At 44.7% G+C, this 115,343-nt stretch carries 100 protein-coding genes (2 of these 100 only partly in view); 62 read left to right on the top strand and 38 right to left on the bottom strand.

Features of this window, described 5'->3' with window-relative positions:
- Positions 1-142, top strand: partial view of a DMT family transporter gene (locus R7Q11_RS06705; protein ID WP_005375761.1) — the end only. 737 nt of this gene lie to the left of the window's left edge; 142 of the gene's 879 nt are visible here — the last part of the coding sequence; its start codon lies beyond the left edge, outside the window; it ends in the stop codon at positions 140-142.
- A 46-nt stretch (positions 143-188) separates the two neighbouring features.
- On the opposite strand, the gene R7Q11_RS06700 is transcribed toward R7Q11_RS06705, so the two are convergent.
- The 5 genes from R7Q11_RS06700 to R7Q11_RS06680 form a co-directional block, all read right to left on the bottom strand.
- The gene (locus tag R7Q11_RS06700) at positions 189-1,097 is read right to left on the bottom strand and encodes a hydroxymethylglutaryl-CoA lyase (RefSeq protein WP_025767658.1); all 909 of its coding nucleotides are present in this window, start codon (positions 1,095-1,097) and stop codon (positions 189-191) included.
- Positions 1,097-1,936: an enoyl-CoA hydratase-related protein gene (locus R7Q11_RS06695; RefSeq protein WP_017821060.1), complete on the bottom strand. Its 840-nt coding sequence runs from the start codon at positions 1,934-1,936 to the stop codon at positions 1,097-1,099. The genes R7Q11_RS06700 and R7Q11_RS06695 overlap by 1 nt, the downstream gene beginning before the upstream one ends.
- A gap of 29 nt (positions 1,937-1,965) precedes the next feature.
- On the bottom strand, positions 1,966-3,570 hold the full coding sequence (locus R7Q11_RS06690; protein WP_225466313.1) for a carboxyl transferase domain-containing protein: 1,605 nt from the start codon (positions 3,568-3,570) through the stop codon (positions 1,966-1,968).
- 25 nt (positions 3,571-3,595) lie between these two features.
- The gene (locus tag R7Q11_RS06685; protein WP_225466312.1) at positions 3,596-4,765 is read right to left on the bottom strand and encodes an isovaleryl-CoA dehydrogenase; all 1,170 of its coding nucleotides are present in this window, start codon (positions 4,763-4,765) and stop codon (positions 3,596-3,598) included.
- A gap of 66 nt (positions 4,766-4,831) precedes the next feature.
- Entirely contained in the window at positions 4,832-5,206 is a 375-nt protein-coding gene (locus R7Q11_RS06680; RefSeq protein ID WP_017821195.1) for a MerR family transcriptional regulator, read from the bottom strand.
- 275 nt (positions 5,207-5,481) lie between these two features.
- Between R7Q11_RS06680 and R7Q11_RS06675 the strand changes: the two genes are divergently transcribed.
- The 13 genes from R7Q11_RS06675 to R7Q11_RS06615 all read left to right on the top strand — a co-directional run bounded on the left by R7Q11_RS06675 (position 5,482) and on the right by R7Q11_RS06615 (position 20,419).
- The gene (locus R7Q11_RS06675; RefSeq protein ID WP_225466311.1) at positions 5,482-6,693 is read left to right on the top strand and encodes an acetyl-CoA C-acyltransferase; all 1,212 of its coding nucleotides are present in this window, start codon (positions 5,482-5,484) and stop codon (positions 6,691-6,693) included.
- A gap of 23 nt (positions 6,694-6,716) precedes the next feature.
- Positions 6,717-8,210, top strand: coding sequence for a CoA-acylating methylmalonate-semialdehyde dehydrogenase (locus R7Q11_RS06670; protein WP_191115844.1), 1,494 nt, complete (start codon positions 6,717-6,719; stop codon positions 8,208-8,210).
- Positions 8,211-8,229: 19 nt separating this feature from the next.
- Entirely contained in the window at positions 8,230-9,384 is a 1,155-nt protein-coding gene (locus R7Q11_RS06665; RefSeq protein WP_158155285.1) for an acyl-CoA dehydrogenase family protein, read from the top strand.
- Positions 9,385-9,422: 38 nt separating this feature from the next.
- Positions 9,423-10,208, top strand: coding sequence for an enoyl-CoA hydratase (locus tag R7Q11_RS06660; RefSeq protein ID WP_191115842.1), 786 nt, complete (start codon positions 9,423-9,425; stop codon positions 10,206-10,208).
- Between the two features lie 8 nt (positions 10,209-10,216).
- A complete protein-coding gene (locus R7Q11_RS06655; protein ID WP_191115841.1) occupies positions 10,217-11,356 on the top strand; it encodes an enoyl-CoA hydratase/isomerase family protein in 1,140 nt (379 codons plus the stop codon).
- Between the two features lie 11 nt (positions 11,357-11,367).
- Positions 11,368-12,273, top strand: a complete 906-nt coding sequence (gene mmsB, locus R7Q11_RS06650) for a 3-hydroxyisobutyrate dehydrogenase (RefSeq protein ID WP_005375775.1) — start codon at positions 11,368-11,370, stop codon at positions 12,271-12,273.
- 110 nt (positions 12,274-12,383) lie between these two features.
- A complete protein-coding gene (locus R7Q11_RS06645; RefSeq protein ID WP_005375778.1) occupies positions 12,384-13,142 on the top strand; it encodes an SDR family oxidoreductase in 759 nt (252 codons plus the stop codon).
- Between the two features lie 798 nt (positions 13,143-13,940).
- Positions 13,941-14,822 carry a ubiquinol oxidase subunit II gene (cyoA, locus tag R7Q11_RS06640; protein ID WP_005388604.1) on the top strand — a complete coding sequence of 294 codons (882 nt, stop codon included), beginning with the start codon at positions 13,941-13,943 and terminating at the stop codon, positions 14,820-14,822.
- A 5-nt stretch (positions 14,823-14,827) separates the two neighbouring features.
- Positions 14,828-16,864, top strand: a complete 2,037-nt coding sequence (gene cyoB / locus R7Q11_RS06635; protein WP_225466310.1) for a cytochrome o ubiquinol oxidase subunit I — start codon at positions 14,828-14,830, stop codon at positions 16,862-16,864.
- Positions 16,854-17,456 (top strand): cytochrome o ubiquinol oxidase subunit III, encoded by a 603-nt coding sequence (gene cyoC / locus R7Q11_RS06630; RefSeq protein ID WP_005375782.1) that lies wholly within the window; start codon positions 16,854-16,856, stop codon positions 17,454-17,456. The genes cyoB and cyoC overlap by 11 nt, the downstream gene beginning before the upstream one ends.
- Positions 17,456-17,767 carry a cytochrome o ubiquinol oxidase subunit IV gene (gene cyoD, locus R7Q11_RS06625; RefSeq protein ID WP_012842490.1) on the top strand — a complete coding sequence of 104 codons (312 nt, stop codon included), beginning with the start codon at positions 17,456-17,458 and terminating at the stop codon, positions 17,765-17,767. The genes cyoC and cyoD overlap by 1 nt, the downstream gene beginning before the upstream one ends.
- Positions 17,728-18,642 carry a heme o synthase gene (cyoE, locus tag R7Q11_RS06620; protein ID WP_225466309.1) on the top strand — a complete coding sequence of 305 codons (915 nt, stop codon included), beginning with the start codon at positions 17,728-17,730 and terminating at the stop codon, positions 18,640-18,642. Before cyoD ends, cyoE begins: the two co-directional genes overlap by 40 nt.
- Before the next feature lie 670 nt (positions 18,643-19,312).
- The gene (locus R7Q11_RS06615; RefSeq protein WP_225466308.1) at positions 19,313-20,419 is read left to right on the top strand and encodes an NADH:flavin oxidoreductase; all 1,107 of its coding nucleotides are present in this window, start codon (positions 19,313-19,315) and stop codon (positions 20,417-20,419) included.
- Between the two features lie 80 nt (positions 20,420-20,499).
- Here the strand turns inward: R7Q11_RS06615 and R7Q11_RS06610 are convergent, their stop codons facing one another.
- Positions 20,500-21,390, bottom strand: a complete 891-nt coding sequence (locus tag R7Q11_RS06610; RefSeq protein ID WP_104970091.1) for a LysR family transcriptional regulator — start codon at positions 21,388-21,390, stop codon at positions 20,500-20,502.
- A gap of 155 nt (positions 21,391-21,545) precedes the next feature.
- Here R7Q11_RS06610 and R7Q11_RS06605 point away from each other — a divergent pair, with 155 nt between their 5' ends.
- The 7 genes from R7Q11_RS06605 (at position 21,546) to R7Q11_RS06575 (ending at position 29,333) form a co-directional block, all read left to right on the top strand.
- On the top strand, positions 21,546-21,944 hold the full coding sequence (locus tag R7Q11_RS06605; protein ID WP_005375789.1) for a RidA family protein: 399 nt from the start codon (positions 21,546-21,548) through the stop codon (positions 21,942-21,944).
- A gap of 73 nt (positions 21,945-22,017) precedes the next feature.
- Entirely contained in the window at positions 22,018-23,478 is a 1,461-nt protein-coding gene (locus R7Q11_RS06600; protein ID WP_137282552.1) for an aldehyde dehydrogenase family protein, read from the top strand.
- Positions 23,479-23,547: 69 nt separating this feature from the next.
- A complete protein-coding gene (locus tag R7Q11_RS06595; protein WP_005388594.1) occupies positions 23,548-24,537 on the top strand; it encodes a membrane dipeptidase in 990 nt (329 codons plus the stop codon).
- Between the two features lie 109 nt (positions 24,538-24,646).
- Entirely contained in the window at positions 24,647-26,248 is a 1,602-nt protein-coding gene (locus R7Q11_RS06590) for a BCCT family transporter (protein ID WP_206969255.1), read from the top strand.
- Between the two features lie 100 nt (positions 26,249-26,348).
- A complete protein-coding gene (locus tag R7Q11_RS06585) occupies positions 26,349-28,085 on the top strand; it encodes a hypothetical protein (RefSeq protein WP_225466307.1) in 1,737 nt (578 codons plus the stop codon).
- A complete protein-coding gene (locus R7Q11_RS06580) occupies positions 28,082-28,813 on the top strand; it encodes a DUF3726 domain-containing protein (RefSeq protein WP_025767672.1) in 732 nt (243 codons plus the stop codon). The genes R7Q11_RS06585 and R7Q11_RS06580 overlap by 4 nt, the downstream gene beginning before the upstream one ends.
- Before the next feature lie 142 nt (positions 28,814-28,955).
- A complete protein-coding gene (locus tag R7Q11_RS06575; protein WP_031777276.1) occupies positions 28,956-29,333 on the top strand; it encodes a nuclear transport factor 2 family protein in 378 nt (125 codons plus the stop codon).
- An 82-nt stretch (positions 29,334-29,415) separates the two neighbouring features.
- Here the strand turns inward: R7Q11_RS06575 and R7Q11_RS06570 are convergent, their stop codons facing one another.
- Together R7Q11_RS06570 and R7Q11_RS06565 are read right to left on the bottom strand one after the other, a co-directional pair.
- Complete coding sequence (locus tag R7Q11_RS06570; protein ID WP_225466306.1) at positions 29,416-30,411, bottom strand: ABC transporter substrate-binding protein; 996 nt, start codon at positions 30,409-30,411, stop codon at positions 29,416-29,418.
- Positions 30,412-30,552: 141 nt separating this feature from the next.
- The gene (locus tag R7Q11_RS06565) at positions 30,553-32,787 is read right to left on the bottom strand and encodes a hypothetical protein (RefSeq protein WP_225466305.1); all 2,235 of its coding nucleotides are present in this window, start codon (positions 32,785-32,787) and stop codon (positions 30,553-30,555) included.
- Between the two features lie 422 nt (positions 32,788-33,209).
- On the opposite strand from R7Q11_RS06565, the gene artP reads away from it, so the two are divergent.
- The 5 genes from artP to R7Q11_RS06540 all read left to right on the top strand — a co-directional run bounded on the left by artP (position 33,210) and on the right by R7Q11_RS06540 (position 36,845).
- A complete protein-coding gene (gene artP / locus R7Q11_RS06560) occupies positions 33,210-33,938 on the top strand; it encodes an arginine ABC transporter ATP-binding protein ArtP (protein WP_086013014.1) in 729 nt (242 codons plus the stop codon).
- A gap of 96 nt (positions 33,939-34,034) precedes the next feature.
- Positions 34,035-34,778 carry an arginine ABC transporter substrate-binding protein gene (locus R7Q11_RS06555; protein ID WP_005390934.1) on the top strand — a complete coding sequence of 248 codons (744 nt, stop codon included), beginning with the start codon at positions 34,035-34,037 and terminating at the stop codon, positions 34,776-34,778.
- Between the two features lies 1 nt (position 34,779).
- A complete protein-coding gene (gene artQ / locus R7Q11_RS06550; RefSeq protein ID WP_005388570.1) occupies positions 34,780-35,469 on the top strand; it encodes an arginine ABC transporter permease ArtQ in 690 nt (229 codons plus the stop codon).
- Positions 35,466-36,134 carry an arginine ABC transporter permease ArtM gene (artM, locus tag R7Q11_RS06545; RefSeq protein WP_225466304.1) on the top strand — a complete coding sequence of 223 codons (669 nt, stop codon included), beginning with the start codon at positions 35,466-35,468 and terminating at the stop codon, positions 36,132-36,134. The genes artQ and artM overlap by 4 nt, the downstream gene beginning before the upstream one ends.
- Before the next feature lie 138 nt (positions 36,135-36,272).
- Positions 36,273-36,845 carry a protocatechuate 3,4-dioxygenase gene (locus tag R7Q11_RS06540; RefSeq protein ID WP_041053310.1) on the top strand — a complete coding sequence of 191 codons (573 nt, stop codon included), beginning with the start codon at positions 36,273-36,275 and terminating at the stop codon, positions 36,843-36,845.
- Between the two features lie 9 nt (positions 36,846-36,854).
- On the opposite strand, the gene R7Q11_RS06535 is transcribed toward R7Q11_RS06540, so the two are convergent.
- Positions 36,855-37,685 carry a LysR family transcriptional regulator gene (locus R7Q11_RS06535; RefSeq protein ID WP_225466303.1) on the bottom strand — a complete coding sequence of 277 codons (831 nt, stop codon included), beginning with the start codon at positions 37,683-37,685 and terminating at the stop codon, positions 36,855-36,857.
- Positions 37,686-37,803: 118 nt separating this feature from the next.
- Here R7Q11_RS06535 and R7Q11_RS06530 point away from each other — a divergent pair, with 118 nt between their 5' ends.
- Positions 37,804-38,451: a glutathione S-transferase family protein gene (locus R7Q11_RS06530; RefSeq protein WP_225466302.1), complete on the top strand. Its 648-nt coding sequence runs from the start codon at positions 37,804-37,806 to the stop codon at positions 38,449-38,451.
- Between the two features lie 84 nt (positions 38,452-38,535).
- On the opposite strand, the gene R7Q11_RS06525 is transcribed toward R7Q11_RS06530, so the two are convergent.
- Positions 38,536-39,207: a type 1 glutamine amidotransferase domain-containing protein gene (locus tag R7Q11_RS06525; RefSeq protein WP_054576772.1), complete on the bottom strand. Its 672-nt coding sequence runs from the start codon at positions 39,205-39,207 to the stop codon at positions 38,536-38,538.
- A gap of 117 nt (positions 39,208-39,324) precedes the next feature.
- Between R7Q11_RS06525 and R7Q11_RS06520 the strand changes: the two genes are divergently transcribed.
- Positions 39,325-40,209 carry a LysR family transcriptional regulator gene (locus R7Q11_RS06520; RefSeq protein ID WP_042521059.1) on the top strand — a complete coding sequence of 295 codons (885 nt, stop codon included), beginning with the start codon at positions 39,325-39,327 and terminating at the stop codon, positions 40,207-40,209.
- Positions 40,210-40,268: 59 nt separating this feature from the next.
- Here R7Q11_RS06520 and R7Q11_RS06515 read toward each other — a convergent pair whose 3' ends face one another.
- Positions 40,269-41,930: an electron transfer flavoprotein-ubiquinone oxidoreductase gene (locus R7Q11_RS06515; protein WP_225466301.1), complete on the bottom strand. Its 1,662-nt coding sequence runs from the start codon at positions 41,928-41,930 to the stop codon at positions 40,269-40,271.
- Between the two features lie 138 nt (positions 41,931-42,068).
- Between R7Q11_RS06515 and R7Q11_RS06510 the strand changes: the two genes are divergently transcribed.
- A complete protein-coding gene (locus R7Q11_RS06510) occupies positions 42,069-43,034 on the top strand; it encodes an electron transfer flavoprotein subunit alpha/FixB family protein (protein ID WP_225466300.1) in 966 nt (321 codons plus the stop codon).
- Between the two features lie 67 nt (positions 43,035-43,101).
- Here the strand turns inward: R7Q11_RS06510 and R7Q11_RS06505 are convergent, their stop codons facing one another.
- From R7Q11_RS06505 to pdhA, 3 genes are read right to left on the bottom strand one after another with little or no spacing between them, the layout of a single operon-like run.
- Positions 43,102-44,250 carry a dihydrolipoamide acetyltransferase family protein gene (locus tag R7Q11_RS06505; RefSeq protein ID WP_005375831.1) on the bottom strand — a complete coding sequence of 383 codons (1,149 nt, stop codon included), beginning with the start codon at positions 44,248-44,250 and terminating at the stop codon, positions 43,102-43,104.
- Entirely contained in the window at positions 44,247-45,230 is a 984-nt protein-coding gene (locus R7Q11_RS06500; RefSeq protein ID WP_017634235.1) for an alpha-ketoacid dehydrogenase subunit beta, read from the bottom strand. Before R7Q11_RS06500 ends, R7Q11_RS06505 begins: the two co-directional genes overlap by 4 nt.
- Positions 45,223-46,317: a pyruvate dehydrogenase (acetyl-transferring) E1 component subunit alpha gene (gene pdhA / locus R7Q11_RS06495; protein ID WP_225466299.1), complete on the bottom strand. Its 1,095-nt coding sequence runs from the start codon at positions 46,315-46,317 to the stop codon at positions 45,223-45,225. Before pdhA ends, R7Q11_RS06500 begins: the two co-directional genes overlap by 8 nt.
- A gap of 65 nt (positions 46,318-46,382) precedes the next feature.
- Between pdhA and R7Q11_RS06490 the strand changes: the two genes are divergently transcribed.
- The 3 genes from R7Q11_RS06490 (at position 46,383) to R7Q11_RS06480 (ending at position 48,247) form a co-directional block, all read left to right on the top strand.
- Entirely contained in the window at positions 46,383-46,577 is a 195-nt protein-coding gene (locus tag R7Q11_RS06490) for a hypothetical protein (protein WP_127891143.1), read from the top strand.
- A gap of 396 nt (positions 46,578-46,973) precedes the next feature.
- The gene (locus R7Q11_RS06485) at positions 46,974-47,294 is read left to right on the top strand and encodes a DOPA 4,5-dioxygenase family protein (RefSeq protein ID WP_005375836.1); all 321 of its coding nucleotides are present in this window, start codon (positions 46,974-46,976) and stop codon (positions 47,292-47,294) included.
- Between the two features lie 326 nt (positions 47,295-47,620).
- Positions 47,621-48,247 carry a hypothetical protein gene (locus R7Q11_RS06480; RefSeq protein ID WP_154203902.1) on the top strand — a complete coding sequence of 209 codons (627 nt, stop codon included), beginning with the start codon at positions 47,621-47,623 and terminating at the stop codon, positions 48,245-48,247.
- 350 nt (positions 48,248-48,597) lie between these two features.
- Here R7Q11_RS06480 and R7Q11_RS06475 read toward each other — a convergent pair whose 3' ends face one another.
- From R7Q11_RS06475 to R7Q11_RS06460, 4 genes are all read right to left on the bottom strand, one after another.
- Positions 48,598-50,379, bottom strand: coding sequence for a sodium:solute symporter family transporter (locus tag R7Q11_RS06475; RefSeq protein WP_191115835.1), 1,782 nt, complete (start codon positions 50,377-50,379; stop codon positions 48,598-48,600).
- A gap of 686 nt (positions 50,380-51,065) precedes the next feature.
- The gene (locus R7Q11_RS06470) at positions 51,066-51,782 is read right to left on the bottom strand and encodes a 3'-5' exonuclease (protein WP_005388533.1); all 717 of its coding nucleotides are present in this window, start codon (positions 51,780-51,782) and stop codon (positions 51,066-51,068) included.
- Positions 51,782-53,644, bottom strand: coding sequence for a putative nucleotidyltransferase substrate binding domain-containing protein (locus R7Q11_RS06465; RefSeq protein ID WP_053307762.1), 1,863 nt, complete (start codon positions 53,642-53,644; stop codon positions 51,782-51,784). The genes R7Q11_RS06470 and R7Q11_RS06465 overlap by 1 nt, the downstream gene beginning before the upstream one ends.
- Before the next feature lie 142 nt (positions 53,645-53,786).
- The gene (locus tag R7Q11_RS06460; protein WP_005388529.1) at positions 53,787-54,506 is read right to left on the bottom strand and encodes a FadR/GntR family transcriptional regulator; all 720 of its coding nucleotides are present in this window, start codon (positions 54,504-54,506) and stop codon (positions 53,787-53,789) included.
- Positions 54,507-55,066: 560 nt separating this feature from the next.
- On the opposite strand from R7Q11_RS06460, the gene R7Q11_RS06455 reads away from it, so the two are divergent.
- The 3 genes from R7Q11_RS06455 (at position 55,067) to R7Q11_RS06445 (ending at position 58,503) form a co-directional block, all read left to right on the top strand.
- Positions 55,067-55,783: a FadR/GntR family transcriptional regulator gene (locus R7Q11_RS06455; RefSeq protein ID WP_225466298.1), complete on the top strand. Its 717-nt coding sequence runs from the start codon at positions 55,067-55,069 to the stop codon at positions 55,781-55,783.
- A 189-nt stretch (positions 55,784-55,972) separates the two neighbouring features.
- Positions 55,973-57,262 (top strand): MATE family efflux transporter, encoded by a 1,290-nt coding sequence (locus tag R7Q11_RS06450; RefSeq protein ID WP_025998585.1) that lies wholly within the window; start codon positions 55,973-55,975, stop codon positions 57,260-57,262.
- Between the two features lie 197 nt (positions 57,263-57,459).
- The gene (locus tag R7Q11_RS06445; protein WP_054578992.1) at positions 57,460-58,503 is read left to right on the top strand and encodes a polysaccharide lyase family 7 protein; all 1,044 of its coding nucleotides are present in this window, start codon (positions 57,460-57,462) and stop codon (positions 58,501-58,503) included.
- Positions 58,504-58,731: 228 nt separating this feature from the next.
- Here the strand turns inward: R7Q11_RS06445 and R7Q11_RS06440 are convergent, their stop codons facing one another.
- Complete coding sequence (locus R7Q11_RS06440) at positions 58,732-60,477, bottom strand: hypothetical protein (RefSeq protein ID WP_033906977.1); 1,746 nt, start codon at positions 60,475-60,477, stop codon at positions 58,732-58,734.
- A 570-nt stretch (positions 60,478-61,047) separates the two neighbouring features.
- Here R7Q11_RS06440 and R7Q11_RS06435 point away from each other — a divergent pair.
- Both R7Q11_RS06435 and R7Q11_RS06430 read left to right on the top strand, forming a co-directional pair.
- Positions 61,048-61,821: an oligogalacturonate-specific porin KdgM family protein gene (locus R7Q11_RS06435; protein WP_017634227.1), complete on the top strand. Its 774-nt coding sequence runs from the start codon at positions 61,048-61,050 to the stop codon at positions 61,819-61,821.
- A gap of 76 nt (positions 61,822-61,897) precedes the next feature.
- The gene (locus R7Q11_RS06430; RefSeq protein ID WP_182016130.1) at positions 61,898-63,463 is read left to right on the top strand and encodes a polysaccharide lyase family 7 protein; all 1,566 of its coding nucleotides are present in this window, start codon (positions 61,898-61,900) and stop codon (positions 63,461-63,463) included.
- A gap of 472 nt (positions 63,464-63,935) precedes the next feature.
- On the opposite strand, the gene R7Q11_RS06425 is transcribed toward R7Q11_RS06430, so the two are convergent.
- The 3 genes from R7Q11_RS06425 to R7Q11_RS06415 all read right to left on the bottom strand — a co-directional run bounded on the left by R7Q11_RS06425 (position 63,936) and on the right by R7Q11_RS06415 (position 70,343).
- Positions 63,936-65,687: a polysaccharide lyase family 7 protein gene (locus R7Q11_RS06425; RefSeq protein ID WP_225466297.1), complete on the bottom strand. Its 1,752-nt coding sequence runs from the start codon at positions 65,685-65,687 to the stop codon at positions 63,936-63,938.
- Between the two features lie 322 nt (positions 65,688-66,009).
- On the bottom strand, positions 66,010-68,175 hold the full coding sequence (locus R7Q11_RS06420; protein ID WP_054574334.1) for a heparinase II/III family protein: 2,166 nt from the start codon (positions 68,173-68,175) through the stop codon (positions 66,010-66,012).
- A 2-nt stretch (positions 68,176-68,177) separates the two neighbouring features.
- Entirely contained in the window at positions 68,178-70,343 is a 2,166-nt protein-coding gene (locus tag R7Q11_RS06415) for a heparinase II/III family protein (protein WP_225466296.1), read from the bottom strand.
- A gap of 420 nt (positions 70,344-70,763) precedes the next feature.
- Here R7Q11_RS06415 and R7Q11_RS06410 point away from each other — a divergent pair, with 420 nt between their 5' ends.
- The 4 genes from R7Q11_RS06410 to R7Q11_RS06395 all read left to right on the top strand — a co-directional run bounded on the left by R7Q11_RS06410 (position 70,764) and on the right by R7Q11_RS06395 (position 74,976).
- A complete protein-coding gene (locus R7Q11_RS06410; protein WP_225466295.1) occupies positions 70,764-71,099 on the top strand; it encodes a cupin domain-containing protein in 336 nt (111 codons plus the stop codon).
- A 34-nt stretch (positions 71,100-71,133) separates the two neighbouring features.
- Positions 71,134-72,066, top strand: a complete 933-nt coding sequence (locus tag R7Q11_RS06405) for a sugar kinase (RefSeq protein WP_005437155.1) — start codon at positions 71,134-71,136, stop codon at positions 72,064-72,066.
- A 78-nt stretch (positions 72,067-72,144) separates the two neighbouring features.
- Positions 72,145-72,768, top strand: a complete 624-nt coding sequence (locus tag R7Q11_RS06400; RefSeq protein ID WP_005388506.1) for a bifunctional 4-hydroxy-2-oxoglutarate aldolase/2-dehydro-3-deoxy-phosphogluconate aldolase — start codon at positions 72,145-72,147, stop codon at positions 72,766-72,768.
- A gap of 450 nt (positions 72,769-73,218) precedes the next feature.
- A complete protein-coding gene (locus tag R7Q11_RS06395) occupies positions 73,219-74,976 on the top strand; it encodes a sodium:solute symporter family protein (protein WP_137282567.1) in 1,758 nt (585 codons plus the stop codon).
- Positions 74,977-75,466: 490 nt separating this feature from the next.
- On the opposite strand, the gene R7Q11_RS06390 is transcribed toward R7Q11_RS06395, so the two are convergent.
- The 4 genes from R7Q11_RS06390 to R7Q11_RS06375 form a co-directional block, all read right to left on the bottom strand.
- The gene (locus tag R7Q11_RS06390) at positions 75,467-76,348 is read right to left on the bottom strand and encodes an NAD(P)-dependent oxidoreductase (protein WP_149192220.1); all 882 of its coding nucleotides are present in this window, start codon (positions 76,346-76,348) and stop codon (positions 75,467-75,469) included.
- A gap of 431 nt (positions 76,349-76,779) precedes the next feature.
- Positions 76,780-77,535, bottom strand: a complete 756-nt coding sequence (locus R7Q11_RS06385; RefSeq protein ID WP_017634222.1) for an SDR family NAD(P)-dependent oxidoreductase — start codon at positions 77,533-77,535, stop codon at positions 76,780-76,782.
- A gap of 606 nt (positions 77,536-78,141) precedes the next feature.
- The gene (locus R7Q11_RS06380) at positions 78,142-78,615 is read right to left on the bottom strand and encodes a copper chaperone PCu(A)C (RefSeq protein ID WP_005375841.1); all 474 of its coding nucleotides are present in this window, start codon (positions 78,613-78,615) and stop codon (positions 78,142-78,144) included.
- Between the two features lie 93 nt (positions 78,616-78,708).
- Positions 78,709-79,170: a hypothetical protein gene (locus R7Q11_RS06375; protein WP_005388493.1), complete on the bottom strand. Its 462-nt coding sequence runs from the start codon at positions 79,168-79,170 to the stop codon at positions 78,709-78,711.
- Positions 79,171-79,609: 439 nt separating this feature from the next.
- Between R7Q11_RS06375 and R7Q11_RS06370 the strand changes: the two genes are divergently transcribed.
- Positions 79,610-80,659, top strand: a complete 1,050-nt coding sequence (locus R7Q11_RS06370) for a Preprotein translocase subunit SecY (RefSeq protein ID WP_086047332.1) — start codon at positions 79,610-79,612, stop codon at positions 80,657-80,659.
- Between the two features lie 96 nt (positions 80,660-80,755).
- Here R7Q11_RS06370 and R7Q11_RS06365 read toward each other — a convergent pair whose 3' ends face one another.
- Positions 80,756-81,052: a hypothetical protein gene (locus R7Q11_RS06365; protein WP_086047333.1), complete on the bottom strand. Its 297-nt coding sequence runs from the start codon at positions 81,050-81,052 to the stop codon at positions 80,756-80,758.
- Between the two features lie 149 nt (positions 81,053-81,201).
- On the bottom strand, positions 81,202-82,401 hold the full coding sequence (locus tag R7Q11_RS06360) for a DUF5666 domain-containing protein (protein ID WP_017820243.1): 1,200 nt from the start codon (positions 82,399-82,401) through the stop codon (positions 81,202-81,204).
- A gap of 89 nt (positions 82,402-82,490) precedes the next feature.
- Between R7Q11_RS06360 and R7Q11_RS06355 the strand changes: the two genes are divergently transcribed.
- The 3 genes from R7Q11_RS06355 (at position 82,491) to R7Q11_RS06345 (ending at position 85,439) form a co-directional block, all read left to right on the top strand.
- Positions 82,491-83,159, top strand: a complete 669-nt coding sequence (locus R7Q11_RS06355; RefSeq protein WP_017820242.1) for a response regulator transcription factor — start codon at positions 82,491-82,493, stop codon at positions 83,157-83,159.
- Entirely contained in the window at positions 83,131-84,372 is a 1,242-nt protein-coding gene (locus R7Q11_RS06350) for a sensor histidine kinase (protein WP_186585245.1), read from the top strand. Before R7Q11_RS06355 ends, R7Q11_RS06350 begins: the two co-directional genes overlap by 29 nt.
- 137 nt (positions 84,373-84,509) lie before the next feature.
- On the top strand, positions 84,510-85,439 hold the full coding sequence (locus R7Q11_RS06345) for an SRPBCC family protein (protein WP_225466294.1): 930 nt from the start codon (positions 84,510-84,512) through the stop codon (positions 85,437-85,439).
- Positions 85,440-85,585: 146 nt separating this feature from the next.
- On the opposite strand, the gene R7Q11_RS06340 is transcribed toward R7Q11_RS06345, so the two are convergent.
- The 5 genes from R7Q11_RS06340 to R7Q11_RS06320 form a co-directional block, all read right to left on the bottom strand.
- The gene (locus R7Q11_RS06340; protein WP_025767689.1) at positions 85,586-86,041 is read right to left on the bottom strand and encodes a hypothetical protein; all 456 of its coding nucleotides are present in this window, start codon (positions 86,039-86,041) and stop codon (positions 85,586-85,588) included.
- A 12-nt stretch (positions 86,042-86,053) separates the two neighbouring features.
- Positions 86,054-87,832: a S8 family peptidase gene (locus R7Q11_RS06335; protein WP_225466293.1), complete on the bottom strand. Its 1,779-nt coding sequence runs from the start codon at positions 87,830-87,832 to the stop codon at positions 86,054-86,056.
- A 248-nt stretch (positions 87,833-88,080) separates the two neighbouring features.
- Complete coding sequence (locus R7Q11_RS06330) at positions 88,081-88,422, bottom strand: hypothetical protein (RefSeq protein ID WP_025767691.1); 342 nt, start codon at positions 88,420-88,422, stop codon at positions 88,081-88,083.
- A gap of 10 nt (positions 88,423-88,432) precedes the next feature.
- The gene (locus R7Q11_RS06325; RefSeq protein ID WP_225466292.1) at positions 88,433-90,346 is read right to left on the bottom strand and encodes a tetratricopeptide repeat-containing diguanylate cyclase; all 1,914 of its coding nucleotides are present in this window, start codon (positions 90,344-90,346) and stop codon (positions 88,433-88,435) included.
- Positions 90,347-90,956: 610 nt separating this feature from the next.
- A complete protein-coding gene (locus tag R7Q11_RS06320) occupies positions 90,957-92,213 on the bottom strand; it encodes an aromatic amino acid transport family protein (RefSeq protein WP_005375868.1) in 1,257 nt (418 codons plus the stop codon).
- Positions 92,214-92,592: 379 nt separating this feature from the next.
- On the opposite strand from R7Q11_RS06320, the gene R7Q11_RS06315 reads away from it, so the two are divergent.
- From R7Q11_RS06315 to nirD, 11 genes are all read left to right on the top strand, one after another.
- Complete coding sequence (locus tag R7Q11_RS06315) at positions 92,593-93,027, top strand: GNAT family N-acetyltransferase (protein WP_031781129.1); 435 nt, start codon at positions 92,593-92,595, stop codon at positions 93,025-93,027.
- Between the two features lie 292 nt (positions 93,028-93,319).
- Entirely contained in the window at positions 93,320-95,983 is a 2,664-nt protein-coding gene (locus R7Q11_RS06310; protein ID WP_132936406.1) for a nitrate reductase, read from the top strand.
- A 20-nt stretch (positions 95,984-96,003) separates the two neighbouring features.
- Entirely contained in the window at positions 96,004-96,909 is a 906-nt protein-coding gene (gene cobA, locus R7Q11_RS06305) for a uroporphyrinogen-III C-methyltransferase (protein ID WP_132936407.1), read from the top strand.
- Complete coding sequence (locus tag R7Q11_RS06300) at positions 96,906-97,859, top strand: glycosyl transferase family protein (RefSeq protein WP_132936408.1); 954 nt, start codon at positions 96,906-96,908, stop codon at positions 97,857-97,859. Before cobA ends, R7Q11_RS06300 begins: the two co-directional genes overlap by 4 nt.
- A 229-nt stretch (positions 97,860-98,088) precedes the next feature.
- Positions 98,089-99,006: a dienelactone hydrolase family protein gene (locus R7Q11_RS06295; protein WP_225466291.1), complete on the top strand. Its 918-nt coding sequence runs from the start codon at positions 98,089-98,091 to the stop codon at positions 99,004-99,006.
- Positions 99,007-99,079: 73 nt separating this feature from the next.
- A complete protein-coding gene (locus R7Q11_RS06290) occupies positions 99,080-99,661 on the top strand; it encodes an ANTAR domain-containing response regulator (protein WP_225466290.1) in 582 nt (193 codons plus the stop codon).
- A 265-nt stretch (positions 99,662-99,926) separates the two neighbouring features.
- A complete protein-coding gene (locus tag R7Q11_RS06285) occupies positions 99,927-101,291 on the top strand; it encodes a CmpA/NrtA family ABC transporter substrate-binding protein (RefSeq protein ID WP_005387573.1) in 1,365 nt (454 codons plus the stop codon).
- 72 nt (positions 101,292-101,363) lie between these two features.
- A complete protein-coding gene (locus R7Q11_RS06280; protein WP_005375889.1) occupies positions 101,364-102,329 on the top strand; it encodes an ABC transporter permease in 966 nt (321 codons plus the stop codon).
- A gap of 11 nt (positions 102,330-102,340) precedes the next feature.
- Positions 102,341-103,177, top strand: coding sequence for an ABC transporter ATP-binding protein (locus R7Q11_RS06275; protein ID WP_005450080.1), 837 nt, complete (start codon positions 102,341-102,343; stop codon positions 103,175-103,177).
- A gap of 10 nt (positions 103,178-103,187) precedes the next feature.
- A complete protein-coding gene (gene nirB, locus R7Q11_RS06270; RefSeq protein ID WP_225466289.1) occupies positions 103,188-105,707 on the top strand; it encodes a nitrite reductase large subunit NirB in 2,520 nt (839 codons plus the stop codon).
- Positions 105,708-106,043, top strand: coding sequence for a nitrite reductase small subunit NirD (gene nirD, locus R7Q11_RS06265; RefSeq protein WP_042602886.1), 336 nt, complete (start codon positions 105,708-105,710; stop codon positions 106,041-106,043). It begins immediately after the preceding gene.
- A gap of 98 nt (positions 106,044-106,141) precedes the next feature.
- Here nirD and R7Q11_RS06260 read toward each other — a convergent pair whose 3' ends face one another.
- Entirely contained in the window at positions 106,142-106,546 is a 405-nt protein-coding gene (locus tag R7Q11_RS06260) for a PPC domain-containing DNA-binding protein (protein ID WP_225466288.1), read from the bottom strand.
- A 1-nt stretch (position 106,547) separates the two neighbouring features.
- Complete coding sequence (locus tag R7Q11_RS06255; protein ID WP_225466287.1) at positions 106,548-107,123, bottom strand: TetR/AcrR family transcriptional regulator; 576 nt, start codon at positions 107,121-107,123, stop codon at positions 106,548-106,550.
- Positions 107,124-107,407: 284 nt separating this feature from the next.
- On the opposite strand from R7Q11_RS06255, the gene R7Q11_RS06250 reads away from it, so the two are divergent.
- The 4 genes from R7Q11_RS06250 (at position 107,408) to R7Q11_RS06235 (ending at position 110,204) form a co-directional block, all read left to right on the top strand.
- On the top strand, positions 107,408-108,022 hold the full coding sequence (locus R7Q11_RS06250; RefSeq protein ID WP_053349944.1) for a glutathione S-transferase family protein: 615 nt from the start codon (positions 107,408-107,410) through the stop codon (positions 108,020-108,022).
- 220 nt (positions 108,023-108,242) lie between these two features.
- Positions 108,243-108,503, top strand: a complete 261-nt coding sequence (locus R7Q11_RS06245; protein WP_053303685.1) for a hypothetical protein — start codon at positions 108,243-108,245, stop codon at positions 108,501-108,503.
- A gap of 29 nt (positions 108,504-108,532) precedes the next feature.
- A complete protein-coding gene (locus R7Q11_RS06240; protein ID WP_225466286.1) occupies positions 108,533-109,762 on the top strand; it encodes a PP2C family protein-serine/threonine phosphatase in 1,230 nt (409 codons plus the stop codon).
- Positions 109,743-110,204 carry an ATP-binding protein gene (locus R7Q11_RS06235; protein ID WP_005375914.1) on the top strand — a complete coding sequence of 154 codons (462 nt, stop codon included), beginning with the start codon at positions 109,743-109,745 and terminating at the stop codon, positions 110,202-110,204. The genes R7Q11_RS06240 and R7Q11_RS06235 overlap by 20 nt, the downstream gene beginning before the upstream one ends.
- Before the next feature lie 70 nt (positions 110,205-110,274).
- Here the strand turns inward: R7Q11_RS06235 and R7Q11_RS06230 are convergent, their stop codons facing one another.
- The 3 genes from R7Q11_RS06230 to R7Q11_RS06220 all read right to left on the bottom strand — a co-directional run bounded on the left by R7Q11_RS06230 (position 110,275) and on the right by R7Q11_RS06220 (position 113,433).
- A complete protein-coding gene (locus tag R7Q11_RS06230; RefSeq protein WP_005375916.1) occupies positions 110,275-110,466 on the bottom strand; it encodes a hypothetical protein in 192 nt (63 codons plus the stop codon).
- 34 nt (positions 110,467-110,500) lie between these two features.
- Positions 110,501-110,836, bottom strand: a complete 336-nt coding sequence (locus R7Q11_RS06225; RefSeq protein ID WP_005375918.1) for an Hpt domain-containing protein — start codon at positions 110,834-110,836, stop codon at positions 110,501-110,503.
- A gap of 446 nt (positions 110,837-111,282) precedes the next feature.
- Positions 111,283-113,433: a serine/threonine-protein kinase gene (locus R7Q11_RS06220; RefSeq protein ID WP_165439090.1), complete on the bottom strand. Its 2,151-nt coding sequence runs from the start codon at positions 113,431-113,433 to the stop codon at positions 111,283-111,285.
- 312 nt (positions 113,434-113,745) lie between these two features.
- On the opposite strand from R7Q11_RS06220, the gene tagH reads away from it, so the two are divergent.
- Together tagH and tssJ are read left to right on the top strand one after the other, a co-directional pair.
- Positions 113,746-114,939: a type VI secretion system-associated FHA domain protein TagH gene (gene tagH, locus R7Q11_RS06215; RefSeq protein ID WP_225466285.1), complete on the top strand. Its 1,194-nt coding sequence runs from the start codon at positions 113,746-113,748 to the stop codon at positions 114,937-114,939.
- Between the two features lie 11 nt (positions 114,940-114,950).
- Positions 114,951-115,343, top strand: partial view of a type VI secretion system lipoprotein TssJ gene (gene tssJ / locus R7Q11_RS06210; RefSeq protein ID WP_005375933.1) — the 5' portion only. 63 nt of this gene lie beyond the right edge of the window; only the first 393 of its 456 coding nucleotides appear in the window; the start codon lies at positions 114,951-114,953; its stop codon lies beyond the right edge, outside the window.

Raw genomic sequence — 115,343 nt, 5'->3', positions numbered from 1 at the left:
ACCAGTTTGGACGGTTATTCTGAGCGTGCTGTGGTATGGCGAAGTGCTAACGGCAAATAAACTAGTAGGTTGTGTGCTTATCTTATTTTCTCTAATTATTTATCGTACTGGCGGGCGGTTTCGCTTCCCTACTCGAAAGTAGAGCAAATTAACTTGGGTTGGGAGAATTTGAGGTGCCGGATGGCCTTCTACGAAAGTGATAATACGCGGTTACGCAATGCTAATGACACTTTTGATGTAGGCTGCCGACCCAGCTCTTCGCTGATCATCCAGCCAGCTTTAGCCAGTAGCTCTAAGTCAATCCCCGTCTCTATTCCTAACCCTTGGCATAAATACAGTACATCCTCCGTTGCGACATTCCCTGATGATCCATGAGCGTATGGGCATCCACCCAGCCCAGCTACACTACTGTCGATGGTGTTGATGCCCATACTCAGTGCCTGATAAATGTTGGTGAGAGCTTGTCCCCATGTGTCGTGGAAATGGACAGCAAGCTGGGGAAGAGGTGCAACCAACATGACGGCTTCTAGCATAGCAGCGATACGGTTTGGCGTGCCTGTACCGATTGTGTCGCCTAGAGACACCTCATAACACCCTAAATCGATGAGTGATTTGACCACGCTCGCCACTTGTTTAGGGGCTGTCGGGCCATCGTAAGGGCAGTCGGCAACGCAGGATAGATAGCCACGAACAGGGATGCCGTGTTTGGTGGCTAATCGCATTACAGGTTCGAAGCGAGTTAGGCTTTCTGCAATCGAGCAATTGATATTGTGTTGGCAGAATCCTTCTGAGGATGAAGTGAAAATTGCGACCTGATTGGCGTCAGCCTCCAACGCTTGTTCTAAGCCTTTTAGGTTTGGAGTCAGGGCAGAGTAGGTAACATGATTTCGCCGTGTTATTGCTTTCATGACCTCTGTTGAGTCCGCCATTTGTGGCACCCATTTGGGTGAGACAAAAGAGCCCACCTCAATATGCGTTAACCCAGTATCAGAGAGTAAGTTGATCAGCCGGATTTTAGTCTGGGTCGCAACAGGAGATTCATTTTGCAACCCATCTCTAGGACCTACTTCGACAATCTTTACTTTGGAAGGTAGCATTACTTGTCCTGTGACTTGGTGACCCAACTTGGGCTACGTTTTTCAAGAAACGCTTGCAGCCCATCTTGACCTTGGGGTGATACTCTAATGTCCGCAATGAGCTTGCTAGTATAGTGAATCAGTTGTTGATCGATGGGGTTTTGATGACATTGATGGCAGAGCGTTTTCGCTTTACGCATCGCATCTGGGCTATTAAGTAGCAACGTCTTGATTACGCTATCGACCGCATTTTCAAGCTGTTTGGCTTCTTTCACTTCGTGCACAATACCAAACCGTTCGGCATCTTCGGCTGAAATGACTTCACCACTTAAGATATAGCGTCTAGCTTGTCTATTCCCCATCGCGCGCATGACGTAAGGCGCAATGGTTGCTGGAACTAAACCAAGCCTAACTTCACTTAAGCAAAAGTTGGCACTTTGGCTTGCGATGGCGATATCACTACAACAAATCAAACCCAAAGCGCCACCATAAGCGGAACCTTGTACAACCGCGATGGTGGGTTGAGGGAACGAATCTAATGTTTCCATGAGTCTTGCCAAGTTTTGGGCATCAACGAAGTTATCTTGCCTCGTGCTGTCGGCCATCGACTGCATCCAATTCAAATCGGCCCCGGATGAAAAGTGCTTGCCGTTACTTCTTAATACCAAGCACCGCACATCCGTTCGTAAAGCGAGATAATCTAGGCGGTGGATCAGCAAGTCGATCGTACAAGCGTCAAAAGCATTGTGTTTAGCTGTTCTGTTTAGGGTAATGGTCGCTACGCCATTATCATCGACATGCCAAAGAACATCATCTTGCCTTTGGGCGTTGGGAATAATGCTTGGTTGCATTTCCTGCATACTAACTTCCTTAATTCATCTTTGGGTGTTTACATTCTGAAGACGCCAAACTCGCTATCAGGAATGGGGGCATTTAATGCTGCCGTTAACGCTTGACTCAACACCTGACGCGTTTTTTTAGGGTCAATAATTCCGTCATCCCATAGCCGAGCACTCGCAAAATAGGGATGTCCTTGTGTTTCATACAAGTCTATGATCGATTCTCTAAAAATGTGCTCTTCTTGCTCTGACCACGCTTCCCCCTGACGTTCCTTCGCGTCTTTTCGAACTTGTGTTAAAACGCCTGCTGCTTGTTCTCCGCCCATCACAGAAATACGCGCGTTCGGCCACATCCACATCATGGTTGGATCATACGCTCGGCCGCACATGCCGTAATTACCAGCGCCGTACGATCCACCGATGATCACGGTAAACTTCGGCACGTCAGCACAAGCGACGGCCATCACTAACTTGGCGCCATGTTTTGCGATGCCTTCTTCTTCAACCTTTTTTCCGACCATAAAGCCGGTAATGTTTTGGAGAAAGAGAAGCGGTATTTTCCGTTTGGCGCACAGCTCAATAAAGTGCGCGCCTTTTTGTGCCGATTCAGAAAACAAGATACCGTTGTTTGCCACAATACCAATCAAGTGTCCTTGAATACGAGCGAAGCCACACACTAGCGTTCTGCCGTACAAGGCTTTGAATTCGTCGAAATTAGAATCATCGACGATGCGGGCAATAATTTCTCGAACGTCGAATGACAGTCGTAAGTTGGCATTCACAATTCCGTAGATTTCTTCTGCGTCGTAGCGGGGAGGAAGCACGGTGTTTTCTGGCTTAACAGGTCTTGTTCTATTGGCATTGGCAATGGCTTCTCTCGCAAGCATTAGGGCATGTTCATCATTTTCAGCGTAATAATCTGCGACACCAGATTTTCGACAATGCACGTCTGCACCGCCGAGCTCTTCACCCGTCACGACTTCGCCAGTGGCCGCTTTCACCAAAGGTGGCCCCGCCAAAAAAATGGTGCCTTGCTCTTTAACCATAATGGACACATCCGCCATGGCAGGAACGTACGCGCCCCCAGCAGTGCAAAGCCCCATCACAACAGCAACTTGGGGGATGCCTTTCGCCGACATTCTCGCTTGGTTAAAGAAAATGCGACCAAAGTGTTCTTTGTCGGGGAAGACGTCGGACTGATGAGGGAGATTTGCGCCACCGGAGTCCACCAAGTACACGCAGGGGAGTTGGCAACGTTGGGCTATCTCTTGCGCTCTAAGGTGTTTTTTTACCGTGAGTGGGTAGTAGGTTCCGCCTTTTACCGAAGCATCGTTGGCGATGACCATGCATTGAATCCCCTCTATGATACCAATGCCGGCGATAACACCAGCGCAGGGGATCGCTTCGTCATACACTTGCCAGGCGGCAAACTGGCTGATTTCAAGAAAGTCAGTGTTGTCATCAAGCAAGCGCGCGATGCGTTCTCGTGCGGGGAGTTTTCCTTTTTGCCTCTGGTGCTCAATGGCTTTTTCACCGCCGCCCTGTTTGATGGTCTCGATGTGTTGATTAAGTTGAGTGACCAACGTTTCCATCACGGCTTTATTGGAAAGAAATAACTCGTCAGTTGGCTTAGTTTTACTTTTGATAATGGCCATAATGACTTCCTTGTCGTATGTTCCGTTAGCGAGATTCTTCGAACAGCTCTCGGCCAATTAACATGCGGCGAATCTCTGAGGTACCCGCGCCGATTTCATAAAGCTTTGCATCACGTAGCAAACGACCAGCAGGGTATTCATTGATGTAGCCATTCCCACCGAGCAACTGGATTGCATCGAGTGCCATTTGTGTGGCGAGCTCTGCACTGTACAAAATCGCGCCAGCGGCATCTTTGCGTGTTGCGTTACCTCGATCACAAGCCGCTGCGACGGTATATACATACGCTTTTGCTGCACTCATTCGAGAGTACATATCGGCGATCTTGCCCTGAACTAACTGAAACTCGCCAATGAGTTTTCCAAACTGCTCTCGTTCATGTACGTACGGGACCACAATGTCCATGCAAGCTTGCATTATCCCGAGTGGTCCGGCAGCAAGGACGACGCGCTCGTAATCCAGCCCACTCATTAACACCTCGACGCCTTGATTCAACTCGCCAAGAATATTCTCTTTTGGCACTACGCAATGGTTAAATACAAGTTCGCAAGTATTCGAGCCTCTCATGCCTAGCTTGTCCAGCTTTTGAGCATGAGTGAAACCTGCGAAGTTACGTTCAATAATGAATGCGGTAATGCCACGTGAACCTGCGCTGACATCCGTTTTAGCGTAAAGCACCACTACGTCAGCATCGGGCCCGTTTGTTATCCACATTTTGTTGCCATTCAGTACAAAATGGTCGCCCTTGTTCTCCGCTTTCAGTTGCATGCTTATCACGTCTGAACCGGCATTGGGCTCACTCATCGCTAGGGCGCCAACGTGCGTACCATCAATGAGTTTTGGAAGGTATTTTTCGCGTTGAGAAGGCGTGCCGTTACGAAAGATTTGGTTGACGCACAGGTTAGAATGAGCGCCGTAGCTTAAAGCGACAGACGCAGAGGCACGGCTGATTTCTTCCATGGCAACAACATGAGCGAGGTATCCCATGCCTGCACCACCAAGCTCTTCATCGACGGTCACACCAAGCAACCCCATTTCTCCCAACAAAGGCCATAAATGATTCGGGAACTGGTTATCGCGGTCTATCTCAGCGGCGATGGGCGCAATATGTTCCGTAGCAAAGGCATTAACGTGTTCTCGGAGCATATCGATGGTATCACCAAGTCCGAAATTGAGTGGGGTATAGGTGCTTTTCATAACGTCTCCCGGTATCAGAGGTAAGGTGGAAAAGCCGGTAGCGGTGTTGCTAATTGAGTATAGCGTTTATGTCTGCTTGCTTTTGAGTGTTTGAATACAACGCTCCTTAGCGGCATTCAACTCAGCCATAACGACGCTGATGTCGTTGAGTTGTTGTTGTAGGACGGCTTGTTTCTCTTCAATGATATTGAGCATTTTCAATAACTGTCCTTCGGTTTGTTGCATGTCGTAGAGCTCGAAAAGTTCACGAATTTCTGCCAGCGAAAAACCGAGCCGTTTCCCTCTTAAAATCAGTTTGAGGCGAATTCTATCCCTGCGTTGATAAACGCGCATATTGCCTTTTCGCTCTGGTTCAATCAGACCCACGTCTTCATAAAACCGGATACTGCGAGTAGTAATATCAAACTCCTTGGCGAGGTCACTGATCTTGTATTTTTCCATAACATACTTACCTCGAATAAAAATCCAGTTTCTGGAAATCGAACCTTAAATGGGAAGGCCGAACATCAACTTTGAAATATAAACGTCTGCTTGGTGTGTTTTTTCATCTCATTGTAAAGGCTAGTGCTATGCTTACGTAAACGTCAAGAAATCGCGGAATGAAAGTTTGTTAGTGAAAAAGGCGATAAAGGCTGGTGTGGCGCTTGGTGAGTAATTCTATGTAGGGTGTCATCAGTCTGCCAAGTGTTCACATATACCTTAAGGGAATGCGAATCATGGGAAAAGACATCTGGATTGTCAGCGCGAAAAGAACGCCAATTGGGCGCTTTCAAGGCAAGTTGCAAACTTACTCTGCTCCTCAATTAGGCGCACTGGCGATCAAGGCGGCAATGCACGAAGTGAATGTGACTTCGGTGGATGAAGTGTTCATGGGATGTGTGCTTCCAGCAGGGTGTGGACAAGCTCCTGCTAGGCAAGCATCTATGGGGGCAGATCTTCCTTTGGGCGTAGGGTGCACCACCATTAACAAAGTGTGTGGCTCTGGCATGAAGAGCGTCCTGTTAGCGCACGATCTCATTAAAGCTGGAACGATTCGCTCTGCCATTGCTGGTGGTATGGAAAGTATGACCAATGCGCCGTATTTGCTGAGGGAGGCGAGAAAGGGAATGCGTATGGGGCACCAGTCTGCGTATGACCACATGTTTCTCGATGGGCTACAAGATGCTTACGAAGGGCACTTAATGGGTGTTTATGCTCAGCAAGTCGCTAACAGGCTTAAGTTCACCAGAGAGCAAATGGATGAATGGGCCGTGATGTCGGCAAAACGTGCGTTGGAAGCTCAAGAGCGAGGCTTGTTTGCCGATGAACTTTCGCCGGTTTCACTCAATACCAAGTCAGAACAAGCGGTGCTGGATTACGATGAGCACCCACGCTCGATTGACCTTAGTAAAATTCCTCAACTCAAACCTGCATTCGATGAAAAAGGTACGGTGACCGCTGCTAATTCGAGTGCCATTTCAGATGGCGCGGCGGCTCTTGTGCTTATGGATGAAGACACTGCGCGTCATCAGGGGCTTAAACCACTTGCGATCATCAAGGCGCACTCTACACATGCCAGAAAACCTGCAGAATTTACTTTGGCACCCGTCTACGCAATTGAGCAACTGCTGTTCCAGCTAGATTGGTCAATTTATGAAGTGGACCTGTGGGAAATCAATGAAGCCTTTGCCGTTGTGACACAAATAGCGGTGGCGGAACTTGGACTAGATACGAGCAAAGTAAATATTAAAGGTGGAGCTTGTGCGCTTGGGCATCCGATAGGGGCTAGTGGCGCACGAATTCTGGTGACATTGATTCACAGTTTGCGTCAGCTACAAGCGTTAGGCACCAATGGTGATCTCGAAGCCAAAAAAGTGATGCGGGGTGTTGCGTCACTTTGTATCGGCGGTGGAGAAGCCACGGCGATAGGCATTGAAATACCGCTTTAATTGAAATCAGAAAGGAGTAAATGATGACTCGTTTGGTTCCCTTGTTTATTGGTGGCGAGTTTCGTGAATCTCAAACATCGGATTGGGTTGAGGTAACCAATCCCGCCACTAATGATGTCATTGCGTACGTTCCATGTTCCACAGAGCACGAGATGGAAGCCGCCATTGATAATGCGAAAGAGACATTCCAATCTTGGAAAGAAGTGGCGATACCCGAGCGTGCCCGAGTTATGCTGCGTTATCAGCACTTGCTCAAAGACCATCATGATGAGCTTGCCACACTGCTTTCTCATGAGACGGGTAAGATTTTAGCGGATGCCAAAGGCGATGTGTGGCGTGGTATCGAGGTGGTTGAGCAGGCGGCAAACATTGCTAGCAACATGATGGGAGAAACCGTCGAAAACGTTGCTACGGATATTGATAGTTACTCAATGATTCAGCCCTTAGGTGTGTGTTGTGGTATCACGCCGTTTAACTTTCCAGCCATGATTCCGTTGTGGATGTTCCCAATCGCTATCGCTGCGGGCAATACGTTTGTGCTCAAACCATCTGAACAAGTGCCGTTGACCTCTATTCGTTTAGCCGAACTATTTGAGCAAGCTGGCGCGCCTAAAGGGGTGTTGCAGATTGTTCATGGCCGCAAAGAGCAAGTCGACTTTCTTCTGGCTCATCCTGATATTCGAGCGGTGTCATTTGTTGGCTCGGTTCCCGTTGCCCGTTATATCTACACCACAGGGACTAAACATTTTAAACGGGTTCAAGCTTTTGCTGGTGCAAAGAATCACATGGTGATCATGCCTGATGCAAACAAAGATCAAGTGGTGAATAACCTAATCGGAGCCTCCGTAGGGGCTGCGGGGCAGCGTTGTATGGCAATTTCTGTTGCGGTATTTGTCGGCGATTCAAAACAATGGATTACAGACCTCAAACAGGCAATGGCGAAAGTACACCCAGGGCCTTGGGACGATGAGCAAGCTGCTTATGGCCCACTGATCAGTGAGCAAGCTAAACAACGCGTATTGGACCTAATTGAAGATGGCAAACAACAAGGCGCAGTGTGTGAACTCGATGGCAGTCAGTGTGAAGTGGAAGGCTTTCCCGATGGAAACTGGATTGGCCCAACCTTGTTTAGCGGTGTAACAGCGAACATGTCGATTTACACGCAAGAGATATTTGGCCCTGTCTTAGTTTGTATGGAAGTCGAAACGTTGCAAGAAGCTATTGAGTTAGTGAATCGCAACCCTTACGGCAACGGAACTTCTATATTTACCGCTAATGGCGCTGCTGCGAGAAAATATCAGCATGACATTCAAGTCGGTCAGGTTGGGATCAATGTGCCTATTCCAGTCCCTTTACCATTTTTCTCCTTTACTGGTTGGAGAGGCAGTTTCTATGGTGATTTACATGCGTATGGTAAACAAGCAGTGCGTTTTTATACCGAGACCAAAACGGTGACGGCGCGTTGGTTTGATGACGATATTCCAACGGGGCCAAATCTGACCATCCAACTGCGCTGAGTGAATAAAAGGAGCTTTTATGGACTTTGAACTTAATGAAGATCAACGTGCATTTGCCGATACCGCTCAACAATTTGCCGATGAGCGTTTAGCACCGATGGCGGCGGAGTGGGATGAAAAGCAGATTTTCCCCAAAGACGTATTGAGAGAGGCGGGGGAACTAGGGTTTCTCAGTCTCTACACTCCAGAAGCGCAAGGTGGCCTAGGGCTGAGTCGCTTGGATGCTTCAATTATCTTTGAACAACTGGCCATGGGATGTACGTCCACTACGGCGTTTATGACGATTCACAACATGGTCAGTTGGATGATAGCCAGTTTTGCTACCGATGAAGCCAAAACGCAGTTCTGTCCGAAATTAGTTACGGGGGAGTGGTTAGGCTCCTATTGCTTAACTGAGCCTAACGCAGGATCAGACGCCGCTGCACTGACCACTTCCGCTACAAAAAAGGGAGATAAGTATGTCATCAACGGCGGCAAAACCTTTATCTCTGGCGCAGGAGAGACAGATGTTTTGGTCGTGATGGCGCGAACCGGAGAAGCGGGTGCCAAAGGCGTGTCTGCATTTGTTGTTCCTGCTCACGCAGATGGTATCAGCTATGGGCGCAAAGAACCCAAAATGGGTTGGAACAGCCAACCAACACGAGCGGTTACTTTTGAAAATGTCGTTATTCCAGCTAGCCATTTACTGGGCGAAGAAGGGCAAGGTTTTGTCTTTGCGATGAAAGGGCTTGATGGAGGGCGTATAAATATTGCGACCTGTTCCGTCGGTACGGCTCAGCAGGCCCTTGAACAGGCGACACAATACATTCAGGAGCGTAAGCAGTTCGGCAAGTCGCTTGCGCAGTTTCAAGCCTTACAATTCAAATTAGCAGACATGGCGACAGAGCTAGTGGCTGCTCGGCAGTTAGTGCGCTATGCCGCCAGCAAGCTCGACCGAAATGACCCAGATGCCACGGCTTATTGCGCGATGGCAAAACGGTTCGCAACCGATGTGGGCTTTCAGGTTTGCGACCAAGCGCTGCAGCTTTATGGCGGCTATGGTTACATCAAAGAGTATCCAATGGAGCGTCATTTCAGAGATGTGCGTGTGCATCAAATTCTGGAGGGAACGAACGAAATCATGCGCTTGATCATCGCGCGCCGTTTGCTCTCTGAGGAGTCGGCCTTGCTGTAGCGAAGTATTGGATTTGCTCATTGAGAAAGGATTCAGATATGCCATTAACCCAAGAAGCCATTCAACATACGATCACTAATCACGTTGCGGTGGTGACGATGAACAACCCGCCGGCCAATACGTGGACAGCAGAGAGCCTCAAGGTACTGAAGTCGCTGATACTCACACTTAACAATGATAAGCAGGTCTACGCACTGGTTTTAACCGGCAGTGGAGAAAAGTTTTTCTCTGCTGGTGCAGATCTCAAGCTATTTTCTGACGGTGACAAAGCGGTTGCGTTAGACATGGCGCGATGCTTTGGTGAAGCGTTTGAAACGCTCTCGGAATTCCGTGGTGTTTCCATTGCCGCTATTAATGGTTACGCCATGGGTGGAGGTTTAGAAGTGGCATTAGCTTGTGATATTCGAGTCGTTGAAGAGCAAGCGGTACTTGCTTTACCTGAAGCCAAAGTCGGACTTTTGCCCTGCGCTGGCGGTACCCAAAACCTCACAGCGTTAGTAGGGGAAGGCTGGGCAAAGCGTATCATTTTATGTGGAGAGCAAGTCAGCGCTGACAAAGCAAAAGAACTAGGCTTGGCTGAGGAGTTGGTCTCCAAAGGCGAAGCTTTAAGTAAAGCGCTGGAGCTTGCTGACTCTGTTGCGAACCAGTCGCCATCTTCTGTCGCCGCATGTAAGGCGCTCATTCAAAATATGCGCTCTGCGCCACTTAAGCACGGCTTAATGAAAGAGCGAGAGTTGTTTCTGACTCTTTTTGATACGGAAGATCAAGTTGAGGGTGTTCGCGCCTTTTTAGAAAAACGCCCACCGCAATGGAAAAACCGATAGGAGGCCACATGGCAGGGATGGTAGCCATTAGTGAAATAGAGTGCTTCGATGGCGTGCACCGCATTGGTATCGCAACGTTAGACAACACCGCTTCATTGAATGCATTGACGTATGACATGTTAGTCCAACTTAACGATCAGCTTATCAAGTGGCAAGACGATCCGCATGTGACTTGTGTGGTACTCACTGGCGCTGGAGAAAAAGCATTCTGTGCTGGTGGCGATGTTCGAGCTATGTATCACGTCATGCATAACGAGAGTAAAGAAAAAATCGTAGAGTTCTGTACGAACTATTTCTCGTTGGAGTATGAGTGTGACTATCTCATTCACACTTACAACAAACCCATTATCGGTTGGGGAGAAGGTATTGTCATGGGCGGTGGGATGGGGCTTTTTATGGGAACCAGCCATAAAGTTGTGACAACAACATCACGCCTTGCTATGCCAGAAATCAATATTGGACTGTATCCTGATGTGGGAGGTACGTGGTTTTTAAGCCAGATAGATCCGCAAGTGGGTTTATTCCTCGGATTGACAGGCTCCATGGTGAATTCAAGTGACGCTGTCACTATTGGTTTGGCCGATTGGTTACTGTTGGAAGAGCAGTATCCCACCTTACTGGATGAGCTAAAGCGGCTCCAGTGGTGCAAAGAAGATGCGAAAGAGTTGGTAACTGCGCTACTACAATTAATGGAAGAACAGGTTATTGATAGCAAACCAACCACGCAAATTTGTCCATACTTAGATCAGATAGAGGAAGCGTGCAAAGGCTTTGATCTTAATGCGATAGCACAGCGAATCATGGCTATCGAAGGGAATAGCCAGTGGATAGAAAACGCGAAACAAACGTTCGCATCGGGCAGTCCGATCACCGCGCATATTTGCTTCAGACAAGTGAAAGAATACCACAGCTTACCGCTTGCAGATTGCTTCCGCTTGGAGCTGAGTTTATCGATTCGCAGCGCCTTATTAGGTGAGTTTAAAGAGGGCGTCCGTTCTCGGCTCATTGACCGGGATGGCGAGCCGAGCTGGATATTTAACAGTGTCAGTGAAGTCGATGAAGATGTTATCGATACTTTGTTTACCTCGCTTTGGTCAGATAACGAGCATCCGCTTGCTAATTTGGGTGAACAAACACTAGGTCAATAAGGAGAATGATCATGAGTACCATCGCATTTATCGGTTTAGGAAGAATGGGGCATCCTATGGCGCAAAACTTACTCGCGTCTGGATTTAACGTGCAAGTATTCGATGTCGATAGCGAAGCCGCAAAGCAACTAGTACCTTTTGGTGCGGTAGTGGCGAGCTCTATCGAAGAGGTAGTAGATGGTGCTAGCACAGTCATCACGATGCTACCAGCAGGGTCTCACGTTCGTTCCGTGTATCTTGGTGACTTACACGGTGGCGTAGGTGTCCTCAATCTTGTCTCGCCAAGTACCTTGATGATTGATTGTTCAACCATTGATCCGGACTCCGCGCGATTAGTCGCCAATGAAGCGGCAAATAAACGCGTGTTGTTTGTCGACGCACCCGTTTCGGGGGGCGTTGCTGGCGCGAAAGCGGCGACATTAACCTTTATTGTTGGTGGTTCGGATCAAGCGTTTTCTAAAGCCAATGCGATTTTGCAGTATATGGGAAAAAATGTTTTCCATGCTGGCAAAGCAGGCGATGGTCAAATGGCGAAAATCTGTAACAACCTTATGCTCGGCATTTTAATGTCTGGTACGTGCGAGGCATTAAACCTAGGTATCGATCATGGACTCGATCCAAAAGTGCTATCAAACATCATGCTGCAAAGCTCTGGCCGAAATTGGGCATTGGAGCTTTACAATCCTTGCCCAGGCGTGATGGACAGTGCGCCAGCCAGTCACGATTACCAACCGGGCTTTATGAGCAAACTCATGCTAAAAGATCTCGGTTTGGGGTTAGATGCGGCGTTACAAACACATTCTTCGGTTCCGATGGGGTCGTTAGCGCGCAACTTATATTCTTTCCACAACGCGAGCGGCCACGGCGAGCTCGATTTCTCAAGCTTATTTGAGTTATACAAGAGTAAGAAAGGCTAGACTGAGTTTTGTGACAAACCAGCCCAAGATGGTGACCTAAAACGCGCATCATTTCGGCCAACTCAGACTGGTTGAGATAGAGAACATTACGAGCTATGGAGTGCACCAATATGGACATAAAAAGTAGTGTTATTGCCATTACAGGAGCAGGGCAGGGGCTTGGGCAAATGATGGCCATTACCCTTGCTCAAGCTGGCGCTGATTTAGCGTTGTTGGATGTAAACGCCAGTGGCTTAATGGAAACACAAGAACAGTGTCGAATGCTGAGTGCGAAAGCGTTGACATATCAAGTGGATGTCACCAACGAAATCGACGTTGAAACCACGTTTGAAGCGATTATCCAAGATTTTGGTCAACTCAATGGGTTAGTCAATAACGCTGGCGTGTTAAGAGATGGGTTACTTGTAAAAGCAAAAGATGGCGTGATCAGTAAGATGTCTTTGGATCAATTCAACTTGGTCATGAACGTTAACGTGACAGGAACGTTTTTGTGTGGGCGTGAAGCTGCCGTCAAGATGATTGAGAGTGGCTCCCAAGGCGTTATCATCAATATTTCTAGTGTTGCGAGAGCTGGGAATATCGGACAAACCAATTATTCTGCGTCAAAAGCGGCGGTCGCGACCATGGCGACAACATGGGCTCGTGAGCTCGCAAGATACGGTATTCGCGCGGCGGCGGTTGCACCAGGTGTAGTTCATACCGCGATGGCAGAGCAAATGAAACCCGAAGCCATAGAGCGATTAGAAAAGATGATCCCAGTTGGCAGGATGGGCGAAACAAGCGAAATCGCGCATGCTGTAAAATACATTATTGAGAGTGATTACTTTACTGGCAGGGTTTTAGAAGTGGATGGCGGCATTCGTATGTAAGTGATCACTGAAATAAGGCTCTGATAGACCTGAATAATAAGTCTCTTTCCATTTCAACATTTTCTATGTTGTGGAGTGCTAATTCTGCGCAACCCAAATGTATTTACAACTTATGTTTGGATTTACCTTGAGAATGATTTCTCACAATCCAATAAAGAGATGTAAATACCACTCAAATATTAAGTGAAATCATTAATTTGATGCTGATCACACTTTTGGTTTTTTAGTTTCCGCTTCTCATTAAGGCTATCTGCGTAAATGAAGTTGATAGTCAGTCTCATCAATTTTAAGTTTCAACTATTTGTTTTTAAATAATTAATTGTTGAAGCACGAGAAATTCGTGTTGAGGTTAATATTCGATTTAAAGTGTGTAACTTCCATTAATGGAAGGTTAGTTTCCAGTTGTGGCTAATGAGCTTTAACTTTTTACTCCTCATAATGCGCCAAATGTAACATAGTGTTTCAAAGTGTAACAATAAACTCACACTAAGAGTGTGGTTTTGATCTCCACTCAATTCCGTTTTGTTTCGCTCTGAGCCCGACGTTACTCATGCTCAACACATAAACATTCTAATGACTATAACAACTGGTTCTTGGCTTGGTACCAATCGTATCGTAGTAAATAACGGTTCATTCTAGCTGGTTAAATGCTTGATGACGAAGTTGAAAAATTGTAAGTAGAATAACTACTTATCGAAGTTTCTTCTTGTTCTCATACATTACCTCTGCGCTATGTGTGAGCTCTTATTTACTTTGATTGGCATCTGCTTTGAAACCAGACAACCATCGAGAAAGTTAATGGAAGCCTCAAGATATAAACGCATCTTGTCGAGGGGAAGTTTGGCGTCCGTCATACTTATGCTCTCAGGATGTAATTCAGCTTTACTTGACCCCAAAGGTGCCATTGGTGTGCAAGAAAAAGAGTTAATTATTACTGCTCTTTTGCTGATGTTGATCGTTGTAATCCCTGTGATTTTAATGACGATTTACTTCGCTTACCGATACCGCGCCTCTAACACTGAAGAAGAGTACGCACCCGAGTGGTCACACTCGACCAAAATCGAAGTGGTGGTATGGACAATTCCAATCATCATCATTGCGATTCTTGCGACGATCACATGGCGTTCGACTCATGAACTAGAGCCCTCTAAACCATTGGAAAGTGATGTTAAACCAATGACCATCGAAGTGGTGTCACTCGATTGGAAATGGTTGTTCATCTATCCAGAAGAAAACATTGCGACGGTGAACTATGTGGCGTTCCCGAAAGATGTGCCAGTGCAGTTCAAACTGACTTCGGACAACATCATGAACGCGTTTTTCATCCCTCGCTTAGGTACACAGATCTACGCGATGCCAGGCATGGTTACCAAGCTTAACCTGATAGCGAACCACGAAGGTGACTACAAGGGCTTTGCATCGAATTACAGCGGCGAAGGCTTTTCGCAAATGAAGTTCACAGCTTCAGCAATGTCTGATCGTGCTGCGTTCCTAAATTGGGTGCAGAAAGTGAAGGCGAGCCCTGATCGTATTGAAGATTGGGAGCAATACAGCTCACTGGCAGCGCCAAGTATCGCAGAGCCAGTCACTTTGTTCTCTAGCGTTCCTCCGTTCTTGTTCACCGACGTTGTGACTCAGCATCCTGGTTCAATGAACTGTTTGCCTGAAAACCAAGGATAATCGTAATGTTTGGAAGATTAACTCTTGATTCAGTTCCATTCCACGAACCTATTATCGTCATCACCCTAGCGGTTGTGGCGCTGGTTGGTTTAGCCGTAGTTTACGCGGTGACCAAAGCCGGAAAGTGGCAATATTTGTGGAATGAATGGTTTACTTCAGTAGACCATAAAAAACTTGGCTTCATGTACATCGCAGTAGCGATGGTGATGCTTGTTCGTGGTTTTGCTGACGCAGTCATGATGCGTAGTCAGCAACTCCTTTCTTCTGCGGGTGAAGCAGGTTACTTACCACCGCATCACTACGATCAAATTTTTACTGCCCATGGCGTGATCATGATCTTCTTCGTAGCGATGCCATTGGTCATTGGTCTGATGAACATCATCGTGCCATTGCAGATTGGTGCGCGTGACGTAGCTTTCCCGTATCTGAATAACTTGAGCTTCTGGCTGTTTGTTGTAGGTGTCATCCTAACAAACATGTCTCTCGGCTTAGGTGAATTTGGTCGTACCGGCTGGTTGGCGTATCCGCCGCTTTCAGGTATTGAGGCTAGCCCAGGAGTCGGGGTCGACTATTGGATTTGGGCGCTGCAGATATCAGGTGTTGGTACGACGTTAACAGGCGTGAACTTCTTCGCGACCATTTTGCGTATGCGTACACCGTCTATGCCAATGATGAAGATGCCAGTTTTCACTTGGGCGTCTCTGTGTGCAAACATTTTGATCATCATTTCATTCCCAATCCTAACGGTGACTATCGCTCTGCTTACGCTGGATAGATACCTAGGCATGCACTTCTTTACCAATGATCTTGGCGGCAACGTAATGATGTACGTCAACCTGATTTGGGCTTGGGGTCACCCAGAAGTGTACATCTTGATCTTGCCAATTTTTGGTGTGTTCTCAGAAGTCACCGCAACCTTCTCACGTAAAAAGTTGTTCGGTTACACATCGCTAGTTTGGGCTACCGTAGTTATCACGATTCTTGCCTTTGTCGTTTGGCTACACCACTTCTTTACGATGGGGTCTGGCGCGAACGTAAATGCCTTCTTCGGTATTGCCACGATGATCATTTCTATCCCAACAGGGGTGAAGATCTTCAACTGGCTATTCACGATGTACAAAGGCCGCATCCGCTTTACGACGCCAATGATGTGGACGGTGGGTTTCCTGATCACCTTTACTGTTGGTGGTATGACGGGCGTACTAATGGCTGTTCCGGGCGCAGATTTCGTTCTGCATAACTCAGTATTCCTTATCGCTCACTTCCACAACGTTATCATCGGTGGTGTGGTGTTTGGATGTTTCGCTGCGATCACTTACTGGTTCCCGAAAGCGACCGGTTTCACCATGAATGAAACTTGGGGCAAACGCGCGTTCTATCTTTGGATTATTGGTTTCTTAATGGCGTTCTTACCGCTTTACGCGCTGGGCTTCATGGGGATGACTCGTCGTTTAAGCCAAGACATCAACCCAGAATACTTCCCACTGTTGTCGATTGCCGCAGCAGGTACGGTTGTGATTGCGCTGGGCGTATTGTCTCAGTTCATCCAAATTTACGTGAGTATCCGTGACCGCGAGCAAAACCGTGATCTAACTGGTGACCCGTGGGGTGGTCGTACTCTTGAGTGGGCAACATCGTCTCCACCGCCGTTCTACAACTTTGCGCACCTACCAAAAGGTGATGTGCTGGATGCCTTCTGGTACCAGAAACAAAGTGGCGAGTTCGATCCAACTAAAGAAGTGGAATACGAACGTATTCATATGCCAAAAAACACGGCAACAGGCATCTACGTGTCGGCTTGGTCGCTCCTATTTGGCTTCGGAATGATTTGGTACATCTGGTGGCTAGCGGCGGCAAGTTTGGTCGGTATTATCGTGACGTGTATTCAGCATAGCTATAACGATGATGTGGATTACTACGTGGAAGTTGAAGAGATCAAAGCAATTGAGACCGAACGTCGAGCTCAGCTTGAAGAAGCGAAGAAAAACTCAGTGAAAGACAGCGAAAGTAAAGATGATCTGGAGGTGACGTATGCAAACTAATATCGCAGCACATCACGACCATGATCACCACCATGACACGAATGGCAACAAGCTATTTGGCTTCTGGGTTTACCTGATGAGTGACTGTGTACTGTTTGCGACCTTGTTCGCGACTTACGCTGTGCTGTCGAGCAATTCAATTGCGGGCCCAACAGGTAAAGACATTTTCGAACTCCCATTCGTTTTTGTCGAAACCATGCTGCTGCTGTTTAGCAGTATCACATTTGGTTTTGGCATTATCGCGATGAAGCGCAACAACGTTGCTGGTCTCAAACGTTGGATGTTAGTCACGTTCGCGCTTGGTCTTGGCTTTATCTGTATGGAGGTCTATGAGTTCCATCACCTGATTGAAGAAGGCTATGGCCCACAAACCAGTGCATTCCTGTCGGCATTCTTTACGTTGGTTGGTACGCACGGCCTGCACGTAACCTTTGGTCTGATTTGGTTAGCGGTAGCATACCATCAACTGTCGACGAAAGGTCTGAACGACAATATGGCAATGCGCTTTAACTGCTTAAGCCTATTCTGGCACTTTCTAGATATCGTTTGGATTTGTGTCTTTACCATCGTTTACTTACTGGGGGTAATGTAATGGATCAACATGTAGAAACCAGTGCGTCAGATTACGTGAAAGGCTTTATTGCCTCACTGATTCTGACGGTAATTCCGTTCTACTTTGTTTGGACGAAATCATTACCAGATACAACGACCTATGCGATTCTATTTGGATGTGCATTAGTGCAGATATTTGTTCACTTTAAATACTTCTTGCACATGGAAACAAAAACATCCGACGGACGTTGGAACCTTGTATCACTGATGTTTACCGCCATTGTTGTACTTATCCTTATCGCTGGCTCGGTATGGATCATCTACAACATGAACGTCAACATGAAGTTGTAGGTCAAGGTATGCTGAAAAGTTATTTGTCTATCACTAAACCGGGCATTATTTTCGGCAACCTGATTTCTGTTGCGGCGGGGTTCTTCCTCGCCGCAAAAACAGAACCAGCCAGTCTAATGTTGTTCGTTACGACGTTAGTTGGTGTTGGGTTAGTCATCGCTTCAGGTTGTGTGGTGAATAATATTTTCGATCGTGATATCGACCAAAAGATGGCACGTACACGAAATCGTGAAACAGTGAAAGGCAACATCAATATCGATATTGCGTTTGTTTATGCACTTGCTTTATTGCTGGTAGGAACCGCACTGTTATTTATCCGAGTGAATCCACTATCCGCTGCCGTCGTGTTGCTTGGCTACGTGTATTACGTGTTCTTTTACACGATGTGGTACAAACGTAACTCGGTGTATGGAACCTTAGTGGGAAGTATCTCAGGCGCAGTTCCGCCATTGGTGGGTTACTTGGCGGTAACAAACTTCATTAGCTTGGAAGCGATTTTACTCTTTACCATGTTCTGTCTCTGGCAAATGCCGCACTCGTATGCCATTGCCATGTTCCGCATGCAAGACTACCGAGAAGCCGGGATTCCCGTATTGCCAGTTAAAGAGGGCATTCATAAAGCGCATCGACACATGAAAGCGTATGTCGTGGCTTTTGGAGCAGCATCATTGGGGTTATTTTTACTAGGTGAAGCCGGGTATGAATACTTAGCAGTTGCAGCGGTTGTTTGCTTTATGTGGACGAAAGTGACCTTTCGCAGCATTGATGACAACAACTACATCGCTTGGTCAAAGTCGGTGTTTAAAGTCTCACTGCTAGTGGTGATGGGGATCAGTGGTGTGCTTGGCGTCGAGTTGATTCCTCTAGCTCTGTAATAACCAAACCTAAGCGTTTGCTACGCGCTAATATCTTTTGCTGCTGAATGCATGAATGACCTTACCTAGAAGTAAGGTCATTTCACTTTCTATTGTCCTTTATTTTCACTGTTTTTCCTGTTCCTCCTCTAGCTTCACTATCACGTATTCATATCTAAAAGCAAAAACAACCAGTGTGTAAAACATAGTGAAGCACGTTTCCGCTGACGCGTAATAATGCCAAGAAATAGCGACTTTTAAGCTAAAAAGTATAAACAGCGCAATAACTCTACTTACCATATGAGAATTCAATATCGATAGTTTGTAATGTAAACATTTGGGGGGAGTGCTAGTTCCCATAGCAGCATACAAACTAACAATGTGAATGTTTGAGTTGAATCACCAGCTAGCGAAATACAAAAGTTTTACGACTGAAAGTGGGTGAGGAAGCATCTTAGCTCCAGTGAAATGAACACGATTAAGAATCATCCTTTTACATAATCTAAAAACTCACCAAACCTTAACCCAGATTAAAGTTTTGTCGTCTCCGAGGCATTAAGGTGCGCCTGTAGTTTGCAGGTCTCAAGGATTCAGAGAAGGAACAGCCATACATCGTGTATCGCTGTTCCTTTTTCGTTCTTGTTTACTTGCGAAAAGATAAAATATAAAGACAACTTTAAGAGGACTGGTTTTGAGCATTTTGTTTTCCGAAGCCCGCATTGGCAACATGATCCTAAAGAACCGTTTTGTGCGAAGCGCAACGTGGGAGAACATGGCGACCGAAGATGGTCACATGACGGTAAAGCTTTACGATATTTACGAAACGCTTGCGAAAGGGGAAGTTGGGCTTATTGTCACGGGTTATGCCAATATCGTTGAAGAAGAGAAACCCAACGCAGGTATGATGGGGATCTACAACGACTCTTTTATTGAAGAATACAAAAAGCTAACAGAGCTAGTACATCAACAAGATTCTAAAATCGTGATGCAAATTGCTTACGGTGGCACCAAAACCACCCATAACGTCGGTGAGCGTGTCATCTTCGCTCCGAGTGACGTGCCTGAGCGTGGTACAAATACGCAAGGCAAAGCGATGACAAAGGACGAAATAGACTACATCGTAAAGGCATTCGCATTGGCGAGTAAACGTGCTCAAGACGCTGGTTTTGACGGCGTAGAGATTCATGCGGCGCACACTTATTTAATTAACCAGTTTTTAAGCCCGTACTATAATCGTCGCGAAGACGAATATGGTGGTGACTTAGAAAATCGCATGCGCTTTCTTTTAGAAATTTATTCTGAAACCAGAAAGCTGGTTGGAAGCGAATTTCCCATCCTCGTTAAACTGACGGCAACAGAGTTCTTTGACGGCGGTTTAACGTTCAATGAAACTCGCGTCGTCTGCAAGAAACTTGAAGAAATAGGCGTTGATGCGATCATCGTATCTGGCAATGTTCACGGCAAAGCAAACGAACTTGTTGGTCAAACGTTCGATGGTTACACACTACAAGAAGAAGGTTACTTTCACGAATATGGTCACGTGATCAGCCAGGACGTTAGCATACCGGTGATTACTGTCGGCGGGCTGAGCGACATTGATGCGATTGAGAAAATTGCAGAAAACACAGATATCCAATTTTTTGCTGTGTCACGCCCTTTATTGGCTGAGCCACAGTTGATCAAACGTTGGAAAGAAGGCAATCGCGCACCAGTAGATTGTGAACGTTGCTCAAAGTGTCGTACCAAGCGTGGTAACTTTTGCGTGGTGTATAAGAACCGAAATCGTCGCAAAAAATAGAACGAAGCGAATACACAAATACAAATTAGCCTCCACTCTGAATATGGAGGCTTTTAATTATCCGCATGTTAATCGAACCATTATTTATCTTCTTTTTGATAGTTTAAATAATGCACACAAAGATCGTGAAATGCTTTAGCTTGAGGCGAGATCGTGCGATCGGTTAACGTAAATATACCAATTTGCCTTTCAAGTGGTGGATCGATAAGCGGAATCCAAACCAAGCGTGTTTCATTGGTTGGGAAAGCAAGCTTAGGTAGGGTCGTGACACCAATCCCAAGTTCTAAGACAGAAAACAGCGAAGTAATATTTTCGACCGAATAGAGCGCTTGCTGACTCAGAGCTCTTGCTGGGGTTGGATCGAGAAGTGTACAAGTGCCGTTACGGATAAAGGGTTGTTCCAACAAAGTTTGCCACTCGATTCCTTCTGGATGACTCGCAATAGGGTTGTCCTTTAAACACACCACGCCTATTGGATCGGCTAACAGCGGCGTAAAGTCAATGCCGCCCTCATCGAGGTGAGAGGGGTTACCGAGCGCTAAGTCGACCTCACCGGAGAGTAGGCGAGCCTCGACGCCAGCGGCATTATCGTCTATCAAGCTTACTTCTACATTTGGATACTGTTCGCAAAAGGCGCCCAACACGCTAGGAATGAGCTTCGCTGCAACAGAAGGAACGCTCGCAATTCGCACTCTCCCTTGCTGTCCGGCAGCGGCTGCTTTGAGATCGTTGTCTAGTGCACTGTAGATATTGAGAAACTGAACCACTTTGGGAAGACAAATTTCACCAAACGGGGTCAATTTGGTTTTGTTTCCGGGTTCAAACAGCGTTTGCCCTAGAATTCTTTCAAGCTCTTTTATCGATGTTGACAGTGCCGCCTGAGAACGATTTGCACGATGTGAAGCGGCTCGAAAGCCTCCTTCCTCGACTACCATCACAAAATGCATTAATTGTTGAAGCTTAATACTCATCCCTAATGCCTCTTAATCCCTTTATTTACGTTATTTTAAATAGAGCGATAAGTTTAACTTATCAAATGTCAAAAATTTACCGTTAGATTTATCGCCTGTCAATGTGCATCATTTAACCATATTGAAACAAAGTTGTTACAAAGGTTGAAAGGCACGTGAATACTCCTACTAAAAAACACCCAGTTAAAACCAGTCTATTTGCTTCTAAAGCGCCGCTTGAATGGGCGATAGTCAACAACGGAACCCTGTATACGGCTCAAATTCCTATTGATGACACAGGCGCGGTTGTGGAAGGCGGTATCGAAGCACAAACACGTCAAACCTTTAACAATCTCATTCACACCCTGGAGTGTGCAGGGGAGTCTTTGGACTCGGTGTTGCAGGTCCTGATTTATGTGACCGACAGAGAATACTTAAAGACCGTTAACCAAGTGTACGCGGAATATTTTGAAGCGCCGTACCCAAATCGCGCCGCCATGGTGGTTGCAGGGTTAGCGCGAGAAGAGATGTTGGTGGAGTTTGTTGTCTACGCGTCGGCAAGCCAACCAGAATAAATCCAATAAGAACAATTAGAGATCACTGAGTGGGTGGCTTGCCATCACAAATCGGAAGAACAAGGAAAGAACCATGACTTTTATTAACAATGTTCAAGCAGAAAAATCCCTCTATATAGCAGGTGAATGGCAATCGGGCATGGACACCATCGCCAATATTAACCCTTCTGATATCAGCGAAAACATTGGCGATTTCGCACAAGCGAGTGTGTCGCAAGTAGAGCAAGCGATTCAAGCGGCTAAATCAGCGCAGCCAGAGTGGGAAAAAACACCAATCGAGCGCAAGCAAGCAGTGCTACAAGCGATTGGTGATGAGCTCATTGCACGATGTGACGAATTGGGCACCTTGCTTTCGCGTGAAGAAGGCAAGCCATTTGCTGAAGGTCGAGGTGAGATATACCGTTCTGGCCAATTCTTCCAATACTTTGCTGCTGAGGTTCTGCGTCAAATTGGCGATAACGCTGCTTCCGTCCGTCCAGGTGTCTCCGTTGAAGTTACTCGCGAAGCCGTCGGCGTTATCGCCATTATCTCTCCTTGGAACTTCCCAACAGCAACAGCGGCTTGGAAAATCGCGCCAGCACTTGCGTTTGGCAACAGCGTCGTCTGGAAGCCTGCCAACCTCACCCCAGCAAGTGCCGTTGCGCTGACAGAGATTATCCATCGCCAAGGTTTACCTGCTGGCACGTTTAACCTCGTTTTGGGTAGCGGTTCGCAAGTCGGTAATACCCTTATCAATTCGAAGGATGTGAACGGCGTTAGCTTCACTGGTTCTGTGGACACTGGCCGCAAAGTTGCAGCGGCAACAGCACCAAATTTTGTGCGTTGTCAGCTAGAGATGGGTAGCAAAAATGCGCTCGTAGTGGCAGATGATGCAGACATTCAAATTGCTGTCGAAGCGACAATCGCAGGCTCATTCTCGGGTGCAGGTCAAAAATGTACCGCGTCTTCTCGTCTTGTGGTTATGGACGGAATTCACGACGCGTATGTTGAAGCGCTAATCAAACGCATGAGCGAACTTAAAGTGGGTCACGCTCTAGAAGAGGGCGTATTCATGGGTCCTGTTGTTGATGGTAACCAGCTGAATGCGAACTTTGAGTGGATCGAAAACGCTCGCCAAGCGGGCGCAGAGCTGGCTTTTGGTGGCGAGCGTCTGAGCCTAGAGCATGACGGGTACTACATGTCACCAACCCTGTTCTTGAACACACAAAACAGCTGGGAAGTGAACCAAGAAGAAGTCTTTGCGCCAATGGCGAGCGTGATTCGCGTTTCTGATCTGGATGAGGCAATTGCAGTCGCGAACGATACGCGCTTTGGCCTGACAGGCGGCATTATCACGCAAAGCTTGCGCAATAGCGCGATCTTCAAACAGCAAGTCCAAACGGGCTGCGTCATGGTTAACTTGCCAACTGCGGGTACAGATTATCACGTTCCATTTGGTGGCCGTAAAGAATCTAGCTTTGGTCCTCGTGAGCAAGGTCAGTACGCCAAAGAGTTCTACACCGTAGTGAAAACCGCTTATCAGCGTCCTTACTAAGATCGGCAGGGTAACTGATGGTGTCAGTTGCCCGCACGAAAAGGCTAAGAAATTGTTTAAGGAGTGGTTATGTACCAACAACGGATTGTGATTGACGGATTGCAGTACTGCAATTGGGATCGAGAGTATTTCCAAACGCTTAAGGCGAGTGGCATTACTGCCGTTCATGCCACCATCGTCTACCACGAAACTGCGCGCGAAACCTTAACGCGTTTTGCTGAGTGGAACTTGCGCTTCGAGCAAAATGCGGACCTCATCATGCCTATTTATTCAATGGCAGATGTAGAAAAAGCCAAAGCAGAAGGCAAAGTCGGCATCTTCTTCGGCGCGCAAAATTGCTCACCAATCGATGATGAAATTGGTCTGATTGAAGTGATGCGCCGCCAAGGTCTGCTGATCATGCAACTGACCTACAACAACCAAAGCTTACTGGCGACAGGTTGTTACGAACAAAACGATTCCGGCGTAACTCGCTTTGGTAAGCAAGCTATTGAAGAGATGAACCGAGTCGGGATGATCATTGATATGTCCCACAGTGCGGAGCGTTCTACGTTGGAAGCCATCGATCTTTCTTCGCGTCCAATTTGTATCAGCCATGCTAACCCGACGTTTGCGCATGACGCACTGCGCAACAAATCCAACACCGTGATCAAAGCACTGACGGAGCGCGGTGGTTTGATTGGATTCAGTTTATATCCATTCCATTTGCCAAATGGCAGCCAGTGCACGCTGGATGATTTCTGCCAGATGGTAGCGAAAACCGCAGACATGTTTGGCGTCGACCATTTAGGCATCGGTAGTGATCTGTGCTTAAACCAACCGCAACAAGTATTGGAATGGATGCGCAACGGGCGTTGGTCAAAAGCGATGGATTACGGCGAAGGTTCAGCAAGTAACTCGGGATGGCCAGATGCGCTGCCATGGTTCTGCGGCAGCGCAGGGATGGAGAACATCTACAACGGATTAATGGGTCACGGATTCAGTGAATCTGAGGCTGGAAAAATATTGGGTGAAAACTGGTTCAACTTCCTTAAAGAAGGATTAGAGCCTATTTCATAGCATTCCCCAAAGTAGGAACCGCCTGCCCACATAATAACAATACGGCAGGCGTAAAACTCACATTTGTAGCCAGTCTTTGGCTGCTGCAAAGAACCTCTGGAGCCAGAGTATGTCTGATTTAACCAATAGCATGAAAGCTTCCACGATGAGCGTGTCATCGGGCAAGTCAAAAGCAAAACACAACACATCAACAACAGAAAACACGACGGACAAATTAGGACTGAATAACCCGGCCTTTTGGTATAGCGGTGGTTTCATCGCGTTGTTCGTTGCTATTGCACTTTATGACGGCGAGCTGTTATCTACGATCGTTAACGCTGGCTTTGGCTGGGCAGTTCAGGTATTTGGTCCATACTGGCAGTTACTGCTGCTTCTCACTTTTCTTATTGGTCTTGGCTTGGCTGCAGGGCGAACAGGCAAGGTGATGTTGGGCGGGATTGCAAAACCAGAAATGGATTCTTTCCGCTGGATGGCGATTATTTTCTGTACCTTATTGGCTGGTGGTGGTGTTTTCTGGGCCGCGGCTGAGCCTATCGCGCATTACGTTAGCCCACCCCCGTTGTACGGCGCGCAAGATAACCCGCAGCAAGGTGCGGTGAATGCGTTGTCGCAATCCTTTATGCACTGGGGCTTTCTGGCTTGGGCGATTGTAGGTAGCTTAACTTCCATCGTGGTGATGCACCTGCATTACGACAAAGGCTTACCGCTAAAACCCCGTATTTTGCTTTATCCAGTCTTGGGCGAACGAGCGCTTAAAGGCCAGCTCGGTGCATTGATTGACGCATGCTGCATTATCGCGGTAGCCGCGGGCACCATTGGTCCAATTGGGTTTCTGGGCTTGCAGGTTAGCTACGCGTTAAATGCATTGTTTGATATTCCTGATGGCTTTACGACTCAGCTTATCATCATCTTGTTTGCGATTGCGCTTTACACCTTGTCAGCACTCAGTGGATTAAGCCGAGGCATGCAACTGCTTAGTCGTTACAACGTGATTCTGGCCATGGCATTGATGGTTTACATCCTGTTTTTTGGTCCTACGAATTTTATCTTTAACGGATACATTCAAGGGGTCGGAAGCATGTTGGATAACTTTATCCCAATGGCGACCTATCGCGGTGACGAAGGTTGGCTAAGTTGGTGGACAGTATTTTTCTGGGGCTGGTTCCTTGGTTATGGTCCGATGATGGCAATCTTTATTGCGCGTATTTCCCGTGGTCGCACTATTCGCCAAGTTATTTCCACCATCAGCATTGTGGCTCCGCTCACCACCTGTTTTTGGTTCACGATTGTAGGCGGCTCTGGCCTAGCGTTTGAAATTACTGAACCGGGTAGTGTGAGTGCGGCGTTTGAAGGCTTTAACTTGCCAGGTGCTTTGCTTGCGGTGACTCAGCAACTACCAATGCCAATGCTGACTTCAATTCTATTTCTGATTTTAACCACGATCTTCATCGTCACGACGGGCGATTCAATGACCTACACCATCAGTGTTGTGATCAGTGGTGAAACGGAGCCGAATGCGATCATCCGTACCTTCTGGGGCGTAATGATGGGTGTGACAGCTCTGATCCTGATTTCGCTTGGCTCTGGCGGCATCTCTGCACTGCAATCTTTCATTGTGATTACCGCGGTTCCGGTTTCGTTGATTCTGTTACCGTCACTTTGGAATGCACCGCAAATCGCAATCAAAATGGCGAAAGAGCAAGGGCTATAACAATTATCTAATTCAAACAACGTGGAGCTTGTGCGGGTGTTTCCTCCTGCATCCGCACAAACCCTAGTATTCTTACAATAACAAATAGGTGGTGAGCAAAATGGATGCACATCGTTCTACTTATACGGAAGCAACTATGCGCGATGCAGCGATTGTCATGGCAGCCGAAAGGCTTGGCGCAATGCGCCAAAACCGAATCAGCTTTGTTCGCAGTCTGATTCGTAATATGGCAAGCCAAAACTGGCAAGTAACCAAGCATGAGTGGCAGCTTTGTCCTCGTGGTTATGGTCATGTGATTTACAAATTGACCACGCCAGAGCACGTTTATCATTTGGTGGTATTCTGTGATGAAATTGCCGACGACGAGCGTAATGATCGCGTCATTGCTGAAAAGTGGGACGTCACATTTGCACTGGTTCAAGGCGATGTTGATGTTACTTTGTTGGAAAGATTGCGAGAAAATGTACCGCTGCAAGAAGCGGGACGTAATCCAAACAACGTACTTGTTCTTGCTCGCGCAAACAAAAGTGTGCGCGTGTTTGAGCACATTGTTAGCGCGCTTTCTCAAGGCGAGCAGCCTGAGCCGAAAGAGTTAGCGGAAGTGGGTTATATCCTGCGTACCACAGCTGTTTATGGTAACGGAAAGTTTGGTATCGCCGACTTCAAACTGTTAGAGAATAACTCAGATTTCAGCCAGTCTTTTAGTGCGCAAATGTGTGCCGTATATATGTTGCGTGAATTCAGCCTAGATTGGGTGCACTATCTGGCACTTCAACAAGGTGGCGACAACGCGGTGGCTTTGCATCGTGGCTTGCAGCGCTACCTTGGTGTCGGCAATGCTACTGGCTTAGGCATGGCTCCATACTTGATTAATCACCCGTGTATTGTTGACCAATGGATGGCCTCTCGCGAGCGTGCGGTAGCGCGAGTCTTTGCGATGCCGGGTGAAGCTTCATTCCATGCTCCTTTGCAAGGATTACTACAAAAAGCACAGCGTCATTTAGAGCAAGTCATCACCATTAATGAACATCAAGACAGGCTCAATCATCAAGCGATATCAGACATCAAACAGCTGCTATCAGAGCTAACAACGTTAATGGCATCACATCCGAATTGGGCGAGTTTGGTCGAGCATAAGAAAACAATGAGTGTGGAAGCCCAAGAAATCCTCACCTCTTGCTTGATCGAACTCTACCCATCTTTAGTGGATGAATTTGCTAGCCAAATGAATACGGATGAAACGTTATCTATTCCGGGCGGGAAAAAGATCCAAGATTTACTGGAAGTGTTGCAAAGCAAGTACCGCTGGGCGATTGATGCGGATTACTCACTAGCCGAGAACAACTACTGGTTCTGGTATCGCTCACAAGATAAAGAAGAGCCAAGGCTTGGTGTTCGCGGGGAAGAGGCTGGAGAAGAAAAAGAACTGCCGCTTGATATCGGCAGACAAGTGAATCGCTTGTACCAGGCCTTGCTTGACTGTGATGTAGAAATGTCCGTAGCAGAGTTTCTATTGCAAAAACCGGCTTATCGTTCGATCACACGTCGCGTATGGACGCTAGGCAACCGTGCGATGGGGGATATTCAAATGAACGTGCTGCGTAAAGATGCGTTACCAATGCACTTACTGCGCTGTAAATTGGCGATCTTTGGTGCGACTAAGTTTGATCCGCGCTCGGATCGTTGGGTTCGAGTAACTTTCTTCCAAGGTGCGCCGTTGTTAGATGAAATTCACGATCCTAAACTGGCAGACACATGGATTTTCCCTAGCATGCCGCCGCGTGACGAAATTGCGCAAAGTGACAATCAAAAAATCAACGGAGGATTTGCATTATGATCGTCTCTCACAACGAATTGGTGGCCGCGGTTAATAAGGCATTTCTTGGCATGCGCCGTCACTGTGGTGAGGCGGATGTCATCGCGAACATGGTGGCGGACTTGCAAATGGTTGGCTTACATGGAGTTCGCCATTTTAATAACGCCAGTCTGTTTCTTGGGTTAGATTCAGACTGCGCCGTATCGGTGACCAACAGCACACCGTCAAGCATAGAGGTAGAACTGCACAACGGGAGTGTAGCGTGTCATTTACCCGCTGTGTTGGATTTCGCGCTCGAGAAAATGATCAACCGTAAGTCGATTACCATTACGTTGAAACAGTGTCATAATCGTTGGCTGGGTTTCAGTGAGTTGTTGAAGCTCTCTGCGAAAGGCATCGCGTGTCGCGCACAATGGGTCAATGGCTCTAGTCCCAAGCGAACGCTTTATGTGTTAAACCGCGGACGAATCGCACCAGAAGTCTTTTTCTCGGATCAGTTTGATGGGCATGATACGGATTTGCATAGTATGGTTATCGAGCTCTCCGTGAACGATTTCGATATCGAGAAAAGTGCACAAGGATATACCACCCACATTGAAGGCGATGAGTTAAGCCGTACGCAACAAGCTTCTTGGCAAAATGGTATCTTTGTCGAAGACCAAGAATGGGAAACACTGAAACAAACCGCAACCGCGTTGCTGGTGGAGAACAGTGAGCGTTCTATGCTCGGTGCTGGTGGTGTGGTTTAAGCTATGAAAGGCGATGATTCCAAGTAGAAGTGATGAAGGCTGCTGTTTAGCGGCCTTTTTTGTGCGTGATGTTCAGTCACTTCTGAAGTTCAAAGACTATGATTACCGTTATCCGCAAGATGGAGCAACACAGGTAAGAAAAATGGATCTGCAAGAGAATAAAAGAAATGCCATTGCGTTTTACGAAACCGCCTATCGAGGTAATCCAAGAAAAGCGGTTGAAGACTATGTTGGCGATGAGTACATCCAGCACAATCCATTAGTTGGAAATGGCCCCGAGGCTTTTATCGAGTATTTTGAGCGGATGCAAAATGAGTATCCCGATAAAGATATTACGTTTGTGCGAGCCATTGCTGAAGGGAATTTGGTGGCACTGCACACTCACCAAACATGGCCTAATGATATTGAATACGTGACGATGGATTTCTTTCGTTTTGATCATAATGGGAAGATTGTTGAACATTGGGACGCTCTGCAAGAGATTCCTAAAGAAACATTGAATGGTCACACCATGTATTAACGAGTCGTTGACGAGTCTCCCATGCCGTTTATTCAAACGGTATGGGAGGTTAAATGATTTGTGGCACTTTAAGTATTAATCATCAAAGCGCTTTTTCGATTCTCACCGCGACGTCTTCAGATACCCAGCCTTTCCACAAGTCAGGGTAGGTATTAAAGAAGTAAAACATCGCTTCTTCACCGTCCGCGTAGTTATCTTCCATCCAGGCCAGCATTTCACTCATTTGCTCGTTGGTAAATCCGCGTTTCTGCAAGTACGCGAATGCTTGGGGTTCTTTGCTCGCAAACGCCTCAGTTGTTACTGTGCGAACTGGAGAAGGTGGGTACATTGTTACTTTTGGTGAAGCGCAATCAGGCTGAGTGGTACAGTTGCGATACTCTTCTAAATCTGTTCCGCTACCAAAATCCACTTTGACCATATCATACTTGCCCAATACGGGGGTCGGTGACCAGTAGTAACCAAACCAAGGCATTTTGCGATCATAGGCTTTGGCGATGGTGCCAGCTAATGCTGCGCCAGATCCTGGGTCAACCATCTCAAAGCCGTGCTCACTTAACCCTAATGCATTAAACAAGTGACCGGAGGTGATTTGGCATGTCCAACCAGCAGGGCAGCTATAAAAGGCGAACTTGTCATCATCCTCTGGGTGTTCAAATAGTTTGGCGTGCTTGATGACGCCTTCTATCGTCGCGAGCTCTGGATACTGTTTTACCAGATAGGCGGGAACCCAAAACCCTTCTTCACCGCCATTGACAAGCGATTCACTAGCGATACGCAAGCGTTTATCCGCAATCCCTTTATCAAGTGCTTCTTTAATGCCGTTTGTCCATAACTCTGGCGCAACGTCAGGTTGCCCCTTTTCAATCATAGAGGTGCTCGTAGGAACGCTATCACCAGGGATCAATTCCGCATCGCACTGGTAGCCTTCATTTAAGACAAATTGGTCGATGTGCGCCATTAAGCTGGCCGAATTCCAATTCATGTCTGCGATAGTTATTTTTCCGCATTCGTCCGCATTTGCATGAGTAGATAATGCTGATAGCAGCAGAACAGAGAGCATTGAAGGTGTCGTCTTCATGTGACTGAATTTCCTTGTCGTTGTCATTTACTTCAGTATATACATCGGTTTATAAAGATTCAGTGAACAAGTTTTTTTCAGTGACGTTGAGCATAAAAACGGCGATTTATGAAGCGTTTGGTGAGAGGGGTTGAAAGGGAGTTAATGTAGCAAGAACACTCCTTCGTAGCCGCCAATCTCAATATGAGAAACATAGTCGCCGATGTTACCGTCTTGATCTACAGGTCGCATAGGCTCTGGAAGCGCGATTGTCATCTTCGGTGAGGTGAAATAATCGATATTCTTGCCAAAGAAATCAGTTCGATACAGAACTCTGCCTTTGGTGAATTCTCGGGCTAACACCATCTCTGTAGGGCCATGCATCACTACCGTATCGTCTGAGTGATACGCAAAGTACGTATGGGTTGGTAACAAATCGATAGAGCCATTGGGCAAGTCAGGATGAGCCACTTTGCTCATAGAAGCATCTCCAATGACTGTGTAATCGGCAGGATAGGGCGTGCTGGTGGACATCATTACCGGAGTCGCCTGATATCCCTCTGGTGTTTGATTGGCAGGCTCTCCCAAATCAACGGCAAGCAAGGTGCTATGTTGATAAGCAATATTCTTTGGTACGCCTGCTTTCCAGAAGTTGTCACCTGTTGTGTTATTACTTCCATATAAGTAGCCATTGTTCCACTGATTAAAGTAACTGCGCTCAGGGTGATAGTTTAAGTAGAACACCGCTAGTGCAGAGTATTGGTCCTGTTTCCAGTTATCCTCAGTGTTGCCAAAGTATTGAACTCGACCATAACGCGTGGTCGCTTGATAAATCACTTTCTGACCCGCTTTGGCGAGTGCAGAGTTATCCCAAAATTTAGCCAAGCCAGCATAGCCACTAAAGCCGGTAGCAGGGAAAAGGTAGTGCTCGCGCAAGTACAAGGAGCCAGCGTTAACCAAGTGGTTTTGCCCATTACGACCGAATAAGTTTGCCGTACCTATGTTGAGGCCAATTAACGCATCTTCATCCAGCGTTGCCAGTTTATTCAAGAACGCCGAGAATTGCGCTTTGTAAGCATCGTCAGCAGCTTGGCTACCCGCCACCAAACCAAGTTCATCCACTGTGCCTCCGGAATATATGTAGAACTGATTTGCACCGAGTAACTTATTCGTATCGTCGTTGTACGCACCATTTAAACCTTGTTTCGCCCATTCAGCTTGGTAATAGTGGCGCATTGTATTGGTAAAAACGGGATTACCGAGATTGGTCAATGCCCAAGAAGAGGTTTGATTCCACATACGACCAAATGGAATAACCCGTGACTCCCAACGAAATCGGGCCGTTGCATTCTTATTCGAACGGTTTTTGTATTCATTCCAAGAAAGATAATTGTCTTGGTTTCGATCTGCAGATTTGTCGAAGCCACGAATTTTACGCCAGCGTTGAATGGTTTGGCCTTCCGGTGTCTCCGTTGGTGCTCCTGAGATATTGACGGCAGGGAAGCTATTTTTGAGTTGAATGTTTTCGAGACGTGGGCGGTTTTCTATGTTGCCGTCATGCCAAGTAATTTTCGCAAAGTAAAGGCGGCCGCCGTCGCGTAAAAAGGTGGAGCCAAAGTACTGACCGCCACCATAAGTTTTTCCGCTACCATCATGCGTTGTAGCGCGAACCCAATCCGAAGGAACAGACCAGTTTACTGTTTGGTTTTTAGTCATGTTCTCAGTTTTGTCTTTTTTAATCGCGAAGCGTTTCCATTCTGTTACCCGACCAAACGAGTCGATAGCAGAAGGGTATTCAATCGTGAAGCTGCCGCCTTGAGCAAACTGAGAGAACGTAAAGGCTAAGCGGTCGAACTTCTCTGAGTGATAGACATAGAGGGCTCCACCATTATTCGCCTGGCCAAATACATCAGCATCCCATGGCGGTGGTTGATATAGCCAAAAGCCGGCGTGGTCAGCGCTGGCGGTATAGCCAACGATCATCGGTTTTCGATTGAGTAAGGTATTTTCACCATGGCTTGAGTCGACTTCAGCTAGGATAGTGTCTTCAGAAAAGTGGAGAAAGAAATCTTCGTAGTCAATTCCATTCAGTTCTGCTTGGTTACGTATATCGTTTTCCAGCCAACCTGAGTTAAGTTCCAGCTTTTGGTTGTACATGTAACCAAGCGCTTTTACACGCTCGTTATCACTCTTATCTTTGTAAGCTCCAAACACGATATCAGCATGATCCAGTTCCCATTCACGTGTAGCCACAGCAGAGATAGGCTTATCTTGAAGATCAATACCCTGTTCATGCAATCCAGGTAACACGATTGCTGTTCTACTCCAAACGCTGGGTATAGAAAGTAAGCTCAGAGAAGCAAGTGCAATGAGAGAAAAACAATGCGACTTCAACATGGGGTTATCTCACTCATACTTAGATGACTCGAATTAAAGGCCAGAATACAAAGAGAAATTATAGTCCATTCACAAAGTCCTAATCAGGAACCCGCCGATAGAAGGCTTTACCGGAAATCGAGGGGAGCCCGGCAAAAATGAGAAGGTCTGCGTCGGGTGTAGTACGCTCAAAGACTCAAAATTCCGTCTACACAAGCACAAAAGTAACCAGAATTTTAACCTTGTTTCGATTGCCATCATATTGTTGGATTTTCATCAACAATTTCAGTTAAAACCAACTGATTAAACCAGTCATATTCTCTGTTGTATTGATTGCTTATCATACAAAAATTTAACAAAATTAATTTTTATACATTTTTATTGCATAAAAAATCCTTTTGAGTAATATAAATGCCAAGTGACAATTAATGCGGTATGTCAGCATGACTATTCAGGTAAGCGGAATCAATAAATCCTACGGTGAGACACAAGTGCTTCACGATGTCAGCTTTAAGTGTGAAAGCGGCGAAACACTGGTGTTACTTGGTCCAAGTGGTGCAGGGAAGAGCTCTCTACTACGTGTTCTTAACCTTCTTGAAGGTGCGGATAACGGCAAGCTAAACATCGCAAATGATGTTTTTGATTTCTCTACTGAAATCAAAGAGAAACAAGGTTTAGCACTTCGTCGTAAAGTAGGCATGGTGTTCCAGCAGTACAACCTATGGCCACACATGACAGTGATGGAGAACCTGATTGAGGCTCCGGTAAAAGTCGCTGGCATGGATAAAGAAGAAGCGAAGAAGCAGGCAATGCAAATTCTTGCGACGCTGCATTTGGCAGACAAAGCGGATGCATGGCCGATGCAACTTTCTGGTGGTCAGCAACAACGTGTGGCGATTGCTCGTGCATTGATGATGAAACCGGAAGTCTTGCTTTTTGATGAACCGACCGCTGCGCTTGATCCGGAAATTACTAACCAAGTCGTTAAGATTATTAAAAATTTAAGCGAAACCGGAATTACACAAGTAGTTGTGACGCACGAAGTGGATTTCGCCAAGAAAATCGCTAGTCACGTACTGTATTTAGAAAAAGGACACATCGTTGAGCACGGCACAAATGATTCGTTTTCTAACCCGCAAACCGCCCAGTTTGCTGACTACTTAAATCACTAAATCACTAAATCACGTTTTTAAAGTTCAGTCTATTTAACAGATAAGCTCGGCTGTCATTGCGAGTGTCAGCCCACTAAGTACACACGGAGTATTGCAATGAAAAAGATTCTACTAGCTTCACTAATCGGCCTTTCTTCTGCAACTATGGCAGCAAACGCAGCAGCACAAGAAGAGATCAAATTCGCGATGGAAGCGACGTACGCACCATTCGAATACATGGATGAAAACAACCAAATCCAAGGTTTTGACGTGGATCTAGCGAACGCACTATGTAAAGAAATGGAAGCCAAATGTACCTTCCATAACCAATCTTTTGACAGCCTGATCCCTGCATTAAAATTCAAACGTTACGATGCGGCTATCTCTGCAATGGACATTACCGAGGCGCGTTTGGAGCAAGTGAATTTCACGAATGCATACTATGAGAACTCAGCTGCGTTTGTTTCTATCAAAGAAAAAGTTGCTGATCAAAAAGCACTAGAAGGTAAGCGCGTTGGTGTTCAAAACGGTTCTACACACCAAAGTTACCTGATTGAGCAAATGCCGGGCGTAACAGCGGTTCCTTACTCTAGCTACCAAGACGCATTCATCGATATGAAGAACGGTCGTATTGATTCTGTATTCGGCGATACAGCTGTTGTAGCTGAATGGTTCAAGAAAGAAGACAATCTAGCATACGTGGGCGAGCACGTAACCAACCCTAAATACTTCGGTAACGGTTTCGGTATCGCAGTAAACAAAGGTAACGACGAGCTAGTGAACAAGCTGAACACGGCACTGAAAACAGTGAAAGCGAACGGCGAATACGACGTAATCTACAACAAGTACTTCGGTAAGTAATATGGCACTAACGGGTTACTCTTTATCGCTTGTTCAAGCTAGTTGGATGACTGTCCAGCTAGCCTTCACAAGCCTTTTAGTCGGTTTGATTCTGGCAGTGGTATTCGCCAGTGGTGAAATGTCTCGCCGCGTTTTCGTTAAATGGCCAATGACGGCGTTTGTGACGATTGTGCGTGGCTTGCCAGAAATCCTTGTCGTGTTGTTCATTTATTTTGGTTCGACTCAGGTTCTGTTTTTAATCACCGGCGACTTTATTGAAGTTAGCCCGTTCTTGTCTGGCGTGGTGGCGTTGTCATTGATCTTCGCTTCTTATGCTTCTCAAACTCTACGTGGCGCGTTAAAAGCCGTTGGAAGAGGGCAGAGAGAAGCAGCAAGTGCACTCGGCATCAGTCAAGCACATGCTTTTGTTCGCATTGTTTTGCCACAAGCAGTAAGACACGCACTACCAGGTTTAACTAACCAATGGTTGGTTTTGCTGAAAGATACCGCGCTTGTATCACTGATCGGAGTAACGGATTTGTTGAAACAAGCACAGCTAACATCTGCAGCGACACATGAAGCGTTTACATGGTACGCAACTGCTGCGGCGATTTACTTAGGCATTACTTTGATTACACAACGTGCCGTAAAACTGATTGATAAGAAGTTCTCAATTCAAGGCATGAGCATGGGACAGGAGGCAACCGCATGAACGAACAACACGTTTGGCAAATGCTGGATGGCTTAGGCACTAGCCTTCAATTGACCGCCGCTTCTTTGGTAGTGGGCTGTCTCTTAGCTTTGATGATGACGCTGACTCTGATCCTACGTACTCCGGGTTTGCATTGGGTAAGTCGTGGCATCATTACCTTGTTCACTGGTACGCCTTTGTTGGTACAGATCTTTTTGGTGTACTACGGTCCAGGTCAGTTTGACGCAGTAAGAGAAAGCGTATTCTGGACATGGTTAAGCCAACCTTGGTTCTGTGCGATGCTAGCACTAGCACTCAATACCGCTGCTTACAGCACTCAGTTGTTCAAAGGAGCGTTTAACGCGATTCCTTCCGGTCAATGGCAAGCGTGTCGTGCATTAGGCATGAACAAAACAGCAACACTGAAAGTGCTTCTGCCATACGCTATTCGTCGTGCTGTTCCGGCTTACTCGAACGAAGTGATTTTGGTCTTCAAAGGCACGTCACTAGCAAGTACGATTACGATCATGGATCTGATGGGCTACGCGCAACGCATTAACGCACAAACCTACGACACGTTGACGGTATTTGGTATTGCAGGCGCATTTTATTTAACGGTAAATGGTGTGCTGACTCTCATTTTCCGTCAGGTAGAGAAGAAAGCATTGGCGTTCGAAGCCGTATAAACCTTCAATCAACACTCATCACTTAGTTTCACAGTGCCTCTGCAAATGACTCTCTTGCAGGGGCATTTTTTATATTCGTTATGGCAAATCCCTCAAGTTCCACCAAACTTAATTCAACGTAATTGCATTGGTGGCACCATGGAAAGAAGACACTTTTTAGCGCTGTGGACATTGTTGTTCGCACCCTCTTTAAAAGCGAAAACACCAATGCGGCCGACGCCAGCACAAACAGAAGGGCCATTTTATCCAGTAGTGGATATTCCTCTTCGTCAAAACTTGATTCTGCAATCAGAAGGCTTGGTCGGTGAACCTATCGTGTTGCAAGGCAAAGTCGTAGATACATCTGGAAACCCAGTTTCAGGCATCAAAGTAGAAATCTGGCAATGCGATGGGCAGGGGATTTACGATCATCCTAAGCAGCCAAATAATGATAAGTTTGATGCCCACTTTGCAGGCTTTGGCGCGTCAGAAACCCAATCGGATGGTCGTTACTTGTTTCAGACTTTGTACCCCGTGCCTTATGCCTCTCGTCCGCCGCACATTCATGTTAAGTTGTGGCGGGATAACCAAGAGCTTCTGACCACTCAGTTGTACTTAAAAGGCAATACTGGTGATGAGTGGTGGGGTGGCAAAGCCCGTGATTATCTACAGTTTGAAACCATACGAATCGACGGGCGATTAACGGGCGAATTTAACTTTGTGATTGGTTAGCGAATCCAGTTAAGCCATTAACTCAACCAATTGCGCCAAGCATTCTTTATCCAGTATTGGATGAGGCTCGACGCCCGTGACCAAAACGATATCAACGGAAGGCAGCGATGGCATATCGTCTAAGAGCTTAAGATCCTCGCTAACGCTAATACTGCCCATCGCACCGATAGCCATGCCTGAACGTACAATCGCTCGTTGTGCAGAGGCCGTATTGCAACATGCCAGTAGTTGATAAGGAGTGCCACGTTTGGTTAATCCGTCTACCGCTGCTGCGTGGTATTTGCAGTCGGTTTGGAATAGGGCGAGAGGGAGAGGTTGGGCGTTCTCGATGTCAAAATCAGGGTGAGCAATCCACACACCTTTGTCGCTTGCTAGCCAGTAACCTTCCTCACTGTCCGGTGCTCTTGTCACAATAGCGGCGTCTAGCTTTCCTTCATCAAGTTTTTCTCTCAAGGTGATGCTTGGCTCACTGAAGACTTGAATCGAACATGTTGGCTCAGATTGCTGTAATACGCGGATGACTTTAGGCAGGATATTATCGTTGTAATCCTCGGGGCAACCCAAGCGAAGAGGGCGCTTATTTTCATAGCGTTTCACTTGTTTCAGTGCTTGATTGTGCAAGCTGACCAATTGCTCGGCGTGAGAGCGCAGTGCCAGCCCAGCTTCACTCAATACTAGGTTGCGACCTTCTTTTTTAAACAAGCTGACGCTGAGTTCGTCTTCCAGCTTACGCATTTGTGCACTGAACGCTGATTGGGTGCGATTGATCTGCTTGGCTGCTCGAGTGAAACTGCCCGTTTCTACAAAAGCAAGAAAGCTGCGTAACGCATCGATATCCATATCTAAAACTCATCCATCGTTTTTGTTGAAGTGTTCCATCAAAACTATCCGTTAGTCCCCTTAAATACAATCAGATATTGTGAATGGGTACTCAAAACACGAACCGCATGGAGGCGTCATGAAACTGTTTATTGCTAACCAAAACTACTCAAGCTGGTCACTTCGCGCATGGCTGATCTTTTCTCAATTCAAATTGGATGTGGAAGTCACTAAGCTGACGTTATTCACGGAGGATTTTTACAAGACCTTGGAAGGTATTACACCAACCGCGAAAGTACCGACCTTGGTGGATGGCGATGCAACCGTGTGGGATTCATTAGCGATTTTGGAATACGTAAACGAGCAATACCTGCAAGGTAAAGCATGGCCAAGCAACTCCGCAGAACGGGCTAAAGCACGCGCCATCGCTTCAGAAATGCACTCGGGTTTCTTTGATTTAAGAAACGAACTCCCAATGAATATCCGCGCGCGCAGAAAAGTCGATTTAACTGAAGGTGCACGTAAAGATATTGCACGTATTGACGCTATTTGGGCAGAGCAAGCAGAACTGCATCCCAACGGCTGGTTATTTGGAGAATGGTCGATTGCAGATGCCATGTATGCACCTGTGGCATTGCGTTTCCAAACTTACGGCATCGAGCTATCGGAAGGTGCTAAAGCTTACCAACAGAAGGTGCTAGCAAGTGAATCTTTACAGCAATGGTTGGAAGAGGCGAACCAAGAAACGGATATCGTAGAAGAAGATGAAGCAGGGGTAGAAGTATAAGCGCATCTTGCGATCGCCTGTAGCAAGGGAAAGCATGACAAAGCACGCTTTCCTCTTCTAGGATGGTTGTCGTTTCCGGCGCGTTTAAGCTAGGTGTTCAACAATCGCTCTGCCTACGCCGTGTGCGCTCGTTGGGTTTTGACCTGTGATGACACGATCATCCACAATTACAAACTCTTGCCATGGTTGCACTTTAGAGTAGCGCGCTGCGCCACGAGCAAGAGACTCTTCCAATAGGAATGGGATGTCGTTGATGGTGCCGAAGTCGATCTCTTCTTCGCGAGTGAAACCTGTTACTGATTTAGACGCAAGCAGCTTTTCGCCATTGCTAAGCGTGATAGGGAGAAGAGCGCCTGGACCATGACAAACTGCTGCCACAATACCGCCATCTTCATAGTGTTTTGCAGAAATCTTCGCAAAATCTTCGTTGCTCGCTAGGTCTGAAAGAAGACCAAAGCCACCCGGATAGAAGATCGCATCGTAGTTGTCACCGTTGATTTGTGATACTGGAATCGTGTTGTTGATGCGGTTCTGGAAATCATCATCCGCTAAGATTTTCTCGTTGACTGCGTCGCCTTCGATGTCGGTTCCGTACAGTGGTGCTTGCCCGCCTTTGATAGAGGCAATGTCGTAATCGAAGCCTGCACCTAGTAGCTCGCTAAGCGCATGAGTGAGCTCTGGCGCGTAAGTTCCGTTTGCTTGGTCAGTTTCACCAAGGGTCGCATGGTTCGTCACAATGATGAGTACTTTTTTCATGATGGTTTCCTTTTTGGCTTACGTGTATTTGTTGAACACCTTCATACTAATTGCTAAACAAATAAGTGATAATACGATTAATTGGCAAAACATTATTGCTATATAGCAAAGGTAAGTATGGACAGTTTTGAAGGCATCAATGAGTTTGTTACGGTTGCTGAGAGCTTAGGGTTTTCTGCAGCGGCAAAACAGTTAGGTTGCAGTACCAGTCATGTCAGTCGCCAAGTCACAAGATTAGAAGAGCGATTAGGTGTCGCTTTGTTAGCCCGTTCGACAAGAATGGTGAGTCTAACGGAAGCGGGGCAAGCGTATTATCAGCAGTGTAAAGAATTGGTGATTGGGCTTCAGCAAGCCAATGAACAGCTCACCACGCAGCAAACTCAGTTGAGTGGTACGTTACGCGTGAGTGCCGCTGGTGCGTTTTCTGAGAACCATGTAGCGCCTGCCTTGATGGCGTTTGCCAAGCAACATCCTAATCTCACGGTTGAAATTAACTTCAACACCAGCATGGTCAACTTTATTGAAGATGGTTTCGATTTTGCCATTCGTTACGGTAGGTTGAGTGATTCAGGTTTGGTTGCGAGAAAGCTGGTGGATCGTCCCATGGCAGCGGCAGCCAGTCAGCGTTATCTCGATGAACATGGTTTACCAACGCACCCAGAGCAACTCAAGCGTCATAGCTGCATTATTGCCAATAAGGACGTTTGGTTGTTTGAAAAAGACGGCAAGCCTTTAGATGGCGTAAAAGTGCAGGGCAGATGGAAGAGCAATAACGCACACACGGTCTTGCAAGCCTGTGCAGAAGGATTAGGTGTGGCGTACTTACCGAAGAGTAGTTTCAACGATGCTATTTCGTCTGGTCGTTTGGTGCCAATACTAGAGCCGTATTGGGGAAGCGGCAACAGCAGCTGGATTGTTTATCAGAATCGTCACTTTCTACCACTACGAGCGCGATTGGCTATCGACTTCTTGCTTGATCATTTTGTCGATTGGCAGGAGTAATGAGGCTCTGCCAATCGGTTTGTTTATCCATTTGTTAGATCGTCAACATACTAACGTATCTACATGTTTTGATAGCTCGGTCCTCCGCCACCTTCTGGTGCTTTCCACGTGATGTTTTGCGAAGGATCTTTGATGTCACAGGTTTTGCAATGCACGCAGTTGGCGGCATTTATCTGAAACTTCAACTTATTGTCCACTTCCACCACTTCGTAAACCCCAGCGGGGCAATAGCGCTGACTCGGTTCGTCATACATACCTAAATTCACATCAATTGGAATGTGAGGGTAAGTCAGAACAAGGTGACAAGGTTGATTCTCTTCGTGCTGTGTTCCCGACAAAAATACCGACGAAGGCTTATCAAAACTGATTTCACCATCTGGTTTTGGGTATGCAATTGGGTGGCACTCTTGTTTAGGTTTTAACTGCTCATGATCGTGTGAATAGTCCTTGATAGACCAAGGTAACGGCTTCTTAACCAGTGGTTGCCACAGGTTGTGTTCAAAAGTCGAAAGAGCACCGCCAAGTATGCTGCCAAACTTATGAATGTTCGCGCCAAAGTTACGCGTTTCGGCGAGTTCGTCATACAACCATGATGATTCGAACAACGACTGGTAGTCTGGCTCAGAAGCTCCAGTTTGTCGGGCCGTATGTACCGCTTCTGCTGCAATGATTCCGGATTTCATTGCTGTGTGGCTGCCTTTAATTTTAGCAACGTTCAAAGTCCCCGCATCACAACCAATCAATAAACCGCCAGGGAATTGCTGTCTCGGCAGAGAGGAAAGTCCACCTTTCGCAATGGCTCTTGCGCCGTAAGCGATGCGCTGAGCACCTTTCAAATGTGGTTCAATAGCAGGATGGTGCTTAAAGCGTTGAAATTCGTCAAACGGACTCAAGTAAGGATTGCTGTAATTCAAGTCGACAATAAGCCCGACGGCGATTTGGTTGTTCTCCATGTGATAGAGAAAACCGCCGCCTGTGGTATTTGTTTCACTCAAGGGCCAGCCAGCGGAGTGGATAACACTGCCAGATACATCCTTGCTGTCAGTGGGTAACTCCCATATCTCTTTTAGGCCAAGCGCGTAGTGCTGTGGTTGCTTTCCTGCGTCTAGGTCGAACCTTTGAATAAGTTCTTTACCCAGATGTCCGCGACAACCTTCAGCAAAAAGGGTGTATTTTGCCCTTAGCTCGATACCTGGTTCAAAGTTAGGTTTGGCCTGGCCGTTCTTGTCTAGTCCCATATCGCTCGTGTTAATGCCTGTCACGGCGCCAGTCTGATCATAATTGATGCTTGCAGCGGCAAAGCCCGGAAAAACTTCCACCCCAAGATTTTCTGCTTGGTTAGCGAGCCAACGGCAAAGGTTGGCAAGGCTAATTACGTAATTATTCTCGCCATTTATCATTGGACGCGGTGTAAGGATGTGAGGAACTCGAATATGGTTTTGTTCAGTAGTAAGATAAAGGAAATCATCTCGTTGAACCGAGGCTGCTAGCGGGGCCTCCATTTCTTTCCAATCGGGGAAAAGCTCATCTAAGGCACTAGTTTCAAAAACAGCGCCAGATAAAATATGCGCGCCCACTTCTGAGCCTTTTTCTACAACGCAAATTGAAAGTGCGTCATCTTCACTGTCTTGTTTGAGTTGAGCTAGCCGACAAGCTGCACTTAAGCCCGCAGGTCCGGCCCCCACGATCACGACATCAAACTCCATGCATTCTCGTTCCATCTTTATGCTTCCTTTCTATTATCGTCATCTGCGTGACAGGTTTTTGGTTTCTATACAGAAAACTATAGCTCAGTTGACGTTAACGTGAAGTGGACTAAGCTCAAGTAATGGATCTGACGTGTTATATGAGGCATGACCATGGAAGACCGACCATTAGCAACACTTGTGCTCGCAGAGCATGACAACCAATCGTTGGCTGTAGGGACGCTGTGTGCAATTAAAGCGGCATTTGAGATTAAGGATGATGATAAATCGCTTCCTGTTTCTGTGTTGCTTATTGGTTATCAGTTCCAATCAGTTTTGGATGAGTTGAATTGTGTTCAGGATGTTGCAGAAATTATCTGGGTTGATGCGAAGGGATATGAACATGGATTAGCGGAAAATATCGCACCTTTGATCTCACAAGTAGCCAAAAACTACTCACACATTCTTTCTCCTGCCAGTACATTTGGTAAGAATGTGATGCCTCGTGTGGCGGCGTTGCTTAATGTTGGTCAACTTTCTGACGTGATGACAATCGAGTCTATCGATACGGTGATTCGTCCAATTTATGCTGGAAATGCATTGGCGAGAGTCACGTCGAATGATCCCTATAAAGTGATGACAATAAGAAGTACGGCTTTTGATGCCGCAGAGCTATCTGACACGCCAGTTGTCCCTAAGCTTACTCAAGTCGACACGGTGATTATCAATAAACTTAGTGAGTTTGTTTCGCAACAAACGCCAGAAAGTGAGCGACCAGAGTTGCCAGCGGCTAGAGTAGTGGTGTCGGGTGGTCGTGCATTCGGGAGTAAAGAGAAGTTTGTTTTAGTAGAACAATTGGCTGACAAGCTAGGTGGAGCGGTAGGGGCGTCACGAGCGGCGGTCGATGCGGGCTATGTGTCTAATGACCATCAAGTCGGGCAAACCGGCAAAATTGTTGCACCGGAGTTATACATTGCAGTCGGAATTTCTGGCGCGATCCAGCATTTGGCGGGAATGAAAGATTCCAAGGTGATTGTTGCAATTAATAGCGATCCTGATGCGCCTATTTTTGACATTGCAGATTATGGATTGGTCGACGATTTGTTTGTGGTAATGCCTGAGCTGTTAGAGAAGCTGTAGATATAGTCTTGCTTCCTAAAACAAAAGGCTTCCGGACTGGAAGCCTTTATCATTTGATTTTTATAAGTTACTTTTCGCTCGGACGTTGCAGGTGCTCTGCAAGTACTTTCGTAAACCTTGCAGCTTCACCACCAGTACAAGCGCGATGATCAAACGTTACGGATAGCGGCATTGCTTTCACCGAAATTGCTTGACCATTTCTTATCACAACTCGGTCGAGTATTCGGCCCGCGCCGACAATAGCGACTTGTGGCGGTGTGACGACAGGTGTTGCGTAAATACCGGCAATCGCGCCGAAGTTGGAAAGCGTAATCGTCGCGTGCTGCAGTTGCTCACGACCGATTTTTCTCTCTCTGATCCCTTCAACGGTTTGATCGAGCCAACGACGAACATCTTGTGGTTCGTATTCATCTGCGTGGCGCAAGACTGGCACGTACAATCCATGACGGCTATCTACTGCAATTCCTACATTGACCGTTGTGTGTACACAGCGTGTCATGGTTTCGGCATCAAACCAAGCGTTTAAAGCGGGCTCTTCTTGACACGCATGAACAATCGCTTGAACAAGGCGGATACTGATATCTTCGTTTGGCAGCCAATCTTCCAACAACGCTTCTTCCGTAATGGTTACGGCGGCAACATGTTCGTGCGATTCGGTCATAGACGACACCATGGTACGTCGAGCGCCTTTCAAAACTTCGGTGCCTGGACGCTGTTTTCCGGCTTCGTCGTAAATATCGGCATCAACGATAAGTCCGTTCGGGCCACTACCTGACACGAGGTTAAGATCTACCCCAAGTTTTTGTGCCAACAAGCGAGCCGAAGGCAGGGCGGTAACGAGGTTACTTTCTGTCGTGTTGTGGTTGCCACCAATCCAGAAATCATCAACGTTTACATGATGCGCTTGGTGAGAAACGCTGCCGACGACGGTTGCGGCGTCAGCAGTGGCTTTTTTCTCTGCCGTTACTTCTCTCCCGGCACCTGTTTCATCAATCTCTAGCAGTAATGCACCAATATTGACGATTTCACCTTCCTCACCATGACGGCTGACCACACGGCCCGAATAGGGGGCAGGGACGTCTACCGTTGCTTTTGCTGTCTCTACGGTTAAGATCACTTGATCTAATTTAACCATGTCTCCGACATTAACGTGCCATTTGACAATTTCTGACTCAGCGAGACCTTCACCGAGATCGGGTAAATTAAACGTCTTCATTTCCAATCCTCCACGAGTTCGCGCGCCGCGGTCACAATGTCTTCTTCCTGAACCATGAAATAATCTTCGTTACGGTAATAAGGCATAATGGTGTCCATTCCAGTTACTCGTTTAGGTGGGGCTTTAAGTAAGCACATGGCGTGTTCAGCGGTTCGAGCTAATAGCTCAGAGCCCACACCACAAGTTTTACTCGCTTCATGAACAACGAGTAAACGTCCAGTTTTTTCTAGTGAGCTGAAAATCGTCGCGGTATCAATTGGCTTAATACTCGCCAAATCAATCACCTCGACTTCAATTCCCTGACTAGACAAGGTTTGCGCGGCCTGAAGTGACTCTACGACGCATGCGCCCCAAGTAACGAGCGTGATATCTCGCCCCTTACGTAAGGTGAAGCATGTGTCGAGTGGGAGTGCTTCGCCGTTATCAACGACTTCAGATTTAACGGTGCGATATATGCGCTTCGGTTCGAAGAACATGACGGGATCATTGCTTCTAATTGCAGCGAGAAGTAAGCCGTATGCGCGTTGTGGAGAAGAAGGAATCACCACTTTAAATCCAGCAGTGTGAGCAAATAGCGCTTCCACGCTTTCTGAGTGGTGTTCCGGAGCGTGGATACCGCCGCCAAATGGCGCACGAAAAACCGCGGGACAAGTGAGCCGACCGCGAGTTCTGTTACGCATTCGAGCTGCGTGGCACATTAAGTGCTCCATCGCAGGAAAAACGAAACCTTGAAACTGAAATTCGGCGACAGGTCGTAATCCTTGCGTTGCCATACCGACCGCAACCCCGCCGATTAAGGCTTCAGCGAGTGGCGTATCGATGACTCGTTTAAGACCAAACTCTTGCTTGAGTCCAACAGTGGCACGAAATACACCACCATTATCGCCCACGTCTTCACCTAGTACGACAACATTGGGGTCTTGTTGCATTTCGTGGTGCAGGGCAAGGTTTACTGCTTCAACCAACGTTAGCTCAGCCATGTCTGCCTCCCTGCATTCTCATTGCCTTGTTGATGAGTTCATCTCTTTGTGCATGAAGCTCTTGAGGTAGCGATTCATACAAATAATCGAAACCGGTTTCTGGTGCTTGTGGCGGTAAGCTCAGATAGCGTTCAACAGCTAACTCTACTTGCTCTTTACAGTAATCTAGCCATTGCTGTTCTTGTTCGTCGCTCCAAGCGCCTTGATTAAGGAGGTACGTTTTAAGACGTGCGATAGGTTCGTATTGCCATGCAGTTTGAACATCATCTTCTTTACGATAACGAGTCGCATCATCGGCCGTAGTGTGGTCACTCAGTCGGTAACTCACCGCTTCGATGAGTGTTGCACCTTTCCCTTTTCTTGCTCTCTCAAGGGCGGTTTTAGTTGCATCATAAACGGCGACGACATCGTTACCATCGACAGTAATACCCGGTATACCTGCACCTTGCGCTTTTTCTGATAAGAAATCGGCGGCACATTGGAGACTACGCGGAACTGAAATTGCCCACTGGTTATTGTTTACGACGAAAACAAGTGGAATATTCCAAGTACCTGCGCAGTTTATTGACTCTAGAAAGTCCCCTTTGGATGTACCACCATCGCCGCACATCACTAGCGCAGCTTCATGGTTACCTTGAATTTTTAGCGCGGAAGCCACCCCGACAGCATGCGTACATTGCGTCGCTATGGGTACACAGTAGGGAAGGTCTCGGCTAGGAACCGGACTGCCTTCAGGAGCAAAATCACTCCCGCGCTCATCGCCACCCCAGTATTGAAGGTTCTTTTCCATGCCAATGCCACGACACCACATCGCAGGCATATCGCGGTAGTAAGGAACAAACACATCATCGGCTTTAAGTGCTCTGCCGACCGCAATGCCTATGGCTTCCGCGCCTAAGTGTGAGGGATAGGTCCCTAGCTTACCGGTGCGTTGCAAGGCAACTGCTTTGTTGTCGTAAGTGCGAGTTAATACCATATCTCGGTAAAACCTGACCAATGTTTCAGTGTCAGCCCAGTTGGGTAGTTGGCCGACTAGGTCCCCACGATGGTCGATAAACCGATGCATGGGTAATGCCTGAACGTTCATCTCAAGCTCCTTTTGACGCTGCGGGTCTTTTGGACTGCAGCTGTTCATACAAAACCAGAGTTTGTATGGGTACTCAAACTCTGATATCAGCGCAAAGGCCATACCTAAGGTTGCGTGTGCTTTCGATAGCGGTAGGCATCTGTTCGTCCCTTAAACTATTTGTCGATAACATCGCTGCGACCATTTCACCGCAAGATACAGAGAAAGGCTTTTCTGTATCTAACCCTCTAACTAAATCGTGGTATAGCCAGATACAATAAGTGTAAACAAATTGTTAAATTATGCTTCATTTTGACTTTCGCTCAGTAGTAAAGTTTTGCTTACACCCTGATTTTGCAGAGTAATATGCTGATATTTTGTTGGTGGTATTTTTAAACTCGAATTTAATTACTGGTTAATGAAACATATTTGCAACAAAATTTGGCTGTAAAATTTGACAAAGTGAGTCATTATTAATGAATCAACTCAAACAGTTGCTATATGATGAATTGCAAATTTTTGTTGTGCTCGAAGCCTCGACCTTATGAGAATGCATAACTTCTTCCCAACAGAGTGGAATCAAGGTAGGGTGACGGCATTACAAATGTATACCCTCGGCAGTCCTTGAGCTTATCCAAAGTAGGTGGTGCTCAAGTGGAAGTGATTATGGAGAAGTTATGTACCACGCTCATGTTTATTTTCCCTTAAGAGAACAAGATAAAGCGCAAGCCTTGAACGAGATCATCCGTCAAGAGCGTCAAGATGTGCTGCGTGTGTTTCCATTAGTTGGAAGGTTAGTTGGCCCACACAAGATGCCGATGTTTGAAATTCACCTAGAATCATTGAGTGAAGAGTTCTTGGCGTGGCTTGATACGATTCGAGGCGATTTTTCTGTGCTTATTCACCCAGTAAGCGAAGAAGAGTTGCTCGATCACACAGAACGCGCGATTTGGTTGGGCAGAGAGATTGGTGTATTTGAAGAAAAGTTAGAGAAATAGTTGCTCTTCTCGCCCATGCATGACCGCTTTGAATCCTTCTCTTCTCATTGCGGTCGCAGCTTCTGCTTAACGCCTCATCTTCATTGATGGGTGCGGAATCCCTCTCTTACGCTTTGCTGTAGTTATTTTTGTGCTAAACCTAAAAGTAGGCTTTCGAACTTCACGCACAAAGCGTGAAAATGTTGCTGTTTAGCATGCCATTAAATGAATTTTGGTGGTAATAAAATAATAAGTCTTTGATAAATCAAATAGGTATAGCAGGGAAGTGCAGTTTACGACCCCAACGCCATTGGCAGTGGCGCCGATAATTTATGAGGGGGAAGGGTATGTTTTCAATACTCTTGGTTATACTTGCACTCTATATATTTTGGCTGTTGTTTCGCAACGGGCCTGCGTTTGCCGGGCGTACCGCTCAAAAAAAACGTGACTGGGTTGGGCCTACCGCCAACAAAGAAGAGTGGCGAGGATTTTGTACGGATGTATTTCAGCCGTTCAGTTCTCAAACGACTTTCTACGCCATTGCTTATTTTGCCAATTACGTAGCAGCAGCGAACGCAATATCTTGGTCAACGATATACGAAGGCGATTATCCGGTCATCATAAGCCGATTTGGTAGCTACTTCATTTTAAGCACGCATGATGCACTGGTCGTAGCTGGGTTTATTGCGCTTGCTTTCTTTATCATTAATTGGCAACTTGCCATGCGCTGCTCTGGTATTCTTAGCCAGTATCTAGTGCGGATTCTTATTATTAATCAAAAGCGCTTTGTCGCGATTAGCTTGGTGTTTTGCAGCTACTTTTCGTACCTACTGACGCTTGGTATATTCTGGCTGTTCCATGATGGGTATTCAATCTGGCATGGATTAATGCTTAGCCCCGTGTTCCTGTTGTTAGCTTTATTGGTAGCGGTTGTTGTGCCATCTGCAAAAAGAGAAAATAGTGTACCTAAGTAATCCCGAGATGGTTTGTTCAGCGGGAATAGTTTGGCTTGTAGACTAGGTGGTGATGTAAAGGACTAGCGAGTCTAAATCACGAAGCGGCAACAAAGTATACGAGCCGAGATCTTTACTTCATCAGATATTTGGATGGCTTTGGGGCGTTTACTTAAGCAAGGTAGGCTGCACTTTTAACTCGATCAGATTATCACGTTCTGGTTTAGCCTTATCGAATGACAAAATAAAGCTGCAATTCGATAACCCTAGACAAGATGATATGTCTTCGTAAAAGGGTGAAGTGTTCGTACTGGGAACTTAGAATTAAAAAACGCGGCCAAAGAATAGCCGCGTTTATTAGAATAAGAGATTTAACTTTCTGTCACAGGTTCAGAGGCTTGTTCAGCGCTTGAATCCACAGCTTTTACAAGTAGTAGACCAACACCTCCGACGATGGCACCACATAGAATAAACACTAAGCGCCCCCATACTGGGTTAGGTAGCAGAGCCATAAACATGACACCTATACCTGCGACCGCGATAAGTTTACCCAGCATTTGACGTTGCTTGTTATCGAGTTTTCTCTGTGCCACTGATTCCGCTACAAGAGGCGTTGATAGGTTTTCAAAGAACTTATCGACATCTGCTTGGCGTTTGTCAGTTAGAGGCTTGTAGAATAGAGTCGACAACATGAAGAAGCCACCAGTTAGCGTCATGTGTCCGATTAGACCTATTGCTACTTTCACATCAGACCATTCTCGGCTAGTCAACTCCTCAAGGCCAAACGCCGATGACACCATATCAGCTGTGATAACAAACCCAACAAGGTAGGAAACGATGCCACCCACGACTAGAGTTCCCCAACCGGCCCAGTCTGGAGTTTTCTTGATAAAGAAGCCTAAAAACGCTGGAATTGTCATTGGGAACCCGATGAGCGCACCAACGTACATCATAGTGTCGAATAGACTCAGACCTTTTAGAGAGTTTATAAACTGCGCGATTAGAATAATTGCAACGCCAAATACCGCCGATGTTGCTTTAGAAACTGCGACTAGCTCTTTCTCTGATGCTTGGCCTTTACGAACGATCGGTTCATAAAAGTTCTTTACGAAAATACCTGAATTGCGGTTAAGACCAGAGTCCATAGAGGACATCGTAGCAGCAAACATTGCAGCGACCAGAAGTCCAACCATACCTGCTGGCATGTATTCTTGAACGAAGTATAGGTACGCGAAGTCGCCTGCTTTGTTACCAGCATCTGGATAAGCTGCCGCTAAATCAACACCTTGGCCTGCAATATACCAAGAAGGCATGAACCAAATGAAAACTCCACCCAGCATCAATATACATGCTAGCAAAGCTGCTTTTTTTGCATTTTTAGAGTCTTTTGCAGCTAGGTAACGGTAAGAGTTCAACATATTGTTTGTAATAGAGAACTGCTTAACGAAGATAAAGAACGCCCAAATACTAAAGATGCTTAAGTAGTTCAGGTTGTTACCTGCAACAAAGCTCCCACTTTCTGCGACTGGGAAGTTAGAGATAATTTCAGTAACGCCACCACCTTGAACAATAGCAACGGCTGCACATGTGATCGTTACCGCCATGATGATGACCATTTGCATGAAATCGGAGGCGATAACCGCCCAAGAGCCGCCAGTTACCGACATCGCAAGTACAACTAAACCGGTAATCCAGATGGTTGCTGTCATATCAAAACCAAAAATACCTGAAGCTATAATAGCAAGGGCGTTAAGCCATACACCTGCAGAGACAACACTGTTTGGCATCGAAGACCAAGTAAATACTTGTTCGTTTGTTGTACCAAAACGCATACGAATGGCTTCTATGACAGTTACGACGCGTAACTGACGAAATTTCGGTGCAAAGTAAGCGAAGTTCATGAAGTAACCAAACGCGTTTGCAAGGAAAATAATGGCGACAGCAAAACCATCATTGTAGGCTTTACCAGCGGCGCCAGTAAATGTCCAAGCAGAGAATTGAGTCATAAACGCCGTTGCTCCAACCATCCACCAAAGCATGTTGCCGCCACCTCGGAAGTAGTCGCTTGTAGTACTAGTAAAAGTTCTGAACATCCAACCTATTGCGATTAAGAATAGAAAATAGATGCCCACAATGAGAGTATTGAGTTCCATCTTTAGACCTTTGAAGTAGTTTATTGTCCTAAGTAATAGTAACGTTCGCCCCTCTTATTTGTAGTACAATAACTCAAAACCGTGACCAGTAAGGCGTAATAAACCCTTTAATTAATCATACAAGTGATCGGTGTCAGATATTGCTTTTCTCTGAAGCTGCTAAAAGTGTCGAGTTTAGGCATGGGTTCTATGAATATACTTATAAAGAATCTTAAGTCCTCTAATAAGAATGGACGCGGATTTATGCATATCTGGCAGAGGGATATAACATCGATTGATGTAGGATTGTTAAAAAAAAGCCCATGCAAGCCTGTACTGCATGGGCCAAACGGTACTAGTACCGCGAGCTGTCGGCTGAAGTTCGCAACAGCGGCTTTACATGATTACTAACCACTGCAGATGACGTTCGAGGGGACATCACCTGAATTCGGTTGTTTATGTAACGCTGCTAGATCTTCGACAATCATTGCGTACATGCAATGCCAAGCTCTCTAAAATGTAGTTATGATATGGAGCAACTAATCAGTTTACACTCGCTCTGATATTGGCAAGTGACAATGGCTATTCGCTGCATTTTGCTAACGCCGACTCCATTAATGGTATTGTATTATTAATTAAGGTAAATGCTGATGATACCAAATTGTGACAGAGAACATGTTTAGCAAATAGGCCTGTGATCTGGATGATTACAGGCTAAGCCGGTAAAGGGGCCCGACTGTCGCTTTTGTCTGAGGTGCGATACGGGTTTGTTGAACTAATAGTAACTCTGCAGTTGCAATTGCATCTGCAAGTGCATTATGGCCGTTGTAAGCGGGTAACCCGTAACGTTCCCTTGTCGCTGCTAGAGTCACATCTGATTCATCGGAAGCATTGATAGCTCTTTGTAACCTTTTTTCTATTCGCAAGGTGTCTATCCAAATGAGCGGCAACTCTTTTATGTTGAAAACTCGCTGTAAATATTGATTAATAAAGCTAGTTTCGACTATACATCCGTGCGCAACAATAACTTTGTTTTCTGCTGCTTTAAAGAATGTCCGCATTGCTTCATGAATAGAGATTCCATCAGTCAGCATTTGTTGGGTAATATGGTTAACAACTATGGTTTCGGGCTTGATTTTTGAGTCGCTATGTACATAAAGGTGTTGGCTTGTTGCTAAGTCAATATGGCCTTGTCGAATCTCTACCCAGCCCATGGAAAGAATGACTTCTTCCTCACTGTCTAAGCCAGTTGTTTCAAGATCAAGAACGATGAACTCAGTGTCAAAAGCTCGTTGATTTACGTCCAGATTTGGCGAGCGAAGCAGCTTTTTAAGATAAAGAGGGATGTGCTTCTTTTTACAGTGCTTTTGTCTCTGACGATTTTTTCGTGTCAATGGATGAAAGTACTCAAGTAAGCGCTTCATTATCGGCTCCCAAAACGGAGTTTGGCGACTTCTTGTAGATCTGCAATGATGCGGAACGCGTCTTTTAAATGTTGACGTTCAAAACTACCGAACGTATTGGGGTCAATGTGGTTATTTGGCTCATCTCCACTTTTTAGTGCTTCTAATTGATGGGCAAATCGAAACGACAAGATGAATTGATATGCGTTTATTATATTTTTGTACGCGTCATGGCTGAGCAGCCCTTTTTCGTTGGCTGCTTTAAAACGCTCATCAGTTGCAGTGAGGTCACATTCAACTGCAAGACCATAAATCCTTGCAAGATCAATGATTAGATTAATCGCGTATTTTTTTACGTCGAGCGTTTTCTTGTTCTCTCCCGATTTTTGTAATACTAGGCTATTGAATATTCCTAGCGGTGGGTTTGTTTTCACCGCATCGTTAACTAACATCGTAAGGAATTCTCTATTAGCGTTGATGTTAGAGTGAAGCTCATCGCGAAGTATCTGTTCAAAGTCTTTGTTTCCATAAACGGTTCGGATTTCTAAAAAGACACTGATATTGAGGAGGCGCTCGTATTCAGGATTTGCCACCCATTTCTTATAGTACTTTTTCCAAACAGAGAGAGGCTGGCACCATTTAGGGGTCGCTGCCATAAATTTCCCTGGACACAATGGATAGTTACATTTATTCAGACCATTACTTACTATCATTGCTAAATGTTTGAAGTAGATACGGTCGTTATCTGTTGCCGAATCATCTAATACGATGGCGCTATCTTGATCTGACAGCATATGTACTTCTTGGCGAGCATGAGAGCCTGCCACAATCCAAGAGAAGTCACAGGGAGGTGTTCCCAACTTATCAATGGCTATTTGTATTAACCTACGAGTGTACGCATCCATAATCATGGTCATCACTTTACCAATGATTTCTGGTGAAACCCGTCCTTCGACTAATGCTTCAAAAATAGCTTGGCGCTCAGACGTAAAACTAGACAACGCTTTGACACTGCCAGCATATTTGATCTTTTCAATTAAAAATATTGCTTGGACTCGATGGTTTTGAACCAAGTGCGTTGTTGTCAAAACGCCAACGACGTTATTGTCTTTGACTAGGGGTAAATTTCTTATGTTGTGCTGCATCATAATGGAGGCAGCATGCAGAACTAAATCGTCAGGATGAATTGTTTTAGGATCAGGCGACATGACTTCGACGACTGGTGTTGAGATGCTTAATCCTTTAGCGATGACTCGCTTTGTCATATCTCGGTCGGTAATCAGTCCAACTATTTTATTATCACGATAAACGACAGCGCAGGGAGAGCACTTATCGATCATCTCGTTGGCGACTGACTGAATGGATTGCTCAGCGGTTACAATTGCAACTCGACCACTAGCAACTTCCTCTACACGCCGAATAAACAACCCTTTTTCTTTGTTAGACCACACGACATCTAATGCTGACTTTAGCCGTACCTGAGCTTGTGATGCAAAATGTTCAGCACATTCAGGATGAGAAGTGCACAACTTTTTCAGCGCAGCATTTGGAATTACATAAACTAATGAATTTTCGATTGCAATTGCTTTGTATTCTTTTCCGCTTTCGACTTCGTTACCAAGAAAAGTGAAGCCAAACAAATCTTCCGGACCAAGTTTAGCTCTCAATATGCCATCAGATTTACGCTGTTCGATAGAGCCAGTTCTAATAATATAAAGTGACTTTTCGTTCTTAGAAGAATACTGATCAACAACATCCCCCTTGCTTAAATAAGTGATCTTAACAGATGAAGCAAGCTCGCGAAGTGCACCTTTAGGTACCTTGTCAAACGGATCAATCTGGCTGATAAACTGTATGATATTTGGCAGTAGCGAGTCGGTCATAACACAACATTCTTAAAATACATTTGTATTACTATATATCAAAATATTGATGGTGTGCCATAAAGAATTGGAGGAAACGAAATTAAAAAAGCACGCGAGATGCGTGCTTTTGCCTAGTTATTAGATCGCCCAAGCCCTAAGCTTAACTGGCTTCGGGTAAGCGATGTTTTGACTCCAACAAGTGGTTAGCCGAAGCTTGACGTGCTTTTTCAGCATTGCCTGCCATTATTGCTTCATAAATCTCACGATGTTCTTCGATGCACGTATTGCCTTCCTCAGATGAGTGAGCAATAAAGTTAATGAACATTGTAGTCAGAACATGCCCAAACGGTAAGAAAAAGTCGTTTCCGGTTGAGTTAAAAATAATGCTATGGAAACGAATATCTACATCCATCCAGCGCGCTTTGTCCAGTTCGTCTGCTTTAGCGACTTCCAACATATCTTGGAATGCTTCTGATAGCTGAATTCGCTGTTCCGCAGTGGCATTTTTCGCTGCGAGTGCACAAGCTTCAGGCTCTATCGCGCGTCGTAACCCCAAAAATTGATGACAAAACTGATCTATCTCTGTTAGACCGTCCATCCATTCAATTAATTGTGGGTCTAAAAAGTTCCAGTACGCTCGGTTGATGACTCGAGTACCAACTTTTGGACGTGACTCGAGTAAACCTTTTGATGTTAAAAGTTTTACGGCTTCACGCAAAGCTGTGCGACTGATACCAAACTGTTCACACAGGGACATTTCTCCTGGAAGAATGGACCCTTGAGGGATCTTGCCTGACAAAATGCTACGAGCAATTTCGCGAGCTACTTGTACATGTAAGCTGCGCTTGGAACCGGAGATAGAATGAAATTCACCAGACATAAAATCACTTATCGTTAAAATTGTATTATTTAAGCTTGGACTATATCATCCAAAGTGTAGCTCACCAAGAAGATGTTTACGTAATAACAGTTGTCTTCACAAATCCATTTTGAATCTCCGACTGCTTTATGAAGCCTTCATGATTATGATACTTAGCGTATAACAGATGAGGCCACCGATTCTTACATCATTCCTTATTTATTTGTTAGCTCAATATGTTAGTTAACTCTAGTCGCGCCTACTTATTGTACTCACTGATTTTCAATACACAGCACACAATTTGAATAGAAGGTCAGGTTTCTTGTTAAATAAAGTGATATTGTATTATTATATACTAAAGATCGGTGTGCATGATGTTACTACTCGACCATTCAATATTGAGTTTGGCCAATATACCTCGCGAGTAAAAATCATATTCATAAGATCGTTAGATTTTAGACGCCAAATAACAGTGCTTTACATTTACACAGAAAGTCTCCGCCTTCAAAGCGTGTTTCATTTGGCCCTTTCTAATTATTAGCTAAACAAGTCGTTTAGGCTGCTGGCAATGAGGAATATAGATGGCAGAGTTTTCACTTCTCGGGAATTCAAATCACAAGATACATGTACAAGTAGCAAGACAGATTTCTCGCAAAATATTGTCAGGAGAATTAAGTCAAAATGAGAAGCTCCCGAGTGAAATAGAACTGTGTAAGTTGTTTGGTGTTAGTCGGACAGCACTACGAGAGTCGACGAAGTTGCTGTCTGCTAAAGGCTTAATTATCTCTAAACCAAAAGTTGGAACTACGGTACTACCAAGAAACTATTGGCATTTTCTTGATCCTCAACTCTTAGAGTGGATCCAAGATTTAGAAGATACTAAGCCGTTTCTATCTCAGTTTTTAGGATTGCGTAAAGCCATAGAACCAGAGGCGTGTGCGCTGGCAGCCCAAAATGCCAATGCTGAGCAAAGAAAGCTGTTGTCAATTGTATTTCAAAGAATGACGATGGCAGCACGATGTCACGATTATGATGAGTGGATTGCTAACGATCATTTGTTTCATCAAACGATATTCCTTTGTACCGATAATCAATTCTACGTTCCCTTCAGCAATATACTTTCGACCATATTTAAGGTGTTTATTGACAAGTCAGTTGAAGGAGGGAGGTTCTGCCTTAATGAGCACCGTGCAATTTATGATGCAATTATGGTCGGAAACTCATTTCAAGCTCGTTTAGCCTCTCAAACGCTGTTAAATGATGAGAATCAGAGGCTTTCCGGCGCCGTGAATAGTTAAGAGCTTGCGTACATTTTTATTGACTAAAAAGAGTTTTCTGTCGTTTCTTTTTGTCATGAACTTTGCCTAATGACAGAGCTCTTTAGTTTAAACGTTTAACCTCATTACAAAGGTTTACTAATGTTTTCCCAACCATATATAAAGAAAAACTTATCTCTTGCTTGGCCGCTTGCTCTTAATGCTTTGTTGATGCAATCAATGCTTATGATTGATACGCTGCTTGTTACGCCATTAGGTGAAGTTTCACTTGCTGCTATGGGGATTGCTACAACAATAGTTTCTTTTGTTTTAGGTATCCAAATGGCTCTAGCAAATGGGTCTCAATTGGTACTTAGCCGTGCCGTAGGCTCTGGTCATTATCTATCGTTAAATAAAGGTTTCTGGGCAGCTTTAGTTATCAACGTTCTAGTCGCATCCTTATTCTGGCTGTTGATTACTGTCTTTGATGAAGCGTTAATCAGTAAGTTGACGGATAACGTTGATCTCTATGCGGAGACAAAATGCTACCTTGCAATTGCTAAGTTCATCGTCATATTCAATGCCATTACTCAGGTTATGATTGCGGTGTTCAATGCGCTTGGACGGACCAAAGTTCCATTTAAAGGCTATTTGATTGAATTGCCAGTCAACGTGGCGATGTCTTATGTTCTGATTCACGGCCTGACTAATTTTGAAGGTATTGGCGTTCAAGGTGCCGCGGCGGGTAGTTTGGTTGCTATTAGTATTCGGCTGTTATATTTAACCATGTGCATTAAGCTTGATGATTCTATCATCTTGTCTATTAAGAAGCTTGATGCGTCATTGAAAAGCAATATACATAAGCATTTTAAAGAGATTTTCCCCGTCGCGGCGAACGTCACAATGTTACAAACTGGCGCAACGATATACATGTTGCTGTACTCGCAACTGACCTTAAATGCTTATGTCGCTATGACTATCGTGATGCCTTGGATCAAAGCGGGTACTCAGTTCATTACTGCTTGGGCGCATTCATCGGCAATCACGATTAGCCAAGCAATTGGATCAAGAAAAATGGATGAGCTGCGTAACAATGTCGATATTAGTATTGATATGGCCGTGATGATCTCGTTCGTTTCAGCATTTTTCTTTTTTGCACTTAGTTTCGTTCTTCCTGATTTGTATCCCGACTTAGACCCGAGTACTTACAAAGCGTTATCCGCGATTGCTCCACTTTACATACTGCTACCGATAGTACGTGGCTATAACACCGTTCATGGTCATATTTTGAGAGCGTTAGGTAAAACAACGGAGGTGTTTAAGATTAACTTTACCGGTCAGTGGGTAATCTCAATACCGTTATGTGCTTTGATGATTTTATACTTGGACCTTTCAGTGTTTTGGGTGTTTGCAATCATGCCGTTTGAAGAAATTGTTAAGGCATGGCCATTTAGGCATTTAGCACGTAAGTCTCTGAAAGATTTCGATATTAATAAGGCAGACAAGCTAATGTACGATTGATTCTATGACTATTGGATTAGGTCGAAAATATTCGTAGATGCTATGGACTAAAGAGGAGTATGTCTAGCTTATCATTTTGGGGTTTATCGAGTTTATAAATTGTGATCAATAGAGCACATCATAACTTCTTTCCTCGAATCATTCCGTTGCAAACCTTATTATATGTATGACAATATTACATATAATAAGGTTTGAACATGAAACTCAATCTACTCGTAGCCGCAATGGCTGTTACCTTACCAACTCTTGCTATCGCTTCTGATTTAAATAATGGCGTTGATTATCCAGTCCCTGCCGATAAATTTGATATGCGAAACTGGAAGATCACTATTCCTTCCGATATCAATGAAGACGGAAAAGTGGACGAAATCGAGGGTGTGGCGATGCTGAGTTATTCACACAAAGACTTCTTCTTCTTGAACGAAGAAGGCAACTTGGTGTTTGAAGTGCAGAATAAAGCGGTAACGACAAAAAACTCGAAGAATGCTCGCTCTGAACTACGTGAAATGCCTCGTGGCGCTGACTTTTCTATTCAAACCGATGATTTAGCAAACCATTGGGCTTTATCGAGCCACCCTCAGGCTGCTAAACACAGTCGCGTAGGTGGAACGTTGGAAGCGACCTTGAAAGTGAACCATGTTTCTGAACACGCCAAATTTCCAGAAAAAGGGCCTGCTCATTCTGTTGTTGTCGGTCAAATCCACGCGAAAAAAATTGATGCAAGAATAAAAGAGGGTAAAGGTTATGGACATGGAAATGAACCCATTAAAATCTTCTATAAAAAATTCCCAGAACACAAAATGGGCTCTGTATTTTGGAACTACGAGCGTAACCTAGCGAAGGAAGATCCAAATCGTATTGATATTGCATATCCAGTATGGGGAAATACTTGGGATAACCTTGAAGAACCAGGCCAAGCAGGTATCGCTCTTGGTGAAGAGTTCAGCTACAAGATAGAAGTTCAAGGAACTATGATGAACTTGACGTTTGAAACAGAACGCCACGAGACAGTGACTTATTCCATAGATCTCAGTAAGGGGATTGATAGTAAGGACTTTGAGCATGGCTACGCAGAAGACATGTTCTATTTTAAAGCAGGAGCTTATGGTCAATGTAGCGTCAGTGAGTCTCACCCTGTGTGGGGTACAGGATGTGCGGGCACCGGTGATTTTTCAGTCGACAAGAAAAACGGTGACTATAACAGCGTGACATTTTCTAAGCTCAAGCTAAATCAAAATTGAAACTAATAGAAAACTAAGAGCTACTCGATTTCTACTTAAGCCTCATCGATTTGATGAGGCTTTTGTTTTCAGTGGAATTCTTTAAAAGGTAAGAAACAAGATAGAGCAAGCAATCACTGGGACTGGCTTGAATTTAGAGTATTGTGTTGAATTTTGTTCTTCTTAAGAGGTAAAAAAATAAAGCCAGGCTCGAAAGCCTGGCCTAGTATCAAGTGCTACAAAATAACACTAGAGTTGCTTTGAATCGATGTTATCGAAATATGCTTTTGTTGAAGCACCACTTGTGTCCCCTACGTAAATAGTTAGCTGTGATGGTGTATTCGTTGCGTCTAAGCCTGTTTCGGACTGGCTTGGCGCATCAACCGTTTTTCCATTAATAGAAACGTTAATCTCATCACCATCCCAAGCTAGGGACATTGAGTTCCAAGCGTCAGTCGTAATAGTGCCTATTTCTACGTCATCTGATCCTGCTTCGGCTTCAACTTTACCACTGCCCGAAATTCTCAATTCGTAGTAACGATCTGAGTTGTTTTTACCTGAGCCAACATTAATGTATGTAGTTTTTTCGTTGTCTGACGGAATGTAAACATCGAATGACACGCTACCGTTTGATGTTGCTCCGTTTGAAAACTCGCGCGTAACGTATGGTTTGTTGGTCGTATCTGTGTCGGATATTAGCAGAGAGTTAGCGCCGCTCTTTGATACGTCATCACTTACTACAGCCACGGACGTCAAGGTGGAGGAGTCATCAGCAACCGTATTGTATTCTTTCCAACTAGAGTTTGCTGAACTGATATTTGTTCCTACTGGGTATGAGTCAAAGTTTTCACTCACGTCTTCTGACGGTTTATCAGGATTAGAACTTCCGTCTGAAATGACAACCGCTTCGCTTGATGCACTGTTGTAAATTGTCGCGAGGTCTAAGCCTGGAATGTAGTTGTCAAAATCCTCTTCTAGAACCAACACTTCAGAGCCCGAATCACTAGAGTAAATCTTCAAGTTGTCTGCATTTAATTCAAAGTTTGTAGTGTTGCCATTATCACCTAGTCTCAGTGATACATAGGTTACAGCGGTGCCATCAGCGACAGGTAACATTTCACCTATTTGTTTACCGTTAACCGAAAAAGAGAAGAAGTTTTCTATCCAACTGACTTCTATCGCGAGGTTTTCACCTAACTCAAACGTGTCGCCTGTTTCCGTCAAGTTTCCACTTGCATCGCGGTATTTGATTTTGCCGTTTTCAAATGCCACTTCGCCATGCAAGTTGGAATTCGAGGTTTTTGCTGCATAAAATGAGATGTAAGCATTGTCACCAGAACCGTCGGCTTCCTGTTCTGTTTCTTCATGATGCTGGTAAGTTAGATCTACAGTTAGTCGGCCTGTTGAAATTTCTGAAACACTCGTTGAATCAGACAGCTTGATTCGTAACTCACCGGTGTCTTCTTCTGTTCCACCTTTATTGGTATCCAAAATTTGTACGACGTTGTTATCGCCAGCGTCATTATTTGCCGCTGCAACTGCATCTTTCACCGCATCGTTTTCTGATTCATCGTTACCGGTGAAGTTTCCGTCATTTGTTCCTGAGATGGTTAACATGCCGTTTGAAACTTCATAAGTCCCTGTTAACTCGGTAGGGTTACCTAGATCGCTCTCGTCATAAAGGTTGAATGTAAGCGTCTCTGTATCTTTATCTTCGGTATAAGTTGAAGTGTAGATTGTGTAAGTACCGAAGTTATCATCATCGTTATAATACTTTTGCGTACCGTCTTCAAAGACATAGACGTTTGGCAGGTCGTGCTCATCATCGGATTTCGCCACAGTGGCTGGTGTTGAAATATCCCACATACCTTGGCTCAACTCAGACTCAGTTTCTGTTGGTGGGGGAGCCGATGGTGCATCCCTTAAATCAGTGTTACATCCGGTTAACAAACCTGTGGAAATAGCAATTGCTGCTGCAATTTTTGTTACTTGCATGGTAGGTACTCACTTCTATGTGTTTTTATTTATGTAATATTGTTAGACAAATAATTTCTGTCATCTAGATGGTTTTATCAATAGAATGATCCGACTCACACTAGATACAATGATTGCTCACTGAAGTGATGAATAAGTCACACAAAATAGTTGAATATCAACATCAATAAGAGCTGAACCTTTATGAGGTTGAGGGCTTTCTTTATAGAGAAACAGCAAAAACTAAAGGTGATTTAGGAAAGAAATTTGATTTCACATCAAGATTTTTGATTTTAAACCATTGAATTTATTGTTTTTTATATTTTTTTAACCTTCTTCTTTATCATATGAAACGAGTTAAAACATTTCTCTGTAAGTGATGTCTACAAAGGTCGTTTTAGAATCAGACATAGCTAACACTTTTGAATATATAATAATACAAATTGTCAGTTGAGGGGCACTTACATGATTAATATCACAGAACTCTCATGATGAATTAACTAGTATTTGTCATACATTAATTCAATAGTGTTGAATCAAATCCAGGGATTTAAGTGGTATCCCAAAAAATATATACAGAGAGATATAATCATGAAAGCAGTTACAACAATGTCCCTATTCGTTGCTTCCACATTAATGGCGGGAGCGGTTTCCGCAGCAACTTTAGACTATCGCGCAGAATATAAGCATGAGAGTGAAACTTATGCCCAACGTATCAAAATTAGTGGTAGTTCTAAAATTAACGATCAGACCAAACTGAACTTTGGTGTTGAACAAAAATTCCATAGTTACGACAACTCGCATTTTTGGGATCAACTCGTTGCTGGTGATTCTGAGTTTGATTGGGGAGTTCGCTACCAAATAAATAAACAATGGTTTATCCAACCAGGGATGCCTATTACTTTTGGCGATGATGACGAAAAAACCACTTATAAACCACAAGTTCGTGTTGGTTACAAATCCTCTTTTGGCTTAAGTACCGCTTTACGTTACCGACACGAATTTCAAGTTTATTCAGATGGTGCAGGTAACAAAACACTAACGGATGGTACTTCGGTAAGCGTTGCTGGGAAAACAGTTGAACAAGGTAAGTGGACACTGACAGGCTCTTACGATATGCGTCAGTTTGATAACGAGTACCTTGATAACGTCAAGCTGAGCTATGAGATCAACTACAACAAAAACTATGACGAAGTGCGTTTATCTGATTGGAAAGATTCTGAGTGGGATGCTGGCTTAATTGTTGGTTACCAAATGGGAGATTTCCGTCCTTACTTTGAATTGTGGAATGTCAAAGGTAAGGATGGTTCAACCACGGATGACCGCCAATTGAGAACACGCCTTGGCCTTAAATACAGCTTTTAACCCGAGTGTTATTGCCTAATTGTTGTTACAGCAAAAGAGCTGTTAATTCATTTTTATATTGTAGGTGTTAGATTACATGAAGCATATTTTCTTCAAAAGCTTGTTAGCTTCTTCTATTTTACTTGCTGTGGGCTGTAATAGTACGGCGACCATGGTAGATCCATTTCCAAACAACCAAGAAACTGGTGCTGATATTCTGACTCCCGTTACGATAACGGCGAGTAGTCATGATGGTAATGTTCCAGAGCAGTTGTTTGACCAAGATATTATGACACGCTGGTCAGCAAATGGTGATGGTGAGTGGGCGATGTTGGATTACGGCTCGGTTTATGAGTTCGACGCAATTCAAGCCTCGTTCAGCAAAGGTAACGAACGCGTCAGCAAATTTGATGTTCAGTTTAGTACTGATGGTGAAAACTGGGTGACGGTTATTGAGGGTGCGCAAAGCTCTGGTCGCGCACTTGGCTTAGAGCGCTTCCAGTTTGAGCCTGCAGTAAAAGCACGCTATGTTCGTTACGTTGGCCACGGTAATAGCAAAAACCAATGGAGCTCAGTTACTGAGTTAGCGGCAGTTAATTGCGGAATTAATGCCTGTCCGGCAAGTCACATCATTACTGATGACGTCGTTAACGCTGAAGCGGCTATGATTGCGCAAATGAAAGCGGAGCAAAAGGCACAAAAGGATTTACTCAAAAAGAATCGTAAAGGCGACTTTGGAGCACCAATCGTCCGTCCTTGTGAAACGACTGTGACGTGTGATCTTTCTAAAGCAATGCCTTACCCTACGTTACCGAAAGAGCCACTCGCTACAAATGCACCGGGTGAAAACTTTGACTTAACACGTTGGAAACTGACGACACCTTTCGACCATGACAAAGATGGTCGTGCTGATGATATTGATGAGTGGGACTTGGCTAACGGCTTCCAACACTCTGATATATTCTACACAGCAGATGATGGCGGAATGGTATTCAAGAGCTATGTGAAAGGCGCTCGAACTTCTGAAAACACTAAATACGCGCGAACTGAGTTACGTACCATGCTTCGTGCTGGTGATAAGTCTTACAGCACAAAAGGTGTAAATCCTAATAACTGGGTATTCAGTTCTGCACCAGTTGAAGATCAAAAAGAAGCGGGTGGTGTAGACGGTACGCTTGAAGCGACTCTGAAGATTGACCACGCAACCACAACTGGTCAGTCGCATGAAGTTGGCCGCTTTATTATCGGCCAGATTCATGACAAAGATGATGAGCCAATTCGTCTTTATTATCGTAAGCTACCAGACCAACCAACAGGTACAGTTTACTTTGCTCACGAAAAAACCAAAACTGGAACAGAGGATTACTACAGCTTAGTGGGTGATATGACTGGTGAAATTGGTGACGATGGCATCGCGCTAGGTGAAAAATTCAGCTACATCATTGATGTGAAAGGCAACACAATGACAGTTACGGTAAAACGTGATGGTAAAGATGATGTTGTTCAAGTCGTAGATATGAGTGACAGTGGCTATGACGAAGGTGGCAGATATATGTACTTTAAAGCCGGTGTCTATAACCAGAATATGTACGGTAATCCAGATGATTACGCACAAGCTACTTTCTATAAATTAAAACAATCTTTTGGTAAGTACCAAGGCTAGTTCTATCACTTTTAGTTGATTGAAGTCCTTTGCCCTCGGCTTTGTAGCTGAGGGCTTTTTCTTTCTGTAGAAGAATAAAACAGCTCAAATATTATTTTAATTGACATAGATAAATTAATTTAAAAATTTATCACCATAGATAGGTAATAATTATTGATTGCTTTTATCTTCTGACAATGTTTATTTTTAAGTGCGAATGTATATTAGAGTAGTTTAATTGGTTAAATTTAAAATAGCTCAGCGTTAGGGTAGATAAATATCTCATGAAACTATAGAAGCTGTTTTTAAGCTGCCTAAGTGGAGGTTGATTTATATATTTATCGTAGAAGGAAACACTATGCGTGAAGCGAGTTGAATTGTGGTGTTCTAAAAGAAGAGGCCACGAGAAAATAAATTTCCCGTGGCGGCGGTATGAGCTTTGTTCGTTGCTTTAGAGCAAAGTAGCAAGCCTATTGCTAAGAGATTGAAATGACTATCGATGAAGAGTGCTCAAAGCACTAAAGCTCACATCAAAGATTTCTCCTCGATATGCATTATCAGGTTTAAACTGAGGGTAAATTCCGGCTTTGAAGTAAAACGCAATATCAGGCGACGCCCATCTTTCAGTAAGAGTATAGGACTTGTTGTTAGCGGTGTCTGAGTATGCTTCTCCCCACTTCAGTGTGTGCGAGACCATATTACTGCCATCTGCATCGTAGGTGGCTAAAAACAGTCCTTCCTTATCGGCACGGATCGTATATTGCCAGTCTTCGTTTACCGCGTAGGTACCAAGCTTAACGCTGAATGCGTTGCAATCAGTACAGTCTTTGTTGTTATCAAGTTTGTAGTTATCGTTCAGAATAACTCGGACTGGCTTATTGTCACCTTCCCAAAGTAGCTTCACGAGTGCTTGGCTGATTTTCCAACCATGTATCTGGCCTACCACGACTTTTGGTAATTGACCGTCGATTTTAGGGTATTCGTTGATTCTTAGTGTTGCGTTTAGAGTATGCGAAGTTGCACCGGTACGACTATCTTCAATATACCAACTTGTCTCTTCATCGCTGGTGCTGCAATCCGGGGAGTTAGTACTGATGTAGAGCTCTCGCAACTCTGAACGGATGTAACTGGAGTTGGCCGTTGACGTGCCGTAACCCATATCGGCGCGGAAATGCATGCTACCGTCAATAACATTGAAGTATGATAAATCAATCTCGCGTTGGTAAACGCTCTCTTCGTTAGACAGAGGATCTTTACTTGAATTACAACGCTCAGGCTCTAATTCAGCCGCGCTGTCACCGCCAAAACCATACCAATCATTTTTGCTTGCAGGAATGGTTAATTTCCAATCGTCAATATTCCAGGCTATTGAATCAGTATGGTCAGTTTTGGTTAGTCCTAACTGCTTAAATTGTACCTTTGCTTCACCGTTTTCAAACTGGTTGTAAACTCCGGCTTTAAAGTAGCTCAGGAGGTGCTGCCAGTAGGATACATCTACATTTACCTTTTGTTCATCGTTCACTTTAATGGTTAATGTGTTTTCTCCGATTTTTACTTCGAATCGCGTGAATGCGTTGAGATCGGCTTTTCCTAAGTCATAACGATCATATGATGTTGCATAACAATCTGATGCGCTAGAAGGTAGACTGCAATCTATGGCATTGTTCTTTACTACCGCCCAGTAATGACCAGTGATACTGTTTCGTTCTTGTTCCCAAACGATTCGTAACAAAGGGTGTGGGATAGCACCTGTACCAGAAGTATCTGTGCCTTTGTTATGAATTTGCAGGAAAGTGACTTCATCATGGTTTGCAGGGGAGCTAGCCATTGCAAGGTTAATCTCTGGTAATCGAACATCTGCATACAAAGTTCTAGAGACGCCTTGTTCTGAAATGTTGAAGTTTTCTCGCTCACGAACTTCTGAGCGCATTTTGTAGTTCGACATTTTAAAGACAAGGTAATTGGAATCCTTTTCTGCGTAAAAGTGGTCACTCTTATAATCCGAGAATGCTCCATTTTTGACGTCACTGGTTTTATTTCCCTCCTTCCCATCGGGATCTGATACTTGTAAATCTGAATTTCTCAATATGTTTTGAAATTTTGCTATTGAGTATGGTGCTACATGCTCTTGGTGCGGAATATTTGGTTTATCATCTTGGCTTGTAGTGGCGGTATTTCCTCCACAACCTATTAATCCAAGCCCAGAGAAGCTTATTAGAAGCAATTTAGTTGATTTTATAAACACAGTAGTAAGCCTCTTACACTATTTAATATTTGTAATACAATATCATTTTAGTGTTGTTGGGGAGTAGTTTAGTCATAAGTTAAATAGTAAAAGTGTTAATTAAATCTCAGAAGAGTTCTATATCTATAAGTGGTGTCTTTGATAAGGCGTAAGGTTAAGTTATGTCTGTTTTTCCTAAGAGTTATTAACGGTTTTACTATGATTAAACGCTAATTGATAAGCTCATCTAGAGTCATGTAAACAATCAAAAAAAGCCGAACATGACGTCCGGCTTTGAATTAGTTCCCGATTTTTACATTAATTTTTAGTGACTAGCTAAAGATTAAATTTGTGCGAATGCGCCTTCCCAAGTGTAAGTCACACCGTCGAACTCAACGCGATGTGCCGCGTTCTGTTTGTCTTCGTCTAGGTTGCAGATTGCGAAGTGGTAAGCGTTGCCTGTTGTGGTTTGCAGACGAATCACGGTACCCACTTCGTTGTTACCAACGACGGTTACTGACTCTACTAGGCCACGAGCGCCAACCGATGCTTCAATAGACTCGTTGAAGTAACCGTGTGTCTCTAGCACTGAGGCAAACACGTGTTTCTGACCCGATTGACGTAGGATCAGTGCTGGTTCGCTCTTCAAGTTGAAGTCTGGATCATTTGCGCCAGTGCGAGTGAAGAACACTTTGCCGCCGTTTGTTGCGCTTGTGATTAGCGAGTAGTAGCTGTTGTCGTGCAACCAACTTACCAGTGAGCTGCCTTGAACTTGGCCTGAACCCACACTCCATAGATGTTGGTAGCCGTTGTCTTCGCCCATTGGGCGTAGCGTGCTTTCTACATCGTATTCAAAATCCGTACGGATGATTTGACCAGAGTAGTGCACTGGCAGGTCGTATTGGTGCTCTTGATCTGCTTCGATGCGGTAAACATCAATCACAAGTGGTTTTTCGAATTCTGGCAATTCAGCAAGAATAATGCTGCGTTGCATGTCTACACCATTGTAGTAACCAGAAATACGACCGCTCATGCCTTGCAGTTTTTCGTCATCAGCTTTGAAGAAGTGCTTAGAACCGAACTTGGTTTCTGCTAGCGCTGTGTCGAAGTTGTTTTGCGTCTTTTGGTCAACCGTTACTGTGTTGTGCGCGATCGTCTGCTTACAGTAAGACTTGTTCTCTGGGATGTAACGACCGCCAAATTTAGGCTCAACGTTTACCCAGCGACCAAAGCCGTAATCGTGCAGCACTTCATGACCGCGGTTAAATACGCTCAGGTGCAGACCATCGTAGTGACCGTGGTCTAGCGCTGAGTGGTACTGGTGATCGCTGCCGTGTTGACCAAACCAGATAAGCGCCATCGTATCGTCGTCTTGCTCGTCACGGTGACGAAGAATGCTTACGCCGCCTTTTTCGCCTTCTGGGCCGTCTGTTACGAATAGGCTACCCCAGTTGAACGGTTTGATGTTGTCTGCTGCTGCAACCGCGTCAGACAATGTTTTACCTGAGATATGAACCCAAACGTCTTGCTGGTGGTCTGCCATGCCAAGTAGCGTTTCAGACTGCTCGTAACGGTGGAAACATACTGACGTTGCCATGATTACGCCTTCATCGTTGATCGAAATTGTCTTCGATGAATCGTTCAGTGCTGGCAAAGTACCATCTGGGAATGCGGTCTTAAATACTGCGTAAGACGTGGTCTTGATGACTGAATCGTTGAACTCGTAAATACCAAGCTCAGGCTGACGACGTTCAATCGCTTCTGCGAATAGGTAGATTGGACGCAGCGAGAAACGGTGGTAGTAAGGACCTTCCATGTAGTAGCCGTCTGGCGAGAACAGTTGGTCCAACTGAGCTAGGAAGCCGCCGCTCACTTTGTCCAGTTTCAAGCCGTAAAGCGCTTTGTCTACTGCATCTTGATCGTTGATTGCGTAACCACAGATACCTACTGCTGCTACCGCCCACAGACCGTGGTTGTGTACGATGTCGAAGTCGTGACCGTAAGTGACTACAAACAGCTCAATCATTTGTTTGAACAGGTCGTTTTCAATCAGTGTTTTTTGCTCTTCTTCCAACGTGTGGTAAATGCAGCTGTACGCACAAGAGGCGTATAGCATCCACATGTTCTCGTTCAGAGTTTGGTGGAAGATCTTACCCGGAGGGTTAGAGTCACGGCTGGTGTTGCTTTCTAGCGTCGGGTAAACCTTCGCGTAAGCCGTTAGCATGTCCACGATGTAATCGCGGTATTTCTGTTCGCCAGTGATAAGGAATAGGCGACCCGCTAGATCAATGTGGATGTAGTTTTGCTTGTGACGGTTATGCTCGTAACCGCCGCCTTCGCCGTGACCTGGAACTTCAATACCGACCTCAGCCATGTAAGCGTCAGTTTGTTTGATGTCACGTGCTAGTGCATTTCCTAATAGGCTATCCGTGCCAAGTGCTCTGCTTAGTTCTGCCGCTTCTTCAAAGTTCATTAATAGCGGTTGGTAAGACTGGGTTTGGTAGCTCATTATTATTTCTCCTGCCCGAATGCGTTCACTTCTAGAGAGTAGAAGCCATTCCAGCTGTAGGTTTTACCGTTCATTTCTACTTGGTGTGGGGTTTGGTCGTCAGCGCCTAGCACATTGCTGATCATCACAGTAACCAGTGATTTTTCAGTTGTGATTTCTACGATGCTGCCAACGGCGTTGTAACCCACGACGCGGATATCTTTCACCTGACCACGTGCATTCACCGACTGCTCAAACTCTTCGTTGAAGTAGCCGTGTGTTTCTAGCACAGAAGCAAATAGCGTCGATTCGCCCTTGCTGCGTAGAATGAATGCCGGTTCGCTACGTAGGTTAAAGCTTGGGTCATTGGCGCCAGTGCGAGTGAAGATTACTTCATTATCACCGTTTTGCTTCGCGCTGCTGCTTGTGCCTAACCAAGTGTAGTAGGTGTTGTTTTGTAGCCAGCTAACCAGCGCGGTATCTTGCACTTTGCCGCTTGCTACTTTCCAAAGGTGTTGGTAACCGAAGTCATCGCCAAGCGTGCTCAGTTCACCAAAGCTTTGGTAATCGAAGTTAGTACGTACGATTTGACCATCGTATTGATGAGAGTAGTCGTACTGATGTTCGCCTTCACCTTCAATGCGGTAAAGGTCTAACAATAGCGGTGCTTCAAGCTCATCGAGGTTAAGCATGAACACACTGCGCTGCATGTCTGTATTCGGGTAGTGGTCGTTCGCAAACGCACTCATACCGTTGATTTCAGTGCCTTCTACTTTGAAGAAGTGAGGCAAACCGTGCACTGAATCAGCGCGGTCTACATCGAAACCGTTCTGACATTGCTCATCAATCGTTACCGCGTTGTGCGCGATAGTTTGACGTGCGTACGATTTGTTTTCGTCTAGGTAACGACCGCCGAATTTAGGCTCTACGTTTACCCAGCGACAGAAGCCGTATTCACGCAGCACTTCTTGACCACGGTTGAAGAAGGTAATGCCAAGCGTATCGAAGTTACCATGTCCCATGCCGTGTTGACCGTAGTTCATTACAAGCTGTGACACATCACCGGTTTTATCCTGCATACGGATAAAGCCTTGTGCACCGTTGTTACCAGTTGGACCTTCGTTTAGTTCCACACTTGGCCAGAAAGGCATACCGATTTCACGGTCTGCGATAGCTTTATCGTAAGCTTGAGAAAGCTCTAGACCACATGGGTGCATCCAAACGGCGTTTTGAATCTTCGCCATGCCTAGAATGTTGTCATCCATACCGTAGTGTTTGCTGTAAACGCTTACTGCAACTTGAACACCCATGTCGGTAATGCTCATGGTACGAGATGCATCGTTTAGGGCAGGGAACTCACCATTCGGGTAAGCCGTTGCCAGCATCGCTTGTACTGTGTTGCCAATCACTTTGTCTTTGTAGTTGTAGATGTCTACTTCAGGCATGTGACGGTGTACTACTTCTGCAAATACACAAGTTGGACGAATCGCATAACGATGGTAGTACGGACCTTCCATGTAGTAACCAGAAGGGGCGAACAGTTGCGAGATTTGCGCTAGGAAGCCACCGGTATCATCACGGTCTTGACCGTATACCGACATCTCTAGATATTCAGGTTTGCCAATGGCTAGGCCACAAATACCAACAGCCGCCACTGCCCAGATACCGTGGTTGTGAATACGGTCGAAATCGTGCGCGTATTTCACTGTGAACATGTCTAGCATTGGTTCGAAAATGCGCTCAACAACGGCTGTGCGCTCTTCTTCTGTCATCACTGATGCCACGCAAGAGTAAGCAAGGCTAGTAAACATTAACCAACAGTGTTCATTAAGGATCTGGTGGAAAAGACGACCTGTAGGGTTAGTGTTTTTCTGTACGTGGAAATCAAAAGTGAGGTACTTCTCTGCGTAAATAGCGAGAAGATCTTTAACGAACTGCGCGTACTTTTCTTCTTGAGTGATCAAGAACAAACGACCCGCTAAGTTCATGTAGGTATAGTTTTGTTTGTGGCGGTTGTGCTCGTAGCCACCCGCTTCGCCGTGACCTGGTACGTCTAGAGGCAGACGCATAAAGGCTTCAAGTTCCTTGCGATTCGCTTCAATGGATTTGCCCATCAAGCTCGGCTTTCCGACTTCCTTTCTTAGTAGTTCGACTTCTGCTTCAGTCAACAAAATCGGTTGTGTAGTCATTTCTTTACCACCCTCAGATGAAGTGTGTTGTTTTCTTAAACTCTCTATAAAGTAATACAATATTAAGTTTGGGTGTAGTTTTTGTGGCAAAAAGGGAGAGTGAAATCACGCGAATTTAGCTAACCCATTGATTTATATTGTTGTGGTAATCCTTGTTGTGACTGATGTTTCGGCGTTATCAATCGTTAAGTGGAATGCTTTAGCGAGCACCATTTGATGAATATCACATATTTTTAGATATATTGTATGACAATTAAAATAGATCGGATATGCTCGTTACCAATTCGACAGCAGACCCTTTCGCTTCGCGTTTCACTTTTATCAATACGACGCTTTTTTAAAGAACCTTTTAATAAAAGCATGGTTAAGAATGAAGTGCCGTAGGGTTCGCTTTAATAGAGACTTTTTAGGAGTATGACGATGAATTCTTTCTTTGTATTAGATGAGAACCCGTGGGAAGAGCTAGGCGGCGGTATCAAACGTAAAATTGTTGCTTACACAGATGACCTAATGGCGGTTCACCTATGTTTTGATAAAGGCGCGATTGGCGCTCCGCATACTCACGAAATCCACGATCAAATCGGTTACGTAGTACGTGGCAGCTTTGAAGCGGAAATCGAAGGCGAGAAGAAAGTACTAAAAGAAGGCGACGCATACTTTGCTCGTAAGCACATGATGCACGGTGCGGTTGCACTAGAGCAAAACAGCATTCTTCTAGACATCTTCAACCCAGCTCGTGAAGACTTCTTAAAATAATCTATAGCGCAACCTCAGTTGCTAAGGTGACAACATGAAATCATTAAACATCGCGGTCATTGGCGAATGTATGGTTGAGCTACAGAAAAAGGAAGGTCAGCTAAAGCAGTCATTCGGTGGTGATACGTTGAATACCGCACTGTATTTATCTCGTTTGACCAAAGCTCACGATATTAAAACCAGCTATGTAACGGCTCTGGGTAACGATCCTTTTAGCCAAGAAATGCTATCAGCATGGCAAGAAGAGGGCATCGATACTAGTCTGGTTCTTTCCGTTAAAGAAAAGCAACCAGGTATCTACTACATCGAAACCGATGAAACTGGCGAGCGTTACTTCCACTACTGGCGTAACGAGGCGGCCGCTAAATTCCTATTCGAACAAAACGAGTCTCCGCTATTAGTCGACAAACTTTACTCGTACGATGCGGTTTACTTGAGCGGTATTACACTAGCGATCCTTACTGAAGAAGGTAAGACGCAACTGTTTGGCTTCCTTGAGCGCTTCAAGGCACAAGGTGGTAAGGTTATTTTCGATAACAACTACCGTCCTAAATTGTGGGAAAGCCGCGAGAATGCCATGTCTTGGTATCTTAAGATCCTTAAGCACACAGATATCGCACTGCTCACATTTGAAGATGAGCAAATGCTTTACGGTGACGAGCATCTAGAACAGTGTATCGAGAGAACCTCTGCACTGGGCGTGGATGAAATCATCATCAAACGTGGTAGCAAAGATTGCTTGGTTGTGGCGAATGGCGAAGCACAATACGTGGCGCCAAACAAAGTCGACAACGTGATTGATACAACAGCGGCTGGTGATTCTTTCAGTGCGGGCTTCTTGGCGAAGCGTTTGACTGGCGGCAATGCAGCGGAATCGGCTTACTCTGGCCACTGTATGGCTGGCGCGGTAATTCAACATAAAGGTGCCATCATTCCACGTGAAGTGATGCCAGATCTTCCTTTGTAATTCTTTTGCGGATCGCTGAGTAATCGGCGCTCCGCAGTGATTTATTGAACTCAAGTTAACGACGACGAGTACACTCTTATGACGACATTAAACGAACAATTAGCAAACCTAAAAGTAATTCCTGTTATTGCCATCAACAAAGCAGAAGATGCGATTCCTCTAGGCCGCACTTTGGTTGAAAACGGTATGCCTTGCGCTGAAATCACGTTCCGCACAGAGTGTGCTGCAGAAGCGATTCGTGCTATGCGCGCTGAGTTCCCAGAAATGCTGATCGGTGCAGGTACTATCCTAACTAACGAGCAAGTTGACCAAGCAATCGAAGCTGGTGTGGACTTTATCGTAAGCCCTGGCTTTAACCCTCGCACGGTTCAATACTGCCTAGACAAAGGCGTGGCTATCGTACCTGGCGTAAACAACCCAAGCCTAGTTGAGCAAGCGATGGAAATGGGTTTGCGTACACTTAAGTTCTTCCCTGCTGAGCCATCTGGCGGCGTTGGTATGCTTAAAGCATTAACGGCGGTTTACCCAGTGAAATTCATGCCAACAGGTGGCGTGAGCCTAGGTAACGTAGACGAATACTTGTCTATCCCTTCAGTACTGGCATGTGGCGGTACTTGGATGGTGCCAACAAAACTTATCGATGAAGGTAAGTGGGATGAACTGGGTACACTGGTTCGCGACGCAGTAGCTCACGTAGCATAAGTGTCGTAACACCCCGATAAAACTAGCGAAAGAATGAAAAGCGAGCCTCAGTGCTCGCTTTTTTGTGTTTGAAAGTTTGAAAGAGGCGAGAGTTAAGAATCGCATTCATATAAATCCTACTTTCTATCAAATTTTTTCGAAACATCTCATTACGTTTCCTTTAAAGAAATGCCGCGCATTTTTGATCTTCAGACAAAGCGCGAAGAAGAAAAATATTCCATACTCTAATAAATTTCAATTAGACAATTTGTATTACAATATATTGAGGTGTTCTGAATGGCAATTATCTCCTAGAAAGCCATTGGTCTAAGAAATTAAGGGGTTTTACGTATTTTTTTCGTTGAATAACTTATGCTTTAGATCACAATTAAAACTTATTGTAGTACAAATAGAGTTGTGAAGAGAGTAGTCTAGACGTTAGAAAATGATCAAACTTGAAAGGCTGAAAAAATGACTATTGATACTCTTGTTGTTCTTGCCTACTTCTTCTTCTTAGTTGCAATTGGTTGGATGTTCCGTAAGTTCACTACCTCGACCAGTGACTACTTCCGAGGGGGCGGTAAGATGTTATGGTGGATGGTAGGTGCTACCGCCTTCATGACGCAATTTTCAGCATGGACGTTTACAGGTGCCGCAGGACGCGCGTTCAACGACGGTTTCGTTGTTGTAATCCTATTCTTAGCCAACGCATTTGGCTACTTTATGAACTACCTCTATTTTGCTCCAAAGTTCCGCCAACTACGTGTAGTGACGGCGATTGAAGCAATTCGTCAACGTTTTGGTAAGACTTCAGAGCAGTTCTTCACTTGGGCTGGTATGCCAGACAGCTTGATCTCGGCCGGTATTTGGTTGAATGGTCTTGCGATTTTCGTGGCAGCGGTCTTCAACATTCCTATGGAAGCGACCATCATCGTTACGGGCTTAGTGCTAATGCTAATGGCGGTAACAGGCGGCTCTTGGGCGGTTGTTGCATCTGACTTTATGCAGATGCTGGTTATCATGGCAGTGACGATCACTTGCGCGGTGGCGGCATACTTCCATGGTGGCGGTATTGGCAACATCGTGTCGAACTTCCACGGCGACTTCATGCTGGGTAACAACCTGAACTACTTCAGTATCTTTATCCTTTGGGTTGTCTTCATCTTTGTTAAACAGTTCGGTGTCATGAACAACAGCATCAACGCTTACCGCTACTTATGTGCAAAAGACAGTGAAAACGCACGTAAAGCTGCAGGTCTTGCATGTGTGCTGATGATTGTTGGTCCTATCATCTGGTTCCTACCACCTTGGTACGTTGCGGCATTTATGCCTGATTTCGCAGAGCAATACGGCTCAGTAGGTGGTGATGCAGCATACCTAGCATTCGTACAAAACGTAATGCCAGCAGGTATGGTGGGTCTTCTGATGTCAGCAATGTTTGCGGCGACCATGTCTTCAATGGACTCTGGTCTTAACCGTAACGCGGGCATCTTTGTGATGAACTTCTACAGCCCGATTGTGCGTCCACAAGCGTCGCAAAAAGAACTGGTTATCGTGAGTAAAGCAACGACTATCGTGATGGGCTTCATCATCATTGGTATCGGTCTATTCATTAACTCACTACGTCACTTGAGCCTGTTCGATATCGTACTGAACGTCGGTGCATTAATTGGCTTCCCAATGCTGATTCCTGTACTACTTGGTATGTGGATTCGTAAGACGCCGGATTGGGCTGGTTGGGCAACACTGGTTGTTGGTGGCTTTGTTTCTTACATCTTCGGTATCTCACTACAAGCAGAAGATGTAGAGCGCCTATTCGGTCTAGAGCAAGCGTTTACAGGACGTGAGTGGGCAGATCTGAAAGTTGGCTTGAGCTTAGCGGCACACGTTATCTTCACCGGTGGTTTCTTCTTGCTGACAACGCGCTTCTACAAAGGTCTATCACCTGAACGTGAGAAAGAAGTGGAGCAATTGTTCGAGAACTGGAATACGCCACTTGTGGCTGACAGCGAAGAGCAGCAGAACCTAGATACAAAACAGCGCGGCATGCTTGGTAAGCTTATCAGCGTAGCGGGCTTCGGTATCCTAGCTATGGCTCTAATTCCAAATGAACCATCTGGTCGACTACTGTTTATCTTGTGTGGTGCGATTGTTCTCTCGGTGGGTGTTCTATTGGTGAACGCAGCCCGAGGGCCTAAAAGCCCAAAGTTAGCTAACGCGAAAAGCTAACCAAAGTTAAAGACTCTCAATGAAAAATCCCGCGGTGTTAAAGCCGTGGGATTTTTTGATCAAGCTGACTGAGAAAGCGTGGCGCATCGTTTGTTGTTATTCGTTGTATTGGGGAACTCCCAATAAGGTGCGACTATATTCACATTAGAGTCGTCAGCCTAAAGCGAAAAAGCAATCTAACTTTCTTTGCATGCCGTGTTTACACTTTACACCCCAAACCTGATGCTTTGTCTATTTAAATAAATATGTGTGCCTTCTTAGCAAAGAAAAAGCATTAAATCAGACGTAGCTTTAATGAGGCGTACGCCAGAAATAGGAGAGAGGTTTTGAAGTGTGAGTGGAAAATATATAAGAGAATTGGAAGAGGCTGCCCTGCAAAACTTTAAAGGAGTGGCTAGGGTATCAAGGAGTGATGAGCGTCTGGGGAAGAGGAAAAACAAAAAAGCCCAGCCACATTGGTTGCTGGGCTTATAGTTGCAACTGAGTGTGACTAAGCTTCTAGCTCTGCAAAGTAGTCGAAGATGACTGGAACGTCATTTTGACCAAGGCCTTTATCAACTGCCGCTTGTAGACTCTTAGAAGTGCCCTCTGCAATCAGGGAAGTTGTACCAAGCTCTTCGCATAGAGCAAGGAAGTAACCGAGGTCTTTGTTTGCGTTTGCAACAGAGAAGCCTAGTTTTTCTTCGCCATCTACGGCGTAAAACTTACAGAATTGCATAAATGGTGAGTTTGATGGTCCTGCAGACATGATGTCGAATAATTGTTGACCATCAACACCAGCACGTTTAGCAACAGCAAATGCCTGAGACATGGTTGCTACGGTTGTCATACCCATAAAGTTATTCACAAGCTTAGTTACGTGACCAGAGCCCAGTGCGCCAAGGTGGAATACGTTTTCACCTTGATCGTCCAGCACTGGCTTAACCTTATTGAATGTTTCGACGTCGCCTGCGGCCATGATGTTCAGTAAACCATCTTTTGCGTGGGCAGGTGTACGACCTAGAGGCGCATCAATCATACCAGCCCCTTTCTTAGCAAGGTCAGCGCCAATCTTCTTCGTTGAAGCTGGAATAGATGTACCGAAGTCGATGAGTGTTTTACCTTCTGACATGCCAGCTAGAACACCAGTGTCTCCGTAAACAACTTTTTCGACAACTTCAGATGTTGTTAGGCACAGCATCACGATATGACTTTTCTCTGCTAGCTCTTTACCTGAAGAAGCTTCAGAAGCGTTTCCACGAGCTAGTACTGCGTCAACAGCATCTTTATTGAGGTCCATTACAGCAACTTCGTAACCACGTTTCTGTAGGTTTTCAACCATGTTTCCGCCCATCAAGCCTAGGCCGATGAAACCAATGATAGGTTTAGTCATTTTAACTCCAAAAATACTATTGTATGATTATATTGCTTTTGTTAATCATAATGACTATTGTGGCTTTTGCAATTGAAAATTGTGAGCATAGCGGGCTTGGGATGGATTTTTTCTAAAAGTGAGATGTAAGTAAGGTTTGTGAGGGTTTTATTCATCAGAGTATATAAGAAAAGCGGATTCCTCACGCTTCCATTTTTATCGTGAACAAAGCCTTTAGGAGGCTTAAATAACGTAAAAATAAAATTTATTGTAATACAAGTGATTTTGTTTCAGCTAGAGGAATACTGTCCATACCAAAAAAATGGGTGAAACGTTACAGATGGGGTGAAAGGCGAGGTGGTATAAGGATAAGCCGCAGTACAAACATACTGCGGCCGTTATCAAATCAGTACTAAAGCGCACTTACTGATAGGTAAAAAGACTTATTGGTACTAAATGCCTAAAGCTTGACCACCACCAATTTGCAGTGTTTCTGCGGTAATGAATGATGCATCTTTACTTACCAGAAAAGAGATAGCAGAGGCGACTTCCTCTGGCTGGCCTAGGCGTCCAAGCATAATACTGTCTGCCCAAGAAGCAAATACTTCAGGCTTGGTTGCTTTGATTTGAGCATGGAATGGTGTATCGATAGTGCCAGGAGATACTGCATTGACACGAATTCCAGCCGGAGCTAACTCTTTAGCTAAAGCGCGAGTTAATGTATGAACGGCGGCTTTTGATGTACCGTAAATACCTGCACCTGGACCACCTGCATTCCAAGCAGCGTTTGAAGTGAAGTTGATAATTGATGCGTTATCAGACTTTTTTAGAAATGGAATCGCTGCGCGTGATACGAAGAATGCACTATCGAGGTTTAAAGCCATGACTTTACGGAAAAAAGCAGTTTCCATACCTTCAATAGGACTACGACCACCAAGACCACCTGCGTTATTAACGACAACATCGATTTTGCCGTATTTTTCACCAATAGCATTGATGTTTTCATCGACGGCATGTTCATCTGTAACGTCAAAACCGTAGTATTCAGCCTCAATTCCTGCGTTATGTAGTTTGGAGACACACTCCGAACCTTTTTCATCTTCAATGCCGTTTAGAATGACCGTGTATCCATCCTGACCAAGGCGCTTTGCTACTTGGAAGCCGATACCGCCAGTAGCACCAGAAATAAATGCAATTTTAGTAGACATAATGGTGTTCTCTCATGTTTGTAGAGTTGGAAAGGATTTTTTATTTAACATAGAGTATTATTGTAATACAAATGGTTTTAATAAACAGAGAAACACCAACAATGAGAAGTCGATCACGTACTTTTTTGAGATGCTGACTCATCCAGTGGCATATATCGACTTTTACGGTCGTGCATGATTTGTATCTAGTCAGGAGAATCGGGATATATAAACAATTGAGCATATAGCTGCCGGCTTAGCTCGTTGGGCTGAGGTTTGTTTCAAGTAGAAAGAAAGCTGATTAACCGTGGGTCTTTGTTGCCAAACTTATGATTTCATTTAGGCTTGCCAAGTGATGGTTGGAGAACTTTGTCGAGAGGTTGAGTTTTAAGCGGGTAGGGAACCTTTAAGGATCTTAAGTCTTTCAAGGTCATTCTGAATAGTGAGGGACGAGCGTGATTTAGAATCTCTTGCCCGAGCACGCTGTTATGATATGTGACCCCGTTTCGCCGAGCGTTATTTATCACCATTGTTCTGAAGAGTCGAGTTAGGACCTGTTGGATAATGATTTTGACTAAGCTGAGATAAAAATGCCCGCTAAATCAGCGGGCACTTTTGTTTGCGTCATTAATGATGCATGTGTTTTTCCATGTGGCCTTGTTTCTCAACCGCCATTTCCACTTCAACCTTACCTGCGTTTTTAAAGGTTAATGTCATAGGGAAGCGGTCACCCTCTTTAAGAGTTTGTGTTGGATTGAAAATCATTAAATGGAAGCTGCCTGGCTTAAACAACACTGAGTCATTGGCTGGAACGCGCACTTCGTCAATCTTAATCATTTTCATCACACCATCTTCTTTCTTATGCGTGTGAATTTCGACATGCCCTGCGATTGGGCTTTCTGCTGCGATCAATGCATCTTCACTGTCACCGTGGTTGGTTAATTGAAAAAAACCACCGATAACAGGTGCGTTTGGTGGCGCTTCGCGGCTCCATGGATGGTCGATATGAATTTTTCCTGCTTCATAATCGTGCGCTAAACTCAGTGGGCTAGCGATGACAGCAATAAGCGCGATAGCGGCGGTTTTTAATGATTTAAGCATGTGTTTTTCCTTTTGAATTAATAGCTTCTCTGAATGGACAACAAACAGAGTCATCGTTATTTTTGAATAAAGTTGTCAATGATTAGATGCCTGTTAGGCAGGAAAAACACTCGGCGGAGAGTGCTTAGGCGCGATGTGTTTGTAAACGAGCTTATCGCATTTAGAAAAGTGATAAGTCGTCAGTGCATACTTTACTCGGCGCAGCCAATGGATGGTTGTCAGGTAAAGCCCAATCGCAACCAGAAGAAAGAATTGAACAGCTTGAAGAAGCGGACATTCAAACTGAAAGCCGTCGTGTAAGTTAAGATCTTGGATGAGCTTAGAAGAAGATTGAGCGTTAGCCTCAATCAACGTATTGATATCCACCCATTTGAAACCATCTGCGGTACACAGTAAAACCTTTTCACTTTGGACTTTGTTGAGCCAAGTTGTGCTGTGAACTTGTGTAGGGTTAAGAGCGGCTGTGGACGCTAAATACAACTGAAACAACACCGCGATAATAACCGCAATAGCGTGCAAGCGATGGTGTTTGTGCTGTATTAGAGTGTTTTCCATACAATTAAGTGCTTATCTTCTTCGGCGCGGGATACTAACAAATTAACCAAACAATGTAATTATCAGTTTACTAAAAGGTGATGCAAGTGTGCATTATTTGTTTTATTGCCTATTTTTAACGCTTTAATGTTTTGATTCGGCAGACATTCACAACCTCCAATTCAACTTGTCAGTCTTGCCTAGTCGCTTTTGAAGATACCGAATTAATCTCTCTTATATGCCACTGAAGCTTCGGTTAGTGGGTGTCGTGGTGGTGTTTTTACGTGCTAGATTTGGCTGATATCGATTCAAAATGCCCACCGAATCTTCACTTGTTTTCCATTAACGGAATTATGACAGTAATTTAATAAAGGATACGGTATTCTGCGCTCCTTTGTACATGCCAGAAACGTCCGTCCTACTTAGTAGGAGGGGCGATTAATCTTAAGAAATTTCTCAAATGAAATACGAACAACAGATTGGATATCGATACCCTAAAGGTCGATTTGCCATGGTGAGTGTATACGCATTCACTGGTGCTGCGATTTTAGCATCGACTATTTTTTCTCTATTGCTATTTTTGTCTATCGACGAAAATCCGATGATGCAAACCTTATTTGGTGGTTTAGCGATCATTTTTGAAGCGGGTAAATTTTACGCTTGGTATGAATACGGTGAGCGCCGAGCCCATCGCAACTACACAGGAGCAGCAACCGCTCTCGTGTTTTATTTAGTCTTAGCTGCGATTTCCATTGGCGGTAGTATTGGTGGCATTAATAGTGCAACCAATAGTGCACAAAGTCATATTTCGGTAGAGCAGGCGAAAGTGGAAGCGTTTAATCGTCAGATTGCGGCAATCGATAAGCAGATTGAGCTCAACAATATGGCAGCGCAGAAATACATCGAGATGGAGCGTATCGCGACTGGTGTAACTCGCATTCAGGATCAAAACAAAACCTTACGTGAAGAGCAGCAACGCTTGGCTATGGAGCGTGATAGTTTACCGCCGGTTACGCAAGGCTCAGTGATTGGTTTGATTGATAGCCTAGCCAACGCATTTGGTACCACCTCTCAGCAAGCTCAGCTTGGCTTGGTTGTATTTCTTTCGATTCTTTTGGACTTCTTTGCTGCATTTTTTGTTGGCTTGATTGGTGAAGAGCAACGGTTCCGATATTTCTATCGCAGAAATGAGGGCATGATATTGAAAACAGTTCGCGATATAGACCCAGCGCCTGCGGGTTATCTTCCTCATATAAAAGAGGAAGAAGAGCAAGAAATACCAGTAGCGCCGGAGCCAGAAGAACCAAAGGAACCGAAAACCTTGTTAGAGCAAGTTAGCGATGCACTTAAAACGCATCAAATTACGTGCACCAAAAAAGCCGTTGCTAAACAGTTTAGGCTGTCTGCGGAAGAGGTAGACAAGGTATTTGAAGAATTGGCAGAGCTCGGTTTAGTGGGGAAAAAAGCTAACCACCATTATCATTGGATAGGTGAAGCAGAAACCGCATAATTGGTTATCTATTAGAGTTCGGAAAGAGCGTCAATCGGCGCTCTTTTTTTGGGGAGGGGGGAGTTTCGCTATTAAAGTTAACTACAAGAAAGCGTATCAATCTTTATTGAGCTTTTTGGTTACGTCTTTCACCGTTTTCTTCTCTTTTTCCGGTGTAATTGCATCAACAGCTTTACCCGCCACCCCTTCATCTGGCAATTTGTCTTTTCCTGCATCAACTGCGGTATCTTTCAGTGCCTCTTTAGGCGTACAGCGACCACCAACACCAACCACGGCTTTTGTCGCAGCGGCTTTAGCTGCCTTTTCTGCATCGCAGTCAGGATCCATAACGCTAGCTAAGCTCGTGGCTGAACCAAAAAACAAGATTAACAAAATGAGGTTGCGTTTTTTCATATTCGTCACCAATGTTGTGAAACATAGGTAAAGTGTAACGGAGAGAAAAGGCTTTGACTGAGAATTTGTTGGTTTGAGCTTGGGAAGCAAAGTAAGGTGAAAAGAACAAGTGCCACCGAAGTGACACTTTTTCTTAAGCGTAGAAGGGATTAGTTGTCGTAAACGTCTAACTCCACTTCACGGGCAATATTTTGCTCGTTAATGATCACACCTTCGACTTCGACACGAGCACCATTTAGGTTAAGTTCTTCAATGCCTTGGAAGCGTGTTTGTGCATCAATCACAACGGTGGTGTTAGTTAGTACTTGATCAGCATCATTCTCACAATGCTCGATTTCAAATGTTCTTGCTTCAGCATCGTAGTTTGATACGTATCCTTCACATTCAAATTCTTTACCTTGCCATTGGTTGTTATCGTCAAAGTCTGGTTGCTCAAACTCAATAACGGTAGCGATGCGTTTGCCATTTTTCATGACAGACGTTACTTCCACTTCTTGGCCTTGTTTTAGGTTCGCTTTGCTGCCATCTTCAAATCGTGTTGCGTTATCGATGAAGAATGCACCTCGGTAGTTTAGTGAGAACTCACTGTAGTCATTTGCAACCCAAGTGACGATGCCTTCCACATCGCTGTCATTGCTTATGACGTCGTAGCCTTCAACTTCTACCTCATGTGCCATGAAGATACCGTTTTGCATTTCACCTTCGGCTTCAATCCATTGACCAATGCTAAGCTGGTTAACGTTGTTATATGTCACCGTTACTTTTCCACCTAACTTAAATGTTCCAGCATTTGCATCGATACTGGTAATACGGCCTTCCAGTTCGTAGTCGTTATCAAGTGCTGGGTAATCGTTATCTACGTCGAGCTCGACCACAGACAACACTCGATAACCCGCATCAGCAGTTGGCAATGATGACACCATCACCCAGTCGTTGACCTCTATATCATCACTTAAATCGTCAAACTGCAGCTCTACGCCGTTTACCGTGAATTTTTTCTTCACATGATCAATTGCTGTCACACGTCCAGTAATGGTTGGTTCAAGTATGACTCGGACGCCATTGTCCGAAGTTTGCCGAATATCTGAACCCACGCGAACCACCATTTTTGGTTTTACATCGGCCAGTTGCACTTGTGTGTCGTCATAAACCACCTCAGACACACGATACGTATGTCCATTGACGGTTAACGTGCTTTCTTCAGCGTTGACCGCTTCAACAGAGCCAATCGCTACACTTGGTTTCACTGCTGGTTGAGTTGATGTGCTATCGCTATTGCTGCCACCGCCTGAACCACCACAACCAGACAATGCCAAACCTACTACAGAAATAAGAGCGAGTTTTTTCATTGTATTAACCTCAATTTACGAGCGAGTTTAGGAAATTGCCTGTATCTTATTGGGCATATCGTGAAGAGATCGTGAAGAAATGTGATTTTATGAAAATTTTAATTGTAGATGACAACCATAACGTCTCGGAGACGATTGCAGACTATCTTGAGCTAGAAGGCATGATTATCGATTGTGCGTTTCATGGAGAGGCTGCGATTAAGTTAATCGAGGAAAATCATTACGATGTAATCATCATGGATATCATGATGCCGAAGCTCGATGGCATCAGTACGGTACAGAAGCTTCGACAAGATAAGTTATGTGGAACGCCAATTCTCTTCCTAACGGCAAAAGATACGCTAGAGGACAAAATCGCGGCTTTTAAAGCGGGGGGAGATGATTATTTAATGAAGCCATTTGCGATGGAAGAGCTCAGTTTGCGTGTTCATGCTTTGGCTAATCGTGGTCCAAGACAAGATATCGGAACGCTCAAATTTGCAGATATTTGTTTAGATGCGCGGACAGGAAAAGTAACGAGAAAAGACAAAGAAATTAAGCTGAGTCGAATTCAAACTAAAATTTTAAAATTGCTCCTCCAACGTGCTCCAGCAGCGGTCTCGCGCACAGAAGTGATCGATAGTGTGTGGGGAGACGAACCACCCGGAAGTGATGCACTTCGTAGCCATATTTACGGTTTAAGAACCGCGCTAGACAAAGGTTTTGAAGAATCACGATTAGAGACTATTCATGGACAAGGTTACCGACTTAAAGCATAACGAATATCCAAGCATTTATCGCAAGATCCGTTGGGGTTTTGGGGTCATGACGTTTGTGATGTTTACTCTTTTTTGGTCGCTGATTTATGTGGCAGAAAACAAACTGGAAGTGCTGAGTTTACATCACTGGCTAGATACTGAAGCTGCGCTTTATAGTGAGAATTTCGAGAAACAGGGCTGGGATGCGCCATTGCCAAACGTATTGGAATTCAACTCATATTGGAGTGAAGCACCGACACCCGATTGGTTGCTCTCTTTTACTTCACCTGGTTTTTACGAATACCTGCTTGGTGAAGAAGACAAACACTTTGTTGTATTGAACCACCCCTCAGGGAAGGGGCTTATGTACATTGTATTTCAAGATGACTCCGATGATTACTTGGACGAATACGAAAGCTCGCTGCATCAGTTTACGCTGCTGCTCGGTGGTTTGTTTTCATTTGTCATGGTTGGGTATGGCATTTACATGGTTCGAATATTGTCTCGGCCATTAGCGCAAATTGAAGACAAAATTAGCCAAATGTCACCGGATCAACCCGCTTTCCAAGTTGAAACTAAGTTCAGCGAAACACGCCAGATAGAGCAGACTTTGCTGGATAATAAGAACGATATCGCGGGCTATTTCAAACGAGAACAAGAATTTAGTCGTTTTGCATCACATGAGTTGAGAACGCCAATTATGGTGATAAAAGGCTCAACAGACATTCTGACGCGTATTCCTGATCAACCTCGAATTGCGCAAAAAGCCATCACGAGGATGCAGTCAGCTTGTGACGAGATGCGTGTACTGACAGAAGCGTTTCTCTTACTTGGTAAAGAGAAAATAGAGCCTCAGCATTACGGAGAGCATCAGCTTCTCACTTGTTTACAAAAACAGTTGGAAGAGCTAGCTCCTTTATTTGCCAAGCAAGATTCGAATTACGCTTTGCACGAACAACATAGTGGTGTAGTGAAGGCACCAGAGAGTTTTGTGGCCATTGTTATCAACAATCTGATTAAAAACGCCTTTAGCTATAGTGTGGGAGATATTGAAATTGAGTTGAAAGGTCATGCGCTTAAGATCCTAAATCGTCACGATGGCAACGAGACGTACAACGCTGGTTATGGTTGTGGGCTTGTTATCGTACAACGAATATGTGAACGGATGGGATGGGCGTTAGTACTGGACGATGATGGTGTTCGATTTAGTGCAAAAGTGGAGTTCTGCTCTTAGCTTTGCGCGTATTGATTCAAGTGAGAATTAACGCTCTGGATTTTTCTTGTCGTACGCATCTAACCCGTAGTCAAACAAGAAAAAACTGGAATTTGAATTAGACTGAAGTTAGTGAAGCGGAAACTCGAGGAACCGTTATGCTCTCTTATCAGGTCAGCCGAAGTATTGAAATTAATAAGAATCAAAGTGAAATTATTGGCTATCTCAAGAACTTCAATAACTGGCCCAGCTGGTCACCATGGATCATTCTTGAACCAAGCTGCGAGCTGACATTCAGTGATAATCAGGGCCACGTTGGAGCTGGTTATCAATGGAATGGTCAGCGTATTGGGACTGGCGCGATTGTACTGGAAAGTACTCAAGAGCATCGATTAGATATGGAGCTGCATTTCTTTCGCCCAATCAAGAGCCATGGAAAGGTGACTCTAATCGTGACGCCGTCACAAAATGGCTGTTTAGTCGAATGGCAAATGCAATCTCGCGTCCCTTGGTATCTGTTCTTTCTGAAAAGTATGTTTAAGTCGATGATAGAGATGGATTATCAACGTGGGTTACGCATGCTTAAAAGTAAGCTTGAAACCGGACGAGTGCATTCAGACTTAGCCGAAATTGGTAACCGAACGTTGCCTCAAATTCATTACATTGGGATCAAGGGTGTGGCTAGCTTGCAGGAATTAGGTTCGGTAATTGAGAAGCATGTTCAGCAACTAGAACAGTTAATTAGTGACGAAACCCTATCCGTGAATGGTGAATTGTTTTGTTATTACCAGTCGATGGATATGCAGAAAGGTACATTCGAGTTTATCACTTGCTTTCCTCTTCATAACTCAGTACCAGCGCCTCAAGGGGCGGTTACCGGTACCATTCCTGAGAGTGAAATATTTGTCGTTGAACACCGAGGTGAATATCAGTTTTTGGGAAATGCATGGGCTTTAGCGATGAACTTGGTTCGTCAGAGTGGTATGAAAGTCAAAACCAGTCCTTTAGGAATCGAACGCTATCTGAATAGCCCGAAGGAAACCACGGAAGAAGAGCTAAGAACGGAAATTATTTTGTTTAAGAAATGACAGGCGCAGGCGAGTAGGGTGTTTAGGTATCATACTGGTTATGCGAAATGTTATTAAAGAATAATAGCCCATCTGTTCCTACCCATAAAAATGCCTCAGCAATCGCTGAGGCATGGTTTTACAGGCCAACTTCTCTTGTTAGAGAATTATTGTGCACGGTATTTACCGCTGTTTAGTTCAATTTTAGACGCTTTTACCCGGCTGTCTGCGTTTAGGTAGTCGCTAATACTTAGCAGATCTTGATCTTGAGATGCTTTTAACACCGCTGATTCCCCCTCTGCGAAGATAACTTCTAATTTTAACTCTTTGGCGACTGCTTTCGCTTCGTTAGGATTGTTTACGGTGATATAAACTAGTCCTGTGGCTTTGGATACGTTACTAAACGCATTCTTAAACACCTCATCACCCGCTTGAAGTTTTACGTCTTCAGATAGGGTTCTAACAGTGCCAGTTTGCACTTTTCGATAATCTTGGCCATTAATCTCAACCGCTTCTGATGGCACAAACAGTTCTGGTGCAGGTTGTTGAGAGAGCTGTTGCTCAGCGTATACACTCGACGTCATGATAACGAGAGCCAGCATAGAAAATGATTTGTATTTCATGTTATTGACTCCTTAGTGTCCAAATATGCGCATCGACCAGTTCTTAATAACACCGGGCTGAGCGTTGTTTGCCATCGGAACGTCATAGATGGTGGAAGAGTTGAAATATGCAATGTAAGAATAGACTTCATCGCCGTTCGTATCTATTGCTCGCAACGTCCATTCGCCTTTTGCATCTTCGCCATAAAATTGGTTAGACAACATTAATTGATCTTTGTAGCCTGTAATCGTTGGATCAAGAGATTGACCAACAAGACCATTGCGCGGTGTTTGCAAAACGGAACGAGTCCCTGATGGCGAAATGAGCTCGATAGCTAAGTCGGGCAGACGAGCGTGGTCCAATGTCAATGTCACCTGAACGGATTCTACTGTCAGCTCATCGGCAATGGCGATACTTGAAGAACCACCAACTAGACTTGCATCGGGTACACTTACTTCTGTAGCGTTATGAACCCATGGCGTAATGCTTTGAGCTGGTAAAACACGATTCGTCATGCGAGCACGTTGCATCGCTTCATCTAAATCTACAGCGCCGAAGCCATAAAAAGTATGGAAATCTACGCCTGCTGCGTTTTTTTGCCAAGGGGCAATGGCCTCGTAGCTAACCTGTTCACCTTTATGGTTAGTAAATTCAAGCTGTACGCCTGGATGCGCTTTATCCGTTACTTTTGCTGTCTCCGCTAGTAAAGCACGTACATCACGAGCAGAAAGTGCGTGGTTGGTTGACATGATTGCCGCGATGGCACCCGATGTGTTTGGCGCAGCCGATGAGGTTCCGTTCATCGTACTGGTATAGTTACAGTTCGGATCGAGCTCCGTTCCGCCGTGTAACCCATTAATGCCAAGGCCTTCACTGGTATTTTGCCCTTCTTCACAACCCATTAAATCAGTGGTGACCATAGCAGGGAAATCTTGCCCATATTCACCTGCTGGTGCTGCAACCCACACGTTCGAACCCACCGATGAGTAACTCGCTCGCGTACCATCCGCTCGTAGTGCACTAGTGACTAAATTGAAGTAATTGGCGTTATCATAAGACTGAGCAGAGTTGTGCATCGGTAAGCCTTGATTGTCTCCACCAGCAAAGAAGTTACTTGGCAATACGAAGAATCGCCCTGCATTGAAATAGCGGTAACCATTACCTGCTGACTTTACAAATACAGCACCTCGACCCCAGGCGTTACTGTTGCTGACGTTTTTCATCACGTCCATTTCAAGTTTTAGCTGAGGGTCGCTTTCATCAAAAGTAATCGGGTTTATAGGGCTGAAACCGTAACTTTGGTTAAATACGCGAACATCGCGTGTTGCTGGGTCCATGCCATGGGAGATTAACCAGCCTTCTAATGTCTGGTTGGCTAACCAGTTAAAACCGATGAGGGAAGAGTGAGAAGCGACACCGCGTCCGCCTTCACCGTTGTTGCCGACGGCGCTAATCAAACCGGCTACAGCAGTGCCATGACCATTAGTATCAACCGGATAACTTGGTGGGAATGAAGAGTCTTCGACGAAGTTTCTGCTACCTGTAACTATATTACCTGCAAGGTCGGGGTGATCGATCTGCACTCCAGAATCAATAACGGCAACTTTCACACCAACACCTGCAATCCCCATTGCCTGAGTGAGCTTAGTGTTTAAGTCGTTCCCAGCAACAGCAGGATTAGCCGCAAACGCAGTTTGCCCCGTGTTGTCTAAGTGCCATTGTTCAGAATAGAGTGGATCAAACGCCGAGACGGCAGGTGCAATGCCTACTGCCAACATAGCAGCAAATAGGCGATTAATGCGTATTTCCATTTTTGACCTCATGTCTTTGTTTGGAATTTTTTAGTTCCTGTTTCATATTCCGCTAACAGGAACAAACAAAGCTAACGACAAAGAATAAGGACGAAAACCATTTACAACTTGTTTACATTAAAAGTTCGATGGACAACATAAGTCTTTGTTAATTTACTGAAACCATGAGGTTTTTATATGTCGCATCGAGCATGCATGAAAAGTGAAAAGCAGAAAATACGAGTGTACCGTCTGCTTCAAGAGGGGAGTTATTTAGTTGAAGCGGGTTGAATAGTTGCTATTGGTTTCTTAGGTTCGGCTTTTTCTTTAGGCAGCACGTTATCAATCCACTTTTTAATGTACAACTTATCGAATTCTTTATCACACCACTTTTTGTTTAATCCACGTCGATTGAACTCAGCACCAATCGCCACTTTGGTTTGGTTGGTTGCACGGTTGTAGTAGAGAGTTTCACATAGTTGAGTGTTACTCATTTGCTGGGCATATACATTGACACTGCTGCTGCGCATTCCCAGTTGAGATGCTTGCTGATTACTGCACGCCATAAGAAATAGAGGCGCAAAAGTAATAATGATTAGATTTTTTTTCATGTGTGCTTTTTTATGATGTAGGGTGAATGATGAACTGGTTTCTGCCAGCTTGCTTCGCATCATACAAAGCTTGGTCTGCCAAGAAAAACCACTGATCCCATTCTTGTTTAATTATTTGTGCCGACAGTTTGTCCACTGCTCCAAGGGAAATTGTCGCGCTTAATGGTTTAGAGTCAACCACCAATGGCGTGTTTTCAACAGTATATCTCAATCGCTCCAAAAACTTAGCGCAATCTTCAACTCGCTGTACTTCGAATAATAGGACAAACTCTTCTCCACCCCAACGAATGAGTAGGTCACCAGAGCGAGTGGATTCATTAAATAGCGTGGCAATATGAGTCAGCATTTTATCGCCAATATCGTGTCCATATTGATCATTAAAGGTTTTAAAATGATCAACATCTAAAACTGCTAAGGCAAATGTTCTATCTGGGCTTCTACGAGCCATTTTGTCCAACCAAATGTGAAGATAGCGACGGTTATGCAGTTGAGTTAATGGATCGGTAGTATTTTCTTGAGTGAGTGCTTTATTAATACGTCTAACGCGCAGTACGTAACGAAAACCAACGACTCCAATTGCCGCAATAGCGATAAAGTAGAACATTTCTCGATAGCGCTGTGAACGCAGCTCAGAGGCTTGTAGCGCATTTTTTGTTTCTAGCAATTTGAGTTCTTTCTGGGCTAACTTAGCTTCGAGGTCAAACTTAATGTTAATCATCTCTTCACCATGAATATGATGAGAAAACTCAGCCTCTAGCTCTCTTAATTGGGTTAAATAATGAAAAGCCGCTTCATAGTCATTAAGAATTTGATGAGCGTTTACCAGTACCGAAAGCATATCAATACGCTGACGCAGCTCTAATTCACTGGTTGATTTGGTTTGTTCTAGAACGTTAAGTGCTGTTGTAATAGCTTTATCGTATTGTTTGTTTGCGAGGTAAGCCTCTGCAAATGCCTCGTAACAAGACGTTTTTAGCATTTCTAGATTTTTTGGAATGGGCAGGTCAACGCAACGCTGTGCGACCATTAATGCATCATCAATTTTTCCTACCGAGCTCAACATTTGTGAAAAGCTGGATAAAGAGTGGTGCTTGACTGTGTCAGACCCCGTTTGCATTGAAAGTCGAATGGCTTCATTGAAATAATATTCCGCTTTTTTGTTATCTCCGAGGCTCGAGTGAACGATGCTAAGGTTTGCGTAGATAACCCCCATAAAAAAGCTATTATCGTATTGATATTCGCTCTCTAGGTAAGTGTCGAGAGCTTGCGTTAGGTAACTGTTGGCCCGAGCCCAATCTGATGCGTCGATGTAGACCGTCCCAATGTTGTTCAGTGTCATCGCGACTTGTATTTCAAACACTGTTTTTTCTAATAACTCATAGGCATTGCGATAATATTTTAGGCCACTGCGTAGTTGATTTCGAGATACTTCTAGATTGCCTAACCAGCGGTAAGCACGGCCTTCTAATGCTAGATAACCAAGATCACGGGCTGTAGAAACAACGTCATGGAGTAACAATTCTGCGTTCCAGTTATCGTCTTGCTCAATCATTGTTACAGCCTTATTGAGCTGTGCTTCAGCGACGACCCATTCCAAATGGTGCTTTTTACCGAATTCGATTAAATCGGGCATATCTTTCGGTAATGGAACACCTTCGTAACGCTTAAGGTACTTTCGTGCAAAGTAATACAGAGCAAGAGACTCTGCTGATGCATTCTGTGGCGTATTTAACTCATCTTTTTGAATTGATCGCGGCTTACCCATCGAGCGAAAGTAGAGTTTTAACATGGGCTTGCTTTCTGCTGAAATGTGTTCTTCCAGATAAGCTTGCTTTTCGGTACTCGCCAGTACGTTGGTCGGATGCAAGAAAAGTCCAAGTGCAGTACAAAGTGCGCAAGCCAGTTTTTTAATTGAGAAGTGCATGAGCGTATTAATAAAATGTGATCTCTTAGCCGAATACCAGTTAAGTCTACCATTTCTTGTTGGTTAAGTGCGGATGGATTCCCAGTGGTAAAGTGTTTTGGGAGTGAGAGACGAGAAGGCTCTCTATAATATTATGATTTATAAAACAAAATCTATTGAAAACTTATGCAATGATTAGACGATGGTATAGACAAGGTAACGATGACAGGTAGGCGAGCATATTGGGTGGACTCAATCTAATGATTCAAGCCGCGGATTCATCGCTCAAAATCATGGCGAAGTGTAAAAAATTACGTTTCTGTCATAAATATTTAATGTTTGTATGGGTTGTTAAAAAACTGGATATTAGACATAGTGTTATTAAGCCAATAAAAAATGGCTTTTATAATAAATAGGAGATTAACTATGCATAATGAAATGATTCAACCTTCGCACTTCGGTATTATCGGCCGGACCTGCATCGCTTCAGTACTTATGATTGCGGGTGTTTTCGCTCTTATTTAAGAGTCAAGGGTAACGATGATTACCTTTTAAAGAGTAAGAAAATTCAGGGAATCACCTTAACCTTGTGTAAGGTATTCCCCTGAAAATCCAAGCTAGTCTTTAGTTATTAGCTGAAGAAGCTAAAAATCAATGCACTTACCGCCACAATGCCTGCTGCTAGAACAAAGTAAGTAGAGACATTTCCTCGATATTGTTTCATCGCCTCGATTTTATACACCGCTAACATTGGCATAATAAATAAGATCATTGCAATAACAGGCCCTGACAATGCTTCCATCATACCAAGAATACTTGGGTTCATGATCGCCGCCGCCCAGATTGAGAAGAACAGTGCTGCCACGCTGATACGATCAACACGCTTCTCAGATAGGTTAAAATGCTTGGTAATTAAACCATTTAAGCTTTCACGCGCACCTAAAAAATGCCCAAGGAAAGATGAAGTGATAGCAACAAACGCTACTAAAGGACCAAGTGTTGCAATAAATGGATTATCGGTTGCGTTCGCTAAGTAAGACAATACGGATACGTTTTGTTCTTTTGCTTGAGCCAATTGTTCAGGTGACAGTGTTAGCACACAGGAAAATACAAAAATAAGAACAAAGGCAATAAGCATGATGCTAGTGCGACGAAGAATAACTTCGGATTTGGCATCTGCCTGCTTACCATAATGGCGACGTTGTACATTTGCAAAGCTTGAAATTGCAGCTGCGTGACTAAACGAGAAAATCACTACAGGAACTGCTAACCACATAGTGCTAGCAAAAGCTGACGCTTCTGGCACATCCATGACAGGCATGGTCCAGTTCGGTATTAAGTAAAATGATAGAAAGGCAAGAATGGCAACAAGTGGGAACACCATAATAGCAAAGGCCCGTAGCATTACTTTTTCACCCGCCATCATAATAGCAATTAGTGCAAACACTAGTACGCCAGAAAGCAAAGGTCTAGGTAAAGAAGCCATATCAGCCTGATTTACCATGAAGCTATCTACTGTGTTTGTTATTCCAACACCATATATCAACAGGATCGGGAAGATCGAAAGAAAATACAGCAGTGAAATAGAACGGCCTGCTTTTGCGCCGAAGTGCTCTTCCACTACATCAGTGAAGTCTGCGTTTTTGATCTTAGAAGATAGTACAAAACGAGCTAAGCCACGGTGCGCAAGATAGGTCATTGGAAAAGCAAGTACTGCCATCGCGACTAAAGGCCAAAAACCACCAATCCCAAGGTTAATTGGCAGAAACAGGATGCCTGCGCCAACGGCTGTTCCAAATAGGCTAAGAACCCAATGTGTATCATGTTTTGACCAAGCTGTGGTTGTGTTTATTTCACTAGGATTTAAGGCATTTCGAGATTCTTTCACTTTAAAACTCGCTTTTATAAAAATAATAATGCTGAAAATGGTAAAGGTTTTAGTGTTTATTATCACACGCGAAGCTTGGTGAATAATGCTGTGAATTTGGGGTGGTTGTAAATTATCCAACTATGAATTTTTCAATAAACCAGAATAAAGTTCTTAAATTTAATGTGTTTAATGGTTGTATGTGTTGAAATTTTCATCTTGTGTGGTTTTTGATTTTGCGGTTAAAACTTAATCACGGATGTATGTTCTAAGTGAGTTAGGCCTAATTTTCAGGAAGAATATTACATTTCTTAAGCACTTAATTGAGATGTTTGTGTCCCGTCATTTAGATGAGATTTAGGTATACTGCTGCCATTCATGTTAAAGAAGGAGTCATTGAATGGACATCTTGTCTGCGCAAAAAGAGGACTTATTTGCCATATATAAGCTCGAAAATACTTTATTTGGAGAACACGCCTATCCTCAATTTTTCTTTCGGCAAGCTTTTGATTGTTGGGGAGAGAGTTTACTGGTAGCAAAAGAGGGAGAGCAGGTCGCAGGGTATATATTGCTAACGACTAGCACAAATGCACATCAATATTGGATCATGTCATTGGCCGTCGATATTCAACATAGAGGTAAAGGTATTGCGCGTTCCCTCCTAGAAAACGTTATTGCGCCGTTGAAGTTAGGCTCAAGCGTGAAATTGACTGTCGATCCTAAGAACCAACCTGCATTGTCTTTATACCTCTCCCTTGGCTTTAAAACGTTAGAAGAAGAAGCGCATTATTTTGGTGACGAAGAATCCAGGTTAGTCATGGAATTAGTAAAGTAATTCTGCACGATAATGACCGAAATTTGCACACAATCAGTGCGTAGCATTACGTTGCTATAATTGGTTTTAAGCTAACCTTTTGTATAGTAAAGGTTTTTAATCTTGGCACCTCACTTGCTTTACATAAACGTTCATCGATAACTCGATGCGCCGCTCTCAATAGCAGGCGAGAGCGGTATAGGGTATTACTTTTTGAAAATGTACTAACAGCGTTAAAGGCATTGCTGCCTCTCTCGATTCGGGAGAGGCTTTTTTTTGCTAGTAAGTTGGGCTGAATCGCACTGGAGGTGTTATGTCGCAAGGATGCAAAAAAACCACTTGTCCCTATTGTGGTGTTGGATGTGGTGTCGAGGTCAATGCGAAAGGAATCGTTGGGGATGCGTGTCATCCTGCAAATGCGGGCTCACTGTGCGTAAAGGGTGTCGCGTTGGCAGAGAGCTTGAATATGCCTTCGCGCTTGCTGTATCCAAAGCTTGTCACCAAGCAGCGACCTCAAGGGCAAGAAGTGCAATGGCAACAAGCCACGGATCTGATTGCAGAAAAGATTCATCAAGCGAAAGCAGAGTTTGGACCGGAATCCGTCGCGATGTACGTGTCAGGCCAGTTGTTGACGGAAGACTACTATGTCGCCAACAAACTCATGAAAGGCTATGTTGGCAGCGCAAACATCGATACGAACTCCCGTTTGTGTATGTCTTCGGCGGTTGCGGCTCATGTACGAGCATTTGGTGAAGATGTCGTTCCCGTCAATTACGACGATATTGATAAGACTGAGCTATTGATAATTTGCGGTGCTAATACCGCTTGGACGCATCCTGTTTTATTCCGACGTATTCAACAAGCGAGAGAAAGCAATCCTAACCTCAAGCTGGTGGTCATTGACCCGCGTGAAACGGTCACCGCGCAGCAAGCCGATTTGCATCTACCGATTAAAAACGATGGGGATGTATCACTTTTTAATGGGCTGCTTAAGTTTCTTATTGAGCAGCAATGCGTTGATTCTCAATACATAAATTCCTATACCGACGGGTTTGATGCGCTTGCAGAAGAAGCTTCTGATTTGCGTTACGATGTCACTAATCTAACGTCTTCCATTGGGATTTCAGAAGAAAAACTCACGACATTCTTCCAATGGTTTGCACAAAGCCCAACCGCAATCACGTTGTTTTGCCAAGGGGTTAACCAAGCCGAAAATGGTGTCGATAAAGGCAATGCCATTATTAATGCACATTTGGCGACAGGTAAAATTGCTAAGTCAGGTTGTGGTCCGTTTTCTATTACAGGTCAGCCGAATGCGATGGGTGGGCGAGAAGTCGGTGGATTGGCCAATCAGTTAGCGGTTCATCGTGCTTTTGACGCAGAGTCTATCAAGCAAGTGCAGGCGTTCTGGGATTCACCAGAAATTGCCACTCAGCCCGGTTTAAAAGCCGTTGAACTGTTTGAGGCGGTAGAACGTGATGAGATTAAAGTTCTGTGGATCATGGCAACCAATCCTGTTGTCTCTTTGCCAGATAACCAATTGGTAAAACGAGCACTAGAGATTTGTCCGTTTGTGATTGTTTCCGATATCACAGCGGATTCGGATGTTGCGCATTACGCGGACCTATTGCTGCCCGCCGCTGGTTGGGGGGAGAAGCAAGGCATGGTGACCAACTCTGAGCGTCGACTTTCAAGGCAGCGCCAGTTTCAAACGCCTCCGGGTGAAGCAAAATCAGATTGGTGGGCGATAAGCCAAGTCGGACAAGCTCTGTGTGCATTGGAAAAGACACAAAATGGTTTTGCATTTACTTCTGAGCGGGCGGTATTCAGGGAATATGCGGCTATGACAGGCATGAATGCAGATTCACCTTTGAAGCTAGATCTTTCTCAATACGCGAACTTAACCGAGCAAGAATACGAAGAGTGGGTACCGACACAATGGGGAGGAGAGCGTCCTTTTTCTGATGGAATCTATTCGCACCCAGATGGAAAAGCGCGTTTTGTCGTGACCAGTGAATCTCCAACACGTTTAGAGAGAACAAAAGGCTGGTGGCTCAATACGGGTAGGCAACGCGACCAATGGCATACCATGACGCGCACAGGGCATATCGTACACCTTGCCGCCTCTGAGTTAGAACCAACCGTGTACATGAACACACTCTCTGCCACTCAAAATTGCTTAAAAGCAGGACAACTCACCAAGCTGTTTCAGCCTACTTCAAACACCGTTATATATGCCAAAGTTGCCATTGATGAAGGTTTGGGTTTTCAGGAGCTGTTTATGTCAATGCACTGGGCGGGTCGATATGGCGGTGAAAGCAGTGTTAACGCGATAGTAAACAGCGCAAAAGACCCTATTTCCGGACAGCCTGCGTTTAAGTCGTCTTATGTTGAAGTGCAAGATGCGGCGGTAAAAACCTACGGTATGTTCATTGGTACACAGTTTGATTCCGGTAAATTTCTCTACAGCGCATTTCAAGCAGAAAGCAATTTGGGCATTTGGCGCTTTGCACACGATAAGCGACCAAAGAAGCAGAGTTTTTGTCGAACGGAAAAGAGCCGCAGAATTACGATAGATATTGCCCAAGGTTGGCTAGCCGCGGATTACGACCTTGTTGGAGACGTTCGTATCATTCGCTCTGTTTTGGTGGTGTCTAGTGAACCGATTCAAACCGACTACACCAACTTTACCGGCTTGATTGGCAAACCGATGGAGCTATCGCAACTGCTTACCATCACTCAATCGCAAAGCAGTGCCAAACTGGTTTGTAGTTGTTTCCGGGTTACTGATAAACAAATACATGACGCGATGGAGAAGCAAGACTGCACTTCACTGACTCAACTTCAAAACAAACTCAAATGCGGCACTAACTGTGGCTCGTGCGTTTCTCAAATCAAACAAATGGTCGACAGCCATCAGCATCAAAAGGGCAAACAGCAAGCGAACCAGCAAAGTTTGGCTATTCAAATAAAGTAAGTCATAAAGAGGATAAGCACATGGAAGCGCCTTATCAAAAGTCTTGGTTTAAGAAAGGACAAGCGAGTCAGAAACAAGAACGCTCGTCTCGCTTTTCTAAGCATGATCAAGCAAGCAAACTGAACCAACTTTTAGAAGACCATTCACTAGACCTGGACGTGAACCACAAAGGTTTTGTCTCGATTGTCGGAGCAGGGCCGCACGATCCTGACTTGTTAACGGTAAAGGCTGTGAAAGCGATTATGTCGGCAGAGGTGTTGCTTTACGACCGTTTGGTTAACAAAGATATTTTGGAGTTGGCTTCGCCACAAGCTGATTGGATTTACGTGGGCAAAAGATGCGGACAACCCAGTATTGGTCAGGAAGAAATTTGTGACTTGATGGTGTCGCTCGCTCAGCAAGGAAAGCGAGTTGTGCGCTTAAAAGGGGGAGATCCTTTCGTATTTGGCCGTGGAGGCGAAGAGGCGTTAGCGCTCGTCAAAAACTCAGTCGCGTACGAAGTCATCCCCGGTATTACTGCTGCGATTGGATGTTCAGCAAACAGCTTGATTCCGCTGACTCATCGTGGCGTTGCTCGCAGCGTTACCTTTGTTACTGGGCAAGTGGTAACAGGCGCATTTGAAGCGTGGAACCAACTGATGCAAAGCGGACAAACGTTAGTTTTCTATATGGGGTTAGAAAAGTCATCGCAAATACAAACGGGTTTATTAGGCTCCGGTTTGAGAGCAGATTTCCCTGTCGCGATCATCACTCATGGTTGCAGCCCTCAACAACAAGTGCACGTTACACAACTCAATCAGCTCAATGATTTATCGATTACACTTAAAGGCGTGAGCCCAGCATTGATTGTGATGGGAGAAGTTGTCAAACTGCGCGAACAACTAATAGAAACCGTACAGTCAGTGACGGAATACGAGGGAATATGAGCAGCATTTTGGAATGTATCAGAACAGTCGGTCGTGGCGAACGTGGTAGAAAACCACTGAACTTTGACCAAGCGTTTCGAGTTATGGATGAATATCTAAACGGTGAGTGCGACGACGATCAGATGGCGATGTTATTGATGCTGATCCGTGTACAGAACGAAACTCAACAAGAAATCGCTGGCTTTGTGAAAGCATTCCAATCCCGCATGCCTGCTATTGGTGCAGACATTGACTGGCCATGTTATGCGGGCAAACGTGAAGCGGCAGGTCAACCGTGGCACCTGTTGGCAGCGAAGATCCTCGCGGATAATGGCCATAAAGTGCTGATGCACGGCTATCATGACCGTCAATCTGGTCGTTTGCATGCCGAAGATTACCTCGACAAGTTTGCTATCAAGAAAGCGGAATCAGCCGAAGACGCAAAACGGGTCTTAGAAACACAAAACATCGTGTATCTGCCGCTGAGTTCGTTTGCACCCCAAGCAGAAACCATGATCGGTTGGAAGAATCGTTATGGGCTTAGAACGCCGATTAATACCGTGGTTCGAGCATTGAATCCGGGGCAGGCGACGGTTGGTATTCGTGGTAGCTTTCATCCCGGGTTCCAACAACTTCATGCTGAAGTCGAATTCGAGATTGGCAAAACCGCTCATGCCGTTGTGTCATTCAAAGGACAATCGGGTGAGTCAGAATACAACCCGAAAGTAAGTCAAACCGTATGGTTAAGCCAAACAAGCGGCGTGACATCGCACTACTGGACGGAGCAAATGCTGTCTGAGGTGCCAATGCCTGCGAACTGCCCGTTTGGGACGTCAGAAGATGACATGAACCAAATGGCAAATACGGTTCTTGCCACCATGACAGTGGTGCTATTTGCACAAATGCATGACAGGGAAAAAGCATTCGAACGAGCTTTCTCTTACTGGCAAGCCTATTGCGGCCAGCAATAAGATACTATTGTCAATTAATGTAAAACCAACGACGCAAAGTTGTTGAATCTGAATCCATTATCTATTGTTTGAAGAAGGTAAAAGATCCTAGCTCGCCAATGATGTGTTTCACCACCTTGCTCCGTATCAGAGTGGTGAAACCGCAGTTTTAGCCTCAATCGCGTTCGTTCTTAGCTTCGCGTTTGAGAATGAGAAAATCCCATATGGTAAGACACAGAGGACATGGATAATGGTTCTAAAGCATACCACTCCTAGTGAAAAGGCTTCTCATCCGATCCCGCAAGAAGCCTTCGATTGGTACGACGAATACGCCCACGGAAAAATCTCGCGCCGTGAGTTTCTAAATAGGCTGGGTGGCCTTGCTGTGCTTGGCTTTAGCATGACAGCACTGGTCGACGCGCTAACCCCGAATTATGCACTCGCAGAGCAAGTTTCATTTAACGATCCTGACATCAAAGCAACTTACGAAACCTTTCCATCTCCAAATGGGCATGGAGAAGGGCGTGGTTATTTGGTGATGCCACAGAAGAAGACCTTGAAATCGCCGACCGTGTTGGTGATTCATGAAAACCGAGGTCTGAACCCTTATATCAAAGATGTCGCAAGACGACTTGCAAAAGATGGCTTTATTGCTTTCGCTCCAGACGCGCTTTATCCACTCGGCGGCTATCCGGGGAACGACGATGAGGGGCGCGCCATGCAGAAAGATATGGACAGAGCCAAGATAGAACAAGACTTTATTGCAGCGACTAACTTCCTTAAGCAATACGAGGGTGGTAACGGTAAATTGGGCGCGGTTGGATTCTGCTTCGGTGGATACATTGTCAACATGCTTGCCGCGGTAATGCCAGAAGAACTCGATGCAGGTGTGCCATTCTATGGAACACCAGCGGCGCAAGAGATCCAAAAGCAAGTCAAAGGACCGTTGATGATTCACTTTGCAGGGCTCGATAAGCGTGTTAACGACACATGGCCTGCTTATGAGCAGCAATTGATCGCAACCGACGCACAGTATCAAGCGTTAATGTATGAGAATGTCAACCACGGCTTCCATAACGACTCAACAGCACGCTACGCACCGGAAGAAGCGGCGCTCGCGTGGGAACGCACACTCGGCTTCTTCAAAGAACATCTCGCCTCTAGTTAAAACGCTTCAACTTTAGTTGGCACATTCCTTGTTACGTCTCTCTTAGTGAGTGAGATATAAACAAGGAATGTGCATGACTCAATCAGCGTCAAAAACACCCATCATAGTATGCTGTGATAGCCTCCAAGAGCAGGCTCGATTGTCCGGCTTATTGAGCAAAGATTACGACAACATCATGGGTTGCCAATTGGCACAACTAGAAACGTTAATGCAACGAGAACCGTCAGCAAGCGTTGTGGTTGGATGGCAGCAACCAACCGCGGAACTGCGTTTGATCGTCGATTTCTGCCGCAGAAAATCGGCACCACTTCTTATCGTCTTAAAGCAATTATCATCCAATGATATCAATCGTTTATCAGAAAAAATGGACTATGTTCTTATGCCGCACGATAGTGAGTTTGCACTTCAACCTTGGATTGAACATGCGACATTAGTGAGAGCGAAATTCGAAAGTATGCAATCGGAAATTGAATCGCTGACCCATAAGATTGAAGAGCGCAAGCTGGTGGAAAAAGCCAAAGGTCTGCTGATGAAGATGCACAGCGTTGATGAAGAACAGGCTTATAAAGCACTTAGAAATTCAGCCATGCAATCGAGCCAAACGCTCGCACAAGTTGCCAAGAATTTGATAACTACTTTGGAGGTGCTTGATTAGTTGCTCTACCACTTTGGGGTTAGAGTGCGTTTTCTAACGTGGTGCGTGTTGCACTATCAGCAAGCAATAACAGGGAATAACAAACGGCAAGATATACTAACTTATTGTATTTAATGTGAAAAATAAGTTGGCACAGTAATTGGATTAGTAGAATTGGGTTTATTGTTGAATCGCTTATCTCAATTATCAACGGCGGTAATTGTAGACTTAGCAACGGCGCTACTGCTCTTCGGAGTAGTGGCGCTTTTTTTATGGGAGCAAACCAATGAAATGGAGTTCGATGCTGAAAGTGTCAGCAATTTCGTTATCGGTATTCACCACGGTCAGCGTAAAGGCAGAGTTGGGTGAGCCAGAAATTGAAGACCTGAAGTTTGGTTTTATTAAGTTAACCGATATGGCACCGCTGGCGGTTGCTTATGAGAAAGGCTTTTTTGAAGACGAAGGCTTGTACGTCACTTTAGAAGCGCAAGCAAACTGGAAGGTGCTTTTAGACCGAGTCATCGACGGTGAGCTTGCTGGCGCGCACATGCTTGCTGGTCAGCCATTGGGCGCGACGATTGGTGTCGGCACAAAAGCAGAAGTGATTACCGCGTTCAGTATGGATTTGAACGGCAACGCAATCACGGTTTCCAATGATACTTGGGAGCAGATGAAGCAATACATTCCAAAACAACCAGATGGCAAACCTGTTCACCCAATCAAAGCGGATGCACTGAAGCCTGTGGTCGACAGCTATCTGGATAAAGGCAAACCGTTCAACATGGGCATGGTGTTCCCGGTATCGACGCACAACTATGAGTTGCGATATTGGTTAGCGGCAGGCGGGATTCATCCAGGCTTTTACGCACCAGAATCAGGCGATAACAGTGGCCAGTTGGATGCTGACGTTCTTTTGAGTGTTACACCGCCACCACAAATGCCAGCCACAATGGAAGCGGGCACAATCAAAGGCTACTGCGTTGGCGAACCATGGAACCAACAAGCTGTGTTCAAGGGCATTGGTACACCAGTCGTGACCGATTACGAGATCTGGAAGAACAACCCAGAGAAAGTATTTGGTGTTTCTAAAGCTTGGGCTGAGAAGTATCCAAACACGCACATTCGCGTAGTGAAAGCCTTGATTCGAGCGGCACATTGGTTAGATGAAAACGACAATGCCAACCGCCAAGAGGCAGTGAAGATGCTATCAAAAAGCGAATACGTCGGAGCCGATGCCGAAGTTATCGCCAACTCAATGACGGGCACATTTGAATATGAGAAAGGCGACAAACGAGACGTGCCAGACTTCAACGTGTTCTTCCGTCATAACGCCACGTATCCGTATTACAGCGATGCGATTTGGTATCTGACTCAAATGCGCCGTTGGGGACAAATCTCAAGCGAGAAATCCGATGATTGGTACATGGATGTGGCGAAAGAGGTTTACCGTCCAGATATCTACCAACAAGCAGCTCAAGCGCTAATTGAAGATGGTGTGTTGAGCAAAAAAGACTTCCCAGATTTTAGTGCTGAAGATGGTTTCCGTGCGCCACAAACACACTTTATCGACAACATCGTTTATGACGGTCGCGAGCCAAATAAATATCTAGAGAAGTTCTCTATCGGGCTTAAAGGAAAAGACAAGGTTTAACCATAACGATAAACGCCACAGGCGAGGGAATTCGCTTGTGGCAACAAGGATGTAAATTTCTTAGGAGTGAGTATGTCTAGTAATGTCATTTCCCTGTTTCCTGCTAAGCAGGTAGTGAACCGAAGTCGGCTGGTGCTTTTGCCCGTCATTGGCTTGCTGATCTTTTTGGCAATGTGGCACTTAGCAGCGAGAGAAGTGCAAACTTCATTAGGTACGCTACCGGGACCTGTGCAAACTTTTCAGCAGTTCAGCAACCTTGTCGATGACCATTGGCAAGAGCGAGAAAAGGAACAAGCGTTTATCGAACGTCAGGAAAAACGTAATGCTGCGAAGTTAGCCAAGAATCCGGACGCGGAAGTGAAGATTCGTCCCTACACAGGTAAACCGACGTTCTTCGACCAAATCATAACAAGCTTAGTGACCGTAACTGCGGGCTTTTTGCTGGCGACGGTTATCGCGATTCCGCTTGGCATCGTGCTTGGTCTTAATCAAGGGCTGTATCAAGCGTTCAACCCAATCATTCAATTGCTCAAGCCCGTATCACCTTTAGCTTGGCTACCCATCGTTACCATGGTTGTAAGTGCCACTTATGTGAGTGATGACCCGATGTTTGCTAAGTCGTTCATTAACTCTCTGATCACAGTAGCGCTATGTAGCTTGTGGCCGACGCTGATTAACACTGCTGTGGGTGTAACAAGCGTTGATAAAGACTTAATCAACGTGAGCAAAGTGCTTCAACTTTCGTGGTGGCAGCACATTCGCACTATCGTTTTACCTTCTGCCATTCCAATGATCTTCACAGGTTTACGTCTCTCTTTAGGTATCGCTTGGATGGTGTTGATTGCGGCAGAAATGCTCGCTCAGAACCCGGGGTTAGGCAAGTTCGTTTGGGATGAATTCCAGAACGGCAGCTCGGCATCATTGGGGCGCATCATGGTGGCAGTCATCACCATTGGTTTTATCGGTTTGATGCTCGATAGAGGCATGCTGCAACTTCAAAAGTGGCTGTCTTGGAATAAACAACAAGCGCTGAGATAAGGGAAAAGATCATGGAAAAAGCATTATTAGATCTAACGCGTTTAGGGATGCGATTCCCAACGCCAGATGGCGAGTTCATCGCGTTAAAGAACGTCGATTTACAAATCAATAAAGGTGAGTTTGTATCCCTGATTGGCCACTCTGGCTGCGGTAAATCAACGGTATTGAACTTAGTTGCGGGTCTGCACATGCCAACAGACGGCGGCGTAATAGTCGATGGACGAGAAGTAGCTGGACCGGGACCTGACCGCGCAGTGGTGTTCCAAAACCATTCATTATTGCCTTGGTTAACCGTGTATCAAAACGTTGAGCTAGCTGTAAAACAAATTGCCGGCAAAAAGGGCAAAGCGTGGATTCAGGAACAAGTGAATCACTACTTGGAGTTGATTCAAATGCAGCATGCCGCGCACAAAAAGCCGGATGAAATCTCGGGCGGTATGAAGCAGCGAGTCGGCATTGCGAGAGCATTGGCACTTCAACCAAAGGTTTTGCTGATGGATGAACCATTTGGCGCGTTGGATGCGTTAACTCGTGCGCACTTACAGGATGCACTGATGAAGATTCAAGCCGAGCTAAACAATACTGTCATCATGATTACCCACGATGTGGATGAAGCCGTGCTGCTATCCGACAAAATCGTGATGATGACTAACGGTCCGGCAGCGACCATTGGTGAAGTGTTGGAAGTGAATCTACCGCGTCCTCGCGAGCGTGTCGCACTGGCAGATGATGCGCAGTATCAGAAGTGTCGACAAGCGGTGCTGAAGTTCCTTTACGAGAAGCAATCCAAAGTCGAGATTCCTGCTTCGAAAGAAGACAAACCCAAAACCGCAGCGCAAACGGCATAAGGAGGCAGCGATGAACAGTCCTTTAACGATTCCAGTAAAGAACGCATTGAGCCACATCGTTGTGGTAGGCAACGGTATGGTCGGGCAACACCTCGTCGAGCAATTAGTGCAGAAAAACGCGCATTTGGAGCACCGAATTACCGTGATTGGTGCAGAGCGTTTTATCGCGTATGACCGTGTACAGTTGTCCTCTTTGTTTGCGGGTAAGTCTCATGATGATCTGATGCTGAGTAACCAAGAATGGTACGACATGCATGGCATCCAACTCGTACTTGGCAGCCAAGTAACAGGCATCGACAGAGAGCAAAAGCGCATTCTGCTTGATGGTGAAGATGTGCTGGGTTACGACCAACTTGTGCTCGCTACTGGTTCGTACCCATTTGTGCCTCCAATTGAAGGTAAAGACCGAGACAACGTGTTTGTCTACCGCACACTTGATGACCTTTCACAAATCAAAAAAGCATGTGAAGGCGCAAGAACGGGCGCAGTGATTGGCGGCGGCTTGTTGGGTTTAGAAGCGGCAAACGCACTCAAACTATTGGGGTTAGAAACTCACGTCATTGAGTTTGCGCCTCGCCTGATGCCCGTGCAATTAGATGATGGTGCAGGCTTGGTGCTAAAAGAGAAGATTGAAGCGCTAGGGCTAACCGTTCACACCTCAACGGGTACGGAGCGAATCTGCGATGGTGAAACGGCTAAGCATCGTATGGTGTTTAAAGACAAAGATCCTCTCGAAGTGGATGTGATTGTCTTTTCCGCAGGCATTCGCCCTCAAGATGAGTTGGCAAGATTGGCCGAGCTAGAAGTCGGTGAGCGAGGCGGCATTGTGATAAATAACCAATGCCAAACCAGCGATGAGAACATATACGCGATTGGCGAATGTGCCCTTTGGGAGCAGAAGATCTTTGGTTTAGTCGCACCCGGTTACACCATGGCGAGAACCACTGCCGATGTCTTGACTGGGATGCCAAGCGAAGGTTTTAAAGGTGCAGACATGAGCACCAAACTCAAGCTGCTTGGGGTGGATGTGGCGTCTATCGGCGATGCACAAATGCAAACCGAAGGCGCACAGGAAATGGTCTTGCAAGATGCGGTTGCAGGCATCTACAAAAAGCTGGTGGTTGATGCGAGCGGCACCCAATTACTTGGTGCGATTCTCGTTGGTGACAACAGTGACTACGATGCGCTTTTGCAGTGTTATTTGAACAAAACGGTCCTGCCAGACCACGCGGCGAACCTGCTGTTTGATACCGGAATGCTGGACGGAGAGATGCCAGACAGCGCCATCATCTGTTCTTGTCACAACGTCACAAAAGGCGACTTAGTTGCCGAGATTCAAGCTGGCACCACCAACCTTACGGACCTTAAAGCGAACACCAAAGCCGGTACTGGCTGTGGTGGCTGTAGCAATATGGTGAAGTCGGTATTGGATACTCAATTGGCAACCATGGGGGTAGAGGTTAACAATCACCTTTGTGAGCACTTTGAGCTTAGTCGCCAAGAGATGTTCCATATTTGCCAAGTGGGACAAATCAAAGACTTCGACACCTTAATTGCACTGTATGGCAAAGGGCATGGGTGTGATATCTGTAAGCCAACGGCGGCATCTGTGTTCGCTTCTTTGTGGAATGAACACATCATGGAGCCTCAACATCAATCTCTGCAAGATTCTAATGATGCCTTTATGGCAAACCTGCAAAAAGACGGCTCTTACTCGATTGTACCTCGTGTTCCGGGCGGCGAAATCACACCAGACAAACTTATCGTGCTAGGCGAAGTTGCTCAGCAATACGATCTATACACCAAGATCACTGGCGGTCAGCGCGTGGATTTATTTGGCGCGCAGTTAGAACAACTCCCAGAAATCTGGCAAACCTTAATCGATGCTGGTTTTGAAACAGGGCACGCCTACGGCAAATCGGTGCGCACCGTGAAATCTTGCGTCGGTTCTACGTGGTGTCGCTATGGTGTTGATGACTCGGTCGGATTAGCCATTGAGTTAGAGAACCGATACAAAGGATTGCGAGCGCCCCATAAGCTTAAGTTTGCCGTATCGGGCTGTACTCGCGAGTGTGCAGAAGCGCAAAGTAAAGACATTGGGGTGATCGCCACTGAAAACGGCTGGAATCTATACGTTTGCGGGAATGGCGGTATGAGACCAAGACATGCGGATTTGTTTGCATCCGACTTATCCAAATCAGAGTTGATCACCATGATCGACCGGGTTTTGATGTTCTACGTCAGCACCGCTGACCGCTTGCAGCGCACGTCGGTGTGGATGGAGAACATGGAAGGGGGCTTAGATTACCTTAAACAAGTGATTTTGGATGACTCTCTGAATCTATGTGATTCTTTGGATGAACAAATGGCACGAGTCGTAGATACTTATCAATGTGAGTGGAAGAGTACGCTGGATAATCCTCAGAAATTGCAACGCTTCCGTCCTTTCTTGAACAGCACGTCGGGCAGCAAAGTCTTGCCGTACCAACGTGTGCGCGGTCAGCGTATTCCGGTGAAACAGGAGGTGTAAATGGCAGCTTTAACCAAAGTGAAATTGTGTCAGCTTGATGACTTAATGCCGTTTATCGGTGCCACTGTATTGATTGAAGGTGAGCATGTCGCGTTGTTCTACATTCCTGATAGCGGTGTTTATGCCGTTCAAGATTGGGACCCAATTGGTAAGGCTTATGTGATGAGTCGAGGGATTGTCGGTGATATCGATGGTGAGATGTGTGTTGCATCACCACTGTATAAACAGCACTTCAGTTTAAAGAGCGGGCAGTGTTTGGAAGACGAAGCGCACGGTCTAAAAACGTGGCAAGTAACGGTCGACGATAATCAGGTTTGTCATATAGTCGAAGAATGATCCTAGAAATTTGCCTGCTCGATATGAGTAAATTCTTAGCGTAAGAGACAAGCGAATAAAGCTCCAGAGACAGCACAGTATGGCTCTGGAGCTTTTTGCTATTTGGAAGAATTCACTTGTAGTTCGGTATAGCCAGTCGAGTCGTCCATCGCTCTAGTGAACTCAAGTTCTGAGTATGAATGGATGATCAATTCTGCGGTAGTATCAATCACTGTGTCTTCCAGCAAATGCCCACCCCAAACTCGTCCTTCACGATCAGACACCGAGATATGAACGTGTTGATGTTCAGGCGTTAGTGTTCCCATCACAGAGACGATTTCAAATGGCTCTTGTTTGGTTAACGTACTCTCTGCACCTGCCAAACGAAGGTTGAGGTCAGAGATACAGCCAACGCATGAGGCAATCGAGCCTGCTTTGATACCATGCTGCTCGACCAATTTCGCTAGGCTCAGCTTTAAGTCCATGCCTTTGGTAAGACGTACTGCTATCACTTCAATCGACATGTCACTTCCTAATCAAAACCAGCAAGCAGGAAAGCGCCGTATCCAAGTCGGCATAACGTTTAGCCTTGCCAAGTACGCGCATGCCTTGCATGTTGTTGAGAACAAAACGAGCAAGCTCTTGTGGTTTCAGCGTTTTCGGCACTAAGGTTTCTTTCTGCGCATTGGTCAGCGCATCCGCAATGATGTCGATAAGATGGTCAAACAAAAAATGCCCTTTACGCAGTACATCATCGTCTTCACCAGCGTGCTCAATCAACGCATTTTGGATAAAACACCCACAGTTGCGTTTGCGTTGCAGCTCAGCAAAAGATTTAAGGAACGATTCCAACTCAGGTAAAGACGCATCGTCTTTTTCCAAATCATTCAGTGACGGTAGCGAGACCTTTTTTAAGTAAGTATCGAGCGCTTCGTAGTAGAGCTGTTGCTTGTCACCATAGGTGTTGTAAAGACTGAAGCGGTTGATGTTTAACTCGTCGGTGAGATCCGAGATCGACGTGTTCGCAAAGCCCTTGCGCCAAAACACATCCATAGCCACGAGAAGCTTTTCATCTCGGTCGAAGTTGGCTTTTCTTGCCATAAATTACCTGCCTGGGTCTGCTTATCGGGTAATTAAATTGCTTTGGAGGGATGGTACAGAGAACCTCTAGCGTTCGAACTGAACCAATATGATGAATACCCATCTATTCTTGGGTATCAGCCTCCAAATTCATGTGAACTCACAAACGGCATCAAAAATCTCGCTCAGCAAACAGACCCACAACTGTTTGAAAATTTTTGATAGTGAAGTTCTTGACTGATCGTTTATAAACTGGCTACAGTATATCCTAACCAATCGGTTAGAAAAAGATAAAAGGATGTGAAATGAAGCTCTATGAAACCGCAATGACTCCAAGTTGTAAGCGAGTTAGCATTTTTCTGAAGGAAATCGGTGGCGAGGTTGAGCGAATTGCGCTGAACGTTCGTGAGGGCGATAACCTATCTGAACCGTTTAAATCGAAAAGCGTGAACGGCAAAGTGCCTCTGCTGGAACTGGATGATGGTACGACGATCTGTGAAAGCGTGGCGATTTGTCGCTACCTAGATGAAGCGTTTGAAAATGATCTGGCGCTGTTTGGTGCTAACCAGCTCGAACGTGCTCAGGTGGAAATGTGGCATCGTGTGGTGGAGTTCCAAGGACTAAATGCGGCATTTCAGGCGTTTCGAAACATGACCGGAGTTTATGGAGACAGAGAACGTTGCGTTGAAGCATGGGGCGAAGAATCAAAACAACGCGTCTACGAATTTCTGCCTGTCTTAGACAAGCGCCTTGAACATAATGATTTTATCGCCGTAGACCATTTTACTATCGTCGATATAACAGGCTTTATTTTGATCAGTTTCGCAATTAAAGGCCTAGAAATTGATGTGCTATCGACGTCGCCAAGCATTGCTCGATGGTATAACCAAATTTTAGCTAGACCTGCATTTCAGAGTTAATGTATTGCAGCGAGTGGATGATAGCTCGCTGCTACCACCTTACAGATTCTTAACTCAGCAGGATATTCAAATTTTTTCAGATTTTTCTTATTTTTTCTCCTATCGCCTATAATTGGAAAAACAACCTCAATTTGCTTCGTTGCGTTTTAGAGCCTCGAGCTCTTGGTCCGTAGACGCTCTCTTTCATCATGGAAAGTCTAATAATAGACAAGGAGAGGTCATGAGTATTCAAGTGAAAACTATCAATAATATTCTAATCGCCCTGTTAATGGTTTCGGTTTTTGGTCTATTCGCACTGTACCTCAATTACATACAGCAGAATGAACAGATTGAAAGGCTGCAAAGTCAGTTAATCGAAAAAGAGCATCAGATACTAATTTCTAATGAAGCGTTGTCTTACACTCGATATCAACACCAATTATTAGCCGAAGACTACAGCCGTTTTAGAAATGAGCAGTCAGTGACTAGTGTTTTGCGTTAGCCAGTAAAGCAACCGAATTAAGGAGGAAGATGAAACCCATTCTTTTGGTCGATGATAGTAAAACAGTACTGCTTTACATCAGCAGTGCATTGGAAAAGCAGGGCTATGAAGTGGTTGCAGTTGAAGACGGAAGAGCGGCGCTTGAGGTGCTAACCCACCGCCCTGATATTCAGTTTGTGCTGAGTGATTTAATGATGCCTGGAATTAATGGTATTGAATTGTGTCGCCAATTAAAATCTAAAGTTAGCGAACGTTACATTTTCTTTGTTCTACTGTCTTCTAGAAATGACCAAGGTTCGATCGTGAAAGGCATTGATGCTGGCGCAGATGATTTCGTAGATAAGAAGACGTCTGTAGAGGAACTTCAGGCCAGAATCCGTGCGGGGTTTCGTACTTTAGAACTGCACAACAAACTCGTTGAGAGAAATAAAGAGCTAGATGCGGCCTATCAAACAATTCACCAAGACCTACAGTCTGCTAGTCATCTGATGGAGCAACTACTCCCTGCTGAATCAACTATTCAGAATGTAAATTTTAGCTATGTCTACAAACCATGCTCCCAGATTGGTGGTGATATGTTGGGGTATTTGGAGCTCGATGAACGACATGTTGCGTTTTATGTATTTGATGTTTCTGGTCATGGTATTTCTTCAGCTTTGATGGCTTTTTCTATTCAACAGACACTATCTCAAAGTCAGGGGCCTGATTCGATCACGATGGAGTTGAGAGATGACTGCTATTGCGTAAGTGAGCCAGCATCTGTGATTGAACGGCTAAATCGGCGTTATCAGCAAACTAGAAACAGTCAACTTTACTTTACTATGGCTTACGCCATTCTTAACACAAAATCAGGGCGACTTAGCTATTGCACGGCTGGCCACCCCAGGATCTTAGTTTGGCGAGCGAGTACGAACACGATGGAACAGATAGGTGACGATAACTTTATCGTTGGTGCAATGCAGCCGATAGAATATAGCGGTAACCAAATTAGTCTAGATGAGGGCGATGCATTGTGGCTTTATTCGGATGGTTTGATTGAAGCGAGGCAGGGTGAGGAGATGTTTTCACTACAACGATTGGCATCGAGTATAAAAGCTGTTTGCACGCTGCCAGTTGAAGATCAAGTGGGAGACGTCTTTAAAAAAGTACAATCTTGGCACAACGAAGATGAGTTTGATGATGATGCCAGCCTTTTACAGGTAAAATGGCATGGTGAGAGGCTCGATTTTAAGGAAAAGAATGTCAAAGAGCGAATTTAAACGAACTTACGGGAGCTCCCTTACTCACTCACGAAGTGCGAGCAAAGACGTTGTTCGGTTTTTGATGGGTCATCAAATCCCCTTAAATGCAATTCAATCATTGGAGCTTTGTGTCGTTGAGCTCATGAATAACGCTTATATTCATTCTTACAGTGAAATAGAAGGCCTGCCAATTGAAGTGGAGTGTAGGGTTGGGGATGACCAAGTGTCCGGTTTCGTGGAACTGAGAGTCTCTGATTGCGGAGCGCCGATCAATGAGAAGACGTTCATCCAACATAAAAATAAACAGATTGAGGCACCTAACTTAATGGATGACGATAGTTGGTCCTCCTCTGGTCGCGGACTGATGTTAGTCGCTCAATTATCTGACCTGTTTAAATTGGAAAAAGGTTTCGAAAACAATACGTTTGTTGTAGTGAAAAGGAATTGGGAGAGAAACTAACAACCAAGCAAAGTCGATTTGCTTCACTTGGTCCCTAGCGTTAATCTGACGGTTGCGTTGTATATCATTGTTATTTTGTATTCGTTGTTGGTGCTGGTGATAGTAACGCCTCCAACTCTTCTGGTGTTAGAATATCACTGATGTTTAACATATTATTTTCATCATCTAGCGCCATCTTTGTACGGCTAAGTAAGTACCTTTTTTGAGTTGGTGTTAGGTCTTTGAGAGACTCAATCAACTCCCTGAAATTGCTATTATTCATTGCCATATTTCCCCCAGTTAAGCCTTGAATTTCTTTATTGCATATTCTTCAAGTAAGCGAAGATTTGTTGATTAATTGCAGCTAGCTCTTCAGTAACTATAGCTATATCTGAGCTATCTGGCGCTGTATCGTTTCTGGTTTTTTCTTCTATTCTTTGAAACGCAATGACCGCGGTGTCTTCTCCGAAACTCTCTAGAATGCCCTTTAAACTATGCGCTAATAGATAGAGTTCTGACCAACATCTGCTTGTATATAGCTCATCTATACGCTCTATATCATTCGTGTGATCTTCAAGGTATGTAGAAAAAACAGTGACGATCAGATCTACGTCGTTATCCATGTATGTATTGAGAACATCAAAATTAATCATGTATACCCCTATTAAACGTTGCGGTAGAGGAATGTTTCGGATAATGAAGGCTTAGCCGAAGGTATGAATGGCATAACCAGTATTTGAGCAGAAATAGTTTGCTTGTCGCTTGAGATAAACTTACAAAAAGAAAGTCATTGTTAAAGATATTTTGACTTATATCCAAACGGCAATGGTCGAAATGTAGGGGTGAAAAAACTTCAACTCGCGTGTTTTTAACACAAGTAGCAAAGGGGACGTTTCCAAGTAAAACGCCGAGTCGGTAAGTGTCTTGCAGTCCTAGTTTAAGGCTATCGTTACATACGGACGCCAGACGTTCGCCAACTTTGACTATTCCTTCAGTCAAGGCTAACTCTCCTCATTAAGTACAAGTATAAATTAGCAATCTAGTTGCATATTGGCAAGTGATCTGCGGCAAAAAAGGGACTCGCGTCCCTTTTGTATTACTAGCTTTGCTTAGAGTCCTGTTCTATTTGCTTCATAAGCTCGTTGGCTTTCTTCATAGCGCGTCTTGCGCTTGAAGTCCTTCGCTTATTAAGTAATATATCGGAGAAGCGTAAGTATTTATCAGCAGTTTTGAATCTTAAATCGTTAACATCCTGAAAACCAATAGGAAAGTTTTTCGAGAACAGATCCACATCCTTCACCAAGTTATCGAGATGAGTTGTCGTCCTTGCCTTTTCTAGGCGAGAATAAAAGTTTTCAAACTCTTTTTGGAACAGGATTCTAGCGGCATCTTCTGGAAACGGTAGAGGGCTGTTGGAATCTAGCGCTGTCTCATATAATTTCATTTCCAGCACTGCATCTTTCATCGCATTACTTATCTGTAAGTTCTCTTGATGCTCTTCTACGTTTGAAAAGAAGGTGTTCCCAACCTTAATAAGAGCAACAAGTGCAGCTGCGTCTTTCTTTTGGAGTGCTTCAGTGAGGTGCTGACCGAAAACATCGCTAGATAACGAACTTGGCGTGAAAGGATAACCTTGATGAATCTGATTTAACTCATCCTTGAGCTCATAGATGGATTTACTGCCGTCTTCTTTACTGTACCGAGACTTTTCAAGTTGACTGTTGATTTGCCTTGCTATCGAAAGTAACGTGGAGTGCTTGCTTGACTGAATATCTAAGGCAAGAACTTCTATTTTATGTGAGTCAGGGTAGTAGGTTTTTGCTTTATCAAGTATGGACTCAATTTCATCATAATTCGGGTAGTTGTTGGCATCAGAATTCAAAACCTGATCAATTTCAGATTCAAACTCGCTGAGAATATAGGTCTTGTGTAAGCGTAATAAGCCAGCCTTAACGACTGGATGTAAGCTTTTTTCACTATCAATCAGTGCCAAACTTTTTTCTGCTGGCGTATCAAGCTGCCACTCTTGTCCGGCAATTTGATCATTTTGCTTGCTAATAACGGTTTCCAAATTGGCGATGGTTTCTTGTTGCTGCTGATAACCAAATACAATGCCGCTAACTAATAATATACTCGCTGCCGCGCCGCTAGCGATAGGCCAATAGCGCATATTCAATTTGCGTTTCAACTGCTCAGGGGTCAGCTCGTTCGGAATGATGCCAGTTGAAAATACGCTTGAAAATATTGGCCACTTAGATGCAGGCATGTTAGTTGGTTTAGAGACCTTGATCTTCTTTTTGAGAGCTTCATTAACTGGAGTTCTTGCGTAAGGGTGTTTGCAACTCAATAGCTCGTAAGCAATACAAAATAGAGCAAACATATCGTCGCTTAAGTTCGGTTCCTTACCGGATAACAGGTTGAGTGATGCATAGTTGGGAGTATAACCAAGCGTTTCAACATTTTCGGATTTACGTTTAGCCGCATATTGATCCTGCTTTAATTGATGAGTTTTAGATACACCAAAATCAAGCAACTTAACGTTACCCTCAGACGTTAAAATCACATTAGCGGGCTTTAGGTCGGCGTGCACTACACCAAGAGAGTGAGCATATGAGAGTGCATCGAGTACCTGATTTAGGATTGATAAAGTTGCATTAAACTTCAGCCCATGGGGCCTAGAACGCTGTATTAAACTCTCTAATGTTTCTCCGTTAATATACTCCATAACTAAAAAGTATATTTCGCCATCAACACCAAAATCAAAAACCCTAATGATATTAGGGTGGCTTAACCTTTGAGTTTGTTGAGCTTCACGTATTAACATGCGTGCAGTCTCTGGTTGAGAAGCAAACTCTTTCTGTAATATTTTTAACGCAACGTAGGGTGTTTCTGAACCTGAAGATTCAAGAATCCTATCTTTAGCTAAGTAAACATCGCAAAGCCCACCATGCCCAATAACCGACTCAATTTCATACCGATTTTTAACGGTCGCTCCTATTAAGCTTTCGTTAATAACATCTTTGTTATTATTTAATGAGTCATCTTTATTGTTTTTTTTCTTATTAACTAACGGAGTGTTTTCTTTTTGAGACAGTTTTGTATTTGTTTCATTTTTATTTTTAACGGAGGTTTCATTATTAGTGAGTTTGGTTGATTTAATTGCATTGTCTCGTTTTTGAGTCTTTACAATTTTAGTTTTATCTCCGCTTTCTTCGTTATTTATAGAATTGTTTTTATTACTGTCTTCCATCACAAGAACTCCGTATAAATGATGGGGGAATATATACCTTTCTGCTCAATGAAAAGTCATTATGTTAGAATTTCTCGGCCAAACTAACATTCGTTTTTTTATTGATGAAAGTCTAAGTGTCAAAAATTTGAACTTGGTTGGATAATTAAAATTGTTGAACAATACGTGATTGCTTTGATAAAAAAATGATTCATTATTCCGTGCATGATTTTCAATGGCAGTATTAAGATTTTTATTAATCTTACTGTTAATAAGAAAGTAGTTAATAATAAAATTAAAAATAATATCTAGCAGGTCTTTGGCGAGGTTTACATGAAGTTGGTTTTAACCATAACAAGTTTTCACAAATTTACTCCAGAGATTAAGAGTGAGTTCGTGTTTGAATCAAGTGATGAACATGCCAAGGTTACATTTGGTAGGTCTGAACAATGTGATTGGACACTACCAGATCCTGAAAGAGTGGTATCCGGAACCCACGGAGAACTGATTAAGTTTGGTGACAAATACTTGATAAAAGACCTCTCAACTAATGGTACTTTTGTAAATAATGCTGTAACTCCTGTGGGTCAAGGAAATGAAATAGCACTAAGCGATGACGATATGGTTAGCTTAGGGGATTATCAAATTTCAGTTTCTATTCAAACAGATACAGATGTAGTCAGTCTTGAGACAAGTAAAAGTCTTTCTAGCGCACCCCCTGAAGTAGTCTCAAGTCCATCGGAAGCAGAATTTGTTGACCTAGGCCTTAGTGCTAGTGAACTCTTAAACGAAAGTGTTCCTTCTGATTTTCAGCTAGATATTGGTTTAGTCGATGATTTTATTGATATCCCAAAGCCCGAAAAACAGAGCACCGTATCTGAAACTTTACCGAAAGTTAACAGACAATCAGAACACCTATCGACTCCCAACTTTGATACCAATGGGGGTGAACTTGCGGCTTTTGTTAGAGGGGTGGGTATAGATCCAATGATGATTCCCAGCGATAACCGAGAGGAATGGTTCGAACAACTGGGGGAGTCATTTTCTTTGATGCTAGTTGGTTTAATGGAAACACTGCATAACAGAGCAGTGTTTAAACAAACAAATCGACTTAGTCATACCGCATTTCGTAAGTCAGAAAATAACCCTTTAAAGTTTTCTGCAAACTTAGAAGATGCGATTCATAACTTATATAACCGTCAAACCGCTAGCTTCTTAAAGCCAAATGCAGCCATTAAAGAAGCATTTAATGACATCGAAAGTCATGAGCAAGCCTTAATGAAAGGTGTTGAAGGTACGGTTTCGAGTGTTATGTCACTTGTTGAACCTACTTCTATATACTCAGATGCTTTAGCGAAAGACACGGTTATTAATAAGGTTATTCCAGCTAGGAAATATGCTCAAAGTTGGAAGAGGTTTGAGGATATTCATGAAAAGCTATCCGATGATATTATCAATAAAGAGTCTCCGTTCTATTTAGAAGACTTCGCTAAGCACTATGAATTAGCATTAAAAAACAAAGGCTAGGAATTAGGGTGATGAAAAAGTTTTACCAATATATTTTGTTATTAATTTCAATAGCTTTATTTGGGTGTTCAGCAGCGAACCTAGTTGTTGATCCATACTCAGATTTAGAAATAGCAGCAAGTCATAACATTAATCCTGATTCAAACGGCAGGCCTTCTCCTGTAGTGGTGTATGTATTTGAATTAACGTCAAATACCATTTTCGAAAGCCAGGACTTTTTTTCTATTTATGAAGAAAGTGAAAAAGTCTTAGGACCTGATTTAGTGAATAAATATGAAGTTTCATTAACTCCAGGTCAGAAAGAAACATATCAAGCAAGTATGTCTCCAAAGACAGAATATTTAGGCATTGTCGTAGCGTTTCGAGATATTGAAAACTCAAATTGGCGACAAGTCATTAAAGTG

Source organism: Vibrio sp. 970, assembly GCF_033339075.1.
This window is presented reverse-complemented; position numbering and strand designations above follow the sequence as displayed.

What these genes read in the sequence shown, in the direction of transcription:
- R7Q11_RS06700 (WP_025767658.1), bottom strand. Translation starts at nt 1,097, where the DNA reads ATGCTACCTTCCAAAGTAAAGATTGTCGAAGTAGGTCCTAGAGATGGG.
- R7Q11_RS06695 (WP_017821060.1), bottom strand. Translation starts at nt 1,936, where the DNA reads ATGCAGGAAATGCAACCAAGCATTATTCCCAACGCCCAAAGGCAAGAT.
- R7Q11_RS06690 (WP_225466313.1), bottom strand. Translation starts at nt 3,570, where the DNA reads ATGGCCATTATCAAAAGTAAAACTAAGCCAACTGACGAGTTATTTCTT.
- R7Q11_RS06685 (WP_225466312.1), bottom strand. Translation starts at nt 4,765, where the DNA reads ATGAAAAGCACCTATACCCCACTCAATTTCGGACTTGGTGATACCATC.
- R7Q11_RS06680 (WP_017821195.1), bottom strand. Translation starts at nt 5,206, where the DNA reads ATGGAAAAATACAAGATCAGTGACCTCGCCAAGGAGTTTGATATTACT.
- R7Q11_RS06675 (WP_225466311.1), top strand. Translation starts at nt 5,482, where the DNA reads ATGGGAAAAGACATCTGGATTGTCAGCGCGAAAAGAACGCCAATTGGG.
- R7Q11_RS06670 (WP_191115844.1), top strand. Translation starts at nt 6,717, where the DNA reads ATGACTCGTTTGGTTCCCTTGTTTATTGGTGGCGAGTTTCGTGAATCT.
- R7Q11_RS06665 (WP_158155285.1), top strand. Translation starts at nt 8,230, where the DNA reads ATGGACTTTGAACTTAATGAAGATCAACGTGCATTTGCCGATACCGCT.
- R7Q11_RS06660 (WP_191115842.1), top strand. Translation starts at nt 9,423, where the DNA reads ATGCCATTAACCCAAGAAGCCATTCAACATACGATCACTAATCACGTT.
- R7Q11_RS06655 (WP_191115841.1), top strand. Translation starts at nt 10,217, where the DNA reads ATGGCAGGGATGGTAGCCATTAGTGAAATAGAGTGCTTCGATGGCGTG.
- mmsB (WP_005375775.1), top strand. Translation starts at nt 11,368, where the DNA reads ATGAGTACCATCGCATTTATCGGTTTAGGAAGAATGGGGCATCCTATG.
- R7Q11_RS06645 (WP_005375778.1), top strand. Translation starts at nt 12,384, where the DNA reads ATGGACATAAAAAGTAGTGTTATTGCCATTACAGGAGCAGGGCAGGGG.
- cyoA (WP_005388604.1), top strand. Translation starts at nt 13,941, where the DNA reads ATGGAAGCCTCAAGATATAAACGCATCTTGTCGAGGGGAAGTTTGGCG.
- cyoB (WP_225466310.1), top strand. Translation starts at nt 14,828, where the DNA reads ATGTTTGGAAGATTAACTCTTGATTCAGTTCCATTCCACGAACCTATT.
- cyoC (WP_005375782.1), top strand. Translation starts at nt 16,854, where the DNA reads ATGCAAACTAATATCGCAGCACATCACGACCATGATCACCACCATGAC.
- cyoD (WP_012842490.1), top strand. Translation starts at nt 17,456, where the DNA reads ATGGATCAACATGTAGAAACCAGTGCGTCAGATTACGTGAAAGGCTTT.
- cyoE (WP_225466309.1), top strand. Translation starts at nt 17,728, where the DNA reads ATGGATCATCTACAACATGAACGTCAACATGAAGTTGTAGGTCAAGGT.
- R7Q11_RS06610 (WP_104970091.1), bottom strand. Translation starts at nt 21,390, where the DNA reads ATGAGTATTAAGCTTCAACAATTAATGCATTTTGTGATGGTAGTCGAG.
- R7Q11_RS06600 (WP_137282552.1), top strand. Translation starts at nt 22,018, where the DNA reads ATGACTTTTATTAACAATGTTCAAGCAGAAAAATCCCTCTATATAGCA.
- R7Q11_RS06595 (WP_005388594.1), top strand. Translation starts at nt 23,548, where the DNA reads ATGTACCAACAACGGATTGTGATTGACGGATTGCAGTACTGCAATTGG.
- R7Q11_RS06590 (WP_206969255.1), top strand. Translation starts at nt 24,647, where the DNA reads ATGTCTGATTTAACCAATAGCATGAAAGCTTCCACGATGAGCGTGTCA.
- R7Q11_RS06585 (WP_225466307.1), top strand. Translation starts at nt 26,349, where the DNA reads ATGGATGCACATCGTTCTACTTATACGGAAGCAACTATGCGCGATGCA.
- R7Q11_RS06580 (WP_025767672.1), top strand. Translation starts at nt 28,082, where the DNA reads ATGATCGTCTCTCACAACGAATTGGTGGCCGCGGTTAATAAGGCATTT.
- R7Q11_RS06575 (WP_031777276.1), top strand. Translation starts at nt 28,956, where the DNA reads ATGGATCTGCAAGAGAATAAAAGAAATGCCATTGCGTTTTACGAAACC.
- R7Q11_RS06570 (WP_225466306.1), bottom strand. Translation starts at nt 30,411, where the DNA reads ATGAAGACGACACCTTCAATGCTCTCTGTTCTGCTGCTATCAGCATTA.
- R7Q11_RS06565 (WP_225466305.1), bottom strand. Translation starts at nt 32,787, where the DNA reads ATGTTGAAGTCGCATTGTTTTTCTCTCATTGCACTTGCTTCTCTGAGC.
- artP (WP_086013014.1), top strand. Translation starts at nt 33,210, where the DNA reads ATGACTATTCAGGTAAGCGGAATCAATAAATCCTACGGTGAGACACAA.
- R7Q11_RS06555 (WP_005390934.1), top strand. Translation starts at nt 34,035, where the DNA reads ATGAAAAAGATTCTACTAGCTTCACTAATCGGCCTTTCTTCTGCAACT.
- artQ (WP_005388570.1), top strand. Translation starts at nt 34,780, where the DNA reads ATGGCACTAACGGGTTACTCTTTATCGCTTGTTCAAGCTAGTTGGATG.
- artM (WP_225466304.1), top strand. Translation starts at nt 35,466, where the DNA reads ATGAACGAACAACACGTTTGGCAAATGCTGGATGGCTTAGGCACTAGC.
- R7Q11_RS06540 (WP_041053310.1), top strand. Translation starts at nt 36,273, where the DNA reads ATGGAAAGAAGACACTTTTTAGCGCTGTGGACATTGTTGTTCGCACCC.
- R7Q11_RS06535 (WP_225466303.1), bottom strand. Translation starts at nt 37,685, where the DNA reads ATGGATATCGATGCGTTACGCAGCTTTCTTGCTTTTGTAGAAACGGGC.
- R7Q11_RS06530 (WP_225466302.1), top strand. Translation starts at nt 37,804, where the DNA reads ATGAAACTGTTTATTGCTAACCAAAACTACTCAAGCTGGTCACTTCGC.
- R7Q11_RS06525 (WP_054576772.1), bottom strand. Translation starts at nt 39,207, where the DNA reads ATGAAAAAAGTACTCATCATTGTGACGAACCATGCGACCCTTGGTGAA.
- R7Q11_RS06520 (WP_042521059.1), top strand. Translation starts at nt 39,325, where the DNA reads ATGGACAGTTTTGAAGGCATCAATGAGTTTGTTACGGTTGCTGAGAGC.
- R7Q11_RS06515 (WP_225466301.1), bottom strand. Translation starts at nt 41,930, where the DNA reads ATGGAACGAGAATGCATGGAGTTTGATGTCGTGATCGTGGGGGCCGGA.
- R7Q11_RS06510 (WP_225466300.1), top strand. Translation starts at nt 42,069, where the DNA reads ATGGAAGACCGACCATTAGCAACACTTGTGCTCGCAGAGCATGACAAC.
- R7Q11_RS06505 (WP_005375831.1), bottom strand. Translation starts at nt 44,250, where the DNA reads ATGAAGACGTTTAATTTACCCGATCTCGGTGAAGGTCTCGCTGAGTCA.
- R7Q11_RS06500 (WP_017634235.1), bottom strand. Translation starts at nt 45,230, where the DNA reads ATGGCTGAGCTAACGTTGGTTGAAGCAGTAAACCTTGCCCTGCACCAC.
- pdhA (WP_225466299.1), bottom strand. Translation starts at nt 46,317, where the DNA reads ATGAACGTTCAGGCATTACCCATGCATCGGTTTATCGACCATCGTGGG.
- R7Q11_RS06490 (WP_127891143.1), top strand. Translation starts at nt 46,383, where the DNA reads ATGGGTACTCAAACTCTGATATCAGCGCAAAGGCCATACCTAAGGTTG.
- R7Q11_RS06485 (WP_005375836.1), top strand. Translation starts at nt 46,974, where the DNA reads ATGTACCACGCTCATGTTTATTTTCCCTTAAGAGAACAAGATAAAGCG.
- R7Q11_RS06480 (WP_154203902.1), top strand. Translation starts at nt 47,621, where the DNA reads ATGTTTTCAATACTCTTGGTTATACTTGCACTCTATATATTTTGGCTG.
- R7Q11_RS06475 (WP_191115835.1), bottom strand. Translation starts at nt 50,379, where the DNA reads ATGGAACTCAATACTCTCATTGTGGGCATCTATTTTCTATTCTTAATC.
- R7Q11_RS06470 (WP_005388533.1), bottom strand. Translation starts at nt 51,782, where the DNA reads ATGAAGCGCTTACTTGAGTACTTTCATCCATTGACACGAAAAAATCGT.
- R7Q11_RS06465 (WP_053307762.1), bottom strand. Translation starts at nt 53,644, where the DNA reads ATGACCGACTCGCTACTGCCAAATATCATACAGTTTATCAGCCAGATT.
- R7Q11_RS06460 (WP_005388529.1), bottom strand. Translation starts at nt 54,506, where the DNA reads ATGTCTGGTGAATTTCATTCTATCTCCGGTTCCAAGCGCAGCTTACAT.
- R7Q11_RS06455 (WP_225466298.1), top strand. Translation starts at nt 55,067, where the DNA reads ATGGCAGAGTTTTCACTTCTCGGGAATTCAAATCACAAGATACATGTA.
- R7Q11_RS06450 (WP_025998585.1), top strand. Translation starts at nt 55,973, where the DNA reads ATGCAATCAATGCTTATGATTGATACGCTGCTTGTTACGCCATTAGGT.
- R7Q11_RS06445 (WP_054578992.1), top strand. Translation starts at nt 57,460, where the DNA reads ATGAAACTCAATCTACTCGTAGCCGCAATGGCTGTTACCTTACCAACT.
- R7Q11_RS06440 (WP_033906977.1), bottom strand. Translation starts at nt 60,477, where the DNA reads ATGCAAGTAACAAAAATTGCAGCAGCAATTGCTATTTCCACAGGTTTG.
- R7Q11_RS06435 (WP_017634227.1), top strand. Translation starts at nt 61,048, where the DNA reads ATGAAAGCAGTTACAACAATGTCCCTATTCGTTGCTTCCACATTAATG.
- R7Q11_RS06430 (WP_182016130.1), top strand. Translation starts at nt 61,898, where the DNA reads ATGAAGCATATTTTCTTCAAAAGCTTGTTAGCTTCTTCTATTTTACTT.
- R7Q11_RS06420 (WP_054574334.1), bottom strand. Translation starts at nt 68,175, where the DNA reads ATGAGCTACCAAACCCAGTCTTACCAACCGCTATTAATGAACTTTGAA.
- R7Q11_RS06415 (WP_225466296.1), bottom strand. Translation starts at nt 70,343, where the DNA reads ATGACTACACAACCGATTTTGTTGACTGAAGCAGAAGTCGAACTACTA.
- R7Q11_RS06410 (WP_225466295.1), top strand. Translation starts at nt 70,764, where the DNA reads ATGAATTCTTTCTTTGTATTAGATGAGAACCCGTGGGAAGAGCTAGGC.
- R7Q11_RS06405 (WP_005437155.1), top strand. Translation starts at nt 71,134, where the DNA reads ATGAAATCATTAAACATCGCGGTCATTGGCGAATGTATGGTTGAGCTA.
- R7Q11_RS06400 (WP_005388506.1), top strand. Translation starts at nt 72,145, where the DNA reads ATGACGACATTAAACGAACAATTAGCAAACCTAAAAGTAATTCCTGTT.
- R7Q11_RS06395 (WP_137282567.1), top strand. Translation starts at nt 73,219, where the DNA reads ATGACTATTGATACTCTTGTTGTTCTTGCCTACTTCTTCTTCTTAGTT.
- R7Q11_RS06390 (WP_149192220.1), bottom strand. Translation starts at nt 76,348, where the DNA reads ATGACTAAACCTATCATTGGTTTCATCGGCCTAGGCTTGATGGGCGGA.
- R7Q11_RS06385 (WP_017634222.1), bottom strand. Translation starts at nt 77,535, where the DNA reads ATGTCTACTAAAATTGCATTTATTTCTGGTGCTACTGGCGGTATCGGC.
- R7Q11_RS06380 (WP_005375841.1), bottom strand. Translation starts at nt 78,615, where the DNA reads ATGCTTAAATCATTAAAAACCGCCGCTATCGCGCTTATTGCTGTCATC.
- R7Q11_RS06375 (WP_005388493.1), bottom strand. Translation starts at nt 79,170, where the DNA reads ATGGAAAACACTCTAATACAGCACAAACACCATCGCTTGCACGCTATT.
- R7Q11_RS06370 (WP_086047332.1), top strand. Translation starts at nt 79,610, where the DNA reads ATGAAATACGAACAACAGATTGGATATCGATACCCTAAAGGTCGATTT.
- R7Q11_RS06365 (WP_086047333.1), bottom strand. Translation starts at nt 81,052, where the DNA reads ATGAAAAAACGCAACCTCATTTTGTTAATCTTGTTTTTTGGTTCAGCC.
- R7Q11_RS06360 (WP_017820243.1), bottom strand. Translation starts at nt 82,401, where the DNA reads ATGAAAAAACTCGCTCTTATTTCTGTAGTAGGTTTGGCATTGTCTGGT.
- R7Q11_RS06355 (WP_017820242.1), top strand. Translation starts at nt 82,491, where the DNA reads ATGAAAATTTTAATTGTAGATGACAACCATAACGTCTCGGAGACGATT.
- R7Q11_RS06350 (WP_186585245.1), top strand. Translation starts at nt 83,131, where the DNA reads ATGGACAAGGTTACCGACTTAAAGCATAACGAATATCCAAGCATTTAT.
- R7Q11_RS06345 (WP_225466294.1), top strand. Translation starts at nt 84,510, where the DNA reads ATGCTCTCTTATCAGGTCAGCCGAAGTATTGAAATTAATAAGAATCAA.
- R7Q11_RS06340 (WP_025767689.1), bottom strand. Translation starts at nt 86,041, where the DNA reads ATGAAATACAAATCATTTTCTATGCTGGCTCTCGTTATCATGACGTCG.
- R7Q11_RS06335 (WP_225466293.1), bottom strand. Translation starts at nt 87,832, where the DNA reads ATGGAAATACGCATTAATCGCCTATTTGCTGCTATGTTGGCAGTAGGC.
- R7Q11_RS06330 (WP_025767691.1), bottom strand. Translation starts at nt 88,422, where the DNA reads ATGAAAAAAAATCTAATCATTATTACTTTTGCGCCTCTATTTCTTATG.
- R7Q11_RS06325 (WP_225466292.1), bottom strand. Translation starts at nt 90,346, where the DNA reads ATGCACTTCTCAATTAAAAAACTGGCTTGCGCACTTTGTACTGCACTT.
- R7Q11_RS06315 (WP_031781129.1), top strand. Translation starts at nt 92,593, where the DNA reads ATGGACATCTTGTCTGCGCAAAAAGAGGACTTATTTGCCATATATAAG.
- R7Q11_RS06310 (WP_132936406.1), top strand. Translation starts at nt 93,320, where the DNA reads ATGTCGCAAGGATGCAAAAAAACCACTTGTCCCTATTGTGGTGTTGGA.
- cobA (WP_132936407.1), top strand. Translation starts at nt 96,004, where the DNA reads ATGGAAGCGCCTTATCAAAAGTCTTGGTTTAAGAAAGGACAAGCGAGT.
- R7Q11_RS06300 (WP_132936408.1), top strand. Translation starts at nt 96,906, where the DNA reads ATGAGCAGCATTTTGGAATGTATCAGAACAGTCGGTCGTGGCGAACGT.
- R7Q11_RS06295 (WP_225466291.1), top strand. Translation starts at nt 98,089, where the DNA reads ATGGTTCTAAAGCATACCACTCCTAGTGAAAAGGCTTCTCATCCGATC.
- R7Q11_RS06290 (WP_225466290.1), top strand. Translation starts at nt 99,080, where the DNA reads ATGACTCAATCAGCGTCAAAAACACCCATCATAGTATGCTGTGATAGC.
- R7Q11_RS06285 (WP_005387573.1), top strand. Translation starts at nt 99,927, where the DNA reads ATGAAATGGAGTTCGATGCTGAAAGTGTCAGCAATTTCGTTATCGGTA.
- R7Q11_RS06280 (WP_005375889.1), top strand. Translation starts at nt 101,364, where the DNA reads ATGTCTAGTAATGTCATTTCCCTGTTTCCTGCTAAGCAGGTAGTGAAC.
- R7Q11_RS06275 (WP_005450080.1), top strand. Translation starts at nt 102,341, where the DNA reads ATGGAAAAAGCATTATTAGATCTAACGCGTTTAGGGATGCGATTCCCA.
- nirB (WP_225466289.1), top strand. Translation starts at nt 103,188, where the DNA reads ATGAACAGTCCTTTAACGATTCCAGTAAAGAACGCATTGAGCCACATC.
- nirD (WP_042602886.1), top strand. Translation starts at nt 105,708, where the DNA reads ATGGCAGCTTTAACCAAAGTGAAATTGTGTCAGCTTGATGACTTAATG.
- R7Q11_RS06260 (WP_225466288.1), bottom strand. Translation starts at nt 106,546, where the DNA reads ATGTCGATTGAAGTGATAGCAGTACGTCTTACCAAAGGCATGGACTTA.
- R7Q11_RS06255 (WP_225466287.1), bottom strand. Translation starts at nt 107,123, where the DNA reads ATGGCAAGAAAAGCCAACTTCGACCGAGATGAAAAGCTTCTCGTGGCT.
- R7Q11_RS06250 (WP_053349944.1), top strand. Translation starts at nt 107,408, where the DNA reads ATGAAGCTCTATGAAACCGCAATGACTCCAAGTTGTAAGCGAGTTAGC.
- R7Q11_RS06245 (WP_053303685.1), top strand. Translation starts at nt 108,243, where the DNA reads ATGAGTATTCAAGTGAAAACTATCAATAATATTCTAATCGCCCTGTTA.
- R7Q11_RS06240 (WP_225466286.1), top strand. Translation starts at nt 108,533, where the DNA reads ATGAAACCCATTCTTTTGGTCGATGATAGTAAAACAGTACTGCTTTAC.
- R7Q11_RS06235 (WP_005375914.1), top strand. Translation starts at nt 109,743, where the DNA reads ATGTCAAAGAGCGAATTTAAACGAACTTACGGGAGCTCCCTTACTCAC.
- R7Q11_RS06230 (WP_005375916.1), bottom strand. Translation starts at nt 110,466, where the DNA reads ATGAATAATAGCAATTTCAGGGAGTTGATTGAGTCTCTCAAAGACCTA.
- R7Q11_RS06225 (WP_005375918.1), bottom strand. Translation starts at nt 110,836, where the DNA reads ATGATTAATTTTGATGTTCTCAATACATACATGGATAACGACGTAGAT.
- R7Q11_RS06220 (WP_165439090.1), bottom strand. Translation starts at nt 113,433, where the DNA reads ATGGAAGACAGTAATAAAAACAATTCTATAAATAACGAAGAAAGCGGA.
- tagH (WP_225466285.1), top strand. Translation starts at nt 113,746, where the DNA reads ATGAAGTTGGTTTTAACCATAACAAGTTTTCACAAATTTACTCCAGAG.